At 67.3% G+C, this 112,951-nt stretch carries 102 protein-coding genes (1 of these 102 only partly in view); 36 read left to right on the top strand and 66 right to left on the bottom strand.

The genetic code is table 11. The features are described from left to right. Positions 1–29 precede the first annotated feature (29 nt). Complete coding sequence (locus VG566_RS05085) at positions 30–398, top strand: glycine zipper 2TM domain-containing protein (RefSeq protein ID WP_014646414.1); 369 nt, start codon at positions 30–32, stop codon at positions 396–398. 129 nt (positions 399–527) lie between these two features. Here the strand turns inward: VG566_RS05085 and VG566_RS05090 are convergent, their stop codons facing one another. The 5 genes from VG566_RS05090 to VG566_RS05110 all read right to left on the bottom strand — a co-directional run bounded on the left by VG566_RS05090 (position 528) and on the right by VG566_RS05110 (position 6,202). After that, positions 528–1,655, bottom strand: a complete 1,128-nt coding sequence (locus VG566_RS05090; RefSeq protein WP_164165424.1) for an ABC transporter permease — start codon at positions 1,653–1,655, stop codon at positions 528–530. Next, on the bottom strand, positions 1,652–2,839 hold the full coding sequence (locus tag VG566_RS05095) for an ABC transporter permease (protein ID WP_423172605.1): 1,188 nt from the start codon (positions 2,837–2,839) through the stop codon (positions 1,652–1,654). Before VG566_RS05095 ends, VG566_RS05090 begins: the two co-directional genes overlap by 4 nt. After that, positions 2,824–3,837: an HlyD family secretion protein gene (locus VG566_RS05100; protein WP_049419414.1), complete on the bottom strand. Its 1,014-nt coding sequence runs from the start codon at positions 3,835–3,837 to the stop codon at positions 2,824–2,826. The genes VG566_RS05095 and VG566_RS05100 overlap by 16 nt, the downstream gene beginning before the upstream one ends. Then, entirely contained in the window at positions 3,830–5,230 is a 1,401-nt protein-coding gene (locus tag VG566_RS05105; RefSeq protein WP_164165428.1) for a TolC family protein, read from the bottom strand. Before VG566_RS05105 ends, VG566_RS05100 begins: the two co-directional genes overlap by 8 nt. A 78-nt stretch (positions 5,231–5,308) precedes the next feature. Further along, positions 5,309–6,202: a LysR family transcriptional regulator ArgP gene (locus VG566_RS05110; protein WP_241884142.1), complete on the bottom strand. Its 894-nt coding sequence runs from the start codon at positions 6,200–6,202 to the stop codon at positions 5,309–5,311. A gap of 106 nt (positions 6,203–6,308) precedes the next feature. Here VG566_RS05110 and VG566_RS05115 point away from each other — a divergent pair, with 106 nt between their 5' ends. Then, positions 6,309–6,923 (top strand): LysE/ArgO family amino acid transporter, encoded by a 615-nt coding sequence (locus VG566_RS05115; protein ID WP_241884143.1) that lies wholly within the window; start codon positions 6,309–6,311, stop codon positions 6,921–6,923. Here the strand turns inward: VG566_RS05115 and map are convergent. From map to VG566_RS05190, 15 genes are all read right to left on the bottom strand, one after another. Further along, positions 6,920–7,702: a type I methionyl aminopeptidase gene (gene map / locus VG566_RS05120; protein ID WP_241884184.1), complete on the bottom strand. Its 783-nt coding sequence runs from the start codon at positions 7,700–7,702 to the stop codon at positions 6,920–6,922. The genes VG566_RS05115 and map overlap by 4 nt on opposite strands. Positions 7,703–7,709: 7 nt before the next feature. Further along, the gene (locus VG566_RS05125; protein ID WP_014646422.1) at positions 7,710–7,922 is read right to left on the bottom strand and encodes a ParD-like family protein; all 213 of its coding nucleotides are present in this window, start codon (positions 7,920–7,922) and stop codon (positions 7,710–7,712) included. A 68-nt stretch (positions 7,923–7,990) separates the two neighbouring features. Further along, on the bottom strand, positions 7,991–8,350 hold the full coding sequence (locus tag VG566_RS05130) for a bleomycin resistance protein (RefSeq protein WP_014646423.1): 360 nt from the start codon (positions 8,348–8,350) through the stop codon (positions 7,991–7,993). 139 nt (positions 8,351–8,489) lie between these two features. Then, positions 8,490–9,374 (bottom strand): arginase family protein, encoded by an 885-nt coding sequence (locus VG566_RS05135; protein ID WP_049459917.1) that lies wholly within the window; start codon positions 9,372–9,374, stop codon positions 8,490–8,492. Between the two features lie 3 nt (positions 9,375–9,377). Continuing rightward, positions 9,378–10,442, bottom strand: coding sequence for a GNAT family N-acetyltransferase (locus VG566_RS05140; RefSeq protein WP_241884144.1), 1,065 nt, complete (start codon positions 10,440–10,442; stop codon positions 9,378–9,380). Positions 10,443–10,470: 28 nt separating this feature from the next. Beyond that, entirely contained in the window at positions 10,471–11,871 is a 1,401-nt protein-coding gene (locus tag VG566_RS05145) for an aspartate aminotransferase family protein (RefSeq protein WP_032958036.1), read from the bottom strand. A 63-nt stretch (positions 11,872–11,934) separates the two neighbouring features. Continuing rightward, positions 11,935–12,651, bottom strand: coding sequence for an MtnX-like HAD-IB family phosphatase (locus VG566_RS05150; protein WP_164165433.1), 717 nt, complete (start codon positions 12,649–12,651; stop codon positions 11,935–11,937). A 168-nt stretch (positions 12,652–12,819) separates the two neighbouring features. Further along, a complete protein-coding gene (locus VG566_RS05155) occupies positions 12,820–14,028 on the bottom strand; it encodes a DegT/DnrJ/EryC1/StrS family aminotransferase (protein ID WP_241884145.1) in 1,209 nt (402 codons plus the stop codon). Between the two features lie 10 nt (positions 14,029–14,038). After that, positions 14,039–14,437 (bottom strand): DMT family transporter, encoded by a 399-nt coding sequence (locus tag VG566_RS05160; protein ID WP_241884146.1) that lies wholly within the window; start codon positions 14,435–14,437, stop codon positions 14,039–14,041. Then, positions 14,434–14,793 carry an EamA family transporter gene (locus tag VG566_RS05165; RefSeq protein ID WP_014646430.1) on the bottom strand — a complete coding sequence of 120 codons (360 nt, stop codon included), beginning with the start codon at positions 14,791–14,793 and terminating at the stop codon, positions 14,434–14,436. Before VG566_RS05165 ends, VG566_RS05160 begins: the two co-directional genes overlap by 4 nt. Before the next feature lies 1 nt (position 14,794). After that, positions 14,795–15,631 (bottom strand): alpha/beta hydrolase, encoded by an 837-nt coding sequence (locus VG566_RS05170; protein ID WP_032958029.1) that lies wholly within the window; start codon positions 15,629–15,631, stop codon positions 14,795–14,797. 80 nt (positions 15,632–15,711) lie between these two features. Further along, entirely contained in the window at positions 15,712–17,091 is a 1,380-nt protein-coding gene (locus VG566_RS05175) for a sensor histidine kinase (protein WP_241884147.1), read from the bottom strand. Further along, entirely contained in the window at positions 17,088–17,771 is a 684-nt protein-coding gene (locus VG566_RS05180; protein ID WP_014646433.1) for a response regulator, read from the bottom strand. Before VG566_RS05180 ends, VG566_RS05175 begins: the two co-directional genes overlap by 4 nt. 133 nt (positions 17,772–17,904) lie before the next feature. Then, entirely contained in the window at positions 17,905–19,032 is a 1,128-nt protein-coding gene (locus VG566_RS05185) for a metallophosphoesterase (RefSeq protein ID WP_241884148.1), read from the bottom strand. A 73-nt stretch (positions 19,033–19,105) separates the two neighbouring features. After that, a complete protein-coding gene (locus VG566_RS05190) occupies positions 19,106–19,555 on the bottom strand; it encodes a winged helix-turn-helix transcriptional regulator (RefSeq protein ID WP_014646435.1) in 450 nt (149 codons plus the stop codon). A gap of 89 nt (positions 19,556–19,644) precedes the next feature. On the opposite strand from VG566_RS05190, the gene VG566_RS05195 reads away from it, so the two are divergent. Then, positions 19,645–20,847, top strand: coding sequence for an MFS transporter (locus VG566_RS05195; protein WP_401732607.1), 1,203 nt, complete (start codon positions 19,645–19,647; stop codon positions 20,845–20,847). A gap of 95 nt (positions 20,848–20,942) precedes the next feature. Here the strand turns inward: VG566_RS05195 and VG566_RS05200 are convergent, their stop codons facing one another. Further along, on the bottom strand, positions 20,943–22,358 hold the full coding sequence (locus VG566_RS05200; RefSeq protein WP_032958025.1) for a GGDEF domain-containing protein: 1,416 nt from the start codon (positions 22,356–22,358) through the stop codon (positions 20,943–20,945). A 286-nt stretch (positions 22,359–22,644) separates the two neighbouring features. Between VG566_RS05200 and VG566_RS05205 the strand changes: the two genes are divergently transcribed. Together VG566_RS05205 and VG566_RS05210 are read left to right on the top strand one after the other, a co-directional pair. Further along, the gene (locus tag VG566_RS05205; protein ID WP_241884150.1) at positions 22,645–24,894 is read left to right on the top strand and encodes a TonB-dependent siderophore receptor; all 2,250 of its coding nucleotides are present in this window, start codon (positions 22,645–22,647) and stop codon (positions 24,892–24,894) included. Between the two features lie 183 nt (positions 24,895–25,077). Further along, positions 25,078–26,058 (top strand): cation diffusion facilitator family transporter, encoded by a 981-nt coding sequence (locus VG566_RS05210; RefSeq protein WP_032958024.1) that lies wholly within the window; start codon positions 25,078–25,080, stop codon positions 26,056–26,058. Positions 26,059–26,096: 38 nt separating this feature from the next. Here VG566_RS05210 and nfi read toward each other — a convergent pair whose 3' ends face one another. After that, the gene (gene nfi, locus VG566_RS05215; protein WP_169410877.1) at positions 26,097–26,771 is read right to left on the bottom strand and encodes a deoxyribonuclease V; all 675 of its coding nucleotides are present in this window, start codon (positions 26,769–26,771) and stop codon (positions 26,097–26,099) included. 93 nt (positions 26,772–26,864) lie between these two features. Between nfi and gpmA the strand changes: the two genes are divergently transcribed. After that, positions 26,865–27,614, top strand: a complete 750-nt coding sequence (gene gpmA / locus VG566_RS05220) for a 2,3-diphosphoglycerate-dependent phosphoglycerate mutase (protein WP_014036448.1) — start codon at positions 26,865–26,867, stop codon at positions 27,612–27,614. Between the two features lie 110 nt (positions 27,615–27,724). Here the strand turns inward: gpmA and VG566_RS05225 are convergent, their stop codons facing one another. Continuing rightward, entirely contained in the window at positions 27,725–28,186 is a 462-nt protein-coding gene (locus VG566_RS05225) for a hypothetical protein (protein ID WP_241884151.1), read from the bottom strand. Between the two features lie 137 nt (positions 28,187–28,323). On the opposite strand from VG566_RS05225, the gene VG566_RS05230 reads away from it, so the two are divergent. Beyond that, positions 28,324–30,417: a M13 family metallopeptidase gene (locus VG566_RS05230; protein WP_241884152.1), complete on the top strand. Its 2,094-nt coding sequence runs from the start codon at positions 28,324–28,326 to the stop codon at positions 30,415–30,417. 200 nt (positions 30,418–30,617) lie between these two features. Here VG566_RS05230 and VG566_RS05235 read toward each other — a convergent pair whose 3' ends face one another. The 4 genes from VG566_RS05235 to VG566_RS05250 form a co-directional block, all read right to left on the bottom strand. After that, positions 30,618–31,235: an HD-GYP domain-containing protein gene (locus VG566_RS05235; protein WP_014646442.1), complete on the bottom strand. Its 618-nt coding sequence runs from the start codon at positions 31,233–31,235 to the stop codon at positions 30,618–30,620. A gap of 45 nt (positions 31,236–31,280) precedes the next feature. Continuing rightward, the gene (gene mfd, locus VG566_RS05240; RefSeq protein ID WP_075076202.1) at positions 31,281–34,745 is read right to left on the bottom strand and encodes a transcription-repair coupling factor; all 3,465 of its coding nucleotides are present in this window, start codon (positions 34,743–34,745) and stop codon (positions 31,281–31,283) included. A gap of 149 nt (positions 34,746–34,894) precedes the next feature. Further along, positions 34,895–35,440: a GNAT family N-acetyltransferase gene (locus tag VG566_RS05245; protein ID WP_014646444.1), complete on the bottom strand. Its 546-nt coding sequence runs from the start codon at positions 35,438–35,440 to the stop codon at positions 34,895–34,897. Positions 35,441–35,535: 95 nt separating this feature from the next. Then, on the bottom strand, positions 35,536–36,393 hold the full coding sequence (locus tag VG566_RS05250; protein WP_241884153.1) for a 23S rRNA (adenine(2030)-N(6))-methyltransferase RlmJ: 858 nt from the start codon (positions 36,391–36,393) through the stop codon (positions 35,536–35,538). Between the two features lie 35 nt (positions 36,394–36,428). Between VG566_RS05250 and creB the strand changes: the two genes are divergently transcribed. From creB to VG566_RS05285, 7 genes are all read left to right on the top strand, one after another. Continuing rightward, a complete protein-coding gene (gene creB, locus VG566_RS05255; protein ID WP_241884154.1) occupies positions 36,429–37,154 on the top strand; it encodes a two-component system response regulator CreB in 726 nt (241 codons plus the stop codon). Positions 37,155–37,157: 3 nt separating this feature from the next. Beyond that, the gene (creC, locus tag VG566_RS05260) at positions 37,158–38,618 is read left to right on the top strand and encodes a two-component system sensor histidine kinase CreC (protein WP_241884155.1); all 1,461 of its coding nucleotides are present in this window, start codon (positions 37,158–37,160) and stop codon (positions 38,616–38,618) included. Positions 38,619–38,699: 81 nt separating this feature from the next. Beyond that, positions 38,700–40,019, top strand: a complete 1,320-nt coding sequence (gene creD, locus VG566_RS05265; protein ID WP_241884156.1) for a cell envelope integrity protein CreD — start codon at positions 38,700–38,702, stop codon at positions 40,017–40,019. 10 nt (positions 40,020–40,029) lie between these two features. Then, a complete protein-coding gene (locus VG566_RS05270) occupies positions 40,030–40,440 on the top strand; it encodes a hypothetical protein (RefSeq protein WP_100449661.1) in 411 nt (136 codons plus the stop codon). Between the two features lie 154 nt (positions 40,441–40,594). Next, positions 40,595–42,187: a M20/M25/M40 family metallo-hydrolase gene (locus VG566_RS05275; RefSeq protein WP_014646450.1), complete on the top strand. Its 1,593-nt coding sequence runs from the start codon at positions 40,595–40,597 to the stop codon at positions 42,185–42,187. A gap of 154 nt (positions 42,188–42,341) precedes the next feature. Continuing rightward, positions 42,342–43,745 (top strand): glutamate--tRNA ligase, encoded by a 1,404-nt coding sequence (gltX, locus tag VG566_RS05280; protein ID WP_164165450.1) that lies wholly within the window; start codon positions 42,342–42,344, stop codon positions 43,743–43,745. A 34-nt stretch (positions 43,746–43,779) separates the two neighbouring features. Further along, complete coding sequence (locus VG566_RS05285; protein ID WP_004150412.1) at positions 43,780–44,271, top strand: Fur family transcriptional regulator; 492 nt, start codon at positions 43,780–43,782, stop codon at positions 44,269–44,271. Positions 44,272–44,382: 111 nt separating this feature from the next. Here the strand turns inward: VG566_RS05285 and VG566_RS05290 are convergent, their stop codons facing one another. From VG566_RS05290 to VG566_RS05305, 4 genes are all read right to left on the bottom strand, one after another. Continuing rightward, complete coding sequence (locus VG566_RS05290) at positions 44,383–45,537, bottom strand: HlyD family secretion protein (RefSeq protein WP_049420618.1); 1,155 nt, start codon at positions 45,535–45,537, stop codon at positions 44,383–44,385. Between the two features lie 8 nt (positions 45,538–45,545). After that, positions 45,546–47,219 carry an MFS transporter gene (locus VG566_RS05295; protein ID WP_032956775.1) on the bottom strand — a complete coding sequence of 558 codons (1,674 nt, stop codon included), beginning with the start codon at positions 47,217–47,219 and terminating at the stop codon, positions 45,546–45,548. Next, complete coding sequence (locus VG566_RS05300) at positions 47,219–47,785, bottom strand: TetR/AcrR family transcriptional regulator (RefSeq protein WP_014646454.1); 567 nt, start codon at positions 47,783–47,785, stop codon at positions 47,219–47,221. Before VG566_RS05300 ends, VG566_RS05295 begins: the two co-directional genes overlap by 1 nt. 199 nt (positions 47,786–47,984) lie before the next feature. Beyond that, a complete protein-coding gene (locus VG566_RS05305) occupies positions 47,985–50,195 on the bottom strand; it encodes a TonB-dependent receptor (protein ID WP_164165452.1) in 2,211 nt (736 codons plus the stop codon). Positions 50,196–50,331: 136 nt separating this feature from the next. On the opposite strand from VG566_RS05305, the gene VG566_RS05310 reads away from it, so the two are divergent. Together VG566_RS05310 and VG566_RS05315 are read left to right on the top strand one after the other, a co-directional pair. Beyond that, on the top strand, positions 50,332–50,745 hold the full coding sequence (locus tag VG566_RS05310) for a MerC domain-containing protein (RefSeq protein WP_008264835.1): 414 nt from the start codon (positions 50,332–50,334) through the stop codon (positions 50,743–50,745). 110 nt (positions 50,746–50,855) lie between these two features. Next, positions 50,856–51,035, top strand: a complete 180-nt coding sequence (locus tag VG566_RS05315; RefSeq protein ID WP_004150462.1) for a 30S ribosomal protein THX — start codon at positions 50,856–50,858, stop codon at positions 51,033–51,035. Positions 51,036–51,165: 130 nt separating this feature from the next. Here VG566_RS05315 and VG566_RS05320 read toward each other — a convergent pair whose 3' ends face one another. The 3 genes from VG566_RS05320 to VG566_RS05330 all read right to left on the bottom strand — a co-directional run bounded on the left by VG566_RS05320 (position 51,166) and on the right by VG566_RS05330 (position 54,487). Continuing rightward, positions 51,166–52,416: an ectonucleotide pyrophosphatase/phosphodiesterase gene (locus VG566_RS05320; RefSeq protein WP_164165454.1), complete on the bottom strand. Its 1,251-nt coding sequence runs from the start codon at positions 52,414–52,416 to the stop codon at positions 51,166–51,168. A 104-nt stretch (positions 52,417–52,520) separates the two neighbouring features. After that, positions 52,521–53,012 carry a methylated-DNA--[protein]-cysteine S-methyltransferase gene (locus VG566_RS05325; RefSeq protein WP_241884157.1) on the bottom strand — a complete coding sequence of 164 codons (492 nt, stop codon included), beginning with the start codon at positions 53,010–53,012 and terminating at the stop codon, positions 52,521–52,523. Further along, positions 53,009–54,487 (bottom strand): DNA-3-methyladenine glycosylase 2 family protein, encoded by a 1,479-nt coding sequence (locus VG566_RS05330; RefSeq protein ID WP_014646458.1) that lies wholly within the window; start codon positions 54,485–54,487, stop codon positions 53,009–53,011. Before VG566_RS05330 ends, VG566_RS05325 begins: the two co-directional genes overlap by 4 nt. Positions 54,488–54,957: 470 nt before the next feature. On the opposite strand from VG566_RS05330, the gene VG566_RS05335 reads away from it, so the two are divergent. The 4 genes from VG566_RS05335 to ubiM all read left to right on the top strand — a co-directional run bounded on the left by VG566_RS05335 (position 54,958) and on the right by ubiM (position 58,384). Continuing rightward, complete coding sequence (locus tag VG566_RS05335; protein ID WP_041863185.1) at positions 54,958–56,121, top strand: hypothetical protein; 1,164 nt, start codon at positions 54,958–54,960, stop codon at positions 56,119–56,121. A gap of 58 nt (positions 56,122–56,179) precedes the next feature. Beyond that, positions 56,180–56,725, top strand: coding sequence for a DUF4019 domain-containing protein (locus VG566_RS05340; RefSeq protein WP_241884158.1), 546 nt, complete (start codon positions 56,180–56,182; stop codon positions 56,723–56,725). Positions 56,726–56,736: 11 nt separating this feature from the next. After that, positions 56,737–57,126: an MAPEG family protein gene (locus VG566_RS05345; protein ID WP_046429692.1), complete on the top strand. Its 390-nt coding sequence runs from the start codon at positions 56,737–56,739 to the stop codon at positions 57,124–57,126. A gap of 79 nt (positions 57,127–57,205) precedes the next feature. Further along, on the top strand, positions 57,206–58,384 hold the full coding sequence (ubiM, locus tag VG566_RS05350) for a 5-demethoxyubiquinol-8 5-hydroxylase UbiM (RefSeq protein ID WP_423172604.1): 1,179 nt from the start codon (positions 57,206–57,208) through the stop codon (positions 58,382–58,384). Between the two features lie 11 nt (positions 58,385–58,395). On the opposite strand, the gene VG566_RS05355 is transcribed toward ubiM, so the two are convergent. Beyond that, a complete protein-coding gene (locus VG566_RS05355) occupies positions 58,396–58,617 on the bottom strand; it encodes an RNA-binding S4 domain-containing protein (RefSeq protein ID WP_014036469.1) in 222 nt (73 codons plus the stop codon). A 266-nt stretch (positions 58,618–58,883) separates the two neighbouring features. On the opposite strand from VG566_RS05355, the gene VG566_RS05360 reads away from it, so the two are divergent. The 6 genes from VG566_RS05360 to VG566_RS05385 all read left to right on the top strand — a co-directional run bounded on the left by VG566_RS05360 (position 58,884) and on the right by VG566_RS05385 (position 68,512). Then, positions 58,884–60,821, top strand: a complete 1,938-nt coding sequence (locus VG566_RS05360) for a DEAD/DEAH box helicase (RefSeq protein ID WP_049407004.1) — start codon at positions 58,884–58,886, stop codon at positions 60,819–60,821. A gap of 218 nt (positions 60,822–61,039) precedes the next feature. After that, positions 61,040–63,463: a putative bifunctional diguanylate cyclase/phosphodiesterase gene (locus VG566_RS05365; RefSeq protein WP_049418832.1), complete on the top strand. Its 2,424-nt coding sequence runs from the start codon at positions 61,040–61,042 to the stop codon at positions 63,461–63,463. Positions 63,464–63,572: 109 nt separating this feature from the next. Beyond that, positions 63,573–65,237 carry a diguanylate cyclase gene (locus VG566_RS05370; RefSeq protein WP_164165463.1) on the top strand — a complete coding sequence of 555 codons (1,665 nt, stop codon included), beginning with the start codon at positions 63,573–63,575 and terminating at the stop codon, positions 65,235–65,237. Positions 65,238–65,271: 34 nt separating this feature from the next. Then, complete coding sequence (locus tag VG566_RS05375) at positions 65,272–65,994, top strand: pseudouridine synthase (protein WP_014646467.1); 723 nt, start codon at positions 65,272–65,274, stop codon at positions 65,992–65,994. Positions 65,995–66,138: 144 nt separating this feature from the next. Continuing rightward, positions 66,139–67,209: a sensor domain-containing diguanylate cyclase gene (locus VG566_RS05380; protein ID WP_241884160.1), complete on the top strand. Its 1,071-nt coding sequence runs from the start codon at positions 66,139–66,141 to the stop codon at positions 67,207–67,209. Positions 67,210–67,351: 142 nt separating this feature from the next. Beyond that, a complete protein-coding gene (locus tag VG566_RS05385; RefSeq protein ID WP_241884161.1) occupies positions 67,352–68,512 on the top strand; it encodes an AAA family ATPase in 1,161 nt (386 codons plus the stop codon). 30 nt (positions 68,513–68,542) lie between these two features. Here VG566_RS05385 and VG566_RS05390 read toward each other — a convergent pair whose 3' ends face one another. Further along, a complete protein-coding gene (locus VG566_RS05390) occupies positions 68,543–69,490 on the bottom strand; it encodes a DMT family transporter (protein ID WP_014646470.1) in 948 nt (315 codons plus the stop codon). A gap of 79 nt (positions 69,491–69,569) precedes the next feature. On the opposite strand from VG566_RS05390, the gene VG566_RS05395 reads away from it, so the two are divergent. Next, the gene (locus VG566_RS05395; protein WP_241884162.1) at positions 69,570–70,184 is read left to right on the top strand and encodes a Pr6Pr family membrane protein; all 615 of its coding nucleotides are present in this window, start codon (positions 69,570–69,572) and stop codon (positions 70,182–70,184) included. On the opposite strand, the gene VG566_RS05400 is transcribed toward VG566_RS05395, so the two are convergent. Together VG566_RS05400 and VG566_RS05405 are read right to left on the bottom strand one after the other, a co-directional pair. After that, positions 70,105–70,980, bottom strand: a complete 876-nt coding sequence (locus tag VG566_RS05400) for a DUF72 domain-containing protein (protein ID WP_032956808.1) — start codon at positions 70,978–70,980, stop codon at positions 70,105–70,107. The genes VG566_RS05395 and VG566_RS05400 overlap by 80 nt on opposite strands. Beyond that, positions 70,977–71,420, bottom strand: a complete 444-nt coding sequence (locus VG566_RS05405; RefSeq protein WP_014646472.1) for a VOC family protein — start codon at positions 71,418–71,420, stop codon at positions 70,977–70,979. Before VG566_RS05405 ends, VG566_RS05400 begins: the two co-directional genes overlap by 4 nt. 110 nt (positions 71,421–71,530) lie before the next feature. On the opposite strand from VG566_RS05405, the gene VG566_RS05410 reads away from it, so the two are divergent. Both VG566_RS05410 and smrA read left to right on the top strand, forming a co-directional pair. Beyond that, entirely contained in the window at positions 71,531–73,093 is a 1,563-nt protein-coding gene (locus VG566_RS05410; RefSeq protein ID WP_241884163.1) for a serine hydrolase, read from the top strand. A 156-nt stretch (positions 73,094–73,249) separates the two neighbouring features. Beyond that, a complete protein-coding gene (smrA, locus tag VG566_RS05415; protein ID WP_014646474.1) occupies positions 73,250–75,082 on the top strand; it encodes a multidrug efflux ABC transporter SmrA in 1,833 nt (610 codons plus the stop codon). Between the two features lie 58 nt (positions 75,083–75,140). Here smrA and VG566_RS05420 read toward each other — a convergent pair whose 3' ends face one another. The 4 genes from VG566_RS05420 to VG566_RS05435 form a co-directional block, all read right to left on the bottom strand. Then, positions 75,141–76,265: a TraB/GumN family protein gene (locus VG566_RS05420; RefSeq protein ID WP_321210771.1), complete on the bottom strand. Its 1,125-nt coding sequence runs from the start codon at positions 76,263–76,265 to the stop codon at positions 75,141–75,143. Beyond that, the gene (locus tag VG566_RS05425; protein WP_241884165.1) at positions 76,199–77,176 is read right to left on the bottom strand and encodes a hypothetical protein; all 978 of its coding nucleotides are present in this window, start codon (positions 77,174–77,176) and stop codon (positions 76,199–76,201) included. Before VG566_RS05425 ends, VG566_RS05420 begins: the two co-directional genes overlap by 67 nt. Continuing rightward, positions 77,154–77,855, bottom strand: a complete 702-nt coding sequence (locus VG566_RS05430; protein ID WP_241884166.1) for a hypothetical protein — start codon at positions 77,853–77,855, stop codon at positions 77,154–77,156. Before VG566_RS05430 ends, VG566_RS05425 begins: the two co-directional genes overlap by 23 nt. Before the next feature lie 85 nt (positions 77,856–77,940). Then, the gene (locus VG566_RS05435) at positions 77,941–78,114 is read right to left on the bottom strand and encodes a hypothetical protein (protein WP_241884167.1); all 174 of its coding nucleotides are present in this window, start codon (positions 78,112–78,114) and stop codon (positions 77,941–77,943) included. A gap of 502 nt (positions 78,115–78,616) precedes the next feature. Here VG566_RS05435 and agp point away from each other — a divergent pair. Continuing rightward, positions 78,617–79,885: a bifunctional glucose-1-phosphatase/inositol phosphatase gene (gene agp / locus VG566_RS05440; RefSeq protein ID WP_241884168.1), complete on the top strand. Its 1,269-nt coding sequence runs from the start codon at positions 78,617–78,619 to the stop codon at positions 79,883–79,885. A 9-nt stretch (positions 79,886–79,894) separates the two neighbouring features. Here agp and VG566_RS05445 read toward each other — a convergent pair whose 3' ends face one another. Together VG566_RS05445 and VG566_RS05450 are read right to left on the bottom strand one after the other, a co-directional pair. Continuing rightward, a complete protein-coding gene (locus tag VG566_RS05445; protein ID WP_241884169.1) occupies positions 79,895–80,893 on the bottom strand; it encodes a polysaccharide lyase in 999 nt (332 codons plus the stop codon). A gap of 145 nt (positions 80,894–81,038) precedes the next feature. Then, positions 81,039–82,847, bottom strand: a complete 1,809-nt coding sequence (locus VG566_RS05450) for a DUF885 domain-containing protein (protein ID WP_241884170.1) — start codon at positions 82,845–82,847, stop codon at positions 81,039–81,041. A gap of 112 nt (positions 82,848–82,959) precedes the next feature. Here VG566_RS05450 and VG566_RS05455 point away from each other — a divergent pair, with 112 nt between their 5' ends. Together VG566_RS05455 and VG566_RS05460 are read left to right on the top strand one after the other, a co-directional pair. Next, positions 82,960–83,316 carry a GFA family protein gene (locus tag VG566_RS05455; RefSeq protein ID WP_241884171.1) on the top strand — a complete coding sequence of 119 codons (357 nt, stop codon included), beginning with the start codon at positions 82,960–82,962 and terminating at the stop codon, positions 83,314–83,316. Then, positions 83,313–84,128, top strand: coding sequence for a DUF4349 domain-containing protein (locus VG566_RS05460; protein ID WP_032956827.1), 816 nt, complete (start codon positions 83,313–83,315; stop codon positions 84,126–84,128). Before VG566_RS05455 ends, VG566_RS05460 begins: the two co-directional genes overlap by 4 nt. 31 nt (positions 84,129–84,159) lie before the next feature. Here the strand turns inward: VG566_RS05460 and VG566_RS05465 are convergent, their stop codons facing one another. Both VG566_RS05465 and VG566_RS05470 read right to left on the bottom strand, forming a co-directional pair. Beyond that, on the bottom strand, positions 84,160–84,453 hold the full coding sequence (locus VG566_RS05465; protein ID WP_005408721.1) for a hypothetical protein: 294 nt from the start codon (positions 84,451–84,453) through the stop codon (positions 84,160–84,162). A 68-nt stretch (positions 84,454–84,521) separates the two neighbouring features. Next, positions 84,522–85,466 carry a LysR substrate-binding domain-containing protein gene (locus VG566_RS05470; protein WP_014646480.1) on the bottom strand — a complete coding sequence of 315 codons (945 nt, stop codon included), beginning with the start codon at positions 85,464–85,466 and terminating at the stop codon, positions 84,522–84,524. A 115-nt stretch (positions 85,467–85,581) separates the two neighbouring features. On the opposite strand from VG566_RS05470, the gene VG566_RS05475 reads away from it, so the two are divergent. Further along, a complete protein-coding gene (locus VG566_RS05475) occupies positions 85,582–86,454 on the top strand; it encodes a DMT family transporter (RefSeq protein ID WP_423172603.1) in 873 nt (290 codons plus the stop codon). 588 nt (positions 86,455–87,042) lie between these two features. On the opposite strand, the gene VG566_RS05480 is transcribed toward VG566_RS05475, so the two are convergent. Further along, positions 87,043–87,945: a peptidylprolyl isomerase gene (locus VG566_RS05480; RefSeq protein ID WP_241884172.1), complete on the bottom strand. Its 903-nt coding sequence runs from the start codon at positions 87,943–87,945 to the stop codon at positions 87,043–87,045. Positions 87,946–88,081: 136 nt separating this feature from the next. Between VG566_RS05480 and VG566_RS05485 the strand changes: the two genes are divergently transcribed. Then, positions 88,082–88,447 carry a PadR family transcriptional regulator gene (locus VG566_RS05485; protein ID WP_004150914.1) on the top strand — a complete coding sequence of 122 codons (366 nt, stop codon included), beginning with the start codon at positions 88,082–88,084 and terminating at the stop codon, positions 88,445–88,447. Then, positions 88,444–89,433: a sensor domain-containing protein gene (locus VG566_RS05490; RefSeq protein WP_014646483.1), complete on the top strand. Its 990-nt coding sequence runs from the start codon at positions 88,444–88,446 to the stop codon at positions 89,431–89,433. The genes VG566_RS05485 and VG566_RS05490 overlap by 4 nt, the downstream gene beginning before the upstream one ends. A gap of 110 nt (positions 89,434–89,543) precedes the next feature. Here VG566_RS05490 and VG566_RS05495 read toward each other — a convergent pair whose 3' ends face one another. Together VG566_RS05495 and VG566_RS05500 are read right to left on the bottom strand one after the other, a co-directional pair. After that, positions 89,544–90,851 (bottom strand): polyhydroxyalkanoate depolymerase, encoded by a 1,308-nt coding sequence (locus tag VG566_RS05495; RefSeq protein WP_142234457.1) that lies wholly within the window; start codon positions 90,849–90,851, stop codon positions 89,544–89,546. A 93-nt stretch (positions 90,852–90,944) separates the two neighbouring features. Beyond that, complete coding sequence (locus VG566_RS05500; protein WP_032956833.1) at positions 90,945–91,535, bottom strand: class I SAM-dependent DNA methyltransferase; 591 nt, start codon at positions 91,533–91,535, stop codon at positions 90,945–90,947. Between the two features lie 149 nt (positions 91,536–91,684). On the opposite strand from VG566_RS05500, the gene VG566_RS05505 reads away from it, so the two are divergent. Next, positions 91,685–92,140, top strand: a complete 456-nt coding sequence (locus VG566_RS05505) for a CopD family protein (RefSeq protein WP_014646486.1) — start codon at positions 91,685–91,687, stop codon at positions 92,138–92,140. Between the two features lie 139 nt (positions 92,141–92,279). Here VG566_RS05505 and VG566_RS05510 read toward each other — a convergent pair whose 3' ends face one another. From VG566_RS05510 to tsf, 17 genes are all read right to left on the bottom strand, one after another. Continuing rightward, complete coding sequence (locus VG566_RS05510) at positions 92,280–93,239, bottom strand: acetyl-CoA carboxylase carboxyltransferase subunit alpha (RefSeq protein ID WP_241884173.1); 960 nt, start codon at positions 93,237–93,239, stop codon at positions 92,280–92,282. A gap of 113 nt (positions 93,240–93,352) precedes the next feature. Beyond that, the gene (locus tag VG566_RS05515) at positions 93,353–94,222 is read right to left on the bottom strand and encodes a hypothetical protein (RefSeq protein ID WP_014646488.1); all 870 of its coding nucleotides are present in this window, start codon (positions 94,220–94,222) and stop codon (positions 93,353–93,355) included. A gap of 64 nt (positions 94,223–94,286) precedes the next feature. Next, positions 94,287–97,877 carry a DNA polymerase III subunit alpha gene (gene dnaE, locus VG566_RS05520; protein WP_014646489.1) on the bottom strand — a complete coding sequence of 1,197 codons (3,591 nt, stop codon included), beginning with the start codon at positions 97,875–97,877 and terminating at the stop codon, positions 94,287–94,289. A gap of 237 nt (positions 97,878–98,114) precedes the next feature. Continuing rightward, positions 98,115–98,774 (bottom strand): ribonuclease HII, encoded by a 660-nt coding sequence (locus tag VG566_RS05525; RefSeq protein ID WP_014646490.1) that lies wholly within the window; start codon positions 98,772–98,774, stop codon positions 98,115–98,117. Next, positions 98,771–99,973: a lipid-A-disaccharide synthase gene (gene lpxB / locus VG566_RS05530; RefSeq protein WP_134967132.1), complete on the bottom strand. Its 1,203-nt coding sequence runs from the start codon at positions 99,971–99,973 to the stop codon at positions 98,771–98,773. The genes VG566_RS05525 and lpxB overlap by 4 nt, the downstream gene beginning before the upstream one ends. A 53-nt stretch (positions 99,974–100,026) precedes the next feature. Further along, entirely contained in the window at positions 100,027–100,818 is a 792-nt protein-coding gene (gene lpxA, locus VG566_RS05535) for an acyl-ACP--UDP-N-acetylglucosamine O-acyltransferase (protein ID WP_014646492.1), read from the bottom strand. A gap of 16 nt (positions 100,819–100,834) precedes the next feature. Further along, the gene (fabZ, locus tag VG566_RS05540; RefSeq protein ID WP_005415845.1) at positions 100,835–101,293 is read right to left on the bottom strand and encodes a 3-hydroxyacyl-ACP dehydratase FabZ; all 459 of its coding nucleotides are present in this window, start codon (positions 101,291–101,293) and stop codon (positions 100,835–100,837) included. Continuing rightward, a complete protein-coding gene (gene lpxD, locus VG566_RS05545) occupies positions 101,290–102,312 on the bottom strand; it encodes a UDP-3-O-(3-hydroxymyristoyl)glucosamine N-acyltransferase (protein WP_014646493.1) in 1,023 nt (340 codons plus the stop codon). Before lpxD ends, fabZ begins: the two co-directional genes overlap by 4 nt. A 381-nt stretch (positions 102,313–102,693) precedes the next feature. Further along, positions 102,694–105,057 carry an outer membrane protein assembly factor BamA gene (gene bamA, locus VG566_RS05550; protein ID WP_032956838.1) on the bottom strand — a complete coding sequence of 788 codons (2,364 nt, stop codon included), beginning with the start codon at positions 105,055–105,057 and terminating at the stop codon, positions 102,694–102,696. Positions 105,058–105,131: 74 nt separating this feature from the next. Further along, complete coding sequence (gene rseP / locus VG566_RS05555) at positions 105,132–106,490, bottom strand: RIP metalloprotease RseP (protein WP_241884174.1); 1,359 nt, start codon at positions 106,488–106,490, stop codon at positions 105,132–105,134. A gap of 55 nt (positions 106,491–106,545) precedes the next feature. Beyond that, a complete protein-coding gene (locus VG566_RS05560) occupies positions 106,546–107,736 on the bottom strand; it encodes a 1-deoxy-D-xylulose-5-phosphate reductoisomerase (RefSeq protein ID WP_049403801.1) in 1,191 nt (396 codons plus the stop codon). 2 nt (positions 107,737–107,738) lie between these two features. Further along, positions 107,739–108,575, bottom strand: coding sequence for a phosphatidate cytidylyltransferase (locus tag VG566_RS05565; RefSeq protein WP_014646497.1), 837 nt, complete (start codon positions 108,573–108,575; stop codon positions 107,739–107,741). Beyond that, a complete protein-coding gene (gene uppS, locus VG566_RS05570) occupies positions 108,572–109,339 on the bottom strand; it encodes a polyprenyl diphosphate synthase (protein WP_032956844.1) in 768 nt (255 codons plus the stop codon). The genes VG566_RS05565 and uppS overlap by 4 nt, the downstream gene beginning before the upstream one ends. Positions 109,340–109,344: 5 nt before the next feature. Further along, positions 109,345–109,899, bottom strand: coding sequence for a ribosome recycling factor (gene frr, locus VG566_RS05575; protein WP_014646499.1), 555 nt, complete (start codon positions 109,897–109,899; stop codon positions 109,345–109,347). A gap of 96 nt (positions 109,900–109,995) precedes the next feature. Continuing rightward, positions 109,996–110,724 carry a UMP kinase gene (pyrH, locus tag VG566_RS05580; RefSeq protein ID WP_075075661.1) on the bottom strand — a complete coding sequence of 243 codons (729 nt, stop codon included), beginning with the start codon at positions 110,722–110,724 and terminating at the stop codon, positions 109,996–109,998. 121 nt (positions 110,725–110,845) lie between these two features. Further along, positions 110,846–112,384: a GGDEF domain-containing protein gene (locus VG566_RS05585; protein WP_241884175.1), complete on the bottom strand. Its 1,539-nt coding sequence runs from the start codon at positions 112,382–112,384 to the stop codon at positions 110,846–110,848. Positions 112,385–112,642: 258 nt separating this feature from the next. After that, positions 112,643–112,951: the 3' end of a translation elongation factor Ts gene (tsf, locus tag VG566_RS05590; RefSeq protein WP_032956847.1), read on the bottom strand. Its footprint extends 567 nt past the window's final position; only the last 309 of its 876 coding nucleotides appear in the window; its start codon lies beyond the right edge, outside the window; it ends in the stop codon at positions 112,643–112,645.

Consider the following 112,951-nt stretch of genomic DNA (forward strand, 5'->3'; position numbering starts at 1 on the left):
GACACTTGCGCCATACCGGAACCTAGGAGATGGCCATGAAGACCTCGACCCGATTGCTTGTGCTGGGCACCCTGCTGGCGGCTTCGTCGGTGGCCGGCGCGCAGACCTATGGTCCGCGCGATGAGGGACGCCGATTCAACGATGGCAGCCGCGTGGTCTGCAAGAACGTGGAAGTGCAGCGCAACTCGCGCGATCCGAACCGCATCGCCGGTACGGCCACTGGCGCGGTGATCGGCGGCCTGCTGGGCAACCAGGTGGGCGGCGGCAATGGCAAGAAGCTCGCTACCGTGGCCGGTGCTGTTGCCGGTGGTGCGGCGGGCCGCCAGATCCAGGGCAACAGCCAGCAGAAGAACGGCGACCGCGTGGTCGAGCGCCGCTGCGAACGCGTCTATCGCTGATCGATCGCCGACGGCCCCCGTTTTTCCCCTTCCACATCGCAGTACTCGAACGCCGGCCTCGCGCCGGCGTTCTTCATTGCAGGAAAAGGGGACGGAGGGGATTAAGTCGCAATCCCCCCAACCGGCCGCTTACGACTTAATCCCCTCCGTCCCCTTTTTTGCGAGGAGGCGCCAGGTGGCGAGGCTGCCGTAGAGCAGCAGCAGGACGGTGAGGGTGATCAGTTCGTGGCTGACTTCGGCCAGGCTGGCGTCCATCTGGTTCAGGCGCACCATCAGGTTGATGCCGGAGGTGGTCGGCAGCAGCTGCGCCAGCCAGACCAGCGGTTGTGGCGTCATCACCGAGGGCCACGACAGGTTGGCGAGGAAGAACAGCGGGATCGAGGTGGCGATGATGTACTGGAAGGCGCGTTCGCGGGTGCGGAAGAAGCTGCCGACGAACAGGCCGAAGGCCACCGTCGCCGCGATGAACAGCGTGCCACCCAGCAGCTGGCCCAGCGGGTTGCCTCCGCGTGGATAGTCCTGCACCCAGGCAGTGAACCCGGCATACCAGAACAGACCGAACAGGCCGATCAGGCCGAAGCCCAGTGCCATGCCGGCCAGGGTCGGCAGGTCGAAGCGCAGGCGCCGGCCGAGCGCGAGGCGGCGGCCGCCGAGCAGGACGCCGATGCCCATCAGCAGCGTCTGGTGCACGATCAGCTCGGCCACGCCGGGAACGATGGCGCTGCCATAACCTTCCTGCGTGTTGTACAGGGGGCGCTGCACTAGCGTGACCGGCGGTGCCTGCGGTGCGCCCATGAAGGCCGCCTGGCCGACCACGGCATCACGCCCGAACGCACCCAGCGCGTCAGCCACGCTGCCCAGCACCCAGCTGGCGCGGCCCAGGTAGGCACCGTTGCCAAGCAGTACCAGCTTGGCCGGGTGGCCGCGCAGGATGTCGCGCTCCAGATTGGCCGGGATCACGACGATCCCCTCGGCATGGCCGGCTTCCAGCTGCTGGCGCGCGCTGTCGACGTCCGCGGGTTGACCGACCACGCGCGCAACGCGCAGTGCGTCGAGCTTTCGCAGCAGCTCGCGGCTGGTCGCGCTGTGGTCTTCGTCCACCACCAGCACCGGCAGGTTGCCGGCCACCTGGTGCCGGTAGGCGGCTGGATAGAAGAACGAGTACAGGATCACCGCCCCGACCATCACCACGATCGCATAGCGGTCGCAGAGCACTGCCATCAGGGTCTGCCGCAGGCTGCGCCAGAGTGCGCTCATGCGTCGGCCCCTGCGGGCTGTGCGGCGGCAGGTGTGCGCGCAAAGGCGATCAGGCGCAGGCCGCCGACGCCTCCTGCCACCACCGCCATCAACAACAGCGTGGCCAGCGGCCACACCGAAACCTGCAGCGGCGAACCGATGAACTGCTGCTGGGTCTGCAGCTTGATGTAGGCGCTGAGGGGCAGCAGCTGATGCCAGACGCGGGTGAACAAGGGACCGTCGAGGACCGGGAAGGTGGCGCTGGAGAAGGCCAGCGCGGTGCCGATGCTGAGGCCGACCGCCGACAGCGCGGTGCCCATGTCGCGGGTCACGCCGACGAAGAACAATGCGTAGGCGGCCGTGGCCAGGTAGAACAGCGGCTGTGCGAGCAGCAGCAGGAATACGCTGCCCGCCACGCCATCGCCACGCAGCCAGGCCAGGTAGCCGATGCCGAGCGCGCCATACACCGAGAACAGCAGGATGTACGGCGCGACCTTGCCGGCAATCGCCGCCCACGGCGCGCGGCCCAGCCAGGCGGGCAGGGTGCCGTCGCGGATCTCGCGGCCAAGACTGCCGGCCACTGCAAGTGCCAGCACCAGCGACAATACCGCCGGGAAGATCAACGGCAGCAGGAACAGCTCGTAGCTGCGTGCCGGGTTGTACAGAATGTCCGACTGCACCGCGATGGGTGCCGCGCGCAGCTTGCCCGGGCCGACCTGCAGGCCGATGCGCTCGCGCAGCAGGCGCGCGTTCCATGCGGAAACCGCGTCGCCGATGTCGCGCGACGCCGACTGGCCGGTGGTCATGTAGGTGGCGTTGTAATAGGCAAACACCGTGCCCTGGCGCCCACGCAGCGCCTGCCGGGTGACATCGCGCGGCACCAGTACGATGGCGAACACATCCAGCCGACGCAGCTGCGAACGTGCGTCTTCCAGGTTCACCGGCTGGCTGGCGACGCGCACGCCGGGGCTGGCATCGAGCATGCGCAGCAGCAGGCGGCTGTCACTGCTGTGGTCGAGGTCGACCACGGCGATCGGGATGTCGCGCATCACCGAAGGCGTGAACATCCACGCCATCACCACCAGCATCAGCAGCGGCAGCACGGTGACCAGCAGCAGGTCGGCGCGGTTGCCGCGCAGCGACTGCAGCTCGCGCCGCCAGCTGGCGGCGAAGCCGCCGCGGCCGGGGTTCAGTGCTGGGGCCATGCGAACAGCACGCTCATGCCGGGGCGGAAGCCCTCGATGCGGCGTACCGGGCGCACCCGCACCTCGAAGCTGCGGACGTCGTAGCCGGACGACTGGCGGGTGGTACGCCAGGTTGCATAGTCGCCGGCCGGATTGATGAAGTAGACCTCGAATTCGCCGTCCAGGCCGAGCGCCGGCACGCTGCCCTGCAGCTTGCTGCCGACCTTCAGGCCCTGCATCTGCGATTCGCGCAGGTTCATGGCGACCCACATGCGGTCGATGTCGACCAGGGTGAACACCGGGTAGCCGGCCGGCACCAGCTCGCCCGGGTCGGCCATGCGCTTGTTGATTTCGCCGGCGACCGGCGCGCGCCCTTCCACTTCGACACGCGCGGCGTTGACCTCGGCCACCGCGCCCTGTGCCTGTTGCACCTGGCCCTGCGCGGCACGCTTGTCCTGCTCGCGCGCGCCGGCCAGGGCCATGTCGTACTGCGCGCGCGCGGCACGGGCCAGTTCACGCGAACTGGTGGCCTGGGCATGCGCTTCATCACGCTTCTGCCGGGTCATCACCCCTTCGTTGAACAGGTTCTGCACGCGCTGGTAAGTGGCTTCAGCCAGCGTCGCACCGGCTTCGGCCCGCTTCCAGTTCGCTTCGGCGGCGCGGATGTCTTCGCTGCGCGCGCCTTCGTCGGCCTTGTCGGCCACTGCCTGTGCGGCGGCCAAAGCGCCGTGCGCCTGCTGTTCCTTGGCGGCCACTTCGGGGCTGTCGAGCAGGAACAACACCTGCCCGGCCTGCACGCGGTCGCCCTCGCGCACCTTCAGTTCGGCCACGCGCGCGGTGATCTTGGCGGCCACGTTGATCGTGTCCGCATCGGCCATGCCCTGGATCTGGTCGGCCGGGCTGCGCCAGGCCAGCCACAGGCCGAGCACCACCACGACCAGCAGCACCACTACCAGGATCGGTCCCAACCGGCGCTTGCCCGGGGGCGTTGTCGCATCGTCGTGCAGCACATCACTCATGGTCGATCACCTCGTCCGCCCGCCGCCGGAACTCTTCGAAACGGTCCATCTGTCCACTGATCTCCAGCAACTGTGCCAGCGCAATATCGTATTGGTAGGCGGCCTGTGCGCGCTCGACGCGGGCGCCACCCAGGCCGAGCCGCGCGTCGATCACATCCAGCGAAGTCGCCTGGCCTTCGCGGAACGCCAGCTCCTGCAGGCGCAGGTTTTCCTGTGCCTGGGCAATGCTGCTGTCGAGCAGCACGTACTGCTGGCGTGCGGTTTCCAGCTCGTTCCAGGCCTTGCGCACACCCAGTGCGACCTGGTTCTCGGCCTCGCGCAGGCCCGCTTCGGCCTGGTCCTGCTGCGCACGCGCGGCGCTGATCTGCGCCGGCCGCGAGTTCGGCGACAGGAAGGTGTACTTCAGGCCGATGCCGAACGCCCAGTCCGGATCGGTCAGCATCTCGTCGCGGCGACGGAAGTCGTACTGGCCGAAGGCGAAGATCTGTGGCTTCAGCTTGGCCTGCTGCACGCGCACGCCTTGTTCGGCCTGCGCCACCATCGCCCGCAGGCGCGCGATCTGCGGCTGCCGCGCCTGCGCGGTGCGTTCGAAGCTGGCCACCGGTTCCAGTGGCACGCGCTGCACGAACAGCGGCGACACCGGCTGCACCTCGCCGCCACTGCGCAGCAGCGTGGCCAGTGCGGCCTTCAGCGTGGCCAGGTCGTTCACCGTCTTCTGGTATTCGCGCTCGGCCTTGTCGCGGGCCACGGTGGCCTGCAGGCGCTGCGCGCGGGTGGCGAAGCCCTCGCGTTCCAGCTTCTCTGCGTCGGACAGGTGGCGGTTGAGGCCATCGCGCACATCGCGGCGCACGTCCACCGCCTGCTCGGCCAGGCGCTGGCCGAAATAGGCCTGGGCCAGCTGCACGGTCAGCGATTGGCGTTGTGCTTCGCGCTCGGCGCTGGCCTGTTCGTGGGCGGCACTGGCCGCACGTTGCGCGGCCGGAATCACACCGCCGGTGTACAGCGGCAGTACTGCAGTCACCACCGGGCGGGTACGCCAGTCGCGTTCGGTGAACGACAGCGGCGAGTCGATGCCAAAGGCCTCGGCCACCGGAGCCAGCGAACCCAGGGGCAGGGTGAGCGTCTTCTGGAACTGCAGCCGGCGCACTTCGCCGGTGATCTCCGGCAGGCGCAGCAGGCGGGTCGCGTCCTGCAGGTCCTGCTTGTTGCGCACGGCGGCGTCGGCAGCGGCCAACGCATCGGAGACCTGCTCCAGGCGTTGCCGTGCCTGTTCCCAGTCCAATGCCGGTGCGTTGCTGGTGGGCTGCGCGGCGGCAGCGAATGGCAGGCAGGCTGCCAGCGCCAGCGCGGCCTTCGCGCGGTGCGTCCTTGTACGTCGGCCGATCACGCCCATGCCGTCCCAGTAGTGAAGAAGTGCGCAAACGGTAGTGCGTGCAGCGTGAAGCCCGGGTCTGCGATCATCGGTTTGTCCTCAACGAAGGGTGCCTCTGGCCGCAGTGCGCAGCGCCTGGGTGATGTGCTGCAGCGTGCTTGAGCGCACGGCGGCATGCTGCCAGTACAGCGGCACATCGAGCCAGCGGCGGGGTTCCAGTACCACCACGCGGCCGGCGCGCACGGCGGGCGCGACCAGGGTTTCCGGGGCCATGCCCCAGCCGAGTCCGCACGCGGCGGCTTCGACGAAACCGGTGGAGGAGGGCAGGTAGTGTAGCGGCGGCTGCAGCCGCGCGCGGGTCAGGCGCCGCACGAAGCGCCACTGCAGTTCATCTTTGCGGTTGAACACCAGCATCGGTGCGTGCGCCAGGATTGCGGCCTGCATGCCATCGCGGAAGTACTGGCGGGCGAAGCCGGGCGAGGCGATGGCGTGGTAGCGCATCGCGCCGAGCGGGTGCACGTTGCATCCCTTCACCGGTTGGCTTTCGGCGGTGACCGCGCCGAGCACGCTGCCATCGCGCAGCAGCTGCAGGGTGTGGTCCTGGTCGTCCATGCGCAGGTCGAACAGATAGCCGTGGCGCTGGTGCAGGTCGGCGATGGCCGGTACGAACCAGGTATCAAGCGAGTCATCGTTGACCGCCAGGGGGATCGGCGTGCGCGCAGCGTCGCTGCCACGCTCGGGTAGCAGCTCGGCCAATGCCTCGGCCTCCAGCGCCTGCATCGGTCGCACCCGGCGCAGCAGCGCTTCACCCGCGGCAGTCGGCCGGCAGGGTGCCTGGCGCACCACCAGTACCTGCCCGAGCCTGTCCTCCAGGGCCTTGATCCGCTGCGACAGTGCTGACGGGCTGATCGACAGGCGGCGTGCCGCAGCCTCGAAGCTGCCTTCCTCCAGCACCGCGGCAAACGCGGCCAGTTGCGGGTGTACCAGGTCCATGCCGGTGCCTCTTCAGTTTTCCTGCACAGGATAAAGAAAAATCAGTTTGTCTAATCAAGGCGGTTGGCCGCACCCTGCGCGTCCCCTCGCTGCCTGGCCTGTCCCGATGTGGATTGCCGCTACCGCCGCCGGCCTGTTCGCAGGTGCCGGCCTGATCATCGCCATCGGCGCGCAGAATGCCTTCGTGCTGCGCCAGGGCCTGCAGCAGCGCAATGTGGGGAGGGTAGTGCTGGCCTGCGCCGGCGCGGATATCGCGCTGATCCTTGCTGGCGTTGGCGGCATGGGCGCGCTGGTGCTGCAGTGGCCGCTGCTGCTGCAGGTGCTGCGCTTCGGTGGTGCGGCCTTCCTGTTCTGGTATGGCCTGCGGGCGGCGCTGCGCGCGTGGCGCGGTGGCAGTGCCCTGGCCGCCGCCGAGGCGCAGGGCGGCAGCGGACGGCAGGTACTGCTGACCTGCCTGGCGTTCACGCTGCTCAACCCGCACGTCTATCTGGATACGGTGGTGCTGCTGGGCAGTCTGTCCACGCGCTACCCCGGTGACCTGCGCTGGGCGTTCGCCGCCGGTGCCTGCGCCGCCAGCGTGGCCTGGTTCTGCACGCTGGGCTATGGCGCGCGCCTGTTGCAGCCGGTGTTCCGCAGGCCGGGCGCCTGGCGGGTGCTGGATGCCGCCGTGGCGGTCTTCATGTCCTGCCTCGCCACGCTGCTGCTGTTGCGCCCGCTCTAGGCCGCGTCCACCGCGCACTGCGGGGTTTCGCCGGGGCGCAGGGTCAGCACGCGCACACCGCTGCGGGTGACCGCCACGGTGTGCTCGAACTGCGCCGACAGCTTGCCGTCGCGGGTGTAGACCGGCCATTGGTCCGGCTGCTGACGGATGGCCGGCTTGCCCTGGTTGAGCATCGGCTCGATGGTGAACACCATGCCTTCTTCCAGCACCATGCCGGTGTTGGGATGGCCGTAATGCAGGATCTGCGGTTCCTCGTGCATCTGCTGGCCGATGCCATGGCCGCAGTATTCCTTCACCACGCTGTAGCCGTGGCTGCGCGCGTGGCGGGCGATGGCGTGGCCGATATCGCCCAGGCGCGCTCCCGGGCGCACCGCAGCGATGCCCTTCCACATCGCCTGGTAGGTGGCCTGCACCAGCCTGCGCGCGGCGTAGTCGACCTCACCGACCAGGTAGGTGGTGCTGGAGTCGGCGATGTAGCCGTTCTTCCCCAGGGTGATGTCGAGGTTGACGATCTGGCCGCTGCGCAGCACGTCGGCGGTGCTGGGAACGCCGTGGCAGACCACGTTGTCGATCGAGGTGTTGAGCACATACGGGAAGCCGTACTGGCCCTTGCTGGCCGGCCGCGCCTGCAGCTCATCGACGATCATGCGCTCGACGAAGTCGTTGATCTCCATCGTGCTGCGTCCCTGCAGCGGCAGCTGGTCGAGCGCGGCGAACACCTGCGCCAGCAGGCGCCCGGATTCGGCCAGCAACGCGATTTCGTGCGGCTGCTTGATCATCGTCATGTCAGGCCCGCCCGGGCGCCAGCGCCTGCGGCTGCACCCCGGCTGCCCGCAGTTCGCTGGCGACGATGTCCTGGAAGCTCAGCGTGGGGTTCATCTCGCACAGCATGCCGACCCGGATCCAGAAGGTGGCCTGGGCGTTGATCGAACGGCTGGAGACGGTGCAGGCACGGCGCAGCTGGTCGTGCAGGGTGTCATCGATGTTGACGATGCCCATGGGCGGTCCTGGCGGAATGGATATACGAAGCATATATGTTCCGTATATCCGCCTCAAGCCCGCATCGTTCAGTCCACGTGGGTGGCAAAGCGCAGTCGGTTGCCGTCCGGGTCACGCAGGAGCATCTCGCGGCTGCCCCATCCGGTGTCGTGCGGTGGCTGCTCGATCGGTACGTTGGCGGCACTGAAGGCGCGGTGCAGGGCGTCGACGTCTTCAACGATGAAGTACACCGCGCCGCCGACCTCGCAGTCGCCGCTGTGTTCGGTGAGGAAGATCGTCTGGCCGTCGCGGGTGAGCTGGGCGAACAGCGGGAAGCCGGGTTCGAAGCGGTGTTCCCAGTCGACCACGAAACCCAGCCCCTGCACGTAGAACGGCAGGGTGGTGTCGGCATGGCGCATGCGCAGTTGCGGGATGACGGTCTGGGGCATCGCGAGGCTCCGGGGCGGGAGTCCAGTGTAGTGCCGGCCGCTGGCCGGCATCCCGGCGAGCCTGGGAACGATGAGGTTGCCGGCCAGCGGCCGGCACTACCGAAGCCACGCCGGCCAGCGGCCGGCACGACCGGCGCGGTCAGCAGGCGGTCGGCACGGCGGCCATCGCCGCCAGCAGTTCGCGATTCACCTGCTGGTGCCGTGCCTGCCACACCGGCAGATCCTCGGCGCTGACGTCAGGTTGGCCGTCCAGCGACGACAGCCAGCGCTTGAAGCGGCTCTTGTAGTTGGCCAGCGACACTTCGCCGGTGATGTCGCTGCCGACCAGGCCGCCGGCGCGCAGCGCTTCGATCACCACCAGTGCGTGTTCCAGCTGGAAGCGGCCCTGGTCCCAGTTGCTGCGGGCGACGTCCTCGGCGAACACATCCTTGTCGATCGACAGGTAGGTCGGTTGCGGCGACTTGGCCTGCTCGGCGGCGAACGCGGCAACCAGTGCCTCCGGGTGCTCGAACCGTCGGAATGCACGGCCGCTGCCGAGGCGGTGGCCCCAGCCCACGTCCACATCCATGCACCAGTAAGTCAGGCGCCCGCCCATCAGCGGGCGCCAATGGTTCTCCCAGGCGTGGCCCAGGCCGATGTCACTGGAGGTGATGCCGAGCACATGGATGTGCGAGATCTGCGGCAGCTTGCTGGCCGCGTTCACCCACGACCCGCAGTGCATGCCGAACGGGAAACGCATGTTGTCCGGATGGTTGTCCAGCACCACCAGCTGGAACGGCTGGTGCGCGCGCATGCGACGCAGCAGCGGCAGGCTGAGGTGGTGGAAGTCGCCACTGCCGAGCATCACCGTGCCGAGCTGGGCCGGCAGCGGTGCCAGCACTTCAGCGGCGAAACGGTCCAGGGTTGAAGTGCTGCAGGCGAAGCGCAGCGGATCGTGCCACTGCGGCAGCGCCAGGGTCTGCGCCTGTGGCAGCGGCAGTACGCCACCGTCCAGGTCCAGGATCAGCGGAAAACGCGACGACATCGTTCAACCGCCTCCATCAGGTTCGCCCTGCAGGTACGGGGCCAGCTTGCGCAGGGCAGCGCGCAGCAGCGGGGAGCGGGCGTGGATCGCGTGCCGGGTGGAGGTGAAGCGGGCGCCCAGTTCGGCCTTGATCCGCGAGTCGGTCCAGCCGGCCACGTAGTGGCTCAGGCCGTGCAGCAGCGCGTACTCGAGGTTGTGCATCCAGCTCACCGCATACAGGTTGTGCTCGCGTGATTGCGGGTAGGCCAGGCCGATGTACTTGTCCACCAGCTTTCCGGCGTGGATGTAGCACAGGTTCCAGCCGATCAACTGGCCCTGGTGGCGATACAGGAATATCCGTCCCTGGCCCTGGCTGTCGGCCAGCAGGTGTTGGAAGTAGGGCAGGTCGAGCTGGTCGAAATGCACCGCGCTCTGCGCGAACACGCCCAGGTACAGCGCGTACAGTTCGGCCTGCAGTCGCGGGTCGGCGAGGGCCGGATCGCCGGTGGCGATGCAGTCGATCTGCAGGCCATCGCGCGAGCGCAGCTTGCGCCGGATGTTCTTGCGGCGCGAGGACGACAGGCGTCCGAGATAGCCATCGATCGAATCGAAATCGATCGCCACCCAGGCCAGCGGCATGCCTTCCAGTTCGACGAAGCCGCGTGCCAGCAGCGCCTGCAGGAAGGCGCTGCTGTGTGCATTGGTCGCGTCGTCCAGCAGCGGCGAATCGATTGCCAGGTCCTTGACCACCAGCAGCCGGGAATCGCCGATCGCGTGACGCGTCACGTCCTCGGCCAATGCCTCTGGTGCGACGTGCGCCGGCAACGGGGTGTACTCGGTGCTGGTGGCACCGACGAAGCGGGTCTTCCAGGTGATCCAGGGCCGCCACAGGCGCGACAGCGGCAAGCCAAGCAGCTTGCCGCGCAGATCGTCGTCCATCGTGGTGGTCAGGTCGAGCGGCGCACGGAAGGTCGGCAGGCCGCTGGGAAGCAGGCCTGCCTCGAATCCAAGCGGCGGGTGGGCCAGGAAGCCCTCCAGCAGCGCGGCCGGTTCCAGCGCGGTGCTGGATGCGCGTGACGTCATCTCCATCGGCACGGGAACCGGCAGCGCATCGACCTCAGCCCTTGGCCTTGGTCAGCGCCTGGTCGAGCAGGGTGATCGCCAGGTCGATCTCTTCGTAGCTGATGTCCAGCGACGGCGCGAAGGTGATCACGTTCTTGTACCAGCCACCCACGTCGAGCACGAGGCCCATGCGCTTGCCGTCGTGCAGGAGGTCACCGGCCAGGCCGATGTCGACCATGCGGTCCAGCAGTTCCTTGTTGGGGGTGTAGCCGTCGGTCTGGCAGATCTCGGCGCGCAGGGCCAGGCCCAGGCCGTCGACGTCGCCGATCTCCGGGTGACGCTTCTGCAGGCCACGCAGGCCGTCCAGGAAGTACGCGCCCTTCTCCGGCACGGTGCGCTCGTAATCCATTTCCTTGCCCAGCTTCAGCACTTCCAGGCCGAGGCGGGTGCCCAGCGGATTGGAGTTGAAGGTGGAGTGGGTGGAGCCCGGCGGGAACACGGTCGGGTTGATCAGTTCTTCGCGCGCCCACAGGCCCGACAGCGGGTTCAGGCCGTTGGTCAGCGCCTTGCCGAACACCAGCACGTCCGGGGTAACGCCGAAGTGCTCGATCGACCACAGCTTGCCGGTGCGCCAGAAACCCATCTGGATTTCATCGACGACCATCAGGATGCCGTACTTGTCCAGCACGCGCTTGAGGCCAGTGAAGAAGTTGCGCGGCGGGATGACGTAGCCGCCGGTGCCCTGGATCGGCTCGACGTAGAACGCGGCGTACTCGGCCTGGCCGACCTTGGGATCCCACACGCCGTTGTACTCGCTTTCGAACAGGCGCTCGAACTGCCACACGCAGTGGTCGGAATACTCGTCCGGGGTCATGCCCTTCGGACGACGGAACGGGTACGGGAACGGGATGAACATCGCGCGCTCGCCGAAGTGGCCGTAGCGGCGGCGGTAGCGGTAGCTGGAGGTGATCGACGAGGCACCCAGGGTGCGGCCGTGGTAGCCGCCCTCGAAGGCGAACATCAGGCTCTTGCCGCCGCGCGCGTTGCGCACGATCTTCAGCGAATCTTCAATGGCCTGCGCGCCGCCGACGTTGAAGTGCACGCGGCCGTCGAGGCCGAACTTCTGGTGCATGTCCACGGCAATGGTCTTGGCCAGCTGCACGCGGGTCGGGTGCAGGTACTGGCTGGCGACCTGCGGCAGGGTGTCGATCTGGTCCTTCAGCGCGTCGTTCAGGCGCCTGTTGCTGTAGCCGAAGTTGCAGGCCGAGTACCACATCTGCAGGTCGAGGTAGGGCACGCCCGCACCATCGAACATGTAGCTTCCTTCGCCGCGCTGGAAGATCTTCGGCGGGTCGACGTAGTGGACGGTGTCGCCGAAGGAGCTGTAGCGCGCTTCGTCGGCCAGCAGCTGCGCGTCGGAGGCAGCCGCGTCGGCGTTCTTGTCAAAAATGTTCATGCAGTTCGGTTCCGTGAAGGACGTTCGAAAGGGGTGACGGGGAGCGCGCCTGGAAGGGAGTGCTCAGGCGGTGGCCAGCAGCAGGGGCAGTGCGGTGGGCTGCGGGCTGGCGTCGAGGCGACGTGGCTGCAGCAGGCTGCCATCGAGCAAGCGCGGCAACAGTGCGATTGCATCGTGGAAGGTATCGATGGCGGCATGCTCGATGCCGGCCTTCGTGCAATGGGTGATCAGGCGGAGCTTGGCGAACACGAAGTCGGCATCTTCGGAGACGCAGAAATCCGAGCTGCCATCGCCGATCATCAGCACGCGTGGTGCTTCGTCGGCACGCGCCTGCGCGGCGCAGGTGCACTTGCAGGTACCACTGCGGCATCCTTCGGCCTGGTAGGGCGACTCCAGTTCCCAATGGTCTTCGCACCAGCGCAGGTGGTTGGCCACCACCGGCAGTCGCGACAGGCCGTGGTTGGCGAGGATGCGGTGGATCGCATAGTCCAGGCCGTCGCTGACGATGCGCAGCGGCACGCCCAGCTGTTCGGCGCGGCTGACAAAGGCGGCGAAGCCCGGATCGATCTGCACTTGGTCCAGGTGCGCGTCGAGCGTGGCCGGGTCCAGCTTCAGCAGCCGCACCTGGCCCTGCATGCATTCACGCGAGCCGATCTTTCCCGCCTTCCACTGGTCTTCCAGTTGCTGCCAGCCCGGCTGGCCGTACTTCTCCAGCAGCGAGTCGATGACATCTTCGAGGCTGATGGTGCCATCGAAGTCACACAGGATGCTCCAGTGCATGGGCAGGTCCGTCGATGAAAGAAACGTCCGGCACGATGCCGGGGCAGGCTCAATGTAGGCAGGCAGCCTTTCTCGTTCCTTTCCTGTTGAAAGCCTGCACCGCCGGGTGGGGAAAGTGTTCAGGAATCGAGCGTGCTGAATGGGCGTGATGCCGTGAAAACCGCGCTTTCAGGGCTGCGCAGCGGCCAGCGCCCGCAGGATCTGCGCGGTCTCTTCCCGTGTCTGCCAGGCGCTGTTGCCGAGGGTCAGCATGCGTGCGGCGAAGTCGCGCGCGTTCGGCATGTCGTCCTGCGGCACGATGCCACGCAGGTAGGCGTAGTCGGGCAGGGCATGGATGAACATGCGGCTGGCACCGAGGCCGCGCGGCCACAGTTCGTCCAGTGCGGCATCGCGCGCGCGCTGGCTGGGCAGCAGCAGCATCAGCATCGGCCAGGTGCCGCCGGTGCCGGCCAGGCCATCGACCACCTCCACCGCCGGCAGCTGTGCCAGCTGCACACGCAGCTGCAGTGCGCGCAGGCGCCCGGCCTGCAGGAACGCAGGCAGCCGCCGTGCAGCGTGGGCGCCCACGTTCTGCCGCCACTGGCTGACCCGGTGCTGGGGGATGTCCAGCGGGAAAATGTCTCCGACCGCGTCTTCCAGATCGCCGCGTTGCAGGGCGCTGCGCAGCGGATTGCCGTACACCAGCGACAGCAGCGAGGGGCGGTAACAGGCGGCAAGACCCAGCAGCTGCACGCTGCGAAGCAGCTCCCAGCGCAGGCTGAAACGTACCTGTTCGGCGGCATGTTCGGCCAGCGCGGCGCGCAGCTCGTCATCGCGGCTGACCAGCAGGCCGCCTTCATGCAGGCTCAGCCCCTTGCCGGCGGCCAGGCTGAAGAATCCGATGTCGCCACGTAGGCCCACGCTGCTGTTGCCGACCCGTGCGCCCAGCGCCTGTGCGGCATCTTCGATCACCCAGGCGCCGGCGCCGCGTGCGACCTCGCAGGCCCGTTCGACATCGGCGATGCGCCCGCCGAGGTGGGTGGGCAGGATCGCCAGCGTCCGTGCGTCGGCCAGGCGCGAGAGCTGTGCCGGATCAAAGTCGAAATGGCCACGCCGGGTATCGCACAGCTGCACGCGCAGGCCGAGGCTGTGCACCGCGATCGGCACCAGCGGACAGGTATAGGCCGGCAGGATCACGGTATCGCGCTTGGGCGCGCGCTTGCGCAGGGTGCGCAGTGCGATCAGCAGCGCGTGGGTGCCGGAACAGGTCAGCTGCAGCGGCGGTGTGCCGAGCTGGGTGGCCAGGATGTCGCGCAGGTCGCCGCCGCCGGGAAGGAAGTCTCTGGCCTGCATCGGCAGGCCAGCGGTCGGCGGCAGTTCGCGCGCGAACAGGCTCATCGCAGTCCGTTCACGAGGTGCTGTCGGCGGGGCTGTGCGGGTCGTCCGCTTCGGCGCGGCCGAGGCAGACGATGCCAGCCACGATCAGTATCGCACCGACAAGGTGGTGCAGGGTGAGCGGCTCTTTCAGCAGCCAGGCCGACAGCAGCAGCACACTGATCACCTCCAGGTGCGAGGCCGCGAACGCCGGGCCGATCGGCGCATGGCGCAGCAGGCTCATCCAGGTGAAGAACGCGCCGATGTAGCCGAGGACCGCGCCGTATACCCACGGCTGCGACAGCACGCGCAACAGCCACGCGGTGTTGGCCTCGACCGGCAGCGCGGCGTCACCGGCGTACTTGAAGCACAGCTGGGCCAGCGTGTCGAAGGCCATCAGCAGGGGAAAGCCGATCACATACAGGCGCCTCATGAGCCGGCCCCCACCACCGCCACGCCCGCCGTGACCAGCAGCATGCCGGTCACCCGCAATGGCGTGAGCTTTTCGCGGAACAGGATGCGGCCGGCGATCATCAACGCAACGATGTTGATCGAGCCCAGCAGCACGCCCTTGGACAACGGCACCAGCGACAGGAACGCGATCCAGGCAACGAACTCAAGCACGTAGCAGGCGATGCCGATCCACAGCCAGGGGCGGCTGAGCATGTGTTTCCAGCGTTGCAGTCCTTCGCCATCCTGCGGGTCGCTGGCGGCGGCCTTGAAGGCGAGCTGGCCACCGGTGTCGAGCACCACATTGGCCAGCCACAGCAGCGTGGCGAGTGCCCCCATCTCAGGCCACCGCCTTGAGCACGCCGCTGCGTTCACCGATTTCGGTGAAGAAACGCGCGCTGCGGCGGATCACCTCGCGGCGTTCGCGGTCGATCGTGATCATGTGGTAGCTGTCTTCCAGCACCACCAGTTCCTTCGGGCCGCTGACCCTCGATATCACCAGTTCGGCGTTGCCCATGCTGGCCACGTCGTCTTCGCGGGCGTGCATCACCAGGCACGGTGCGGTGACCTGGTGCAGGTGGCGGCGGGTCCAGTTGCTCAGGGCGCGCATCTCGGCCAGCGCGTGCCAGGGGTTGCCCGGCAGGCCGGCCGCGGCGCTGTCTCCGGACAGCATGGCGGCACTGACCTGCGCACGCAGGCGCTCGTCCCGCAGGCCATAGGGCGGTTCTTCCATGAACATGCGGTCGCGGCCGATGTTGAAGCGCTTGAACCACGGCAGCAGGAACGACAGGCGGGCCACGGCGGGAATGTTCCAGCCGTCGTAGCGGAAGGTGGCGCCATACACGCCGACGCCGGACACCCATTCGGGGCGGCGTGCAGCCAGCGCCAGCGCCAGTACCGCGCCCATCGACAGGCCGCCGACGAACAACTGGTCGACCTTGCCACGCAGGCTCGCCGCTGCATCTTCCACGCCCTGGTACCACTGTTCCCAGGTGGTCGCCAGCAGGTCATCCACGGTGCCGCAATGGCCGGGCAACTGCACGCCGTGTACGGTGAAGCCGGCGTTGTTCAGGCCCTTGCCCAGCATGCGCATTTCCGCCGGGGTGCCGGTCAGGCCGTGGACCAGCAGCACGCCCTGCGGGCCACCGGGGAGGAAGAAGTCGTGCGATTCGGTCACCTGGCGGCTCCGGGGCGGCAGTGGGGATGGTCAGGATCGCAAGCGCGATTTTCGCCAGCCTTTCAGCGCCCCGGTACGGGTCAGGGGGCCTTCAGCAGCGGCAGTGTGATGGCGACCTTCAGGCCCCCACCGGCGCGGTTGAGGAAGGTCAGGCGGCCGCCGGAATGCTCCACCGCTTCGTGCGCGATGGCCAGGCCCAGGCCGGTGCCGCTGGCTGCGGTGCCAGGCGCTCGGAAGAAGCGCTCGCCCAGCCGTGGCATCACGTCCTCGGGCACGCCGGGGCCGTTGTCCTCCACGTACAGTTCGACGTCATTGTCATCCAGCGCATGCACGCCGACCGTGACGGTCGCATCGCGGCCGGCATAGCGCAGCGCGTTGTCGATCAGGTTGTCCAGTGCTTCCTGCAGCTGGGCACCGTTGCCGAGCACGCGCAGCGGGTGGGGGCTGCCGCGGTAACCAAGATCAATGCCATCGCGGATCGCTTCGGGCACGCGCATGCCGACCCACTGCGGCACCAGCTCGCACAGGTCCAGTGCCTCCACGGTATCGGGCACGGTCTGCGCCCGGCTCAGTGCGAGCAGCTGGGTGCTGACCCGGGCGGTGCGCTGGTTGAGCCGGCGGATGTGCTGCAATGCCTCGCGCACCGTGTCCGGGTCACCATGGGCCAGCGCCTGGTCCACATGCAGGGCCATGCCGGCCAGCGGCGAACGCAGCTGGTGCGCGGCATCGGCGATGAAGCGGTTCTGCAGCGTGATCATTTCCGCCTGGCGCGCGAACAGATCGTCGATGGTGCTGATCAGCGGCTGGATCTCCTCCGGCACGTCGGCGTCGGAGATCGGTGCCAGTTCGCCACGGCGCTGCGCCAGGCGGGTCCTCAGCGGCGTGAGGATGCGCAGGCCGTAGGTCACGCCGAACCAGACCAGCGCTGCGGTGCCCAGCGCCAGCATGGTCATCAGCGGGATGATGATCATCAGGATCTCGCGCGCACGCTGGCGGCGGTCGGCCATGCTTTCGGCCACGGTCACCGCCAGCTCGTCCTGCGGATCGTTCATCGCCTGCGTGCAGACGGTGGCCATGCGCACCTGCTGGCCATTGAGGTTGCCGTCGTACAGGGCCGGATGCACGCCGGTGCAGTCCTGAGAAGGGGCATACGGGCTGAAGTCCGCATTGCCGCTGAGGGTGCCCTTGCGGCTGCTGTCGACGTTGAAATAGCGATGGCCGTCGGGGTCGTACTCGATCAGGAAGCGCGCCTGCGGAGACAGGTCGCTGGTCACCGGCATGGTGCTCAGCATCTGCGCGAACGAGTGCGTGTCGTCGATCAGGTTACGGTCGTGGATGCGGTTGGAATAATCCAACGCAACGTAATAGGCCAGGATCGTATTGAAGATGAGCAGGCCCAGCATCGGCAACGCCAGGAAGGCGAGCAGGCGCCGGCGCAGGCTGGGGGGGCCGCTGATCACGGGGCGCTGTCGTCCTGCGCGTCTTCCAGCATGTAGCCCAGTCCGCGCACGGTGCGGATGCCCATGCCGCCGGGCTGCAGCTTGCGGCGCAGGCGGTGCAGGGCGATGTCCAGGCCGTTGTCGGTCAGGTCCTGGCCCCAGTCGCACAGCGCCTCCACCAGCTGTGCGCGCGAGACGATGCGCTCGGCGCGTACCGCCAGTGCCGACAGCAGGCCGAACTCGCGTGCGGTCAGTTCCAGCGACTGGTCGTCGATCCACACCCGATGCCCGGCCAGATCGATGCGCAGGCGGCCGATGCGCAGGTCCGGGTTGCCATTGCTGGTCACGCGGCGCAGCTGTGCGCGCACGCGGGCTTCGAATTCGTCCAGTGCGAATGGCTTGACCAGGTAGTCGTCGGCACCGAGGTCGAGCACGCGCACGCGTTCGGCCAGGCCGTCGCGGGCGGTCACCACCAGTACCGCCAGGCCATCGCCGCGCTGGCGCAGGCGCTGCAGCACGTCGCGGCCATCCAGCTGCGGCAGGCCCAGGTCCAGCACCAGCAGCGCGTATTGGGTCGAACCCAGCGCGGCGTCGGCGTGCGCGCCGTTGTCGACGTGGTCGACCACATGCCCCTGCCGGCGCAGCGAGGCGCACAGGCCGGAGGCGATGTCCGGGTCGTCTTCAGCAATCAGAACGCGCATGCGCGGGAGGCTCCTGTAACGGTCGGGCCCAGCGGATGGACGGGGCGGGCCTCTCGGCTGCCGAGGGTAGCCGCAAACGGGGTGAAGGTGGAGCGCGCCGGCACCTCCCGGCACCGTCGCGCTGTCCCGCCATTCAGTCCTGCAGGCCCGGCTCACCCAGTGCCAGCGGCACCCGTGAGCCGTCCAGCAGGCCGCGGCTGAGCCTGCCGTCCTCGATGAACAGCAGTTCGCCGTTCTCGCCGTTCTTGATGCTGCTGTCGATGGCGATCACGCGGTCGCCATGGAAGCTGCTGACGTGCGGCATCGAGGTGTGGCCGACCACGATGCGCGTGAGCTGCAGGCGGTCGAGCACGGCCTGTACCGCCGCGGTGTCGAGGCGGCCATCGAAATAGCCGCGGTACCAGATCGGGCTGGTCTTGCCGTCATACAGCGGTGCGGTGGCCGGGTCGGCCTTCACTTCGGCCTTGGGCAGGCCCAGAGAGGCCTGGTAGGCCGCATTGGTGCGTACCGGGTCCAGCGCCAGCTGCAACGCCTCGGGCGAGATGCCGCCATGCAGGAACAGGGTATCGCCGATCTTCAGCAGCACCGGGCGGGTGCGCAGCCACTGCCCGATCACCGAGTCGGCGCCATACAGTTGCGGGTAGCTGCGGCCCAGCAGCTGGGCGCTGCGCAGGTACTTCGGGTTGACGTAGCGCAGGTCGTCGTACAGCACCATGGTTTCGTGGTTGCCTAGCACGAAGTGCACTGCGCCACCGGCGGCGGCGGCCTGCTGCTGCAGGCCGTACAGCAGCCAGAACGCCTCGGTCACCTGCGGGCCGCGGTCGAATACATCGCCAGCGATGACCAGCGTGTCCTTGCCCAGGGCCCAGCGATCCTGGGCGTCGATGACCTGGTTGGCGCGCAGCAGGCGCACCAGCAGCCCGTACTGGCCATGGATGTCCGACAGCGCGACGATGCGCGGCGCGGCCGGCAGCACGGAGACCGAGGCCGCATTCGGCGCGGCCACGTGCACGGTGTGTTCGTAGCCACAGCGCGGCGCGATATCGGTGCCCGTCGTGTTGATGGCCAGCGAGCGCGACTCGACCTTGTCGTCGCAGATCCACTTGGCCTGCAGCTGGTCGCCCTGGCGGAATACATAGGGGCCATCGGCCTGCACGTGGTCGGCGGGCGCGGCAACCTCGCGGGCCTGCGTGGTTGCTGTGGCGCAGGCCAGCAGCGGCAACAGCAGGGCGGTCAGCAGGAAAGGGCGATAGCGCGGCATCGGCGGCGTCCGGCGGCGGAAACCTCCGATGCTAACCGGCGCGGCCGGATCGTGGTGTGCGCGAATGGGCGGATCAGGCGCCGCGCCGGTCGTCCTTGAGCTTGCGCACGCGGGTGGCGGCGGCCTGCAGCGGCTGACCGTCGCGCCCGTGTGGCTGCATGTAGGGCAGTGGTCGCCGCGTGCTGGATTCGATCAACTGCGAATGGGCTTCACCGGCGCTGAAGCGATGGCGTTCTCCCCACTGGCGTAGCGCGACCAGCAGCGGGAACAGTTCCTGGCCGGCGTGGGTGAGCACGTATTCCTGGTAGGCCGAGCCATCGGAGGCCGGTTGCAGTTGCAGGATGCCGGCCTCGACCAGCCTGCGCAGGCGATCGCTGAGGATGTTGCGCGCCGCGCCGAGGCTGCGCTGGAAGTCGCCAAAGCGCGTGACGCCGTCGAAGGCATCGCGGATCACCAGCAGTGCCCAGCGATCACCGAGCAGGTCGGCGCTGCGGGCAACGGGGCAGGGACTGTTGGCGTGCATGCTGTGGCCTCCGAATGTGGTTGCAGTTTAAAACCGATGGCGATAGCCTGCATCAAGTTTCAAATTGCAACTACATCATGAGCGCATCGATGTCCCGCCCATTGCTGACCCTGCTCGCGGTCGCGGCCGGCGCCAGCGTTGCCAACGTCTATTACGCGCAACCGCTGCTGGATCGGCTGGCACAGGCCTTCGCACTGGACCGTGCCGTGGCGGGCGCAGTGTTGGCGGCAACCCAGGCCGGCAGTGTGCTGGCATTGCTGGGCCTGCTGCCGCTCGCCGATCGCGGTGACCGGCGACGCCTGCTGCGGATGCAGTTGATGGCGCTGGTGCTGGCCCTGCTGTGGCTGGCAGCGGCACGCACGGCCGGTTGGCTGTTGTCGGGCATGCTGCTGGCCGGGCTGTTGGGCACCGCGCTGACTCAGGGCTTGATCGCCTATACCGCCACGCTTGCGCCGCCCGAGCAGCGCGGGCGCCTGGTGGGCGTGGTGCAGGGCGGCGTGTTCATCGGCCTGTTGCTGGCGCGCGTTGTATCGGGCGCGGTCGCGGCCACCGTCGGCTGGCGGGCGGTCTATCTGCTGTCGGCAGCGCTGATGGCGGCCCTGGCCGTGCTGCTGTGGCGGCGCCTGCCGGCGGTGCCGGTGCCGGCGGTACCACCGCGCTGGCGCGAACTGCTGGGTTCGATGCTGGGCATGCTGCGCCGGGACCGCGCGCTGCGCGAGCGTGGGCCGCTGGCATTGCTGCTGTTTGCTGGCCTCAACGTGTTCTGGGCTGCGGTGCCGCTGCCGCTGTCGGCGCCGCCGTTGCAGTGGTCCACCGCGGCCATCGGCGCACTGGGCCTGGCCGGCGTAGTGGGCGCCTTGATGGCGGCGCGGGTCGGGCACTGGATGGACCGCGGTTTCGCCGGTCGGGTCAGTCTTGGCGCGTTGCTGCTGATGCTGGCCGCGTGGTGGCCGCTGCTGGGCCTGCCGCAGGCGCTGTCGTTGCTGCTGCTGGGCGTGATCGTGCTCGACCTCGGTGGGCAGGCACTGCACGTATCGAACCAGGCGCTGCTGCTGCGTGCACCGGCAGAACAGCATGGGCGCCTGGTGGCGTTGTACATGCTGTTCTATGCAGTGGGCAGTGGTGCCGGTGCGGCTGCCGGGCCCTGGATGCAGGCCCGGCATGGCTGGCCTGCCGTGTGCCTGCTGGGTGCAGGCATCGCGGCACTGGCGCTGCTGTGGTGGGCAGCATGGCGGGTGGTGGCGTCCAATGCATCGGCTGGCGGGCGAACCGGTAGAGTCGACTGTCGGTAGAGTCGACTGTCAGTCGACTGCTCTTCGCCCCGCGTGCGAAAAATCCCGCGCTGCGCGCGATAGTCGACCAGCGGTCGACTCTACCTGTCCTGTCGTCATCGCTGCAGTGCGCGCCGTCCCGGTGCTTCCTCAAGGTCCGCGCTGGCCACTACCACGCGGTTGCGGCCGCTGCGCTTGGCCTCGTACATCGCCGCATCGGCCCGTGCCATCAGCCGCTCGTAGTCCGGGTGGCCGTCATGGCCGGCTACGCCGATGCTGGCGGTCAGTGCCAGTACCTGGCCGTTGGCCAATGCCACCGGTGACTGCGCGATCTGCCGCCGCAGGCTTTCGGCGATCACCGCGGCCTGTGATTCGCTGGCCGCGACCAGCACCACCACGAACTCCTCGCCGCCATAGCGGAACAGGTAGTCACTGCCGCGGGTCAGCTGGCCGAGCAGGCCGGCGACGTGCTGCAGCGCGCGGTCCCCGGCGTCGTGGCCGTGGCCGTCGTTGATCGCCTTGAAGTGATCCAGGTCGAGCAGCAGCAGCGAGAACGGCGTGCGGTTGCGCGTGGCCAGCTCGATCTCCCGGCGCAGCACGGTAGGCAGGAAGCGGCGGTTGAGCAGGTTGGTCAGCGCATCGCTGCCGGCATCCAGCTCGCCGATGCGCTCGAACAGCAGCGTCATCAGGGTGCGGATGGCGGCCAGGTCCTCGCGGATGGCCGGCAGCACCGCCAGTCGTTGTGCCGGGGCATCGTTGCTCGCCCGCTGCAGGTTGCTGTCGATGCGGGCCATCAGCTGGCCGACCTGCCGGGTCTCGCTGCTCTCGCCGAAGCTGGGGATGCCCTTGTGGGTGAACCACAGGCCGAACTCGGAAGTGGCCAGGCTGGCGCTGTCGCTGGCCTGTACGTGGCCAGCGAGCGCGTAGAGCAGGGCGTTCTCCCAGTCCAGCAGCAGTGCGCGCTGGCGTTCGCGTTCGGTGCCGACGTTCTGCACCAGCGAGAACAGCCGGTACGCCGCATCGGCACGGGTCGAGCGCTCGCGTGCATGGGTATAGGCCAGGGTCATGCCTTCCATGGCGATGTCCATGATCGCGCTGAGGCAGTCGATGGCGGCGAACGCAGTGGCACTGTCGGGCGCGTCGTCGTGCAGGCGCACGAACAGTTCGTGCTTGAGCACGCGCGCGCCGCGGGTGACCAGGTCCACCGGAATGCCGACCCGGGCATGCACATCGCCGATTACCCGCTGCGAGGCAACGGCGCCGGCAATACCGTCGGCATTGGTGGTCAGCAACTGCACCAGCCAGCGCTGCATGGCCGGCTGCAGGCGCTGCTTGACCTGGTCGTGGGACAGGAAGCGGCGTGCACGCCCGTCCTGCAGCAGCACCTCGTAGAAGCGTTGGGCCAGCGCCGGCGGGGCATCGGCGGCGGCGGCGTGCAGTAGCGCGGTGGCGGCAGGGCCGGCCTGTTGCAGGCAGTGCTGCCAGGCCTCGGCCAGCGGTTGGCTGGCATCGTCCAGTTGGGGTGGTTCCACGTCGATCTCTGACTGCGTACGGCAAACCACGGGTATCGGCCGCGGTGGCGCACGGTTGATGGCGGGTTGGCCGGTCAGTTTATGCGCGATGCAGGGTTGCACGGCGCGCAAAGCACGTCGGCGCCGCGGCGGCAATGAGTGAACGCATTTGAGAATCACTCGCACTGATGGGAGAATGCGCGCACGGATCGGCCCGCAGGCGACTGCAGCGACGCTCCGCCTCCTCCTCGTCGTTGCCTCAAGCCCTTTGCCAGAGGCCCCGTTGCCCTGCCAGAAGGTCCAGATCATGTCTCCTGCCGTTGTCCTTTCGCCGCGCCCGCTGGCGCTCGCCGTTGCCGCCCTGCTGGCGGGAAGCGCCCTGACCGCCCAGGCCGGAACCGATGCCACCGATATCGACACGGTGCATGTCACCGCCTCGCAGATTGCCCGCCAGGCACTGGGTACCTCGACCATCACCGCCGAGGACATCGCCAAGCGCCCGCCGGCCAACGACATCGCCGAGCTGCTGCGCACCATGCCGGGCGTCAACCTCACCGGCAACAGCGCCTCGGGCCAGTACGGCAACAACCGCCAGATCGACCTGCGTGGCATGGGGCCGGAAAACACCCTGATCCTGGTCGACGGCAAGCGCATCGGTGCGCGTGACGCCGTGCGCATGGGCCGTAGCGGTGAGCGCAATACCCGCGGTGATACCAACTGGGTGCCGGCGGAAATGATCGAGCGCATCGAAGTGCTGCGCGGCCCTGCGGCGGCACGCTATGGCTCCGGTGCGTCCGGCGGCGTGGTCAACATCATCACCAAGCGCCCGACCGGCGACCTGACCGGAGCGGTCGACCTGTATGGCCTGGTGCCCGAGCACAGCGCCGAAGGCGGCAGCGAGCGCGTCGGCCTGCGGCTGAGCGGGCCGATGACCGACACCCTGTCGTTCCGCCTGTACGGCAACCTCAACAAGACCGACGCCGACTCACTGGACCTCAACCGCCAGTACGCCACCAACCCGAACGCGGTGCCGCCGGCTGGCCGCGAGGGTGTCAAGAACCGCGACGTCAACGCGTTGCTGCGCTGGGACATCACCGCCGACCAGGTGGTGGAGTTCGAAGCCGGCACCAGCCGCCAGGGCAACATCTACGCCGGTGACCGCGCGGTCAGCACTACCGGTACCTCGACCGGCGTTGACCTGGCGGCGCTGGCCGAAGGCGAAGCGGAAACCAACCGCATGTACCGCAACACCGGCGCGATCACCCATCGCGGCCGCTGGGGCGACGTGACCTCGCGGGTGACCGCCGCGGTGGAAGCGGTCAACAACTCGCGCATCAATGAAGGCCTGGCCGGTGGCCCGGAAGGCAGCTTCAACGGCACCGACTGGTCGACCTCGCGCCTGCGCAACTACCAGCTGGATGGCGAAGTGAGCTTCCCGACCTCGCTGGGCAGCGCCGAGAACATCTGGACGCTGGGCTTTGAATACCTGGACAGCCGCCTGACCGACCCGTACTCGATGAGCCAGTCCAGCAGCAGCGGCGGCGGTATCCCGGGGCTGTCGGCCGATCGCGCGCGGGGCAAGGCCGACGCGCAGACCACCGCAGTGTTCGTCGAAGACAACATCTACCTGGGTGAGCGCTGGATCGTCACCCCGGGCCTGCGCTTCGACCACCACAGCCAGTTCGGCAACAACACCAGCCCCAGCCTCAATGCGCAGTTCCGCATCAACAGCGACTGGGTGGTGAAGGGCGGCATCGCCCGCGCGTTCAAGGCGCCGAACCTGTACCAGTCCAATCCGGACTATCTGTACTACACCCGTGGCAACGGCTGCCCGAATGCACTGCCGAGCCTGGGTGCCGGTTGCTACATGCGCGGCAACGCGGACCTGAAGGCGGAAACCAGCCTGAACAAGGAACTGGGCATCGAGTGGGCACCGCAGAGCGGCTGGCAGGCCTCGTTGACCTACTTCCACAACGACTACAAGGACAAGATCCAGGCCGGCTTCACCCAGATTGGCCTGACCGCCGACACCAAGGGCCGCATCTTCCGCTGGGAGAACGCGCCCAAGGCGATCGTGCAGGGGCTTGAAGGCAACCTGGTGATCCCGCTGCTGGGCGAGCAGGGCAACCGCCTGAAGTGGAGCAACAACTTCACCTACATGGTGGAAAACGAGAACAAGAGCACCGGCCAGCCGCTGTCGGTGATCCCGAAGTACACCGTCAACACGATGCTGGACTGGCAGGCCACCGACAAGCTGTCGGTGCTGCTGACCGGCACGTTCTACGGCAAGCAGAAGCCGGCCACCGCCAACATCAACAATGATCCGCGCTGCACCGGCAGCTGCGATCCCTCGATCGCGCTGCAGGACCGCGGTGCCTACAACATCTGGGGCGTGAGCGCGCGCTACAGGGTGACCGGGACCGTCAGCTTCGGCTTCGGCGTGAACAACCTGGCCGACAAGCGCCTGTTCCGCGAGGCCAACAGCAGCGATGCCGGTGCGGCGACCTACAACGAACCGGGCCGCGCGTACTGGGCCAGCCTGCGCTTCGGGTTCTGACCGCACGCGGACGCCGGTCCGCTGCGGTCGCCAGGCCAGGCCTGGCGCTGCCGGCCACGCTCCGGTAGCGCCGGGCCTTGCCCGGCGACACCGGCGCCGCGCGCCTGCAATGTTATAAACACCGTAATAGTCTCCCCCGCCAGCACGGCGTAGCCTGCACCGCATCGCAAAGGAGCTGTTGCCATGGGCCACGACCACGATCACCTGCCATCCCAGATCCGCCACGAGAAACCCTTGTGGTGGGCGCTCGGCCTGACCTCCACCTTCCTCGTCATCGAGGTGGTGGGCGCGTTCTGGACCAACAGCCTGGCGCTGCTGTCCGACGCGGCACACATGGCCACCGATGCACTGGCACTGATGATCGCGCTGGTCGCGGTGCGGTTGAGTCGGCGCCCGCCGGACGCGCGCCGCACCTACGGCTATGCACGCCTGGAAGCGCTGGGCGCGATGATCAACGGCGCCATGCTGTTCGTGGTCGCCGCCTACATCCTGTGGGAGGCGATCGGTCGCTTCCGCGAACCGCAGGAGATCGCATCTTCGGGCATGCTGGTGATCGCCGCCGCAGGCCTGGTCATCAACCTGATCTCGATGCGCCTGCTGCAGGCCGGCAGCGGCGAGAGCCTGAACGTGAAGGGCGCCTACCTGGAAGTGTGGGCGGACATGCTTGGCTCGGTGGCGGTGATCGCCGGTGCGTTGTTGATCAAGTGGACCGGCTGGAAGCCGATCGACCCGATCCTGGCGGTGCTGATCGGCCTGTGGGTACTGCCGCGCACCTACGTGCTGATGCGCGAGGCGATCAACGTGCTGCTGGAAGGCGTGCCCAAGGGCATGGACGTGGCCAAGGTGCGCGACAGCCTGTCCGGTCATGCTGCGGTGCTGGACGTGCATGACCTGCATGTGTGGGCGCTGGCCTCCAGCACGCCGGCGCTGACCGCGCACATCGTGATGCGCGACGGCACCGACGCCGATGCGCTGCGCCGTGAGCTGGGCGGGCGCCTGCACGATGACTTCGGCATCGAGCACGTGACGCTGCAGATCGAAGCGGACCACTGTGGTGAAGCCTGCGCTGGACCGGCGTCGGCCAAGGGCGGCGCGCAGCAGGGCCATGAAGGCCACGACCACGGTGAGGACGCGCAGGGCCATCGCGGCCACGTGCATCATTGAATGAAAATGAAAGCCGCACCGGGGAATGCCCGGTGCGGTCATTCGTCGCGTCGCGAGGCCAGCCGATCCGCCAGCCGGGTCGGTTCCGGCAGCCGGTAACCGCGCAGCGTGCGCTGCACCCAGTCCAGCGCGGTATCGGCACTGACCCGATGGCCGCCGGCCACGAACAGCGGCTTGCAGCGCACCTTGCTGCGCAGCACCCAGCCCAGTTGTTCGTCGCCATCCTGCAGCGGCGCATGTGCACCGGCCTCGGCGCCCGGTTCGACGAACCGGCCCACCAGCTTCGACTTGGCCACGCCGATGCTGGGCAGGTCGGTGACCACGCCCAGATGCGCGGCCACGCCCAGCCGGCGCGGATGGCTGATGCCATGGCCATCGACGAACACCAGGTCCGGCGTGCGCGGCAGCAGCGCCAGCGCGGCCAGCAGTGCCGGCAGCTCGCGGAAGCTGAGCAGGCCGGGGATGTAGGGCATCACCGTGGGGATGCGCGCGATCTCCTGCGCCACGGGCTTCAGCGTCTCCACGTCCAGCAGTACCGCCGCGGCGCGGGTGATGGCGCCGCCGTCTTCAAAGCCAACATCCAGCCCGGCCAGCCAACGGACGTCGCGTGGCAGGCGGTCCTGGCGCTCCACGCGGCCGGCCAGCTGGAGCTGCTGCGCGCGTGCCGCGGAGACGCTGCCTTCCCAACATCCGGGATCGATCACCGTATTCATCGGTCACAGCATCGCACGGGCGGCGCCACGGCCCGGTGAGCGGCGGCCGGGCTACAATGGCGGCCTGCCTTTCCTCGCGTTGGAGACCCTGCAGTGACCCGTAAACTCGTACTGTTGCGCCATGGCCAGAGCCAGTGGAACCTGGACAACCGCTTCACCGGCTGGGTCGATGTCGACCTGACCGAGCAGGGGCGCCGGGAAGCGGCCGCCGCCGGTCGCCTGATGCGCGAGGAAGGCCTGCAGTTCGACGTCGCCCACACCTCCGTGCTCAAGCGTGCCATCCACACCCTGCAGGGTGCGCTGGCCGAGCTGGAGCAGGACTGGCTGCCGGTGAACAAGTCCTGGCGCCTCAACGAGCGGCACTACGGCGGCCTGCAGGGGCTGGACAAGGCCGAGACCGCGGCCAAGCACGGCGAAGAGCAGGTCAAGGTCTGGCGCCGTTCGTACGACATCCCGCCGCCGCCGATGGACCTGGAAGATCCGGGCCACCCGATCCATGACCGCCGCTACGCCGGTCTGGACCGCAACGCGCTGCCGGGCACCGAGTCGCTGGCCACCACCCTGGACCGCGTGCTGCCGTACTGGCACGACGCCATCGCGCCGCAGCTGAAGGACGGCAAGACCGTGCTGGTCACCGCCCACGGCAACTCGCTGCGCGCGCTGTACAAGTACCTCAACAATGTCTCGCGCGAGGAGATCCTCGAGCTGAACATCCCGACCGGCATCCCGCTGCTGTTCGAACTGAACGACGACCTGACCGTGCAGTCGTTCCGCTACCTGGGCGACCCGGAAGCAGCGCGCAAGGCCGCCGAAGCCGTGGCCAACCAGGGCAAGGCGAAGTAAGAAGCACAAGGCCGGCGCAAGCCGGCCTTCGCTTTTGTAGAGCCGAGCCCACGCTCGGCCGGCGCTGTCGCAACCCGGTAGAGCCAACCCATGGGGGCTGCATCAGCCAGCTACGAGGGAACCATGCGGCGCACCTTCGGCGGCTGCAACGCGGCAATGTCGATGACGTGTTCCTGGCATATCACCTGATAGTGCGTGAATGGGCCCGGGTAACTGACATCGGCAAAGGTGGCATGGTCCAGATAATCGAGGAACTTCGAACGGCTGTAGCGGCGGAACAGGTTGCCGCTCCAGGTTTCGGCGTCGTCCCAGCGCTGGTAGGACTCGTTGTGCACGGCGTAGCTGATGTAGTGGTCCCAGATCAGCTCAAAACGCTGCGAGTGGGGCATCACCTCTATCGCACGCGCATCATCGATTGAACGTCCATGAGCGAGCTCCACACGGGAGGGCTTTCCGACCACCAGGCCTTCCTCGACGACCAGGCGCAGACGATTCGCTTCCGGCTCGCCGATGCCCGCCAGGAACAGACACTCACAAGCGTCGATGGCCTGCAGCAGCGCAGCTTCGTCCATGGTCATGAAGTCCAGTGATCGCGGAAGCCAGAGCATAGCGGCATGCAGACGGAGCCGCGCCATGCGCTCGTGACCTTTGGCCGGTCCCCAGCGTCGCTCCCGCGGCTACCCTGTGAAATTACCCGCAGGAGAGCCTCATGAACGTCCGCAATCTGGTCCCGCTGGGCCTGACCATCGCCATCGCTGCCTCACTGGCGGCCTGTGGCAAGAACGAAACCGCCCCGGCGGCCAGTGCCGACGCCAAGCCGGCCTTCGACCTGTCGCAGATCAAGACGCCGCTGATCTCGCTCAACAGCGCCGACCTCGATCCGGCCATTCCGGCCTGTACCGACCTCAATGGTTTCGTCAACAGCAAGTGGCTGAAGGCCAACCCGGTGCCGGGCGACCAGACCACCTGGGGCAGCTTCGAGATCCTGCGCGAGCGCTCGCTGGAAGTGCAGCACGCGCTGGTGCAGCAGGCCGCCGCCAGCCAGGCCAAGGCGGGCTCGGTGGAAGCGAAGATCGGTGACATCTGGAAGACCGGCAACGATGAAGCGAAGATCGAAGCTGCCGGCCTGGCGCCGCTGCAGCCGCAGCTGGACAAGATCACCGCGCTGAACGACACCGCCGCCATCACCCGGTACCTGCGCGACAGCCAGGCCGAGGGCAAGGGCGTGCTGTTCTCGCTGTTCGCCAATGCCGACTACAAGGATTCGGCCAACGTCATCGCCTACGTCGGCCAGGGTGGCCTGGGCCTGCCGGAGAAGGGCTACTACTTCGACGATGCGCAGGCCAAGATCCGCGACGCCTACGTGGCCTACATCGCACAGGTGCTGACCCTGTCCGGCGTGGACGCGGCGCAGGCCGCCGAGCAGGCCAAGGCCGTGATGGCCTTCGAAACCCGCCTGGCCAAGGCCTCGATGTCGCGCATCGAAATGCGTGACCCGGCCAAGCGCTACAACCCGCTCAGCGCGGCTGAGGCCGACAAGCTGACCCCGAACTTCAGCTGGACCGCGCTGTTCGAGACCCTCAAGGTGCCGGCCGCGCAGAAGTTCTCGCTGGCCCAGCCGGGCTTCTTCGCTGAAATGGACAAGATGCTGTCCGATGTGCCGGCCAGCACCTGGCAGGCCTACCTGCGCTTCCACACCATCGACGACGCCTCGCCGTACCTGAGCAGCCAGTTCGAGAAGGCCAACTTCGATTTCTATGGCACCACCCTGCGTGGCCAGAAGGAAATGCAGCCGCGCTGGAAGCGCGTGCTGGAGTCGGTCAACGGTGGCATGGGCGAAGCCCTGGGCCAGCTGTACGTCGACGCCGTGTTCCCGGCCGAGTCGAAGGTCGCCATGCAGCACTTGGTGGAAAACCTGTCGCAGGCGCTGAAGGCGCGCCTGGAGCAGCTGCCGTGGATGGGCGAAGAAACCAGGAAGAAGGCCCTGGAGAAGTGGGCCAGCTTCACCCCGAAGATCGGTTACCCCGACAAGTGGCGTGACTGGGCGGGCCTGCAGACCAACGGCGACAGCTACCTGGGCAACATGCAGGCGGCGCGTGCGTTCAACTACCGCTACATGCTGGACAAGATCGGCAAGCCGGTGGACAAGACCGAGTGGGGCATGACCCCGCAGACCGTCAACGCGTACTACAACGCCACCAAGAACGAGATCGTGTTCCCGGCGGCGATCCTGCAAGCACCGTTCTTCGACGCCAAGGCCGATCCGGCGCTGAACTACGGCGGCATCGGTGCGGTCATCGGCCACGAGATGATGCACGGCTACGACGACTCGGGCAGCCAGTTCGCCGCCAACGGCAACTTCGACAACTGGTGGACCGACGCCGACCGCAAGGCCTTCACCGCGCGTACCGACCAGCTGGTCGCGCAGTTCGACGGCTATGAATCGGTGCCGGGCGTGTTCGTGAAGGGCAAGCTGACCCTGGGCGAGAACATCGGCGACCTCGGCGGCCTGACCGTGGCCTACGACGCGTTGCAGATGGCGCTGAAGGAAGACCCGAAGGCGAATGTCGAAGTGGATGGCCACAGCCAGGACCAGCGCTTCTTCATGAACTGGGCCACCGTGTGGCGCCGCAACTTCACCGATGGTGAGCTGCGCGTCCGCCTGAACACCGATCCGCACGCCCCGGCCAACTTCCGTGCCAACGGCGCACCGTCGAACATGCCGTCCTATGCCGCTGCATTCCAGTGCAAGGCCGGCGACGCGATGGTGCGTGCCGACGACAAGCGCGTGGTGATCTGGTAATCGATCACCCGTGACTGCGTGATGCGAAAGGCCCGGCGAATGCCGGGCCTTTTGTCTTCCAGGCCGGTAGCGCAGCGCCGACTGGTAGAGTCGACTGTCAGTCGACTATCGCGCGCAGCGCGGGATTTTCGCGATCTGGACGAAGAGCAGTCGACTGACAGTCGACTCTACCGACGGGTCGTTTCACCTTCCGGAAGATCTCAGGCCAGCTCCGGCTCCCGCGCCAGCATGCGATGGAAGCGCTGCAGCACGTAGGGATCCACCAGCCCTCCAGACTGCGAATCGATGATCCGCAACGCGGTTTCGTGCTCCATCGCGTCGCGGTACGGGCGCACGCTGGTCATCGCATCGTAGGCATCGGCGATGGTGACGATGCGCGCGCCCAGCGGGATGGATTCGCCGCGCAGCCCATCGGGATAGCCGCTGCCATCGAAGGCTTCGTGATGGGCGCGGATCAGCCGCGCCACGGGCGCGGCGTCGCTGCGGCCGGTGGCCAGGAAGATGTGCTCGCCGCGCACCGGATGCTCGCGCATGATCGCGCGCTCCTCATCGGTATGCCGGCGCGGTGCCAGCAGTACGTCGTCGGGAATGCCGATCTTGCCGATGTCGTGGAAGCGCGCGGCCAGGCCGACCTGCGCACAGGCCTCGTCGTCGAGATCGCAGTGCGCGGCCAGCCGCTGCGCGAACAGGCCGACGCGGTCGCAGTGATGGCGGGTGTAGGCGTCGCGCATCTGCAGCGACATCGAGAGGGCATCGATCAGGCAGGCCTGCGCGTGCAGCAGGTCGGGGGCGGGTACGGCGTCAGGAAACATGGTCATCCGCCCGCACCGGGTGGGGACCGGTGCGGGGTGTTCGGGGGGCGATCAACCCGGGGCGAGGGTGGTCAGAAGGGCGCGGGCCGCGTTGAAGCGGTCTTCCGGCAACGGCAGCGGGTGCTTGATGCGCAGCTTGTCGGGCCCTTCCATGGCGTACAGGTTCGGTTGCTTCTGGATCAGCTGGATCACCGCCATCGGGTCGATGTTCGGCTTGGATTCGAACACGATGCGGCCACCATTTTCGCCCAGGTCCAGCTTGCGGATGCCCAGCGTGTTGGCCTTCAGCTTCAGCTCGGCGATGGCGAACAGGTGCTTGGCCGCATCCGGCAGCAGGCCGAAGCGATCGATCATCTCCACCTGCAGTTCGCGCAGCGCATCGCTGTCGCGCGCGCTGGAAATACGCTTGTACAGGGTCAGGCGGGTATGCACGTCCGGCAGGTAGTCTTCCGGGATCAGTGCCGGCACATGCAGTTCGACCTCGGCACCACGCACTTCCTCGCCGGCATCAAGGTCGGGCAGCTTGCCCTGCTTGATGCTGCGCACCGCGCGCTCCAGCAGCTCGGTGTACAGGCTGAAGCCGACCTCGGCCATCTGCCCGCTCTGGTCCTCGCCGAGCAGTTCGCCGGCACCGCGGATTTCCAGATCGTGCGTGGCCAGGGTGAAGCCGGCGCCCAGCTCGTCCATCGAGGCGATCGCTTCCAGGCGCTTCTCAGCGTCGGGGGTGATCGCGCGGCGGTCGGGCGTGATCAGGTACGCGTAGGCGCGGTGGTGCGAACGTCCGACGCGGCCACGCAGCTGGTGCAGCTGGGCCAGGCCGAAACGGTCGGCACGGTTGATGATGATGGTATTGGCGTTGGGGATGTCGATGCCCGACTCGATGATCGTGGTCGACAGCAGCACGTTGAAGCGCTGCTTCTGGAAATCCAGCATCACCTTTTCCAGCTCGCGCTCGGGCATCTGCCCATGGGCGATGCCGATGCGCGCCTCCGGCACCAGCTCGGACAGCTCGCGCTGCATGCGGCCGATGCTTTCCACGTCGTTGTGCAGGAAATACAGCTGGCCACCACGCGCCAGCTCGCGCTGGAAGGCTTCGCGCAGCAGCGCGTTGTCCCACTGGGTGATGAAGGTCTGCACCGCCAGCCGGTTCGGCGGCGGCGTGGCGATGATCGACAGGTCGCGCAGGCCGGCCATGGCCATGTTGAGCGTGCGCGGAATCGGTGTGGCGGTCAGGGTCAGCAGGTGCACGTTGGCGCGCAGCGCCTTCAGCGCTTCCTTCTGGCGTACGCCGAAACGCTGCTCCTCGTCGACGATGACCATGCCCAGGTCCTTGAACTTCACGTCCGGCTGCAGCAGGCGATGGGTACCGACGATCACGTCGATGGTGCCGGCGGCGACCTTTTCCAGCTCGGCCTTGATTTCCTTGGTGGTCTTGAAGCGCGACAGCACCTCGACCTTCAGCGGGTAATCGGCGAAGCGGTCGCGGAAGTTGCGGTAATGCTGTTCGGCCAGCAGCGTGGTCGGCACCAGCACAGCCACCTGCTTGCCGGCACTGGCGGCCGCAAAGGCCGCACGCACCGCCACCTCGGTCTTGCCGAAGCCGACGTCGCCGCAGACCACGCGGTCCATCGGCTGGCTGCTGGCCAGGTCGCGCAGGGTGGCGTCGATCGCGGCCAGCTGGTCCGGGGTCTCCTCGAACGGGAAACCGGCCGCGAACGGCTCGTACATCGCGCGGTCGACCTGCAGTGCCAGGCCGGCACGCGCCTGGCGGCGGGCCTGGATCTCCAGCAGTTCGGCGGCGACGTCGCGTACTTTCTCGGCGGCCTTGCGCTTGGCCTTGCTCCACTGCTCGCCACCGAGCGAATGCAGCGGCGCGGTTTCCGCCGACGCACCGGAATAGCGGCTGATCAGGTGCAGCTGGGCGACCGGCACATACAGGCGGTCGCCCTTGGCATATTCGATTTCGAGGAACTCGCCGGGCATGCCGCCGACGTCCATCGCGATCAGGCCACGATAGCGGCCGACGCCATGATCCTCGTGCACGATCGGCGCGCCCTCGGTCAGTTCACCGAGGTCGCGGATGATCGCTTCCGGCTCGCGGCCGGCACGGCGCGTGCGCCGGGTGCTGCCGGCGCGCTCGGGGAACAGCTGGCGCTCGGTCAGCACCGCGATGCGCGGATCGTCCAGCGCGAAGCCATCCTCCAGCGGTGCCACCGCGATCGCGAAGCGCGCGTCGTCGGCGAGGAAGCTGGGCAGGTCGGCCACCACCGGCGGCTTCAGCTCGGCGGCCTGCAGCACTTCCAGCAGCGCCTCGCGGCGGCCGGGTGAATCGGCGGCGATCAGTACCCGGCCCGGATAATGGCCGAGGAAGGATTTCAGCGCCTCGCCAGCGGGGGCTTCGCGCGCGGCCACCGGCAGCGGGGGCAGCGGCTGGTCGCCCAGCGCGTGCGCGTCGGCGATGCGCGCATGGTCAGCCGACCACACCTCGATGCGCGGGGCATCGTTCAGGCGCTCGCGCAGCAGCTCCGGCGACAGGTACAACGCCGACGGCGGCAGCAGCGGGCGCTCCACATCATGGCGGCGCTGCTCATAGCGGTCCGCGGTCTGCGCCCAGAACGCGACGGACGCTTCATACGCACCGGCACAGACCACCGGCAGGCTGCCGCTGGGCAGGTAGTCGAACAGGGTTGCGGTGCGTTCGAAGAACAGCGGCAGGTAGTACTCGACGCCGGCCGGCGCCAGTCCGGACTTCAGGTCCTGGTACAGCGAACTGCGCCGGGTATCGACATCGAACCGCTCGCGCAGCGTGGCCAGCACGCGGGCGATGCTGGCTTCATCCATCGGCACTTCGCGGCCGGGCAGCATGTGCACCGCCTCGACCTTGTCCAGCGAACGCTGGCTTTCCGGGTCAAAGGCACGGATCGAGTCGATGTCCTCGTCCAGCAGTTCCACCCGCAGCGGCTCGTCGGCACCCATCGGGTACACGTCGAGCAGGCCGCCGCGCACAGCGAAGTCGCCCGGATCCATCACCTGCGGCACGTTGCGGTAGCCGGCGCTTTCCAGGCGGCGCTTCTCGGCTTCCAGGTCCAGGCGCTGGCCGACCTTCAGGTCGAAGCTGCCACCGATCACGTAGCTGCGCGGGGCCAGCTGCTGCAGCAGGGTCTGCACCGGCACGATCACCAGGCCACGCTTCAGCGCGGGCAGGCGGTGCAGGGCGGCCAGGCGCTGCGAAATGATGTCCGGATGCGGACTGAAGCGGTCGTAGGGCAGGGTTTCCCAGTCCGGGAAGGCGACCACCGGCAGGGCCGGATCGCCGCCGAGCAGGGTGTGCAGGTCGGCTTCGAGCTGGTTGGCACCGTGGTTGTCACGGGCGATCACCAGCAGCGGGGCGTCGTGCGCACGCGCGGCCTGGGCAAGGTACCAGGCCAGGGCGGTCGGCGAGGCGGGGGCGCGCCACCAGGCGCGGAGCTGGCCGGCGCGCGGCAGCGGCGGGGCGGGGTATGAGGTACGCGACATGGACCCCGGATTTTAGCAGAAGCCCGATCGAAGCCCGGTGGGTCGTGCCGGCCGATTGCCGGCAGCCTCATGTGCCGTTGGGGTAACGCAGTTCAGGCCAGCGGCCGGCACTACCGGCAGGCATCGCCGGGCGGGGCCCGGCGCATCTGTCAGTTGTCCAGCTCCAGCACCATCCGCACCAGGCCTTCGGCACCGGCCGGGTGCGGGACCGGCTTGAAGCCCAGCGAGGCGGCCAGCTGTTTCATCGGCTCGTTCTCGGCGGCGACGTCGCCGTACAGGCGGTCCAGGTACTTGCCGCGGCCCCACTTCACCAGCTTGCGCATCAGCTGCCGGCCCAGGCCCTGGCCAATGAGGAAGCGGCTGATCAGGATCGCGTACTCGGCTTCACGGGTGCCGGGGATGATCGAGGCCCGGGCGACCGCGCCGACCACCGCTTCGCCAGCGGGCAGGGATTCGGCTGCGACCAGGGTGATCTCGGTCTTGGGATTCGGGTGGGTCAGGCGCTGGGTGGTTTCCGGCGAAAGCTCGGTCACCGCCTGCAGGAAACGATCACGGATTTCTTCCGGCCCGAACAGGCTGAACGCCGCTTGCAGCGGTGCGCCATCTTCCGGGCGGATGGGGCGGATCAGCAGCTCGTGGCCGCTGGGAGCCTTGAAGATCTCATGCCAGGGCGGCATGCGGTTGCGAGTGGCCATACCGGGTGATTCCTTGGTGGTCCATCGATTGTGGCATCACCGGGGCTGCATTCCGTGAACGAAAGGCTCACGGCGGTACAGCCTCGTGAAGGCCGTCATTCGGTGGCTTTGAGCCAATCCAGGCGGGTGCTGGCCCCCGGTTCGCCCAAGTGCTGGCGCAGCGCCGGCAGGGCCGGGCCGACCACCCGGTCGAACTGCCACGGCGGGTTGAGCAGCAGCATGCCGCTGCCGTTGAGGCGCAGCGGCGAGTCGTCCGGGCGCACCAGGAACTCGATCGTCATCGCCGATTTCACCGGCAGGGCGGTGGCCTTGCGCAGGAAGTGCAGGATGGTGCGGCGCTGCTTGATCGGGAACCACACCGCGCAGGTCGCCTGTGGCCAGCGCGCCAAGGTCTCGGCCAGGGCGGCCAGAACGGCCTGGTACTCGGCGTCCTGGGCCTCGTACGGCGGGTCGATCAGCACCAGGCCACGGCCGATCTTGCTGCCGTTGAACTTCGGCGGCAGCAGCGAGCGCAGCAGGGCATAGCCATCGCCAGCGCGCACATCGACGCGGCTGTCATGGGCGAACAGGGCCTTCAGCGTGGCCGTTTCGGCTTCCTGCAGCTCGCAGACCGCCATGCGGTCCTGCGCGCGCATCGCCTGTGCGCTCAGCAGCGGCGAGCCCGGGTAGTTGGTCAGCGCGCCCACCGGGTTGTCGGCCTGCACCGCCTTCAGGTAGCGCTCGACCACCTCCGGCAGCCTGGGCTGGGCCATCAGCCGCATGATCCCGGATTCGGCCTCCAGGGTCTTGCGGCTCTCTTCGCTGGCCAGCAGGTAGCGGCCGGCACCGCCGTGGGTGTCGAGCACGAAGAACGGGCTGTCCTTGCGCTTGAAGCTGTCGATCAGGGCCAGCTGCACGATGTGCTTGAGCACATCGGCGTGGTTGCCGGCGTGGAAGGCGTGGCGATAGTTCATGGGCGGCAGTGTACGGGGCGGCGGCCGCAGCGGCTATGCTGCGCGCCATGACAGCTCCCGTTGCCCATGTCCTGGTGGTCGAGGACGAAGCCGCCATCGCCGAAACCATGCTCTATGCGCTGCGCAGCGAAGGCTATGCCGCCAGCCACTGCCTGCTGGGCGGCGAGGCCCTGCAACGGCTGCAGGCCGGCGATATCGACGTGGTGGTGCTGGACGTGGGCCTGCCGGACCTGGGCGGTTTCGAGGTCTGCCGGCGGCTGCGTGCGCAGCCCGGGCCGGCGGCGCAGCTGCCGGTGATCTTCCTGACCGCCCGCAACGATGAAGTGGACCGCGTGCTCGGCCTGGAACTGGGCGCCGACGATTACATGACCAAGCCGTTCTCGCCGCGTGAGCTGGTGGCGCGGGTGCGTGCGCGCCTGCGTCGTGCGGCAGCGGTCGTGGCAGCCCCCGGCGCAGATGCGGGCTGGCAGGAACATGGCGCCTTCGCCATCGACCGCGAAGGCCGGCGTATCCGCTTCCGCGGCCACGCGCTGGACCTGACCCGCTACGAGTACGCGTTGCTGGAAGCGCTGCTGCAGCGGCCCGGTGCCATCCTCAGCCGCGCGCAGCTGATGGACCGGGGCTGGGACAGCAGCGCCGACAGTGCCGACCGCACCGTCGACACCCATGTAAAGACGTTGCGCGCCAAGCTGCGTGCGGCTGGTGCCAGCGACGACCCGATCCGCACCCACCGTGGCCTTGGCTACGCGCTGGAGGTCTAGCCGATGCGCCTGGTACTGAAGCTGTTCCTCGGCTTCTTCCTGATCACCGGCATCGCCGCGTTCTTCGTGATGCGCGTATTCGTCAACGAGGTGAAGCCCGGTGTGCGCCAGGCGATGGAATCGACCCTGGTCGATGCGGCCAACGTGCTGGCCGAGATGGCCGCCGCCGACGTCAAGGACGGCACCATCCGCAGCGGCAGCTTCACCCGCAACCTGGCCAAGGCGCGGCAGCGCGACCTGAAGGCGATGGTCTGGCGTTTTCCCAAGCGATCGCTGGATTACCGGGTGACCATCACCGATGCCAGGGGCATCGTCATCTACGACTCGCTGGGCCGCGACCTCGGGCGTGACAATTCGCGCTGGAACGATGTCTACCGCACCCTGCGTGGCGAGTACGGCGCCCGCTCCAGCCCGGAAATACCAGGCGAAGAAGGCGATACGGTGATGCACGTGGCGGCGCCGGTATACGACCCGGCCGATGGGCGCACCCTGATCGGCGTGCTCAGCCTGGCCCAGCCCAACCGCAGCATCGATCCGTTCATCGCCGCCAGCCAGCGCGCCATCATCGAGCGCGGCGCCTGGTTGATCGGGCTGTCGGCGCTGGTCGGCGTGCTGGTGACGATGTGGCTCACCACCGGCCTCGGCCAGCTCAGCCGCTATGCACGCGCGGTCAGCGCCGGCGAACCGGTGCCACCGCCACGGCGCCGCCGCGACGAGATCGGCGACCTGGGCCAGGCGCTGGAAACCATGCGCCGCAAGCTGGAGGGCAAGGCCTATGTCGAACAGTACGTGCAGTCACTGACGCATGAAATGAAGAGCCCGCTGGCGGCGATCCGCGGTGCCGCCGAGCTGCTGCAGGAGCCGCTGCCCGAGGCCGACCGCGTGCATTTTGCGCGCAGCATCGTCGACCAGCAGGAGCGGCTGACCGAGACCATCGACAAGCTGCTGGCGCTGGCCGAAGTGGAACAGCACGGCTGGCTGCAGACCCGCGATCCGATCGCGCTGCCAACGTTGCTGGCCGATGCGGCAGCGGCGGCGCAGGTGCGTGCGCAAGCGGCCGGCGTGCAGGTCAGCATCGGCAGCGCGCCCGACCTGCGCGTGCAGGGCGATGCCTATCTGCTGCGGCAGGCGTTGCACAACCTGATCGACAACGCCATTGCCTTCTCACCGCCCGGCGCGGACATCGCAGTGCAGGCCGAGGTGGACGGGCAGGGCGTGCGCCTGCAGGTGGCGGATCGCGGTGCCGGCATTCCCGACTACGCGCGCGAACGGGTGTTCGAACGCTTCTATTCGCTTGCCCGCCCGGGCAGCGGCCGGCGCAGTTCCGGCCTGGGCCTGCCGTTCGTGCAGGAGGTCGCGCGCCTGCACGATGGTCGCGCCAGCCTCGACGCGCGCGACGGCGGTGGCACCGTGGCCAGCCTGTGGCTGCCGTTGTCAGTGCCGGGCCAGCGTCCGCGCCGCTGACTTCACACTCGCTTCAACTTCGCCACAAACCCTGCTCACCGCAGCGGTCCATCCTGCAGCCCTCTCCAACGAGGATGGACCATGAAATCCCTGAAGATGCTGCTGAGGTTCGCCATTGTCGGCGGGCTGATCCTGTTGCTGCTGGTGCCGCTGATGATGATCCGCGGGGTCATCACCGAGCGCAGCCAGTACCGCGACGAGGCCTTTGCCCGGGTGGCCGACAGCCGTGCCGGCACGCAGCAGCTGGTGGGCCCGGTACGGGTGGTGCCGTGGGTGGAACGCAAGCAGGTTGAACTGGTTGACCCGCTGGGCGTCAAGAAGACCGAGATCCAGGTGACCGAGGGCCACTGGCTGCAGATGCCGGCGTCGCTGGAGGTGGGCGGCGAGATGCTGCCGAGCCAGCGCGAGGTCGGCCTGTTCAAGGTGCCGGTGTACAGCTGGAATGGCCAGTTGAAGGCGACTTTCGCCGAAGACGACTATCCGGTGAAGAACGGCCGCACCTATGGCCAGCCCTATGTGGCGCTGGGGGTTTCCGATGTGCGCGGCCTGGTGGGCACGCCGAACCTGCGGGTGGACGGCAAGCAGCTGCGGTTGCTGCCCGGCGTAGGCGTGGCCAGCGAAATCGGACGTGGCCTGCATGCGCCGGTGAGCGGTTTCGCCGCGGATCAGGGCGGCGCGCTGGCCGCCAGCACCGTTGAACTGGAGCTGCGCCTGGATGGCAGCCGCATGCTGTCGGTGGTGCCGGTGGGCGATGACACCCGGATCGCGCTGCGGTCGAGCTGGCCGCATCCGTCGTTCAGCGGCGCCTTCCTGCCCAACGAACGCCGTGTCGATGCACAGGGCTTCGATGCACGCTGGGCGGTGTCCTCGCTGGCCTCCGATGCACAGCGCCAGCTGCGCAGCGAGGGGACGATCGATTCGCAGGCCGTGACGGTGTCGCTGGTCGATCCGGTCGATACCTACACCCAGGCCGACCGTGCCTCGAAGTACGGCGTGCTGTTCGTGGTGCTGACCTTCGTCGGCTTCATCCTGTTCGAACTGATCAAGTCGCTGCGCATCCATCCGCTGCAGTACCTGATGGTCGGCCTGGCGCTGGCGATCTTCTTCCTGCTGCTGATCAGCCTGTCCGAGCACATCGCGTTCTGGAAGGCCTACCTGGTCTCGGCCGTGGCCTGCATCGGCCTGCAGGCGGTGTACCTGGCCAACGTGCTGGGCCACTGGAAGCGCGGCCTTGGCTTCGCTGCGCTGCTGACCGTGCTGTACGGCGCGCTGTATGGCCTGCTGGTGTCGGAGAACAACGCACTGCTGATGGGATCGCTGCTGCTGTTCGTGATCCTGGCGCTGGCGATGTGGGTGACCCGCCGGGTCGACTGGTACGCGCTTGGCGCGGACCTGAAGTAAGGAGCACGCCATGAGCTGGCGCCAGGGATTGCGGCAACGGGCGCGGCAGGGCATTCCGGCCCTGCTGGAAGTGGATGCACTGCTGCAGGCACATGGCGTGCTGGCGGCCCTGCCGGGGGCACGGATCGCCCCCGGCGTGGTCCGCTTCCAGCTGGCCGCGGTGACCTGCGAGGGATTGCAGGGCAAGGGCCTGGCCTGGTTGCAGGGCGCGCGGCAGGGACGCGGTGCGCTGGCTGGGAAGGTGCCGCGCTACCGGCCATGGAAGGCCGGGGCGGAAGCACTCGCGGAAATCGGCATTGGTGGCCTGCCCGATGACTGGCCCGCGCATGCGGCGGTGTATGGCTGCAGCAGCATCGACCGGCGGCACTGGTTGCTGCTGCTGCCGGAGCGGGCACAGTTGTGGTTGGGATGGAGCGGGTGATTGGGCTGTTCATCCACGCATGGCGTGGACCTACTGTTGTGGGTGCGAACCTTGGTTCGCACGCTCCCGCCCATGACCGATGGGACGGTATCGCGGCGCCGCTGCTGGCTAGACTCGATGGGTTGATGAGCAGGCCGGAAGGCAGGGGTGCGATGTGTTGAAGTGGGGCGTGCTGGCCGTAGCGCTGGCAATGGGTGGCAATGCAGCGGCGCAGCAGCGCGAATCAGTGGACCTGGACATGGTCAGCCGCATCCGCCAGGAGGCCTTCCACCGTTCGCAGGTGATGGACACCTTCAGCTATCTCACCGAACGCATCGGCCCGCGGCTGACCAACTCCCCGGCGATGGGCCGCGCCAACGCGTGGACCCGCGGCAAGTTCAACGAATGGAAGCTGGACAACGTCCACGACGAAGCGTTCGATGACTTTGGCCGTGGCTGGGAGTTCACCTCGGCCAGCGTGGAAATGCTGGGCGACCGTGTGCAGCCGCTGCATGCACTGCCCAAGGCCTGGACGCCGGGCACCAAGGGGCCGGTTGAAGGCGAGCTGGTGCAGGTCGAGATCAAGAAGCCCGAAGACATCGAGAAGTACCGCGGCAAGCTGCGCGGCAAGATCCTGCTGCTGGGCGAGGCGCGCGAGTACAAGCGCGGCACCGAGCCGGATTCCCATCGGCATGACGCGACCTCGCTGGAAGGGCTGCAGGCGTTCACCCTGCCGAAGGACCAGGACGCCACCGCCGAGCGCGCCAAGCGGGTCAAGGAGTACCAGGAACGCCAGCAGCTGGCGACCAGGGTCAATGCGTTCTTCGTCGAAGAAGGGGCGCTGGCCTCGATCAGCATCAGCAGCTGGGACAACGGCATCATCCGCGTTGCCGGTGGTGGTTCGCGCAAGGCCGGCGAGCCGGTCGGCATCCCCGAGCTGGCGATGATCAGCGAGCACTTCAACCCGCTGGTGCGCGCGCTGAAGGCCGGGCAGACCGTGCGCCTGCGCGTGGATGTGGCCGCGCGCTTCACCGATGACGCCGACCAGCCCGGCTACAACACGCTGGCCGAGATCCGCGGCAGCAGCAGGCCCGATGAAGTGGTGATGATCGGTGCGCACCTGGATTCCTGGCACAGCGGCACCGGCGCGGCCGACAACGCCGCCGGCGTGGCGGTGATGATGGAGGCCATGCGCATCCTCAAGGCCACCGGCGCCAGGCCCAAGCGCACCATCCGCGTGGCGCTGTGGAGCGGCGAGGAGCAGGGCCTGATCGGCTCGCAGGCCTATGTGGCCAAGCATTTCGGCCGGTTCCCGGAGCCCACCGACCCGGCGCAGAAGGCGCTGCCGGCGTCGCTGCGCGAGCCGACCGGTGCACTGCAGAAGACCCGCGATTACAGCAAGTTCCAGGTCTACTTCAACATGGACAACGGCTCCGGCCGCTTCCGGGGCATCTACGCCCAGGAAAACCTGGCGGCGATGCCGATCTTCGAAGCCTGGCTGGCGCCGTTCCATGACGTCGGCGCCACCACCGTGGCGACCCGCAACACCGGCAGCACCGACCACATCAGCTTCGACCGCATCGGCCTGCCGGGCTTCCAGTTCATCCAGGACCGGCTGGACTACTTCACCAATGTCCACCACAGCCACCTGGACACCTGGGACCACGCCGAACCGGAAGACCTGAAGCAGGCCGCAGCCATCGTCGCCTCGTTCGCCTACAACGCCGCGATGCGCGAGCAGCCGTTCCCGCGCAAGGTGGAACCGTAAAAGGGGACGGAGGGGATTAAGTCGCATCTCCCCTCCGTTTCCCGGTTGCAGTGCCCACGGGCTGGGCAATCGCGACTTAATCCCCTCCGTCCCCTTTTTCCGTCGGGGGCGGCGGGCTGGTAAAATCGGGGGATCCCCGTTCCTCGAGCCGTCCATGACCTGCCGCACCCGCTTCGCCCCCAGTCCCACCGGCTACCTGCACATCGGTGGTGCCCGCACCGCGCTGTACTGCTGGCTGGAGGCCCGCCACCGTGGCGGCGAGTTCGTGCTGCGCATCGAGGACACCGACCGTGAACGCAGCACCCAGGGCGCGATCGACGCCATCCTGGAGGCGATGGAGTGGCTGGGCCTGGACTACGACGAAGGCCCGATCTATCAGACCGACCGCGTCGCCCGCTACCGGGAAGTGGCAGAGCAGCTGATCGCCGACGGCAAGGCCTACTACGCCTACGAAACCCGCGAAGAGCTGGACGCGATGCGCGAGGCCGCCATGGCCAGGCAGGAAAAGCCGCGTTACAACGGCGCTGCACGCGAACTGGGCCTGCCGTACAAGGACGACCCGAACCGCGTCATCCGCTTCAAGAACCCGCTGGAAGGTACGGTGGTGTTCGACGACCTGATCAAGGGCCGCATCGAGATCGCCAACAGCGAACTGGATGACATGGTCATCTTCCGCCCGGACGGCTACCCCACCTACAACTTCGCGGTGGTGGTGGACGACTGGGACATGGGCATCACCGAGGTCATCCGCGGCGACGACCATATCAACAACACCCCGCGCCAGATCAACCTGTACGAGGGCATTGGTGCGCCGGTGCCGAAGTTCGGCCACATGCCGATGATCCTGGACGAGCAGGGCGCCAAGCTGTCCAAGCGCACCGGCGCGGCCGACGTGATGCAGTACAAGGACGCCGGCTACCTGCCCGATGCGCTGCTGAGCTACCTGGCCCGCCTGGGCTGGTCCCACGGTGACCAGGAGCTGTTCAGCCGCCAGGAGCTGATCGACCTGTTCGACGTGAAGGACTGCAATTCCAAGGCCTCGCGTCTGGACATGGCCAAGCTGGGTTGGGTCAACCAGCACTTCCTGAAGACCGAGGACGTGGCCGCCATCGTGCCGCACCTGGTCTACCAGCTGCAGAAGCTGGGCCTGGACGTGGCCGCCGGCCCGGCCCCGGAGGATGTGGTGATCGCCCTGCGTGAACGCGTGCAGACCCTGAAGGAAATGGCCGAGAAGGCCGTGGTCTGGTACCAGCCGCTGACCGGGTACGACGAAGCGGCGGTGGCCAAGCACCTCAAGGCCGGTGCCGAGGTGGCGCTGGGCAAGGCCCGCGAGCTGCTGGCAGCGTTGCCGGAGTGGACCGCCGAGTCGGTGGGCGTCGCCCTGCACGACGCGGCCGCAGCGCTGGAGATCGGCATGGGCAAGGTCGCCCAGCCGCTGCGCGTGGCCATCACCGGCACCCAGGTCAGTCCTGACATTTCCCATACCGTTTACCTGGCCGGCCGCGAGCAGGCCTTGAAACGCATTGATGCGGCCATCACCAAGGTAGCAACGGCCTGAGGCATCCTTGCCAGGCCCGAACCGGAGAACACGCATGCCCGCCAAGACCGCCACTGCCTGTACCGCCCCGCACCACCACGTCCACGACGCATCGGATTTCGTGGCGGTGGTCGAGCGTGTCTCGCGCGAACGCGGGCTGCGCCTGACCCCGATCCGCGCCAACGTGCTGAAGCTGATCGCCGAGGCCGGCAAGCCGGTCAAGGCCTACGAGCTGCTGGAATGGGTGCGCAACGGCAAGGGCGTGGGCGCCGATGCCCCGCCCACCGTGTACCGCGCGCTGGACTTCCTGATGGCCAATGGCTTCGTGCACAAGCTGGAATCGGTGAATGCCTTCGTGGCCTGCCACCATCCCAGCAGTGCCGCGCATTCGGTGCCGTTCCTGATCTGCAACAGCTGCCACAGCGCGGTGGAACTGGAAGACCGCGAGATCGTCACCCAGCTGGAGAAGCGCGCCAAGGAGCTGGGCTTCCAGCCGCAGGCACAGACGCTGGAAGTGCATGGCCTCTGCGCGCGCTGCGCCGGCTAATGCAACGGTAGGGCCGGCCGCTGGCCGGCATTTTGGAAACGGGGTCAGATCCCTTTGCCACTGGCAAAGGGATCTGACCCCGTTTCATACCGGTGCGGCAGGGCCTGCGTCCTAGTCCATCGGTTTGGACCGGGTATCCACCCGCACGATCACCGACATGCCGGGCCGCAGCTGCTTTGCCAGCTTCTGATCCCTGTTGATCGATATCCGCACCGGCAGCCGCTGCACCACCTTGGTGAAGTTGCCGCTGGCATTGTCCGGGCGCAGCACGCTGAATTCCGACCCGGTGGCTGGGGCGATCTCCTGCACGCGGCCCCGCAGCACCTGGCCCTGGAACGCGTCCACCGAGAACGTCGCCGGTTGGCCGATCGCCATGCCCCAGGTCTGGCCTTCCTTGTAGTTGGCCACCACCCACAGCGTGTCAGGTACCAGGAACAGCAGCTGCGAACCGGCAGCGACGTACTGGCCCACGCGTACGCTGGCTTCGCTGATCTGGCCGTCGCGTGGTGCGTGGATCACCGTGTTGGCCAGGTCGATGCGGGCCAGTTCCAGCTGCGCCTGCGCGCTTTCCACCTGCGCTTCCAGGCTCTTGCGCGCGACCTGGGTCGACACCAGCGTTTCCTCGGCGATGCGGATCTGCGCCTGCGACTGCTGCACGCTGGCCTGTGCCGACGCCTGGGTGGTGCGGAACTTGTCGCGGTCGTTGATGGACACCAGCTGCTGCGCCGCCAGTTCCTCGTAGCGTTTCAATTCATTGCGCGAACGCTGCAGTTCGGCCTGGCCAGCCGACAGCGTGGCGCGGGCGGAGGCAATCTGTGCGCGGTTCTGCGCCTGTGACTGGTCCGAGTTGGCCAGCGCCGCGCGCGCGCTGTCCAGCGTCGCCTGCGCCTGGGCCACGCGCTGCGCATAGATGCGGTCATCGATGCGCAGCAGCGGCTCGCCCTGCTTCACATGCTGGAAATCCTTCACCAGCACTTCGGTCACATAGCCGTTCACCTGCGGCGCCATCACCGTGATCTGGCCGCGTACATAGGCGTTGTCGGTCACCATCACGCTGCTGGTGAACGGCCACAGGTGCCAGGCGCGCAGGATCAGCGCAATGCCCAGCAAGGCCACTACCACCATCACCACCACGCTGCGGGCGCTGGGCTTGAGGTACTTCGGCGCGACCGCAGGTTCTACCGGCGTGGCCGCGGGCGCCGCGTCGGTCGGCGGCGGTGGGGTGACGTTGTCGGTGTCGTCGGGGCGGGGCGGGACGGGAGGCATGGGAGGACTCAACGGGACGCGGCCGGCGTGGACGCGGTGGAAAGGGCGGGGTGGCGCTTGCGCCATTGCTTGAGCACGGCGGTGCGCAGCGACAGCAGCAGCAACCAGCACAGGAAGCCGATCGCCAGCCAGCCGCTCAGCGTGAACACGTCATTGAAGCCACGCACGTTGGCTTCGCGGCGCGTGGTCTGCGCCAGCTGCGCGCTGCCCTGCGCACTGCGCAGCACCGGGTCGGTGATCTGCGCAGCGTACAGCTGCTGCTGGATGCGCAGCCGTTGCGCGACCACCGGATCGGCCGGATCGAGCTGGCTGGTCAGCGCGCTGGAATACAGCTGCTCGCGATGCAGCTGGAAGGTCCCCAGCACCGCCGAACCTGCCAGGCCACCCAGGGTCTGCGTGATCGACAGCGTCACCAGGAAGGTGATCATGTGGTCGACGCCCTGTTTCAACGCGGCGGAGATGCCGAGCATGATCAGCGGGCCCATGAACATGCCGGCACCGACCGAGGCCAGGAACTGGCTGGCGTAGAAGTCGTGCGGCCGGTCCAGGCTGGTGCGGTGCTGGTCGAAGAACGCGGCGGCGCCCAGCAGCAGGATCGCCATCAGCAGCTGCGCGATCAGCCGCTTCGGTCCGAAGGTGAGCGAGGCGCCGGCGATGCCGACGATCACCCCGGCCAGGATCACTACGAACAACGGCCGCATCTGGTCAGGCCCCATGCCCAGCGTGCGCATCAGGTTGACCACGCCGTAGGACTGCTCGGTGGTCAGGAAGCGGATCAGGAACGCGCCGACGATGAAGTGCAGCACCGGCAGCTTCGACAGCCAGCGGATCTGCAGCAGCGGATTGCGCCGGTAGTGTTCGATGATGAAGGCGGTGGTGGACAGCACGATCGAGGCGACCAGCGCCCAGCCCAGCCATGGGGTGTTGAGCCACCAGCGGGTGTAGCCCTGCGCCAGCACGATCACCAGCAGCGCGACCGCCGGCGCGAGCAGGGCGAAAGTGAGGAAGTCCAATGGCTCGAACGCCTTCACCTGGATGCCGGGCGGCAGCTTCAGCACTACCACTGCCGCGAACGCGCACAGGGCCAGGCCGGCTTCGAAGGAATACAGCTGGTGCCACTGGCCGGTATCGACCAGGCCTGGCGAAACGATCCAGGCGATCGGCACCGCCAGCTGCGAAAGGCCGACGCCGACCACCAGCAGGTTGCCGGTAAAGCGGCGCGGCAGCGCCTGCAGCATGTACAGCGTGCCCAGTGTCGAACAGGCCGCACCCGCGAAACCGCTGGCGGCGCGGGTCAGCATCGTGGTCTCGAAGCTGCCGACGAACAGGTGCAGCACCGCCAGCGCCGCATACAGGCCCAGGCCGATCTCGGCGAACAGGCGGATGCCGTACTGCTGGCGGAACTTGAAGGCCAGCAGGTTGGCGGTGACATTCACCATCGCATACGCGGCCACCAGCCAGCTGCCCTGGGTCGGAGTGAGCGCCAGCTGGCCCTGCAGGAACGGCAGGTTGGCGGTGACCAGCGCATTGCCGAGGCCGCCGGTGATCGCCACCAGCAACGATACCAGCGCATAGGCCGCGCGCCGGTACGGCGGGTGCCAGGGCATCGACGCCGAGCCGGGCATGGTCGGCTTCTCATGCTCCTCCCAATCCGGAACCGGCTTCAGATACGGCTGGACCATCAACGGGCCTCGCTGGCAGCTCCCTGGAGACCCCCACGCAGCAGCTGCAGGGCACGCCCGGCCAACTGGGCGCGCTCGTCGCGGGTCTTGCCGCGCAGGGCCGCACCCAGCATGCCCGAGATCAGTGAAATATCCGTCTTTTCCAGGTCGTCACGGCACAGCCCGGCGGCCTTGGCGCGCGCGATCGGTTCCTCCAGCAGGTCGCGCACGGTCTCGCGCGCGGCGCGCATGGACGGCACGTCCGAATCAACCGCACGCCAGTAATCGGCCAGTGCCGGCGAATCGATGATGCGCTGGGCCATGCCCTCGAACACCTCGAACAGGGCGTCATCGCGGTCACCGAGCTGTTCGACCTGGCGCCGGATGCGGTCGACCGTGCGCTGCAGCAGCGCCTGGATCAGCGCGGTGCGGTCGGGGAAGTTGCGGTACAGGGTGGCGCGGCCCACCTGGGCGCGTTCGACCACCAGATCCAGCGGGGCGGTGACGCCATGTTGGCCGAAGACATGATCGGCGGCGTCGAGGATGAGGGCACGGCGGGCAGCAGCATCGGCACGTTGAGCGGTCATGGAATCATTTTCGGACAAAAATGTCCGATTGGCGAGACTTTGAGTGACGGGATTGTCCGCTTGTTGTCGTACGCACACCTTTGTGACGGATGCGTGATGGCGTGGGACGGAATGAAAACGGGGGCCCGAAGGCCCCCGTTCAATGCGGTGGTGCCAGAGCCCTTTCCTTCGGAAAGGGATCCGACCCCGCCGTGCGCGATCAGAAGAACGCGCGGATCCCGAATGCGACTCCACGGCCTGGCAGCGGCGAGTAGTCGCGCAGCAGCGAGGTATGCGGGCGCACTTCGCGGTTGGTCAGGTTGCTGCCATCCAGGAACACCTCGTAGCTGTTGCCCGCGTTGCGATCCCAGCGGTAGGCCAGGTGCGCGTCGACCAGGGTGTAGCCGTCGCTCGGGGCTTCGTTCTGGGCGACGTCCTTCTGGCGGCTGTAACGCACTGCACCGACCGAGGCGCGCCAGCCGTCCTTCGACCAGCGCAGGTCGGCGCCGACGCGGGCCGGGGCGATGCGCGGCAGGTAGCCGGTATTGGCCAGCTCCACGCTGTAGTTGTGGTTGTGGTCGCCGTGCGGTACGGCGATGTCGAGGCTGCGGCTGCCGCTGCCATCCAGCTTGGCCTTCACATAGTCACCGAACAGGCGCAGATCCCAGTCACCGGCGCCACCCTCGAACAGGTGCACCAGCGCTTCGGCCTCGGCGCCGCGGAACACCGCGTCCTGCTGGGTCCAGGCGCGGACCGGCAGGCCTTCGGTAACACCGGTGTCGGCGAGGTAGATGAAGTCCTTGAACTTCGTCTGGTAGACCGACGCGGAGAAGTCCAGGCGATCGCTGTGGGTATGGATGCCCAGTTCGACGCGCTGGCCGCGCTCGGTTTTCAGGTTGGCGTCGCCGATCTCCAGCGAGCGGGTGGCGATGTGCGCGCCGGCGGCGTACAGCTCTTCGTTGGTCGGCGCACGCTCTGAGCTGTCCACGCCGATGCGCAGGTCAACGGCATCGTTGAGCTTCCAGATACCGGCGGCAGACAGGTTGGTGGCACCGAACGTGCGACGGCGGTAGTCGCCGGTCGGGTCCAGCTTGACCTGGTCGTGGCGGCCACCCAGTTCCAGCTTGAACGGGCCGAACTGCTTTTCCTGCAGCACGAACAGGCCGATGTTCCTGGTGCCGGTATCCGGTACGAACGCCTCTTCGCCCTTGGCGCCGAAATCGCTGTTGCCGAACTGCAGGCCGAACGCGCCGTCCCAGCCGCCGATCTGCTGCTGCACGGCTTCCAGGCGCGCTTCGATACCACGGTTGGTGAAGCGCGTCGACGGCGTGCCGGCCTCCAGCTCCACGTGCTCGTAGTCGGTGTAAGCCACGCGTGCGTTGATGTTCTTCAGGAACGAGACCGGGTTGTAGATGCCGGCCTTGGTCTCGAAGCGGTTCTGCACCATGTCGATGCGCACGTCATGCTCGTCGCCGCCTTCCTCTTCATCGCCGTGGTCGTGACCGTGGTCATGGCCATGGTCATCACCATCGGCATGCACGTGCGCGCCGTTGGGAATGCCGTAGTTGGTGCGATAGGTGCTGGCCGACACACCGAAGTAACCACCGTCGCCCAGCCACGTTGCGCCGACGCCGCCGGCGCGGGTGCGGATCGAACTGTTGTCCAGGCGGCCGCGGCGCGGTTCTTCGCCCTCGGCTGCGTCGTGATCATGGTCGTGATCGTGGTCATGGTGGTCTTCAAGGCTGTCGATCACCGCGTAGCCGGGAATGCGGTAGTCGTCGCCATTGCGCACCAGGCCATCCACGTGCAGCACGACGTTGCCGCTGACACCATCGAGGCGGAACATGCCGCTGCGCTCATTGTTCACCGAGTTGCCGCGCAGCTCGGCGCGGCCGCTGAGCGGGCGCTCCGGCAGCTCGCGCGCGATGCGGCCATCCACCACATTGACCGCACCACCGATGGCGCCGCTGCCGAACAGCAGCGTGGCCGGACCCTTCAGCACTTCGATCTGGTCGGCCAGGAACGGCTCGATGCTGGTGGCATGGTCGGCGCTGACCGTGGAGGCGTCCATGTTGCCCATGCCGTTGGACAGCACGGCCACGCGCGGGCCTTCCTGGCCGCGGATGATCGGGCGGCCGACGCCGGGGCCGAAGAAGGTGCTCTGTACGCCGGGCAGCTTGGCCACGGTATCGCCCAGGGTGCCGGCCTTCTGCTCGTCCAGGCGCTCACCGGCCAGCACGTCCACCGGGCGCGCCAGGGATTCGGCATCGCCCTGCAGCGGCGACGCGGTGACCTGTACCGAGGAGAGTTCGGTCAGGTGGCGGTCACGATGGGAGGTGTCCTGGCCGGCTGCAAAGGCGACGGACGGCAGCAGGGCGGCGAGGGCCAGGGCCAGGGAATGCGGCTTGAGCCGAGGGGTGTGGGCGGGCATGGGCAGGTCCTTTGTTACAATGTATCAATCGCAGGGCGCACGAATCCCGTCGACGGGACAGGGGGAGGGGAAACCGTGCGGTTCGGAGAGGGATGTTATATTATTCCATAACGATTCGCCGACCCTGCTGGAAGTCATGTCCCTGTCCTCACGCCTGCGCCACCTGCTCGATCGTTTCGGTGCCACTGGTTCGATGCTGTGCGCAGTGCATTGCGCGGTGATCCCCGTGCTGCTGGCGGCGGCGCCGTCGCTGGGCCTGTCGTTCTGGCTGAGCGATGGCGTGGAACAGGCGCTGGTGGTGTTCGTGACCCTGCTCGGGCTGTTCAGCCTGGTCTGGGGCTATCGCCGCCACGGTGCGCTGCGTGCGCTCGGCTTCCTGATCCCCGGCCTGGTCGCGCTGTGGGCCGGCGTGCTGTACGACCCGCTGCACCACAATGCGGTGCCGCATGCGGTGGTGATGACCATCGGCGGCCTGCTGGTGGGCGTTGCCCACCTGGTCAACCTGCGCCTCAACCACGGCCACGTGCACGACGCAAGCTGCGCGCACTAGGCACGCCGTGATAGGATTTCCGATCGTGCGCGGGGGCGCCCAGCAAGGCGGCCCCGCCGAACCCGTGTCAGTACGGGGTAACCAGATTTCACACTTGAGGAGTTGAAGACATGGGTAAGGGTGACCGCAAGACCGCCAAGGGCAAGCGCTACAACGCCAGCTACGGCAACGCCCGTTCGCACACCGCGAGCAAGGTCGCCGTAGGCGCCGCCGCCCCGGTTGCCAAGAAGACCGTGGCCAAGGCTCCGGCGAAGAAGGCCGTGGCGAAGAAGGCCGTCGCCAAGGCCTGATCAGGCCGACCGACCGGTCCAAGGAAAACGCGGCGCCTGGCGCCGCGTTTTTTTATGCGCGTTCCTGCAGGGCCGAGCCCATGTTCGGCTGGCGTAATGCAGCCGAGCATGGGCTCGCTCTACAGGGAATTCAGCGCAGGGTCTGCTTCAGCGTTTCCGGATTGCCATCGTTCGGCGCGGCCGGCACCTGCAGCAGGTGGGCCAGCAGCGGGTAGACGTCGACATTGTCGAAGCCGTCGATCACCAGGCCCTGGCGGAACGACGGGCCGCTGGCCACGAACACCGCACGCATCGACGGTAGGGCATTGTCGTAGCCGTGCGAGCCACGGTCCTGCTTCGCGCGCTTGGCGATCTTCTCGCGGTGCAGCGCATCCCAGCCTTCATCCATCGCACAGACGATGGCCGGAACCCGCGGATGCGTGCCGTAGTGCCAGCGCGCCGGCAGGTTCTCCTTCTTCCAGCACTCGTAGTGCGCATGGCGGCCGAGCAGGGCGCGTTCGGCCTCAGCCTCACGACCTGCCACTGGCGCGAAGCCCACCGACTGGCCCTGGCTGACGTTGCGCGCGATGGACGGGTCGGCCATCGATTCGGTGGCGATCACGTGGCCGTCGGCGACGCTGGCCATGCCGTGGTCGGACACCACGATCACATTGGTGGTGGCGACCAGGCCGCGCTGCTGCAGGCCGTCGAGCACCTGGCCGACGATCAGGTCGGCGCGTGCGATGGCGTCGGCGTACTGCTTCGACCCGGGGCCGTAGTTGTGCCCGGCCTTGTCCACGTGCTCCATGTACAGCGTGGTCAGTCGCGGGGCATCGGCGTCGGTCTGTGCCAGCCAGTCGAGCACGATACCGGCACGCTGCTCCAGCGGTTCCTTGCCGTCGTAGATGCGCCACTGGCTGGGGCGCACACCACGGATTTCCGATTCACTGCCCGGCCACGACGTCGTGGCGGTGCGCACGCCGGCGTTCTCGGCGCCGACCCAGATCGGTTCACCGCCCCACCAGGCACTGGTGGTGACGGCCTCGCGGTTGCTCAGCTCGAAACGGCCCAGCGCTTCATCGTCCATGCTGTTGTTGACGATGCCATGGTGGTCCGGGCGCAGGCCGGTGACGATGGTGTAGTGGTTGGGAAACGTCAGGGAAGGATAGGACGGTGTCATCCAGCGGGCGCGCACGCCGCCGTCGATCATCCGCTGCAGGTTCGGGGTCAGCCCGCGGTCCAGCGCATCGGCGCGCAGGCCGTCGATGGAGATCAGCAGCAGCTTCGGCGGTGCGGCCAATGCGACGGACGTGGGAACGGCGGCGGTAGGGGCAGGCGCAGTGGTGCAGGCAGCCAATGGCAGCAGCAGCGCCAGCGAACAGGTCAGGCGTACGGAAGTCATCCGTGCATGATAAGCCGGTGCAATTACCGGCCCAAGACACGGCGCGCCAGGATCGCCCGGGGTCAGATCCCTTTTCCACGGGAAAAGGGATCTGACCCCGATGTTCAGGCGAACAGCGGGGCCTGGCGTTGTTCCAGCCGCAGCAGCGCGGCCTTGGTTTCCAGGCCACCGCCGAAACCGGTCAGTGCACCGTTGCTGCCGATCACGCGGTGGCAGGGCAGGATGATCGGCAACGGGTTGCGCCCGTTGGCCGCGCCCACCGCGCGGGTCGCGCTGGGCTTTCCCAGGTGTTGCGCCAGTTGCAGGTAGCTCCAGGTCTGGCCGAACGGAATCAGCGCCAGCGCCTGCCACACGCGCAGCTGGAACGGCGTACCACGCGGCGCCAGCTCAAGGTCGAAGCTGTTGCGCTCGCCGTGCAGGAACTGCAGCAGCTGCTCGCGTGCTTCCGGCAAGGCATCCGGTGCGTAATGCCAGTCATCACGCCCGCGCGCGGGGTGGCGGTTCTCCGGGAACAGCACGTGTGACAGGCCACGCTCGTCGCCGGCGATGGTCAACACGCCGATCGGGCTGTCGAAACGATCGAACAACAGTGTCATGTCGGTTCTCCAACGAATGTGCCGGACAGGTGCCACAGGTGCAGCACGGCGTAGGCGCGCCAGGGACGCCACGGTTGCGAGCGCGCTTCGGTTGCGCGTTCGCTCAGCCGCTGGCCCTGCGCGTGGCCGAGGACCTGCTGCAGTACAAGATCGCCGGCCGGGAAGGCATCGGGCTGGCCGAGGCCACGCAAAGCGATGTACTGCGCGGTCCATGGGCCGATGCCGGGCAGTGCCACGCAGCGGGCAACAAACTCTTCCAGCGCCTGGCCGGGCCCGAAGTCGAGCTGGCCGCTGGCGCAAGCGGTGGCCAGTGCACGCACGGTCGCGGCGCGGCTGCGCGGCAGGCCGATTGATTCCAGAGGCGCCTCGGCCAATACCTCGGGTGCCGGGAACTGGCGATCAAAGTCGGACGACATGCCCGGCAGGTGCGCGCCATAGGCATCGACCAGCCGCCGCGCGAAGGTGGTGGCGGCGGCAACAGTAACCTGCTGGCCGAGCACGGCGCGCACGCCCACTTCGAAGCCATCCCAGCCGCCGGGCACGCGCAGCCCGGGGCGTTCGGCGATACCGCGCGCCAGCAAGGGTTCCTCGCCCAATGCGGCGTGCACCTGCTGCAGGTCGGCATCCAGATCAAACACGCGACGCACGCGGCGCACGATGTCCGGGATCAGGCGCGGATCCACCGCACCCAGCTGCAGGCGCAGCTCCGGGCGCTTCGGGTCGGCAGTGACGCGCAGCAGGGTGGGGCGCTCCGGCGTGCCCAGCACGCGCTGATAGCTGTCCTCGCCAATCAGCTCGATGCCGGGCAGGCTGCGCTTGCGCAGGAACGCCAGCATGCGCGGGAAGTCCAGCGGCGGACGGTAGCCCAGGCGCAACACCAGGCCGCCATCGTCGGCGGCCAGCGGTTGATGCTGGCGGCGCAGTGCGGTGGGGGCCATGCCGCAGCCCTGCAGGAATGCGGTATTGAAGCGGCGCAGGCTGTTGTATCCGGCGGCCAGTGCGACGTCGGTCACCGCCAGCGTGGTCTCGGTCAGCAGTTGCTTGGCCAGCAGCAGGCGATGGGTGGCGTGGATCTGCCCGGGCGTCGCACCCAGGCGTTCGACGAACAGGCGCTGCAGCTGGCGCGCGCTGAGGCCGAGCTTCGTAGCAAGATCGGCCACCGGCTGCTCCTGCAGGAAGCCGCCGTGGATCAGGGCCAGGGCGCGCTGTACGGTCTGCCCGGCCAGTGCCTGCTGGGCCTGTGGTGCCAGCTCCGGGCGGCAGCGCAGACACGGGCGATAGCCGGCGGCGGCGGCAGCAGCGGCGGTCGGGTAGTAGGTGATGTTGCGCGGCTTCGGGGGCGGTGCGGGGCAGACCGGGCGGCAATAGATGCCGGTGCTGCGCACGGCGGTGAAGAACACGCCGTCGAAACGTGCGTCGCGGGCCAGGCGGGCGCGGTCGCAGGCGGCGGTGTCGAGGGCGAGGGCGGTGTCCATGGCGGCAGTCTAGGCGGGTGCGGGCGGGGATACTCGCCACATTCGGACATGGATGCTGAAGGGGGTCACGCCGGGCTGCGCCCGGACCCGCGGTAGTGCCGGCCGCTGGCCGGCAACAGCAACAGCAGAAGCGGGATTCCTGTGGGATGGCGTGGTGGGTCCGGTGGCAGGGGACGCCGTGAACCCCCAGACCGGCCCAGCCGCTGGCGGCTGTGCGTTCGGGCGCTTGCGAAGCAGTGCTTCGCAAGCAAAGCGCCCTCACCCCTGGGGACTTGGTCGCGGCATCCATGCCGCTCGCACCCCTGCCACCGGCCCCACCACGCCTTCGACAGGTTCCTGAGGCTGTTGGTAGGTGTCGACCTTGGTCGACACGCTTTCCCAAGGGTCAGAAGGGGTTCAGTGCCACGCGCTGAATGCGCGGCCTGGACGGGTAGACTGTGGCTCTTGGTCCCATGAATCCCGGTTGCCCGATGTCCGCCAAATTCCGCTGGTTGCCCCTGTTGTGCCTGGCCCTGGCGGGCTGCAGTCAGCTGGAGAATCCGGGCAACGTGACCGCTGCCGACAAGGCAGCGCGGGCGCCGGCCAGTGATGGCGAGAACATGGTTTCGATCAATGCCGCCGACGCGCCACCGGCACCAGCGCCGCCGCGCAGCCAGGCGGGTCGGCCGTGGCCGCAGGCGCAGCTGGAAAATGGGCGTGCGTGGGTCAGTTGCAGCACGGAATATGCGGGCGATGCCGGCGACGGTGCCGAACTGGAAGGGCTGCAGCGCGAGCAGATCACCCAGGCCCTGGCGCCGTGTGCCGAGCGTGGGCTGATGCGAGTGCGTTACGCCGGCAAGATCAATCCGGGCTTCGCCGAAATGATGTGGCGGTTGGCGGTGGTCGCTGACGAACTGAAGATCCACAAGCGCATCCTCGACCTGGACTCCAGTGGTGGCCAGGTGGAGTCGGCGATCGTGGCCGGTGACAGCATCGGTGAATCGGGCTGGACCATCTGGGTGCGCGAAGGCTCCATCTGCCACAGCGCCTGCGTGTTCGTGCTGGCTGCCGGTGACAACCGCCTGCTGTCGGGCAAGGTCGGCATCCACCGCATGATGCGGATCAGCTCCAAGGCCACCTCGCGCGCCGAGCTCAACCGCGAGCTGCACGAAGTCTACGACAACGTGAAGGATTACCTGCAGCGCAATGGCGTGGCGGTGGGCGTGGCCGATCTGATGATGACCGTGCCCAATCGCAGCCTGCGCCTGCTGACGCCGGATGAGCTGCGCCAGTACGGCCTGGATGGCACCAACGCGGTGCAGGACGATCTGGAACGGATCAAGCAGATGCGCGCCTGCGGCGATGACTTCGTGCAGCGCAAGGACGCGTTCCTGATCGCCTTCGACCAGCAGTGCAAGCGCGACGGCGCCGACATGGAATCGATCAACAGCTGCGGCCAGGCCCTGAAGCAGCGCTTCGGTTTCCCGGATGCGGTATGCCCGGACGAAAGCCCGCTGTCGGAGATCGATGTGGCGACGCTGCCACCGGCACCGTCGGAGCCGCCGCCGGTGGCCGAGCAGCCGCCAGCGAACACCGCCGCGCCCGCCGCGCAAGCTGATGCGGCAGCGGTGGAGGGCAACGCTCCGGCACGCTGACGGCGTAGTCACCGCGCTGGCGTAGACTGCGGTTCTCTCCAGAAAACCGGCGGTGTCCATGAAGCGCGCGTTCCTGCTGCTGTCCCTGCTGCCCCTGACCGTGTTGGCGCAGGCCCCTGCGCCGGCCACGCCTGCACCGGCCCCGGCACGCCCGGCACCAGCCTCGCCGGCAGCTGCGAAGCCCGCTACCGCCGGTTCCCCTGCGTTGACCGCTGCTCAACAGGCGCAGGTGCAGAAACAGGACACGGAAATGGGCGCCGCCGCAGTGAAGGCAGCGCAACTGGTCGACGCCAACCGCGCCGGCGAATTGTGGGATGGCGCTTCGGCCGTCGCGCGCCGTGCGGTGCCGAAGGCCGCTTTCGTCAGCCAGTTGGCCGCCGAGCGTACGCGCCTGGGTGCGCTGGCCGGGCGTGGCCAGCCGACCATCACCCGGGTCAAGTACAGCGCCGGTGCAGCAGTGCCGGAAGGGCTGTACATCAACGTCAGCTTCCCGACCCGTTTCGCCAACAGCGCACAGCCGGTGCGCGAGCTGGTCTCGTTCCGTTTCGACGAGGACCAGGTGTGGCGCCTGGCCGGTTACAGCCTGCGCGCGTCGGCACCCTGAGGAGGTGAATGATGGCAACTGAACTGACGATGCTGGCCTGGTCGGTACTGCTGGGCTTCGTGTACATCTTCGCCACCTCCACGGTGGTCACCCGCGAGCGCGGGATGAAGTGGAATGCTTCGGCACGCGATGGCGATGCGAAGCCGCTCAGCCCGCTGGCCGGCCGCCTGCAGCGCGCGCAGGCCAATTTCCTGGAGACGTTTCCGTTCTTCGCCGCCGCCGCCATCGCAGTGGTCGTGGCCGGTCGCGGCAACGACACCACTGCACTGGCGGCGCAGGCCTACTTCTGGGCGCGTGTGGTCTATCTGCCCCTGTACGCCGCAGGCGTGCCCTACGTGCGCAGCCTGGTGTGGCTGGTGTCGCTGCTATCGATCCTGGCGCTGGTGTTCGCACTTCTGTAAGTCGGCCTGATCCAGATCAAGGCCGCTCAGGCGCGCGGCGCTATGCTGGCGCGGATTGGATCAACGGCAGGAGGCGCGCATGCGCAGGATGGACGTGGTGGTGGTCGGCGCCGGACCGGCAGGTCTGTGCTTCGCGCGCGCGCTGGCCGGCAGCGGGCTGCAGGTCGGGCTGGTCGAAGTGCAGCCGCGCCAGGCGCTGGCCGAGGCCGCCTTTGATGGCCGCGAGATCGCGTTGACCCATGCCTCGCGGCAGAGCATGGAGCAGCTGGGGCTGTGGCAGCGCCTGCAGCACGCTGAAATTGCTGATCTGCGCGATGCCAGGGTGATGAACGGCGGCTCGCCGTTCGCGCTGACCTTCGCCAGCAGCCAGGTCGACGGCCAGCCGCTGGGCTGGCTGGTACCCAACCATCTGATCCGTCGCGCCGCGTGGGATGCCGTGCAGGGCCAGGACGGCCTGGAGCTGTTCGACGGGCGCAAGGTGCTGGGCGTGCAGGCCGATGCGCAAGGCCACGTGGTCAAACTCGATGACGGCAGCCAACTGCATGCGCGGCTGCTGGTGGCCGCTGACAGCCGCTTCTCCGCCACCCGCCGCATACTCGGCATCGGTGCGCAGATGCGCGACTTCGGCAAGTCGATGCTGGTGTGCCGCATGCAGGTCGAGCGCAACCATCACCACACCGCCTGGGAGTGGTTCGGCTACGGCCGCACGATGGCGCTGCTGCCGCTCAACGAGGGCCAGGCATCGGCGGTGATCACGCTGCCGCCGCGGCAGATCGAGCAACTGCTGGCGATGGACGAGGTGGCTTTCGGTGAGGCCATCAGCGCCTGCTTCGAACACCGCCTGGGCCGGATGCAGCCGGTGGCCACGCCGCAGGCGTATCCGCTGGTGGGGGTGTACGCGCACGGCTTCGTCGGCGAGCGATCGGCGCTGATCGGCGATGCCGCCGTCGGCATGCACCCGGTCACCGCGCATGGCTTCAACCTGGGCCTGGCCAGCGCACAGCGGCTGGCGCAGGGCATCGTCGCGCAGCAGCGCCGTGGTGCCGACATTGCCGCCGCCGGCATGCTGGCCAGTTACCAGCGTGGTCATCGGCTGGCGTCGCGGCCGCTGTACGAGGCCACCAATGCGATCGCCAGCCTGTACACCGACGACCGTCGCCCGGCGCGCCTGCTGCGTGCGGCCGGCCTGCGCCTGGCGCAGGGCGTGGCACCGTTCAGGCAGCTGATTGCCTCGCACCTGACCCAGCGCGTGGCCTGAACAGCTTCAGATCAGCCTGCAGCCAGCACCCGGATCTGGCTGTCGGCGAATTCGACCACCTGGCCTGCGCGGATCTTGCAGGCCTTGCGCAGTTCCACTTCCCCGTCCACCCGTACCTGGCCCTCGCTGATGACCATCTTGGCCTCGCCGCCACTGGTGACCAGATCGGCCAGCTTGAGCAGCTGCTTGAGTTCGACGTAGTCACCGTCGAGGTCGAATTCGAGAATCTGCATGGAGCGGGGTTCCTGGGAAGAGGGCGCAGGCCAGCGGCCGGGCCGGGAAGAGGGCGCGTATTGTGCGCCAGCACGGGCCCGACGGCATCTGTGAGGAAAGCTGTATGCCTCGTTCAGCATCAATGCGGTATCATTCCGCTCTGAGCGAGTGAAATCTCCTCCGACCGAGCAGCGCCAGGGCACGCGATAAGAAGGGCGCCCAAAGCGCGGACCATCACCTTTTTTATCGCACTGCCAGGAAGACGGCAGTGCCTTCGGAGTTCCCCATGTCCCAAGATTCCCAAGCGCCGCTGCAGTTTGCGCAGCTCGGCCTGTCCGAGCCCGTGATGCAGGCCGTCACCGCCATCGGCTACGAAACCCCGTCGCCGATCCAGGCCGCCACCATCCCGGCGATGCTGGAAGGCCGCGACGTGCTGGGCCAGGCCCAGACCGGTACCGGCAAGACCGCTGCCTTTGCACTGCCGGTACTGTCCAACATCGACCTGCAGCAGATCAAGCCCCAGGCCCTGATCCTGGCGCCGACCCGCGAGCTGGCCATCCAGGTTGCCGAGGCGTTCCAGTCCTATTCGTCGAAGATCCCCGGCTTCCGCGTGCTGCCGGTGTACGGCGGCCAGCCCTACGGCCAGCAGTTGTCGGCCCTGCGCCGCGGCGTGCATATCGTGGTCGGTACCCCCGGCCGCGTGATCGATCACCTGGACCGCAGCACCCTGGACCTGTCCGAGCTGAAGACGCTGGTGCTGGACGAAGCCGATGAAATGCTGCGCATGGGCTTCATCGACGACGTCGAAGCGGTGCTGAAGAAGCTGCCGGAGCAGCGCCAGGTGGCCCTGTTCTCGGCCACCATGCCGCCGCAGATCCGCCGCATCGCGCAGACCTACCTGCAGGACCCGGTGGAAGTGACCATCGCGGCCAAGACCACTACTTCGGCCAACATCCGCCAGCGTTACTGGTGGGTGAGCGGCATGCACAAGCTGGACGCGCTGACCCGCATCCTGGAAGTCGAGCCGTTCGACGCGATGATCATCTTCGCGCGGACCAAGGCCGGCACCGAAGAACTGGCCAGCAAGCTGCAGGCGCGTGGCCTGGCCGCTGCCGCCATCAACGGTGACATGCAGCAGGCCCAGCGTGAGCGGACCATCGCCATGCTGAAGGAAGGCAAGCTGGACATCCTGGTCGCCACCGACGTGGCCGCGCGCGGCCTGGACGTGGAGCGCATCAGCCACGTGCTGAACTACGACATCCCGTACGACACCGAAAGCTACGTGCACCGCATCGGCCGTACCGGTCGTGCCGGCCGCAGCGGCGAGGCGATCCTGTTCGCCACCCCGCGCGAGAAGGGCATGCTGCGCCAGATCGAGCGCGCCACCCGCCAGCCGATCGAAGAGATGCAGCTGCCGAGCGTGGAAGCGGTCAACGACACCCGCATCAACAAGTTCACCTCGCGCATCAGCGAAACCCTCGGCGCCGGTGGCCTGGACTTCTACCGCCAGCTGCTGGAGCGCTTCGAGAACGAGCAGAACGTGCCGGCCATCGAGATCGCTGCCGCGCTGGCCAAGCTGCTGCAGGGCGATACCCCGTTCCTGCTGCAGCCGCCGGTGCGTGCCCCGCGCGAAGAGCGCGCACCGCGCGAGCGCTTCGACCGTGGTGACCGCCCGGAACGTGGTGATCGCTTCGACCGCAACGAACGGGGTCCGCGCTTCGAGCGTGGGCCGCGCCGTGACGACGCCGAAGGTGGTTTTGAACAGCGTCCGCGCCGTGAGGTTCCGCCGCGTGGTGCACCGGAGCAGGGCATGGAGACCTACCGTATTTCGGTCGGTCACCAGCATGGCGTGAAGCCGGCCAACATCGTCGGCGCCATTGCCAACGAAGCCGGCCTGGAAAGCCGCTTCATCGGCCGCATCGACATCCACGACGACTTCTCGCTGCTGGACCTGCCGGCACAGATGCCGCCGGACGTGCTGTCGCACCTGCAGAAGGTCTGGGTGTCCGGCCAGCAGCTGCAGATGCGTGCGCTGGCTCCGGGTGAAGACACCAACCCGGCCCCGCGCCCGTTCAAGCCGCGCTTCGACAAGCGTGGCCCGGCCGGTCCGGGTGGCCCGCGTCGTGGCGGCCCAGGCGGCCATGGTGGCGACCGCGGCGGTGACCGCGACAGTCGCCCGCCGCGTCGTGACGGCTTCAAGCCGCGCGGCCCGCGCAGCTTCTAAGCCGCACCCGCAGCCGTCCACACCACCGCCAGCCCCCGGGCTGGCGGACAGAAAAAGGGGACGGAGGGGATTAAGTCGTATCTGGCTGGCCATGCGCCTGTGCCAAGAACGACTTAATCCCCTCCGTCCCCTTTTTCGCATGGCCCACACATTGCCGGTCCTAGGCTGAGCCGGTTCCTAAGGAGGTTGTCACCGCAGCACATTCAGGGGGATCCGGGATGGGTAGGAGTGGCACGGACCAACACAGCCGGCGGGTGCCGATGACCCGGGGGCTGGGACTGCGATTTGCGTTGTTGACCGGCATGGCGATCGGACTGGTCGCACTGTCCGCCCTGATCCAGGAACTGCAGGCGGCCTCTACTGCCTGGATCGCCGGCCAGGGCTACTGGTCGCGTGGCCAGCAGGATGCCACTGCCGCACTCAGTCGCTACCTGGCGCGTGGCGATGCCGAGGACCTGGACGACGCACGCCAGGCCCTGCAGGTGCCGTTGGGCGATCTGCAGGCGCGACTGGCGCTGGAACAGGCCGAACCGGACGAGGAGAAGGCCAGGCAGGGCTTCCTGCAGGGTGGCAATGCGCGTGCCGACATCCCTCGCTTGGTGTTCTCGTTCCGCTACGCGCGCGACATCGGTGCATTCCGCGAAGCGAGCGCGTTGTGGCGGCAGACCGATGGCGACCTGATGGCGCTGCAGCGACTGATCGATGAACTGCAGCTGCGGCACGACGGCAACCTGGTGCCCGTTGCCGCACGCGACCACTACCTGCAGCAGCTGCGTGACCTGGACCAGCGGATGAAGGTGCAGAGCCAGGCGTTCTCGCAGGCACTGCTGCGGATGGCGACGCTGGTGAGGCTGGCCACGTTGATGGTGGCGGGCCTGTCGGTGCTGGCGATCAGCCTGATGGCGGTCGCCCTGGCGCGCCGCGTCGGCAAGGACCTGACCGAACACGAGAGCCGTTTCCGCGCGGCGTTCTACCAGGCCAACGTCGGCATGCTCAAGCTCGATGCCGAAGGCAAGGTGATCGAGGCCAACCAGGCGATGGCCGATATCCTCGACCATCGTCGTGACATGCTGCTGCAGCTGTCGCTGGGCGACCTGCTGATGGACGGCGAGCTGGTCATCGATGGGGTGGGCCGCATCGATTGGGACCGCCAGCTGCGCCCGAGCGAACTGCGCTTCCGCCGTCGCGATGGCAGCCTTGTCTGGGGCCGCTGGAGCGGCACCGGCGTGCGCAGCACCGGCGGTGGCCTGTCGGTGTTCGCCATCATCGAAGACGTCAGCCAGAACCATGCACTGGCGCGCGAGATCGAGCACCACGCCAGCCACGACCCGCTGACCGGCCTGATCAATCGCCGCGAGATCGAACGGCTGCTGGAACGCGCGCTGCTGCAGGTGCGCAGCGAAGGTGGCACGCACGCGCTGTGCTACATCAACCTGGACCATTTCAAGCTGGTCAACGACAGCTTCGGTCACGCCGCCGGCGACCAGATGCTGCGCAGCTTCGCCGACTACCTGGTGGCGGCGGTGCGCGATGGCGACTGGGTGGGCCGGCTGGGCGCGGACGAGTTCGCCGTGTTCCTGGCCCATGCCGGGCAGGACGAGGCCAAGCGCGTGCTGCAGCGGGTAATCCGCAACCTGGGGCAGGCGACGTTCCCGGTCAGCGAAGGCAGCCCGCAGCTGAGCTGCAGCATCGGCGTGGTCGAGGTCAGCGCCGATGCGCCGGATGTGAACTGGCTGATGAGCGCCGCCGACAGCGCGTGCTATGCGGCCAAGCAGGCCGGCCGCAACCGCGTGCACTGTTTCAACGAGAACCGCATGGCGCTGGAGGAACGGCGCCAGGAAGCCGAGCGGCTGCAGGGCGTCAGCCTGGCCATGGCCGAAAACCGCATGGTGTTGTATGCGCAGCGCATCGCCCGCGTCGGCGATCCCTCCTACCTGCACTACGAGGTACTGGTGCGCATGCGTGGCAGCGATGGCAGCCTGCACCTGCCGGGCCAGTTCATGCCGGCGGTGGAGCGCTATGGCATGGCCGTGGCGCTGGACCGGCACGTGCTTGGCCTGCTGTTCCGGCACCTGCAGGTGTGCCCGGCACACGTGCGGCAGCTGGGCCTGTGCAATGTCAACGTCTCGGCGCAGTCGATCGCCGAGCCCGGCTTCCTCGCCTTCGTCTGCGACCTGCTGGAGCGCAACCGCGCGCTGGCCTCCAAGCTGTGCTTCGAGATCACCGAGACCGCTGCGATCAGCAACCTCAGCCAGGCGCGTGCCTTCATCGATGCAGTGAAGGCGCGTGGCTGCCGGATGGCGCTGGACGATTTCGGTTCCGGGCTGTCCTCGTTCGGCTACCTGCGCCAGCTGCCGGCCGACATCCTGAAAATCGACGGGGCCTTCGTGCGCGACATGGATACCGATCCGGTCAGCCATGCCACCGTGCGCGCGATCAGTGAACTGGGGCGCGAGCTGCAGATGGAGGTGGTGGCCGAATGGGTGGAGACTGCCGACGTCGCCGCCGCGCTGACCCGGCTTGGGGTGCAGGGCCTGCAGGGTTATGCGGTCGAGCGGCCGCAACCGCTGGAGCGGATGACCCTGGCCGACCTGCGGCCGGTGCGCCTGGTGGCGGTGAAAGGTCCGCCCGCCGCTGGCTGAACGCCCGTCGGCGACTTTGGTCTACACGTGGGCTGCAGCCGCGGCTGCGATAATGCCCGGCAGGGGCGACGCGCAGTGGGCGCGGGCGTAAGCAGGAACAGGACGTGGCGTGGGCGGCAGGCAGGGGCAGTACGGAACGGGAGCGGTGCTGGTCGTGCTGCTGGTGTGGTTGGCAATGCCGTGGCCGCTGTCGGCGGCCGTAGCCGAAGCCGGGCGTGACTACCTGCTGGTCGGTGCGGCGACCGATGAACCCACCCCGCATCGCGCATGCACGCCGGAGATGCTGGCGGGGCCACGGCAACAAGTGCAGGTGTCCGCGCCAGCGGGCGGCTGGTCGGGCCAGCCGCAGGCACTGGACGTGTTCAATGTGTTCGCGGGCGAAGTCCGCGTGCAGCATGGGGATCGCGAAATCTGCGGCAACATGCACGATGCCCGTACCCGTGATTCCCGGTTCCGCGCAGGCATCGGCCTGGTCGCGGTGCCGCCGGCGGGCAGCCATGAACCGTTCCTGGTGTCATGGCAGACGCCGCTGAAGGCGCGCTGGGTACCGACCCTGCGGCTGGGCGCGCCAAGTCCCGTGCAGCAGAACGATACCGCCCGCCTGCTGGTGCGCGCGGCCTGCATCGCCGTGGCAATCGCACTGGCGTTGTCGGCCCTGATGGCCTTCCTTACCACCCGCGACCGCAGTTTCCTGGTCTACATCGCCGGTACCACCGTGCTGGTGCTGTGGCAGGCCATTCTCGGCGGGCTGAGCGGCTACCCCGAGCCATGGCTGCCGGTGGGTGAGCGCAGCGCGTGGTGGCTGCTGTCGTTGAGCGCTGCATCCCAGGCGCTGGTGCTGCCCGCGTTGTGGCGACTGAACGGCGGCGACCGCCTGCTGCCGCGATCGCGCCCGATGCAGCTGCTGGCGCTGTGGGGATTGCTGGCGCTGGCCGCGTGGGTGCCCTGGCTGCAGCGGGACAGCCTGGCCTGGGTGGCGCAGGGCCTGCAGGTGTCCTACCTGCTGGGCTGCGGCCTGGCATTGATGGCCGGGGTGTGGGCATGGCTGCGCGGCGACCGCTGGGCGCAGGCGGGGTTGGCGGCGCTGGCACCGATGCTGGTGTTGATCCTGGCCGACGCCTGCCGCGCTGCGTGGTTGCTGGAGTACCGCGTGGAGGCACTGCAACTGTCGGTGACCTGGCTGCTGATGATGGCTGCCTATGCGCTGAACCAGCGGCTGGGCCGCCTGCGCCAGCAGCGCGATGAACTTCGCCAGCTGGCCGAGACCGATGGCCTGACCGGGCTGCCCAACCGCCGTGCCGGGCTGCAGCAGCTGGCACGGCACCTGGAACGGGTCGATCGCGAGCGCGGCCCGCTGGTGATCGGTTTCCTCGATATCGACCTGTTCAAGGACATCAATGACCGCCATGGCCACGCCGTGGGTGACCAGGTACTGGTGGCGGTGGCACGTGCATTGCGTGCCGCGGTCCGCAGCCAGGACCAGGTGGTGCGGATGGGTGGCGAAGAGTTCCTGCTGCTGATGCCGGGCATGCCGCGCGAGGCGGCATCGGCGCGCCTGGATCGCCTGCGCCAGCACCTCACCGAGGCGGCCCGGGCGCTGCAGGTGCCCGGTCTGGAGGTCACCGCCAGCATCGGCCTGGCGCAGTGGCGGCCGGGCGAGGACGATCTCGCCGCGCTGCTGCGCCGGGCCGACCACGCCATGTACGTGGCCAAGCGTGCCGGCCGCAACCGGGTATTCGACGGCGAAGAACTCGATCCGCCGCCCCCGGCATGAAGCGCAGCGGGCGGGGATGCCGGATAATAGGGCGATGACCACCCGACTCAACAAACATATCGCCGACACCGGCTTCTGCTCCCGCCGCGAGGCCGATCGCCTGATCGCCGCCCGCCGGGTCACCGTCAACGGCCATCCGGCCGGCACCGGCGCGGTGGTGGGCGAGGAAGACCAGGTGCTGGTCGACGGCCAGCCGCTGCGCGCGCGCGTGGCCCGCAAGCCCGGTGCCCGCCGCCATGTCTACATCGCGCTGAACAAGCCGGTCGGCGTCACCTGCACGACCGAGACCTCGGTCAAGGGCAACATCGTCGACTTCGTCGGCCATGAACAGCGCATCTTCCCGATCGGCCGCCTGGACAAGGAGTCCGAAGGCCTGATCCTGATGACCAGCAACGGCGACATCGTCAATCAGATCCTGCGCGCCGAGAATGGCCACCAGAAGGAGTACCTGGTGGCGGTGAACAAGCCGGTCACCGACGAGTTCCTGCGTGGCATGGCCCGTGGCGTTCGCATCCACGACCAGATGACGCTGCCGTGCAAGACCTCGCGCATCGCCAAGTTCGGTTTCCGCATCACCCTGCAGCAGGGCCTGAACCGACAGATCCGCCTGATGGCGGCCGAGTTCGGCTATCGGGTGACCCAGTTGCGTCGCGTGCGCATCGACAACATCAAGATCGGTGCGCTGAAGCCGGGCCAGTGGCGCAACCTGACCGAGCAGGAGCTGCAGGGCCTGCTGCCGAGGCAGCTGGACTGGTAACGCGCGGTAGTGCCGGCCGCTGGCCGGCTGCACCAGGCATCCAATGAGCGCGGGATGCCGGCCAGCGGCCGGCACTACCCGTTGTGCGGATTACGCACCGGCATCAGCTAGACTTCGCGGTGACCTGCCGGAACGTGACGCTGCATGATCAAGCCCGACAAGCCTGCCAATGAAGCCCTTCGGCTTGAGGCGCTGTACCGCTACCGTATCCTCGATTCGGAGCGTGAAAAATCTTTCGACGACCTGGTGGTGATCGCCAAGGCGGTCTGCGGCACCTCGATGGCGGCGGTGACCCTGATCGACGTCGAGCGGCAATGGTTCAAGTCGATCCAGGGCATCGATGCGGCAGAAAACCTGCGCAGCGAATCGATGTGCGGCCACGCGATCCTGCAACCGCAGCAGGTCATGGTGGTCGAGGACGCGCTGCAGGACATCCGCTTCCACGACAATCCGGTGGTGGTGGGCGATCCGCACATCCGCTTCTATGCGGGCGCGCCGCTGATCAGCTCCGATGGCCTGCCGCTGGGCACGCTGTGCGTATTCGATGCGCAGCCACAGCACCTGGCCAGCGACAAGGCTGCAGCGCTGGCGGCGCTGTCGCGGCAGGTGATGCTGGTGATGGAACTGCGCCGCTTCGCGCTCGACATCCAGAAACACATGCTGGAGCGCGATGACTACGAGCGACTGCTGTCTGAGTACCAGGACGTACTGCTCGCGCAGAATGCCGACCTGGCCGAACAGAGCCGCACCGACGCGTTGACCGGCCTGCCGAACCGCCGTGCGATGGCGGCAGCGCTGGAAGAGGCGGTGGCGGTGAACGGAGACCAGCCCGGGGTGGCCTGCGTCGCGCTGCTGGACATCGACCATTTCAAGCACATCAATGATTTCCAGGGTCACGCCACCGGTGACCGCGTGCTGGCCGAACTGGGCGTGCTGCTGCGTTCGCATTTCGCCGGTCGCGGCATGGCCGCGCGCTATGGCGGCGAGGAATTCGTGGCGGTGATGCCGGCTACCGACCTGCGCACCGCCGAACTGCAGTGCGAGTTCCTGCGCCTGGCCGTGGCTGATCTGCCGCTGGGATTCCCGGTCACGATCAGTATTGGAGTGGCCCAGCACCAGCCCGGTGAAAGCGTGGATGACACGCTGGCACGTGCCGACAAGGCGCTGTACCGGGCCAAGGGCAATGGCCGCAACCGGGTGGAAGTGGCCGGCTGAAGCATCTGCCACCCGCGCGGTAAACGGATGCCGCTCCAGTAGATCAACGCGACGCGTGGATGCTGTCACCGATTCACATCGCGTCGCAGCTCCTGCGATCAGAACCGGGCAGCATGATCCCCTGGTTCCCCGGACGCCGACCATGCTGCAGACCCTGGCCATCGCCCACTATCGTTCGCTGCACGGGCTCGTACTGCCGTTGCAGCAGTTGAACGTGGTGACCGGTGACAACGGCAGTGGCAAGTCCAGCCTGTACCGTGCCCTGCGCCTGCTGGCCGAGACCGCGCAGGGCGGCGTCGCGGCGGTGCTGGCCCGCGAAGGCGGGCTGGGCTCGGCGCTGTGGGCGGGTCCGGAAAAGATGGACCGTCGGGTTGCTGCCGGCGAAATCCCCCTGCAGGGCGGCCCACGCCAGGAATCGGTGGGATTGAAGCTGGGCTTCGCCACTGACGAATTCGGCTACGCCATCGATCTGGGCTACCCGCCGCCCAGTCGATCGGTCTTCGCACTGGACCCGCAGATCAAGGCCGAGGCGATCTGGGCCGGCCCGTTCCTGCGCAGCGCCAACCTGCTGGTCGACCGTCATGGAGCGATGGTGCGGCAGCGCCATGCGCGCGGTTGGGATCTGGTGGATGACAGGTTGTCGCTGTTCGACAGTCTGTTCACCCAGGTCGGCGACCCGCAGCGCATGCCCGAAACGATCACGCTGCGTGAGTACATCCGTTGCTGGCGCTTCTACGACCATTTCCGCAGCGATGCCGATGCCCCCGCGCGGCAACCGGCGATGGCCACGCGCACGTCGGTGCTGCATCACGACGGCCGGGATCTGGCTGCGGCCTGGGTCACCATCCTCGAGATCGGTGACCCGGTGGCGTTGGCACGCAGCGTCGACGATGCATTCCCGGGCGCCACGGTCGGCTTCGAGGAGCTGGATGGACGCTTGGCGCTGCGTTTCCACCAGCCTGGGCTGCTGCGGCCCTTGTCGATGGCCGAACTGTCCGACGGCACGTTGCGCTTCCTGCTGCTGGCCGCTGCGCTGCACACGCCGCGTCCACCGCCGCTGCTGGTGCTCAACGAGCCGGAGACCAGCCTGCATCCGGACCTGCTGCCGGCGCTGGCGCGGCTGATCATCGCAGCCAGTGCGCGCAGCCAGGTATGGGTGGTGTCACATGCCAGCCGGCTGATCGCGGCGCTGGAACAGGCGCCAGGGTGCCATTCGCTGCATCTGTACAAGGAACAGGGCCGCACGCTGTTGAGCGGGCAGGGCCTGCTGGATGCGCCGGCCTGGCATTGGCCGCAGCGTTGATGCGGCCATCCACGCCATGCGTGGATGCACTCAATCGGCGATGTTGCGCGCCTCGGCCGTGCCAAGAATCTCCGGATGCTGCACCGGCTTGCGGCGGTTCAGCAGCGGATGCAGGAACACCGCGCCGACGATGATCGCCACGCCCAGGTAGAACCACGGGGTGACTTCGTGCTGCTCGCGCAGCAGCACCACCGCCAGCACCACCGCATAGACCGGCTCCAGGTTGGTCACCAGCTGCACCGTGTAGGCGCTCAGGTGGCGCAGTGCGACCAGGGCCAGGGCAAACGGCAGCAGCGTGCAGAACCCGGCCAGCACCAGCAGCAGGATGCCGTCGTGCAGGTCCGGGACCACCCACAACGGGCTGGCCAGCGCAGGCAGCAGGTAGGGCATCAGCGGCGCCAGCAGGGTCAGGGTGAGGGTGCCCGCACCCAGCTCCAGCGCGGTGACCGTGAGCGGATCGGCGTGGCTGACCATGCGCTTGTTGAGCGAGCCGAACACTGCCACCAGCAGCGCCGAGATCGCGCCGATCAGCACACCCAGGCGCATGCCGTCGGGCACGCCACCGACCACCAGCGCGACACCCGGCAGCACCGCCAGGCCGAACGCCAGTTCACGCAGCTGGAATGGCCGCTTGGCCACCCACGGTTCGATGATCGAGGTGAACACCGGCGCCAGCGCGATGCAGGTGGCGGCCACCGACGCATTGGCCAGCTTTACCGCGCCGTAGAACGTCAGCCAGTGCAGGGCGACCAGGGCGCCGATGCCGGCATAACCGGCCACCAGCCGCACTGGCAGCGTACGCAGTCCACGCCAGACCCGCGGCAGCAGCGCCAGCATCGCCGTCACCAGCAGCATGCGCCACCACACCAGCGGCAGTGCGGGCAGGGTGATCAGCTTGCCGAGGATGGCGGTGACGCCCCACAGCAGGACACAGAAGTGAATCTGCCACAACGCTTTGCGGGTGTCGGGTGTGCTCATCCGCCTATTGTGCGGCAATCGCACGGCCGCCGGCGATGCCTGTGGCATGCTCGCGGAAACTCGCCAGGGGAACCCCGCAATGGCTGCCAACCGTTCCGCCCAGCGTGCATGGGCAGCGCTGACTGCACTGATGGCGGCCACCTCGTTGCTGCTGCAATACCTGTTGCTGCTGCATGGCCCCGGGGCGGCTGCCGGGGTCGGCATGGCGACGCTGCGCTTCGTTGGTTACTTCACGATTCTCAGCAACCTGGCGGTGTGCCTGGGATGCGTCCGGCTGATCCGTGCGGGTGTGCTGAACGCGACTGTCGCCGCGGCGATCGCGTTGTGCATCGGGGTGGCCGCGTGCATCTACGTGCTGGCGTTGCAGGGGCTGTGGCAACCCACCGGGCTGCAATGGTGGGTCGATGCCGGCCTGCACTACGCTGTGCCGGCGCTGTACCTGCTGGGGTGGTGGTGGCTGCTGCCGCATGGCGCGCTGCGCTGGCGCGCACTGGGCGGGGTGCTGCTGGTACCGCTGGTGTACCTGGGCTGGGCGATGCTGGTCGCCGAAGTGACAGGACAGGCGCCGTATCCGTTCCTCGAACTGCAACGCCTGGGGCTGGCGGCGTTCCTGCTCAACGTGCTGCGCGTTGCGAGCGTGTTCGTGGTGGGGTGGACCCTGCTGTGGGGGCTGGACCGCTGGCGCTGTCGATGAGGCGCTGCAGGGCCATCGCTGCCGCCGGGTTGCGCGCTTTGCCTGCGCCGATGCACAGCAGGTAGACCTCGCGCGGGGCCTCCGCAGCGGGCCCGGCCAGGCAGGGCAGGTCATCCACTGGTTCACCGCGTGACCAGCGGCGTGCGCGTTCGGCCCAGCGTTGCTGCACGGGCGCCGGCAGGCCCTCGTTCAAGCGGGCCTGGCTGCGCTTGATCCGCGCATAGACGAAGCCGGCACTGACATCACCGTGCAATGGCGCCTCGTCGCTGTCCTCGATCACCAGCGCCACGCCATGGCGGCGGGCGGCGTCGACCAGTGCCGGGCCATGTGCCTCGGCGTTGCGGACCTCCAGCGCATGCTGCAGCGGCACCCCGTCCAGCTGCTTAGGCAGCTGTGCCATCAGCGCCTCCAGTGCATCGGCGTCGGCCGGGTGGCGCGGATCGAACTGCCACAGCAATGGGCCGAGCCGGTCACCGAGCGCCAGTGCCGCCTGCAGGAACGGTGTGGCCGCTTCCACGGTGCTGGACAGGTCGCGTCGCTGCACCAGGTAGCGCGGCGCCTTCATCGAGAAGCGGAAACCGTCGGGTGTCTGCGCAGCCCATTGCGCGCACTGGGCCGCAGTTGGCGTGCGGTAGAACGTGCCGTTGATCTCGATGCAGCGCAGGGCGCGGCTGGCGTGGGCCAGTTCTTCCCGCTGCGGCAGGCCTGCTGGATAGAACACACCGCCGCGCCATTCGGGAAACACCCAGCCGCCGATGCCGCAGCGGATCTCTGCCTGCCGGCCGGCCGTGGTCACTGGCCGTGGTCCGTGCGCCACGGGTCGTAGCTGCCGAACCACCACAGGTAGCCTTCCGGGTCGGCGCAGGCGTAGCCGCGTCCGCCATAGTCTTGGTCGGCGATGTCGATGACGATGCGGGCACCGGCGGCCTTGGCCCGCGCGTAGTGCGCATCGGCATCGGTGACGATCACGCAGGCGCTCTGGGTCTGGCGTCCGCCGACCTCGTCAGGCAGGGCAGCGTGTTTGCTCCACGCACTCTGGTTGCTGGCCGAGCCCAGCATGATCATGCCGCTGCCGAAGGTGAGCTGCGCATGGAAGACCGTATCGCCATCGGCGTAGACGGCCTGGGCATGGAAGCCGAAGGCGCGCTGCAGCCAGTCAATGGCGGCCTGCGCGTCGCGATAGCGCAGGCACGGAATGATCGTGGAGCCGCTGCTGGGTTGGCCGTTCTCGCCCATGACACCCCTCCTATGGCACAGGGCAGGATGCGCCGCCGGACGTTACCATCCCGCGAAACCCCGGTGACGGCCTGCACATGGCCGCCACCCCTGTTCGGAGATCGTGCTGGATGAAACCCTGGATCGGAGGAGCCGTGCTGCTGGCGTGCACGACCATGGCGAGCGCGGCGACCCCGCCGCCGCTGCAGGACCTGGATGCGACCGTCGAGCGCGTGCGCACGCAGTTCGACGTGCCCGGCATTGCCGTAGCGGTGGTCAAGGATGGCGAGGTGGTGCTGGAGCGCGGCTGGGGCGTGCGCGAGCAGGGCAAGCCGGAACCGGTGCAGGCCGATACGCTGTTTGCCATTGCGTCCAACACCAAGGCGTTCACGGCCACCTCGCTGAACCTGCTGGCGGAAGAGGGCAAGTTGAAGATGGACGACAAGGTGATCGACCACCTGCCGTCGTTCCGCATGTCCGACCCGTTCGTGACCGGGCAGATGACGATCCGCGACCTGCTGTCGCATCGCAGCGGCCTGAGCCTGGGCGCCGGTGACCTGCTGTTCTGGCCAACCACGTCCTACAGCAACGCCGAAGTGGTGCAGCGGCTGGGCAAGGTGCCGCTGAAGGGCGGCTTCCGCGAAAGCTATGCCTACGACAACATCCTGTACGCGGTCGCCCAGCAGGTGATCGAGCACGTCTCGGGCGTGAGCTACCAGCAGTTCCTGCAGACCCGCATCTTCGACAAGGTGGGCATGGCCGGCACGCGCTACAACGCCGATCACCTGAAGCCGGGTGACACGGCGGCGGTCGGCCACGCCAAGTACGATTTCAAGGACCTGCGCACCGTCGCACCGCTGACCTGGTCGAACAATGCCGGCGCCGGTGGCATTTATTCCAGTGCGCACGACATGGCGCGCTGGATGCAGGTGCAGCTGGCCGAAGGCAAGCTGGCCGACGGCACTGCGCTGTTCAGCGAAAAGAGCCAGCAGCAGATGTGGCGGATGATCACCCCGCAGTCGATCCCGGCGCCGAGCGTGCCGGAGCTGGCACCGGCACGGGCCAACTTTGCCGGCTATGGCGAAGGCTGGAGCCTGAGTGACTATCGCGGCCGGAAACTGGTCTGGCACACCGGTGGCTGGCCGGGCATGGTCTCGCGCTTGACCCTGGTGCCGGGCGAGAAGCTGGGCGTGGTGGTGCTGACCAACCAGGAAGTGGGCGCGGCGTTCAACGCGATCACCCTGAGCGTGCTTGATGCCTATCTGGGCGGCGACAAGCACGACTGGGTGGACGCCTATGCCAAGGCCGTGGCCAAGGGCCAGGACAAGGCCGACGAGGCCTGGGCCAAGCATCAGAGCGCGCGCGACAAGGGCAGCAGGCCGTCGCTGCCGCTGGCCGGCTACACCGGCACCTTCCGCGACCGCTGGTATGGCGACATGCAGGTCAGTGCCGCGGACAAGGGCCTGCGCCTGCGCTTCATGAAGACCGCGCAGCTGAGCGGCCGCCTGGAGCACTGGCAGCACGACACCTTCATCGTGCGCTGGGATGACCGCTCGCTCAACGCCGATGCGTTCGTGAACTTCAGCCTGGACCCGGACGGCAAGGTGCGTGAGGTGCGCATGCAGTCGATCTCCGACCTGACTGATTTCAGCTTCGATTTCCAGGACCTGCTGTTCACTCCGGTCAACGAATGAAGGTAGTGCCGGCCGCTGGCCGGCAACCTCATGATCTTCCGAAATGCCGCAAGGGTGCCGGCCAGCGGCCGGCACTACCGGAGTGGCGGCGATCATCGGCTGGCGTACACATCCGGCGTGGGATACTTCGCCGCTTGCAAGAGGCGAGGGAGTGCGATGTTCCGTTGGTTTGAATCCCTGATCCCGGTGTTCCCGCCCGTGGATGGGCGCATGCCACCGCGCAAGGTGCTGCCGTTCTACCTGCACTACCTGCGCCCGGTGTGGCCGGTGCTGCTGGCGACCCTGATCGCCGGCCTGCTGCTGGCGCTGGTGGAAGTGGCGATGTTCGATTACCTGGGCCGCATCGTCGACATGGTCGCCGAGCAACCGGGGGCCGATTTCTTCAAGCGCCATGCCAATGAACTGGGCTGGATGCTGTTCATCACGGTCATCGCGCGGCCGATCCTGGTCGGCCTTCACAACCTGCTGGTCAACCAGGCGATCGTGCCCGGCCTGAGCAACCGCTCGCGCTGGCTGATGCACAACTACGTGGTGCGGCAGAGCCTGAGCTTCTTCCAGAATGACTTCGCCGGCAGCGTCGCCAACCGGGTGATGCAGACCGGTACCTCGCTGCGCGAGTCGGCGGTGCAGATGGTCGACTCGCTCTGGTACATCGTGGTCTACACCGGCACCGCGCTGTACCTGTTCGCGCAGGCGGACTGGCGGCTGATGGTGCCGCTGATCCTGTGGCTGCTGGCCTATGCGGTGATCATGGTCTACTTCGTGCCGCGCGCGAAGGAACGGGCCTGGATTGCGTCCGAAGCGCGTTCCAAGGCGATGGGCCGCATCGTCGATGGCTACACCAACATTCCCACGTTGAAGCTGTTCGCCCATGGCGGGCGCGAGCAGGCCTATGTGGCCGAATCGATCCAGGAACTGGCGGTCAAGCACCGCGCGCAGACCCGGGTGACCACCGGCATGGACCTGACCATCGCCATCGTCAACGGTTTCCTGATTGCCGGTACCTGCGGGCTCGCGCTGTGGTTGTGGAATGGCGGCCACATCACCGTCGGTGCGATCACGCTGGCGACCGGCCTGGTGATCCGCATCCACAACATGTCCGGCTGGATCATGTGGACCATCAATGGCATCTTCGAGGACATCGGTACGGTGCAGGACGGCATCACCACCATCGCCCAGCCGCTGACCGTGCAGGACCGCGAGGACGCGGTGCCGTTGCAGGTGACCCGCGGTGGCGTGCACTTCCAGGACATCCACTTCCACTATGGCAAGAAGGGTGGCGTGATCGCAGGCCTGGACCTGGTGGTGAAGCCGGGCGAGAAGATCGGCCTGGTGGGTCCTTCCGGTGCCGGCAAGTCGACCCTGGTCAACGTGCTGCTGCGCCTGTACGACCTGGAAAGCGGCCGCATCCTGATCGACGACCAGGACATTGCCTACGTCACTCAGGAAAGTCTGCGCCAGCAGATCGGCGTGGTCACCCAGGACACCTCGCTGCTGCATCGCTCGATCCGCGACAACCTGCTGTACGGCCGCCCGGACGCGACCGATGAGCAGTTGCGCGCTGCGGTGGCCAAGGCGCGTGCCGAAGCCTTCATCGACACGCTGGTGGATGGGCAGGGGCGTCGTGGTTACGACGCACATGTCGGCGAGCGTGGCGTGAAGCTGTCAGGTGGCCAGCGCCAGCGCATCGCCATTGCCCGCGTGCTGCTGAAGGATGCCCCGATCCTGGTGCTGGACGAAGCGACCTCGGCGCTGGACTCGGAAGTGGAAGCGGCGATCCAGGACAGCCTGGATGAGCTGATGGGCGGCAAGACGGTGATCGCGATCGCGCACCGGCTGTCGACCATCGCACGCATGGACCGGCTGGTGGTGATGGACCAGGGCCGCATCGTCGAGACCGGCAGCCACGCCGAACTGATCGCCGCCGGTGGTCTGTACGCGCGCTTGTGGGCGCGACAGACCGGGGGATTCGTGGCTGCGGAGCAGTAATCCCCAGGGGTGTGTATCGCGACGTGTCACAGTCCACTTCCATGGGTCTGGCCGAACATCAGTTCACGCTGGTCGGATAGCTTGGAAATGGTTGATCGCCAGCGATTGCTCTAGCATCGGAAGTGTATCCCTCTTCCATAAGCGCGGCGGCCATGCCTTTTGAATGGAGAAGGTCCTCCAATGGCAGGGTGGTGAAAACGATGTTGTGGCGGGAAGTGGTGGAGCGAAGCGCTTCGAGCCAGTGAGTTCGGCTCTCGACATCAAGGTTCAGGTTCATCGTGTTGGCGACTGCATCATTGGTCAGGCGGACCCAACACCGAGAGGGTGATGATGGAGCGTGCAGAAGTACGTCTGCTTCAATGTCTCCATCCGCCCATGCACGACCGATTTCGTCGACTCGATCGAGCCAAGGCTGCAGGCTTGAAGTGGCATCTGCGAAACACCTGCGGTCGAGCGCAGGATCAATGTGGAAATTCTGAATCGTCTGTTTGGCGGCCTTTACCGGCACAGAGAAGCGAGCGTCGACGATAGGCTTCCGGTGCCTTCGGGCTGTCTGGAGGATAGCCTTGGAAAGATGGCTGCCGGTCCTGATTTCGCTGGCCCTCAGTGCGGTGTCATGAGCCTTCCAGGCCGCGTACATCGGGCGCATTCTCTCAATGCTGGTGTCGCGCAGATTATAGCGATGCTTGAGCTCGTTCCATCTCGCATACTCGGCGCCCGTAAGTGCGTCACGCAGCGTTCTGTCGCCGTCGAGGAACTTGAGTTTGCGGATGGAGGGCCACAGCAAGAGGCCGCCAAAAAATCCGCCATCGTGTTCGATTGTCACCCCTGGCGGGCTTAGAACCACGTCGGATGCTGAAATTGCGGCCTCCACGCTGCGGGTATCTATGAATAGGCCCTTCCTGAGAGGTTGAACCGTGCCCAGGACCAGCACGGTTGAATATCCCTTCGTGAACTTCCAGATGCGTGGCCCTGGCCTTGGAGGGGTCGCATGGACGGTGCGAAGGGGAGTAATGCTGGGTTCTTCTTGATCTCTGGCGTATCCATCGGCGGGAGAAAGCGCAATGAGAACAAGGCCTATCAATCCGATTGACGAGGTGCGTAGTCTATCCATGTTCAATCCAGGCATGCTGTGAACATGGGACGCGGATGGGTTCGCTGGTCTTTCGAAAACATGCTCCATGCCGCATCAACTGTGTCGGGGTGAAAGTGCGGGAACCTCGATCTCTGCAGGAGATGCTGTCGGATGTACTGCCAATAGATGATCTGAGGACCCATCTCGCGTTCTAGAAAGCGGAAAATCTCCAATGTGGTCCAGTAGTCAGAAACGTCTGATGGAACAGGCGCTGGCGTGTGGCTCGGATTGATCAGTTCTCCGAGAACAGCGGTTGCCTGAAAATCGTGGTCAACGAGGGATACAACCGGCAGGATGCAACTCCCGGTTCTTCGCGCCATAGCGGCGGTGCCTAGCATGACGTCCAGGCGGTGGCCAAGAAATGGAATACAAAAGGCTTCTTCGCGTAGGCGGTGAACGTCGGGCATCATGATGACAGCTGCCCCGTTCTTCAGGGCGCGAAGTGCTGTAGCGATTCCTTTTGCATTCGAGTGGACAATGCCAGCGCGACATCCGGCGCGATCGAACAGTCGTCGATAGAGATCGTCGAATAGCTCGTTGCCGGAGTGGTTAGTTGGATCACCGTAGAAGATGTAAACATCACGATGGTGGCGAATGCTCTCCATCAGGCGGATGGCAGACAGGATGTAGTGGCCATGATGCGGAAGTGCGATCACAACTCCTCTGTCGCTCGGGAGCCTTTCATTGATTGACGAATAGTCGGAGCGATCAATGCAACGGATGGCTTCGAGAAGTGAATTGCGGTCAAGCTGTGCCAGTTGGGAGCTGATTGTGCTTTTCTGTTGATACCATCGATAGTATGAGTCCAGATCGAGTCCGCTCATTCTGCATGCCGAGTGGATAGCAATCCTTTCGCTGTCGGAGAGATGCAGGCCAAGCTGCTGCTCTGTCTGGATATCGTGTCGAATGGTCACAATCGGGGCGTACTGATCAATCTCACAGGCCTGGCTGTTGCGCATCGCCGGGTTCCTTTCGTGGTTCCGATGCACGGTAAAAACTCTTCAGTTCCCCGTGGATCTGGTCAAATTTCATGGGATTGAAGTCTGGATGCTTCCAGTACATGTGCATCATGGCGGAATGGAAAACGCGCTGGCGGATTCTGCTTTCGGAAAGTCGTGTGCCCGGCCGCCGCTGGCTCTGTGCTGCTTCTGCGAGCCAGTTGCTGCCTATTCGGCGATTGGCATCCAGATGGTCCGAAAGGACGCGCAGCACGGAAACAAGAGGGGAACCGGGAGGTAACGATATTGGGCCTTCATGCGTGCATGCAATGAGGCGAAATCCGTGAAGGTTGTTCAGAATCGCCTCGACCAAGGATAGGAAGCGCTGCTGACCTTGGCGTGATGTCAGGACCGGCGCGTCAACGCTGGATGTAAGTTGGTCGCTGAACACAACGATGATGTGGCGTCCCGGTTTGCGCTCCAGCTTGTGAAGAGCCTCGGATGGGGCTATCGAGTATGCCGAGTCAGCACCAATGATCCCGGTGACCATTCCTCTGTTTGATAGGTCAATGGCACGGTCGATGCTGGAGCGGGTCGTCGCCACAATGATGGCGGTCGACGATGTGATATCTGTTGGGTACGGGAATATCGCATCGCATGGGATATTGGGCTGCTGGGGTGTTAATGCTCTGGTGCTCATTTTATTTCAGTTGTGTGTGATCTTGAGCCTGAATCCGGCAGGTTGGGTTGATGGCACACGTACGAGCCGTGTGCCATCACCTTCCTTATCGCGGATCTTCGTAATTGTTGGACCCGCAGCAGTCGCTGCTGAATGCCGCAACTTTGATGTCATCAAATTCGGCTTCAAAGATGGTGTCCAGCGCGTTTGCGTTTGCGCCGGAGAATTTCATCCACGTTGCGACGGTTTTCGGATCCGAGAGGGTGGCGGATACATTCATGACGTAGTTCCTTTATCGAAGATAAGTGGAAGACCGGGAGCTATTTCTCGGTCGACATCAAGCATGTGCCGTACGCGTGGCACTTGGCTGTCGGTAACCGCAGTCCTGTGCCGTAGGACTTTCACTCGGAACTTCGTGTGGGCCAAGCAGATGATCTGCCGCTCGACGTTTCGAACCCGTTGATTGATCAATGCCGGAGGGCGATCTGGACACAGGTAGAGGCGGGGCATGGCGTGTAATCGTCAGATTCGCGCAACGTTTGGTGATGCTTGCGATCGGAAGTAGTTGGAGGTGCTGGAACCTGGTGCGCCCAGATACTTGGGGGCACGGTGGGCTTGTCACGACAAAAGACCTCCGCGTGCGGTTGAAGCCGGAACAGTTCGACTCTCTTGAGACTGCCGCTTGGTGGCGCTGCCGAGCGGCTGGACATCGCCATGGAGGTGCACAATGCAGGGATGCATCCGCCGGATCTGCGATACCCTTCGCACCGGAGCAGTGGATAATGCAGGCTCATCCGTTCCAGGTCACCGCGATGTATTTCCGCCTATTGCGTCGTCTACCGCTGGTGATGATGCTGGTCATGGCTGCACCGGGCATGGCAGCGAGTGGAGCGGCGGACGGTGTAGGTAATGACCAGCTCGAGCAGGTCGTCCTGCTCAGCCGCCACAACCTGCGCGCGCCGGTGGTGGCGTCGGGCGCCCTTGCCCATGCCACGCCGGAGCGCTGGCCACGCTGGGACGTATGCCCCGGCGAGCTGACCACCAAGGGCGGCGTGCTGGAAGTCTACATGGGGCGCTACATCGGCCAGTGGCTGCGCCAGGCGCAATTGTTGCCGGCGTCGGGTTGCCCGCAGCCGGCTGACTTCCACGCCCATGCCAACAGCCTGCAGCGTACCCAGGCCACCGCGCAGTTCTTCATTGCCGGTGCGTTTCCGGGCTGCCATGTTGCGGTCGAACAGCGCATGGCGCTGGGGACGATGGATCCGCTGTTCGACCCGGTGATCCACAACGATGACGCGGCATTCCGCAAGCGCGCGCTGGCGGCAATGCAGCAGGCGCTGACAGCATCGGATCTGGCACCCGCACTGTCCGTGGTGGAGGAAATCACCCGTTACCCGCAGTCGGCGGCCTGTACGGGGCGCAGCGACTGTCATCTGGTGCTGGGCGACACGACCTTCAATGCGGAGCCGGGCAAGGAGCCACGCGCTTCGGGTTCACTGGCACTGGCCAGCGGTCTGGTCGATGCCCTGCTGATGGAGCATTACCAGGGAAGTGGCGTTCCGCGCGAAGGTTGGGGCCGCTTGAACACGGAAGGCCAATGGATGGCGTTGGCGCAGATCCGCAACCGCTACCAGGACATCCTGTTCGGAACACCCGCGGTGGCGCGTGACGTGGCCGCTCCGCTGTTGGCGCGCGTGGATGCGTCGTTCGGTGATCCGGCGTCGCCGAAGGTGACCCTGCTGGTCGGCCATGATTCCAATATCGGTTCGGTGCTGGCGGCGATAGGAATCGGTGACTACAGCCTGCCAGGCCAGTTCGAGAAGACGCCGATCGGTGGCCTGCTGCAGTTCGAGCGTTGGCGCGACCGCCAGGGCGGTGGCGAGCGGTTCCGCCTGGCCTACGTCTATCCGACCACCGCGCAGCTGCGCGATGCCGTGCCGCTGACCGAGGCGCAGCCGCCGGGACGCGTCGCACTGCCCTTGCCGGGCTGTGACCGGCAGGGCTGCAGCCGTGCGCAGTTCCAGCAGCTGCTACAGCGGGCCCGTCGCTGAAACAGGGGGCTATCGCGGCGGCGTGCGCACGATGCCCTGCGCAGCCATCAACGTAAGGTCGCCGCCCAGCCGTGGGGAACGGAACGGTCCGCGTGCATGCGCGGCATCGAACAGGCCGCCATCGGGTGAGCGCAAGCGGTAGAACTCGACCCAGCCGCTGGCCTGCAGGGGCAGCTGTGCAACGCCGGTGTGTTCGTTGAACCATGCAGGGTCCTTGCTGCCTTCGATGACGCGGCGGGCAAGGCGGTCAATGGCGCGATCCCTGCTGGCGTACCAGTCCTGGCCGCGCAGCCGTGCCAGCTCGGCCATCATCACCAGCGGCGCCAATGCGTAGTCGTGGTAGTGCAGGGCGCGTTGCCCGCGCGCCATCTCCAGCGGCAGGCTGCCATCGTCCTGGATGTCATCGACGCCCTTCTGGAAGGCGGCGTGGCCGGCTTGCCACAGGGCATCGTCGTCGGTGGCCAGTCCGGTGGCCAGCACGCCCAGACCGCCCCAGTAGTAGTGGTTGTTGCGGCGCCGTTTCGGATTGTTCCAGTACGCCAGGTTGGCCCGGGCCAGCCTCTGCAACCACGGATCGATGCGCGCGCGCTGCCGGGCATCTGCCTGGTCGTGCACCTTCAGGTAGGCCATCGCTACCGCATCGAGCATCCACTGCCGCATGTAGAACGACTGGTTGTTGTTGACCCGGATCATCTGCCCGAGCATGGCGCCGTCGTCGGCCCACGCACCCAGCCAGGCCAGTGTGCATTGCGCCGCCGCCCGGTCACCGGTGCGCAGGTAGTCATCGCTCATGCGTGCCACGTCGGCGGCATAGCGGTCCAGCGGTGCAGTGGCGTCCTTGTTCTGCTGCTGCAGTGCCGGGTCGATCACCGAGCCGACCTTGTCGGTGTAGTAGCCAAGCGCGCGGATGTCCGGCTGGCCGGGCGGCGGCGCGGGGCAGGTGGCGAAGGCACCCGCACTGGCCAGCAGCGTGGGCAGCAGCGCGAGGCGAAGCAAGGGGAGAGACATTGGAAACCGGCGTAACGGGGAATCCGGCGAACGATGCGCCCGGCCATGTTGCCGGCATGTGATGCGGCGATGGCGTGGCGATGCTGCACAAACAGAACGGCCCGGGTTTGCCCGGGCCGCTCCGTTTCACCTCACACCGGTTCGATCACTCGATCGGCTGGTCCAGCATCAGCTGGCGTGCGAAACGCACCGGCGGTGCGCCGTAGGACAGTACCTGGTCGTGGTACGCCTTCAGGTTGAACTTGTCGCCCAGCTTTTCCTGCACCGCCTTGCGGGTGTCGAAGTGTTCCTGCGCACCCACGAAGTAGGTCGGCAGCTGCGCCGAGGTCAGCTGCGCGCGCACCCACTTGCCGGCCGCTTCGCTTTCCTGCTGGAACGCGTCGTGGGTCATCAGGTGCATCGCCTTCTCGCGATCCCAGTTGTCCACGTGCACGCCCTGGTCGAGGATCGCGTTGGAGATCGTGCGCAGGTAGAACTTCAGCTGCACCAGGTGGAACAGCGGGTCGTTGTCGAGGTAGCCCTGCTCCTGCATCATGCGCTCGGTGTAGACCGCCCAGCCTTCGGCGAACAGGCCCGAACGCAGCACCGCACGCAGGGTGGAGGGGAACTTGGCCGAGTGCCAGCCTTCCAGGTAATGGCCCGGGGTGCCTTCGTGGATGCTCAGCAGGTGGATCATGCGCGAGTTGTATTCACGCAGGAACGAGTCGACGTGCTTCTCGTTCCAGTCGTCCGGAATCGGCGACACGGCGTAGAAGGTCTTCAGGTTCTTGTCCAGCGGGCCCGGAGAATCGCAGTAGGCCACGGCCACGCCACGCTGGAATTCCGGCATCAGGATGATGTCCACCGGCGCGTCGGGCAGGGTCACCAGGTCGTGCTCGCGCACGAACGCGGTGGACTGCTCCAGCGCGGCCTTGGCATCATCGACCACCTTGTCGCGCGCCGGCTTGTCGGCGTAGGCCAGTTCCAGTGCGGCCTCGATCGCCTTCTGCTGCTGCTCGTCGGTCGGCTGGGCCGGCATCTCCGGCGCACCCGGCTTGTCCTTCAGTACGGTCTGCGCGATGCCGTACATGTCCTCGCGCACGCGCTTGAGTTCGGCGCGTGCACGCTCACCGATCTCCCGGCGCGACAGCGAGGAGCTCAGCGCGAACTTCAGCTTCTGGTCGTACTTTTCCGCACCAATGCGGAAGTCGCCCTTGGCGTTCGGCACCAGGGTCTTGTCCAGCCAGGTCTGCTGCTCGTCCACGGCCTTCTTCAGGCCGTCGATGGCGGCCTGCAGGCGCTGCTGGTCGGCCTGCGGCAGTTCGCCGATGTGCGGGGTGATGAAGGTATCGACGATGCTGAGGATGCCCTTGTTCTGCTTGGCCACCGTCTCGGCATGGATCTTCGGAACGCGGGCCGGATCCAGGTTCTCGCGTGCCTGGGCGAAGATCGCCGGCAGCTTTTCCATGCGCGCGGTCGCCGACTTCAGGCGTTCCGGCAGCGGCGCGAACTCGCGGGCCATCAGGCCATAGATCGCGCTGCCGGCGATGCCGTTGTACAGCTGCGGGTCCCACTTGCCGGACTGGAGCACTTCGGCGTTCCAGATTTCCGACTGCAGCTGGTTGCGCAGGATCGCCGCGTCCACCTGGTTCTCGCGGCCCAGCTTGGCCACCTCGATCTTGTCCAGCTCGCCCAGCAGCGCCTTGTAGGCGGCCACGGTCTTCTGCTGGCCAGCGGCGCTCAGGTCGTCCAGTTCGCTGTCGTAGCGGTGGTCACCGACCTGGGTGGCGCTGACCGGCGACAGCTGCATCCAGGTGTCCAGGGCGCGCTTGGACAGATCGGCGAAGGCGGCATCGACCGCCGCGTCACCGGCCTGCTGGCTGGTGGCCGGGGTGGAAGCGTTGGTCGGGGCGTCGGCAGGCTGGCAACCGGCCAGCGCAGCGACCAGGGCGAGGGCAAGAAGATGCGGGCGCATCGGCATTCCTGTACTGGGTCAAACCCTGAGCATAGGGCCCCGTCGCTGCTTTGTCCCCGTGCCATAGGATTACCATGGACGGTTTCAAGGACCCTCCAAAGGAGCGCAGGACATGGAATACCAGGGAAGCTGCCATTGCGGCAGGATCGCATTCACCGTACAGGCCGAGGCGCCGATCAGCGACGTCATCGACTGCAACTGCTCGATGTGCCGCCGTCGCGGCAGCCTGCTGTGGTTCGCCCCGCGCGAGGCGTTCCAGCTGGCCACCGATCCGGCTGACGTTGCCACCTACCACTTCAACAAGGCGCATATCGACCACCACCACTGCCGCCAATGCGGTATCGCCCCCTACAGCGAAGCGGTCGATCCGCGTACCGGCACACCGATGGTGGCGGTGAACGTTCGCTGCGTGCCGCAGGTCGATCTGGCCGGTCTTTCGGTGACCTCCTACAACGGAGCCGCGCTGTGAGGCCGCTGTGCGCGTGGACGCGCACGCTGGCAGTGCCGGTGCTGCTGTTGGCACTGGCAGCCTGCGCCAAGAACGGTGAGCGCGCTGCAGAGGCGGGCGCGACCGCGGCCGATGCCGCTGTTGCTTCGCCGGAAGGCGCATTCCTGGCCTACGAACATGACGTGCAGGTGCAGCTGGAGGCGGCGCAGATCGCACCGCGCATCCAGCAGATCGCCCAGGCCTGCCAGAGCGCGAAGTTCGGCGACTGTGCAGTGTTGCAGGTCGACCAGCGCGGCGGCGAGCAGCCCAGCGGTGAAGTGAAGGTGCGCATCGCGCCGAAGGGCACCGAGCCGCTGATCGCGATGGCCGGTGAGGGCGGCACGCTGCAGTCGCGCAACACGCGCGCGGAGGACCTCGCGCAGGAAGTAGCGGACACCGCGCTGACCAAGTCCCGGCTGGAGAAGGAACACGCGCGGCTGTTGTCCTACCAGGACCGCAAGGACCTGAAGATCGAGGACCTGATGGCGATCACCACGCGGCTGTCGGAGATCGAAGCAGGCGTCGAGCAGGCCAACAAGGATGCCGCACAGCAGCGTCGGCGCATCGATACCCAGCTGGTGACGATCCACTTCGACACCACCTCGGGCCAGCGCAGCCGCAGCGAGATCGGCGAGGCGCTGAGCGAGTCGGGCAGCATCCTCAGCGGCAGCATTGCGTTCCTGATCCGCGCCGTCGCCGCGTTGCTGCCGGTGGGTGTGCTGGCCCTGGTCGTGGCCTGGGGTGTGCGGGCGTGGTGGCGTCGCCGCCGTCGCACGCTGCCGCCCACCCGCTGAGGTGACGGCTGATGCCGGCAGGGAGCCGGCGTCAGCCCTCGTCGGTCTCGTACTCGACGAACACATCCAGCTCCAGCGCCAGTTCCTGCACCGCGTCGCGCACCTTCTGCGCGGTGCTTTCATTGCCGACTTCCACTTCCAGCTCGTGGATGCCCGGGCCGATGTCATCGGACAGCCCGGCCGAACTGGAATCGTCGTCGTCCATGTGCGGCATCAGGTCGTCGGTTTCCTCGACATGTTCGATGCCCTCCAGGCCGAGCAGCAGGTCGCTGATGGCGCGGGCGTCGTCTTCGGTTCCGGTGATGCGCAGTCGCAGCATGGCCATGGCGTAGGTACGTTGTGGAGTTGCCTGCAGCCTAGCCAGCGCCGGGCAAAGAACGGGTGAGGGCGCAGTCAGGCGCGTGTGGCCGGGCGTCCGAGCAGGCTGTCCGGCAATGCGGGAATCGGCGTGCGTTCGTCCTGCGCCTGCTCCAGCAACCAGTCGATGAACAGGCGTGCGGCCGGGCTCGGCGGTTGTCCTTCGGCGTGCACCACGTGATACGCATAGCGCGCCTTCAGCGCCGGGCCGGGCAGGCGTACCACCTCGTAGCGCTGCAGGTAGGGCTGCGCGATGTGGGTACGTGCCAGCACCGCGCCCATGCCGTACACCGCTGCACGCATCGCATCGGTGCTGTCGGCGAAGGTGTGCATCGGCGGCAGCGGCGAGGGCGGGCGCACGCCGGCATGACGGAACCAGTCGCGCCAGCCCTGCGGCGACAGGTCGGTCAGCAGCGGCAGGTCGGCGATGCGCGCCGGATCGACCAGTGCTTCGACCCCGGCCAGCGCCGGCGAGGCCACCGGGAACAGGTAGTCGTCCATCAGGTGCTGCGCACGCAGGCCCGGCCACTGGCCCAGACCGTAGCGGATGCCGACTTCCGGCCCATTGTCGTCGTAGCGATCCAGGCCGCTGCCGGTGTGCAGCTCGATGCGGATGTGCGGATGGGCCTGGGTGAAGCGCGGCAGCCGTGGCAGCAGCCAGCAGTAGGAGAGCGAGCGCAGCGTGGTGATCCGCAACGGCACGCTGTCGGCATCCGGCTGCAGGTGATGGGCGACGGCCGCAACATCGGTGAAGGCGGCGCTGGCGGCGTCGGCCAGTTGCCGGCCCTCGGCGGTCAGGCGCACGCCGCGGGCGTGGCGCAGGAACAGGCGTACTTCCAGCACTTCTTCCAGCCGGCGCACATGGTGGCTGACCGCGCTGGCGGTCAGGTGCAGCTCCTGCGCGGCCTGGGCGAAGTTCTGGTGGCGCGCGGCGACCGCGAACACGGCCAGTGCGGGGAGCAGGGAAGGGCGTAGCTGCATGTCGAGCCTCAAACCATATTTGTGGCTGGCAGCGATACTACGCGCTTGTGCGGCAGGCGTCTGCGCCCGATCCTGTCTGCCTTGACGAGGAATTGACGATGGACGGAGGCGAGGCATGAATGCGGTCCCACAGGCAGCCGAGCGCGACTGGCGCACACCGCTGGAATTGACCCTGCTGGGCGCCATCTGGGGCTGCTCGTTCCTGTTCATGCGGGGGGCGGTGCCGTCGTTCGGCCCGTTCGCGCTGGTCGAGGTGCGGCTGGTGCTGGGCGCGCTGGTGCTGCTGCCGTTCCTGTGGCGTGCCCGCGCGCAGTTCCCACCGCGGCGCTGGCTGTGGCTGGCACCGATCGGGCTGATCAACTCGGCGCTGCCGTTCGTGCTGTTCGCCTACGCGGCCGAGCGAGCCCCTGCGGCGATCGGCGCCATCTGCAATGCGATGACCGTGCTGTTTGCCGCGCTGATCGCCTTCCTGTTCTTCGGCGAGAAGATCGGCATGCGCCGCGCGGGCGCGTTGCTGGTCGGCTTCGCCGGCGTGGTGGTACTGGCCACGGCCAAAGTCTCGGGCCTGAGCATCGGCACTGCAGTGCTGGCTGGTGCGGCGGCCTCGCTGCTGTACGGCCTGGGCGTGAACCTGGTGAAGCGGCACATGACCGGCCTGCCCTCGGCGGCGGCCGCTGCTGCAACGCTGTCGTGTGCCTCGCTGTGGATGCTGCCGATGGCGGTGACCCACTGGCCGCAGGCGGCGATTCCACTGAAGGCGTGGGGCGCGGCGATTGCCTTGGGCGTGGCCTGCACCGGGCTGGCGTTCCTGATGTTCTACCGCCTGATCGGTCGTATCGGCCCGTCGCGGGCGTCGACGGTGACCTACCTGATTCCGCTGTTCGGTGCGGCGTTTGCGTGGTTGTTCCTGGGTGAGCCGGTGACGTTGCAGATGTTGATTGCCGGTGTGTTGATTCTGGGGAGCGTGGCGGTGAGTCAGAAGGGCTGAGCGCGCCGACGCACTGGTAGTGCCGGGCGCTGCCCGGCAGCTCTTTTCCGCGCCTGCGGAGAGGTGTCACTTTCTTTGCTCGTGCAAAGAAAGTAACCAAAGAAACACGCCGCCAGGCCGCGAGCCGGTGCTGCGCACCGGTGCCCTGCGCTCCTCGGCCCGTCGAGGGACGGCGCGGGAACTCGCTGCGCTCAGACACCCGCGCCTCTTCGCCCTCGCCAGACCTGCGGTGCTCGGCTCGCTCAAGGCGGACTGGAAGGTCAAGATCAACAGCAAAAGCATCCACGCATTGCGTGGATCTTCTGGGTGCAGCTGTGGCCTTTGAACTGGGTCCGCCTTGAGCGACCCGAGCATCGCAGGGGAATCAGGGGCGAAGAGGTGCCGATGTCCTGTAGAGCCGACTGCTAGTCGGCTGCCTTGTGCACACCGTCCCCTGATTCACCGAGAAGCGCAGGGGACCGACGTGCGAAACACGGCGGCTCGCGACCTGGCGGCGCGTTTCTTTTGGTTACTTTTCTTTGCGTACAAAGAAAAGTAACGCCCATGAACAGTGAAGCACCTTCAGCACGCGTCACGCGCAGGAAACCATCAGCGCACCGGCACCGGAATATTGCACAGATCGATATGCCCGGCCGGACGCTTGTAGAAATCATCCACGCGGTTGCGCCGCGCCTCCACCGTATCGGCGAAGGTCTTCGAGTCGGTACGCAGTACCTGGATCGGCGTGCGCTCGGCTGCCGGCACGTCGCTGGCGCGGCGGATCGACACGATCGGCGTGCGCAGTGTCGGGTCGGTGTAGAAGCCCATCGGCGCCGGCCCGCGCGGCGTCGCGCTGAGCAGTTCCATGCCCTTCAGCACGCGACCGACCAGGGTGATGTTGCGGTCCAGCTGGCGCGGCGACTGTCCGGTCACCACGTACAGTTCGGCACCGATGCTGCTGTCTTCCTCGTTGCTGCGGCCCGCGCCCAGCATGCCGTAGCAATGTGCCAGCCAGGCCTTGCCGGCCTGCGGGTCCTGGCCGACCGGGAAGCCGTCGACAAAACCGGTCTGCGCGGCCCAGCCATCGCGATCCGGCAGCACGCTGACCTTCAGGCCGGCGCTGGCGCGTTCGAACTCGGCCGGCAGCTTGCGCGCGGCGCTGCCGAACGGCTTGGCCTTGGCAGCGTCATCGGCGTCGGCATCGCCGAACTGCACCACGAAGTTGTCCTGCGAGCGGTAGATGCTGGTGCTGTCCCAGAAGTGCTCGTGGGCGAAGGTCTGGATGTTGGCGACATGGCGCGGGGCGAACTGCGGCGCCAGCTCGATGATCACCCGTCCGGCCGGCAGGTCCATGTACAGCAGGTTGGCCGGGTCCGGGGTGCGCCAGTCGCTGGCGGCCGAAGCGTCCAGGATCTGCTGCGGGCTGCGGTAAGGCGAGGCCGCGCTGGCCATGGCGGGCAACAGGCAGGCCAGGGCGAGGGCGGTCAGGGCAAGGCGACGACGGTGCGGCATGGGAACCCCGGAACATGAACGAGGCTTCGATTCTGCGCGAGCGGCCTGGTCTCGCCAACCGGCACGATGACTAACGACACATTCGCTATACCGAACTTCGCACTACTGTGGACTTCAACGTAGTGGAGGGCCGGTCATGTCCGAGGACGATGTCCACCTGAAGAAGTTCCAGAAGGAGCTCAGCGCCGGAACGGTGTCGCTGGCCCTGCTGGCGGTGCTGGCCCGGGCCGGGGAGCCGCTGTACGGCTACCTCATTGCCAAGGAGCTGGAGCGGGTGGGCGAGGGCGTGCTGAGCGGCAAGCAGAGCGCGCTGTACCCGGTACTGCGCAACCTGGAGGGCGCCGGCCTGCTGGAAAGCCATGTGGAACCTTCCAGCAGCGGGCCGCCGCGGCGCTACTACCGCATCAACGAACGTGGCCGCGAGGTGCTGGCGCAGTGGCGCCAGGCCTGGCAGGCCACCCGCGATTCCGTCGATTCCGTGTTGGAGGGGGTACCGCAATGAACGACCCGAGCCTGGCAGGCCGCGCCCTGCCCACGACCATCCCGCAGTACCTGGCGCAGCTGCGCGCGGCGCTGGAAGGTGCCGATCCGGCGATGGTGCAGGACGCGCTGTACGACGCCGAGGAATACCTGCGCTCGGAGCTGGCGGCGCAGCCCGGCCGCAGCGAGGCCGAGGTGATCGCCGACGTTGCCGGCAGCTATGGCGCGCCGGATGAAGTGGCCGACATCTACCGCGAGACCGAAGTGACGGTGAACCGCGCGCTGCGTACGCCGCGTGCGGATACCGCGCCGGTGCTGCGTGCAGCGGCGGAAGCCAGTGGCGTCGAGCCGGCCTCACCGCCGCAGGCGCCGGTGCAGCGTTCGCTGCTGGCGCGCTTCTTCGGCGTGGTGACCGATCCGCACACCTACGGTGCGCTGTTCTACATGCTGCTGTCGCTGGCCACCGGCATCTTCTTCTTCACCTGGGTGGTGACCGGCCTGTCATTGTCGCTGGGCCTGCTGATCCTGATCATCGGCATTCCGCTGACCGTGCTGTTCTTCGGCTCGGTGCGCGGGCTGGCGCTGCTGGAAGGACGGCTGGTGGAAGCGCTGCTGGGCGAGCGCATGCCGCGCCGCCCGCGTTACACCGACCGCAGCCGCACCTGGCTGCAGCGCATCGGCGACATGTTCACCGATGGCCGTACCTGGCTGACGCTGCTGTACTTCGTGCTGATGCTGCCGCTGGGCGTGATCTACTTCACCATCGCGGTGACGCTGCTGTCGCTGTCGCTGAGCCTGATCTGGGCGCCGGTCGCGGCGATCTTCAGTGGTGACATCCCCGGCGTGTACATCAACGACGTGAATGTGCTGCCGATGGCGGCCTCGCCGCTGGTGGCGATCGCGGTTGCTGCGGCGGGCGCACTGCTGCTGGTGCTGACGATGCACCTGGCACGCGGCATCGGCAAGCTGCATGGGCTGATTGCCAAGAACCTGCTGGTGCGGTTGTAACAGGCCAGGGGTCGGATCCCTGTTCGCAGAACAGGGCTCTGACCCCGGATCCCATCATGCTGGGGTCAGAGCCCTTTCCGTTGGAAAGGGATCCGACCCCGGGCGGGGCATTACCCCGCCTTGCGCCGCAACGGGGTGACGTTGCTCTTCTTCTTCGCGGCCTTCGCCGCCGGGGCTTCGGCATGCGCGGCGAAGAAGTCGCGCACCTTCGGGTACACCACCTCGCGCCAGCGACGGCCGCTGAAGATGCCGTAGTGGCCGGCACCTTCGACGATGAAATGCTCACGGCGGTCCGCAGTGATGCCGGTGCACAGCGCCTGCGCGGCCTCGGTCTGACCAAGGCCGGCGATGTCGTCCAGCTCGCCTTCGATGCTCAGCAGCGCGGTATCGCGGATCGCCGACGGATCGACCTTCTCGCCGTTGACCACCCACTCGCCACGCGGCAGCAGGAAGTCCTGGAACACCACGCGGATGGTATCGAGGTAGTACTTGGCCGGCATGTCCAGCACCGCGTTGTACTCGTCGTAGAAACGACGGTGCGCGTCGGCGTCTTCCAGGTCGCCCTTGACCAGGTCGGTGTAGAAATCCCAGTGCGAGCTGAAGTGGCGGCTCGGGTTCATCGACAGGAAGCCGGCGTGCTGCAGGAAGCCCGGGTACACGCGGCGGCCGGCACCCGGATAGCTGGCCGGCACGGTGTGGATGACGTTGTTCTCGAACCACGACAGCGGGTTCTGCGTGGCCAGGTTGTTCACTGCGGTCGGGCTGCAGCGCGCATCGATCGGGCCACCCATCATCACCAGCGTGCGCGGCGTCGGTTCACCACGGCTGGCCATCAGTGAAACCGCGGCCAGCACCGGTACGGTCGGCTGGCACACGCTCACCACGTGCAGGCGTTCCACGCCGAGGTGGCGGATGAACTCCTGGATGTAGGCGATGTAGTCATCCAACCCGAACTCGCCTTCGCTGGCCGGCACCATGCGCGCGTCGACCCAGTCGGTGACGTACACGCGGTGGTCGCGCAGCAGCGTGCGCACGGTGTCGCGCAGCAGCGTGGCGTGGTGGCCGGACAGCGGCGCTACCACCAGCACGAACGGCTGGTTGAGCATGGTGTGCAACTGGTCGGCTTCATTGCTGTGGCGCTTGAAGCGCAGCAGCTTGCAGAACGGCTTGCTCACTTCCTCGTGCACGACGATCGGCACGCGCTCGCCATCGACGTCGATTTCGTTGATGCCCCACTCGGGCTTCTCGTAATCCTTGCCGATGCGGTGGAAGAGTTCATTGACCGCCGCCAGGCGATCAGCACCGGGCATCTGCGACCACCAGTGGCCCTGGTTGGCGAAGAACCTGGCGTTGGCCTGGGCCTGGTGCACCCAGGGGGCGAGCAGGTTGCGGGTCAGTTCGTGCAGTTGATAGAGCATGACGACCGAATATGTATGGTCATATGTTGCCGCGCAGCATATCCCATCCGGGTGTCCCGCAGGTTAAGCCGGCTGAAAATAATGAATCCGGATTCACATCCGTTCCAGCGCGGCCGCATCGCCTGCCAGGGCGGGGCCGAGCCAGCAGTGCGACCCTACCGGCTGCAGGCCCTGGCCGGCCAGCGTGCGGCGGTACCAGCGCGCCGGTCGGGCCTGGAAGCCGTCGTGGTCGCCTTCGAACGCGTCCTCGGCGGCGAAGGTCTCCAGGAAGGCCACGCCGCCGGTCAGCTCGGCCACGCCGGCCAGTCCTGCACGCAGCTCGCGGTCGGGCACGTAGTGCATCACGTCCGAACACACCAGCAGGTCAACCGGGGCACAGGGCCGCAGCCAGGCGAAGTCGCCGAAGCGGGCCAGGTGCAGGTTGCGGGTCCTGCCGTAGCGGCGCACAGCGTACTCGCTGCTGTCGAAGCCGAGATATTCGACCTTCGGACGCAGCTTCAGCAGCGGCGCGCGCCAGGCGCCTTCACCGCAGCCGATATCCAGCACGCTGCGGATCGGCCGCTCCAGGTAGTACTCGGCGCTGGCCACGGCCAACGCCACCTTGCGCGCCAGGCGGGCGCTGCCGCCGATGTCGGCACGGCGGTACCAGCGTTGGAAGTAGGCGGCGTCGTAGGTCTTGTCCATGGGGCGGTGCGCGATCGGGGAAAACGGCGCCTATCGTACGGTGTTGCGGCGCGCCATGCGTCGATGTGTCGCGGCGCGCGTGCCTGCGGCGGCTTCGCCACGGCATGCGAGAATGGCCGCCAACCTACGCCAGCCGCCGGAGCGAGCGCATGCAGAGCTACTACTGGGTCAAGACCTTCCACATCGTGTTCGTGGTGGCGTGGATGGCCACGGTGTTCTACCTGCCGCGCATCCTGGTGAACCTGGCCGAGACCGCGGGCCAGCCGGCGGTGACCGAGCGCCTGCAGCTGATGGGCCTGCGCCTGTACCGCTTCGGCCACTCGATGTTCGGCCTGGCGTTCCTGCTCGGCCTGGTGCTGTGGCTGGGCTACAAGGTCATCCCCGATTTCCCGACCATGGTGGCGCCGGGAGCTGCCGGCTGGCTGCACGCCAAGCTGGGGCTGGTGGTGGTGCTGCTGGTGTACTTCGGCTGGACCGGCCGCCTGCTCAAGGGCGTGGCCAAGGGCCGGGCGCTGCCGTCGTCGCGCGCGCTGCGCTGGATCAACGAGATCCCGCTGCTGGCGTTCATTCCGATCGTGTGGCTGGTGCTGGCCAAGCCGTTCTGAGGCGGGGTCACCTGCGTCCGGTAGATCCACGCCATGCGTGGATGCTGTCAGGGCGCAAACGAAGGAGCCGGGCAAATGCCCGGCTCTTTCATTTCTGCAATCACCTCGTGTTGCCGGCCAGCGGCCGGCACTACCGGGCTTAGGCTGCTTCGTACGTGCCGTAACTGCGCAGGCGCGCGTAGCGCTGCTCCAGCAGCTGTTCGGTGGACAGCTTGTCCAGCGCGTCCAGTTCGTTCAGCAGCACGGCCTTCAGGCGCTTGGCCATCTGCGTCGGGTTGCGGTGGGCGCCACCGGTCGGCTCGCGCACGACCTTGTCGACCAGGCCCAGGCTCTTCAGGCGCGGCGCGGTCAGGCCCAGCTGTTCGGCCGCTTCCTTGGCCTTGCCCGCGTCCTTCCACAGGATCGAGGCGCAGCCTTCCGGGGTGATGGTCGAGTACACCGCGTATTCCAGCATCACGGTGCGGTCGCCCACACCCAGTGCCAACGCACCGCCGGAGCCGCCTTCACCGATCACGGTGCAGATGATCGGCACCTTCAGCTCGGCCATCTCGATCAGGTTGCGCGCGATCGCTTCGGACTGGCCGCGCGACTCGGCGTCGATGCCCGGCCAGGCGCCGGCGGTGTCGATCAGGGTCAGCACCGGCAGGCCGAAGCGCTCGGCCATCTTCATCAGGCGCAGTGCCTTGCGGTAACCCTCCGGCTTGGGCATGCCGAAGTTGCGCTTGATCTTTTCCTTGGTGTCGCGGCCCTTCTGGTGGCCGATCACCATTACCGCGCGGCCATTGATGCGGGCCAGGCCGCCCATGATCGCCTTGTCGTCGGCGAAGGCGCGGTCACCGGCCAGCTCCTGGAACTCATCGAACATGACGCGGAGGTAGTCGGCGGTGTACGGGCGCGACGGGTGGCGGGCCAGTTGCAGCACCTGCCACGAGGTCAGGTTGCGGAAGATCTGCGCGGTGCGCAGGCGCAGCTTGTCCTGCAGCGCGTGCACTTCCGCCTCGACATTGACCGCCGGCCCGGCACTGGCGTTGCGCAGCTCCTGGATCTTGGCTTCCAGGTCGGCGATGGGTTGCTCGAAGTCGAGGTAGTTCGGATTCATCGGAAGCCGTCGTGTAAAGAAGGGGGGAATTCTAGCCGAATGCGTGCAAACCACCCGTACGCCTTCGTCTGGAAGGCGACGGTAGCGCAGCCGGGCGGGGGGCGCCAGTCAGCTCAGGGCACCACCAGGGCGCTGCGGCCCATCAACTGGCTGCGCTGGGAGACGAAGTCGTTGTAGGCCTCGTTGGCTTCCCGGCCAAGGCCGCTGCCCAGGGTGGCAGTGGCCGAGGTGAAGGCCATCTGCGCGGCGAAATCCTGCTTGCGCAGGGCCTTCTGTTCATCGGCGGTGGTGGCCTTCAGCCAGCGCGCGTAGACCTCGCGCAGGGGCGCGGCGTGGGCCTCGAAGGCCGGCACCAGCGCCGGCAGGCTGGCCGGGGCCGGTTCCAGGCTGTAGGCCGGGGCCACGTAGCCACCTGGTTGTTCGCGCTTGAACGCGCCGGGCTCGCCCATGCCTTCTTCCACGTAAGCGATGAAGTCGGGAGCGGTGAACACCTTGGCCACGATCTGGCCGCCGCTGGAATCAACGTGGGCCACCACCTTTTCCTTGGGGAAGGGTTCGCGCACGCCGTAGGTCCAGGTCTTGTCGATGAACAGGTCGTGGCGCTTCTCGAACGGGCCTTCGAAGTCGACGCCGCCGAGCTGGATACCGCTGTTGCCGACGCCGAAGTTCTTCACCTTGCTCTCGTCGGTGACGTAGATCTCGCGGGCGATCACATACTCGCTGAGGGTCGGATTGATCAGCCCGCCACGACCGTCGACGTAGACGATGAAGCGCACATCACCGAGCTTGTCGGTATGCAGGCGATGCTCGCCGACAGCGAGCGAGACCGGGCGCGAGCCCTGTGCGGCCACCGGCAGGTCCTGGCCGTCGATGCTCAACGCCAGCGGCGTGTCGGTCGGGTTGTCGATCTGGAACTCGATCTTCGACGGGGAGCAGGCGGCCAGGGCCAGTGCGGCAGCGAACGGGAACAGCAGGGTCTTCATCGGCAATCGTCCTTGATACTTGGAACGGGGAAACAGGGGAGACAGCACAGCCAGGGAGCCAGCCTCAGCTGGCCCATGGCGGGCTGTAGCGCACCTTGAGCGTGCGCACGGCCGGGTCGGCGCGCAGCGCCTCCATCAGCTTGGAATCGATGCGTACCGCGCTCTGCCCGGACACATCGAGCATGCCGGCGACGCCGCCGTGCGGCCCCTTCAGCAGCAGGTCAAGGCGCAGTGGCGTCCGTCCCGGGCGATGGCGGTCGAGCAGCGCATCGATGCGCTCCCAGACCGGGCGCTGCTGGCGCAGGTCCAGGCGCAGCGACAGCCGCGTGGCGTAGTTGGCGCAGACCTCATCGAAGTCCCAGCACTGGCGGATGCGCAGCGCGAAGCCGCCGTTGAACTCGTCCTCGCGCAGGCCGCCCTTGACCACCAGGATGCGGTCCTTGGTCATCAGGTGGCCGAACTCGGCCATCGCGTCGGAGAACGCGCTGCACTCGACGCGGCCACGTCCGTCCTCAAGCTGGATGAAGATCTGGCTTTCGCCCTTGCGGCGCACGCCGACCACCTGGCCGGCCAGCACCGTCTGCACTTCCGGGCGCCAGCGCTTTTCGCCGCCGCCGCCACCACCGCTGTTGGCGCTCCAGATCTTCTCCACCGAACCCAGGTCATTGCCGACCAGGTCGCGCACATCGTCGCGCCAGGGATCGAACGGGTGGCCACTGAGATAGAAGCCCAGCGTGTCGCGCTCGCCGTTCAGGCGCTGCAGCAGCGGCCACTCCTCGGCTTCGGGCAGGTCCAGCTGGATCGTGGTCGCGCTCGGGTCCGGGCCACCGAACAGCGAGTTCTGTCCCGAAGCCCGCTCGCGGGCCATCTGGTCGGTAGCCTTGATCACCTCCGGCAGCTGCAGCATCAGCGAGGCACGGTTGCGGCCGAGCTCGTCCAACGCACCACAGTTGATCATCGCTTCCAGCGTGCGCCTGTTGAGCTTGGCCGAACCAACGCGCGTGCAGAAGTCGAGCAGGTCCTTGAACGGGCCGCCCTTCAGCCGCTCCTCGACCACCGCCTCGCAGGCACCCTGGCCGACGCCCTTGATCGCCCCAAGGCCGTACTGGATGGTGTCCGGCGTCACCGCTTCGAACATGAAGGCCGACTGGTTCACCTTGGGCGGCAGCACGGTCAGGCCGAGGTTGCGCACCTCGTCGAGGAAGCCGACCACTTTGTCGGTGTTGTCCAGATCGGACGACAGCGTGGCCGCCATGAACTCAGCCGGGTAATGGCGTTTCAGCCAGGCGGTCTGGTAGCTGACCAGCGCGTAGGCAGCGGCGTGCGACTTGTTGAAGCCGTAGCCGGCGAACTTCTCCATCAGGTCGAAGATTTCGTCGGCCTTGGGGCCATCGACGCCGCCCTTGGCTGCACCTTCGCGGAAGATCTCGCGGTGCTTGGCCATTTCGGCCGGTACCTTCTTGCCCATCGCGCGGCGCAGCAGGTCGGCGCCGCCCAGCGAGTAGCCGCCGACGATCTGCGCCATCTGCATGACCTGCTCCTGGTACACCATGATGCCGTAGGTGTCCTTCAGGATGGCTTCGGTGCGCGGATCGGGATAGATGATCTCTTCCTGGCCGTGCTTACGCGCATTGAAGGAGGGAATCAGGTCCATCGGGCCGGGGCGGTACAGCGACACCAGCGCGATCAGGTCTTCGAAACGGTCGGGGCGCGCATCCTTCAGCAGGCGGCGCATGCCCGAGGATTCGAACTGGAACACCGCGCCGGTATTGCCGTTGGCGAAGATGTCCCTGTAGGTGGGCGTGTCGTCCAGCGGGATCGCGGCGATGTCCACCGGCGGGATGCCGGCGCGCTCATGGCGCTTGTTGATCGCCTTCACCGCCCAGTCGATGATGGTCAGCGTGCGCAGGCCCAGGAAGTCGAACTTCACCAGGCCCACTTCTTCCACGTCGTTCTTGTCGAACTGGGTGACCGGGTTCTTGCCGAGGCCGTTCTCGTCGTGTTCGGCGTACAGCGGGCAGAACTCGCTCAGCGGCTCGGGCCCGATCACCACGCCACCGGCGTGCTTGCCGGCGTTGCGGGTCAGGTCTTCCAGCTGCAGCGCCAGGTCGATCAGGTCGCGGACATCGTCCTCGGTCTCGTAGCGCTGGATCAGTTCGGCCGACGCCATCTCAGAGCTCGGGCCTTCCTTGCCCTTGCCCAGCGCATCTTTCAGGTGGATGCCCAGAATGTTCGGGATCAGCTTGGAGACGCCGTCGACCAGGCCGTACGGGAAGCCGAGCACGCGGCCGGAGTCGCGCACCACCGCCTTGGCGGCCATGGTGCCGTAGGTGATGATCTGGCTGACGCGCTCGCGCCCGTACTTGCGGGCGACGTAGTCGATCACCTCGTCGCGGCGGTCCATGCAGAAGTCGATGTCGAAGTCGGGCATCGACACGCGTTCCGGGTTCAGGAAGCGCTCGAACAGCAGGTTGTACGGCAGCGGGTCCAGATCGGTGATCTTCAGCGCCCACGCCACCAGCGAACCGGCACCCGAACCACGGCCGGGGCCGATCGGAATACCCTGGTTCTTGCCCCACTGGATGAAGTCGGCCACGATCAGGAAGTAGCCCGGGAAGCCCATCTTGATGATGGTGTTGAGCTCGAATTCCAGGCGCTCGAAATACTCTTCGCGGGTCTTGCCCGGCGCCAGCGGATTCTTCTCCAGGCGCTCTTCCAGGCCATCGCGCGACATCTTCTGGATCCAGGTGTCCAGCGTCTCGTCGTCCGGCACCGGGTAGTTGGGCAGGAAGTAGGTGCCCAGCCGCATCTCGATGTTGCAGCGCTCGGCCAGCGCCAGCGTGTTGTCGATCGCATCGGGGATGTCGGCGAACAGCGCGCACATCTCCTCGGCCGACTTCAGGTACTGCTGGTCGCTGTATTCGCGCGGGCGCTTGGGGTCGTCCAGCACGCGGCCGGTGGAAATGCACACGCGCGCTTCGTGCGCGCTGAAGTCCGACGGCGACAGGAAGCGCACGTCGTTGCTGGCCACCACCGGCAGGCCACGCTGGCCGGCGGCCATCAGCGCGAACTGGTTGAAGGTTTCCTCGCCCTCGCGGCCGGTGCGGGTCAGCTCCAGGTGCAGGCCATCGCCGAACACGCGCTGCCAGTCGGCCAGCTGCTGCTCGGCCAGTTCATGCTTGCCGTCCAGCGCCAGGCGCCCGGCCAGGCTCTGCCGCCCGGCCAATGCGAACAGGTTGGCGTTGCCGGCCTTCAGCCAGTCCGGGTGCACGGCCACGCCGCCCTCGGGGCGATGGCCTTCCATCCAGGCGCGGGTCAGCAGCCGCGACAGGCTCAGGTAACCCTCGCGGTCGCGGCACAGCAGGGTCATCCGCCACGGGTCCTGGCCTTCCTCGGCGATCAGCACGTCGGCACCGGCGATCGGCTTGATGCCCACGCCTTCGGCGGCCTTGTAGAACTTGACCAGGGCGAACAGGTTGTTGAGGTCGGTCACCGCCAGCGCGGGCAGGCCGAGTTCGACCGAGCGCGACAGCAGGTTGGCCTGCTTGGCCTTCTTCGGGTCCGCCTGGTCCGGTTTGGCCGGCACACGGATGGTGGAGTCCGCCAGCGAGAACTCGGTGTGGACGTGGAGATGTACGAAGCGGGAGTTGGACATGCCGGACCAGGTTGGAGCGCGCGGGCCCCGGGTGCTGACGGACGATCGTCGCCGGGGTCGGGAAGCGCTGGAATGCCCGGTCAGGGTAGCGAGGGCAGGGGGTTGCCACAAGGCTTGACAGGGGCACGGCGTGGCGCCGGATTCAGGCGTGCGGGAGGCCGCCTTCTGTAGAGCCGAGCCCATGCTCGGCTGTCCACAGCAGCCGAGCATGGGCTCGGCTCTACAACTCCAGCAGGCTCAGGCGATGGCCGCCGCCTGCGTCAGGCCCAGGCACTCACGCACCGGGGCGAAGCTGCGCCGGTGCTCCATGCAGGGGCCGTGCTCGCGCAGGGCGGCCAGGTGGGCCGGGGTGCCATAGCCCTTGTGCTGTTCGAAGCCGTACTGCGGGTGGCGGGTATGCACGTCCTGCATGTAACGGTCGCGCGAAACCTTGGCCAGGATCGAGGCGGCCATGATCGCGCGGTCGATGCCATCGCCGCCGACCAGCGCCTGCGCCGGCAGCACCAGGCCCTTGGGCACCACGTTGCCATCGATGCGGGCGAAGCCGGCCACATGGGCAACCGCTGCAACGACGTCACGCATGCCCTGCAGGGTGGCCTGGTAGATGTTCAGGCGGTCGATGGTGTCCACGTCCACCAGCACCACGTGCCAGGCCAGGGCACGCTCGATGATGCGGTCATGCAGCTGCTCGCGGCGGGCCGCCGTCAACTGCTTGGAATCGTCCAGGCCGTTGATGCGTGGCCGTGACGGATCGAATACCACCGCCGCCACTGCCACCGGCCCGGCCAGCGGGCCACGTCCGGCCTCGTCGACGCCAGCGACCAGGCGTTCCGGCTCGACCACCGTCGCGCCGTCGAACAGGGCCAGGCTGGCCGCTGCGGCGTGACGGCGGCTCATGCCTGCGCCTGGTCGCGCATCAGCAGTTCGCCGACGGCATCGGCGGCACGCGCCGAAGCATTGCGGCGCAGGCGCTCGTGCAGTCGCACGTACGTGTCCTGCAGGTCGATCACCCGCTGCGGGTGGTCGAACCATTGCTGGATGGCCGCGGCCAGCCTGTCCGGCGTGCAGTCGTGCTGCATCAGCTCCGGCGCCAGGTCCTGGCCGGCCAGGATGTTGGGCAGGGCGAAGCGGTCGACCTTGATCAGGCCCAGCGCCTTGACCAGGCGATAGGTCAGTTCGTTGACGCGGTAACCGACGACCATCGGCCGCTTCACCAGCATGGCTTCCAGGGTCGCGGTGCCGGAGGCCAGCACCACCACGTCGGCGGCGATCATCGCGTTGCGCGCCTGGCCATCCAGCACGTGCGAGTAGGCCACCGGCAATGCCGAGCGCGACAGCTGTTCTTCGATCAGCTGCCGGCAGGCCGGGTTGGCGGCAGGCACCACCACATGCAGGCCCGGAATGCGTTCAGAGACCTGCCAGGCGGCTTCGAAGAAGGGTTCGCCCAGGCGCGAGATCTCGCCCAGGCGGCTGCCCGGCAACACCGCCAGCACCTTGGCCGAGGTCGGCAGCCCGAGCGCGGCACGGGCTTCCTCGCGGTTGCCCTGCAGCGGAATGTCATCGGCCATCGGGTGGCCGACGAAGCGTGCGTCGATGCCGTGCCTGGCATAGATCGGCGGTTCCATCGGGAACAGGCACAGCACCAGGTCCGCGCTGCTGCCGATCTTCTCGGCGCGCTTCTCGCGCCAGGCCCAGACCGAGGGACTGACGTAATGCACGGTGCGCACGCCGCGTTGCTTCAGCCAGCGCTCGATGCCCAGGTTGAAGTCGGGTGCGTCGATGCCGATGAACACGTCCGGCTGCCATTCCAGGGCGCGCTGGCGGAACGCCGAGCGCAGCTTGAGCAGCCGCGGCAGGTGGCGCAGCACTTCGGTCAGGCCCATCACCGCCAGCTCGCTGGCATCGTGCCAGGTCTGGCAGCCGGCGCTGCGCATGGCATCGCCGCCAATGCCGGCGAACTCGGCATTCGGGAAGCGCGCCTTCAGTTCACGCACCAGGCCCGCACCGAGCAGGTCGCCGGACGCTTCGCCGGCAACCAGCGCGATCCGCAACGGGCGCTCGCTGAGCACCCGCTGTGCGGGAACGCTGCCGGCCATCGAGGCCAACGGAATCACCGCGGCGCCGGCCGCCGCCTGGCCGGTCGTGCTGCTCATCGCAGCAAGGGCCTCTCGGCGTGCTCGATGAAGTCCAGCATGGCCTTCACGTCATTGCTGTCACGCGCCTGTTCGGTCAGCTGCTGCTTGGCTTCGGCCAACGGCAGGCCGGCCACGTACAGCGTGCGGTAGGCCCGCTTGATGGCCGAGATGCGGTCGGCGTCGAAGCCGCGGCGCTTCAGGCCTTCGCTGTTGATGCCGCGCGGGCGGCCCAGCGAATCGGTACCGACCATGGTGAACGGCGGTACATCGCCATTGGTCAGCGCGCCCATGCCGAGGAAGGCATGCGCACCGATGCGGCAGAACTGGTGGGCACCGGCGAAGCCGCTGATGATCACGTAGTCGCCCACGGTCACGTGGCCGGCCAGGGTGGTGTTGTTGGAGAACACGCAGAAATTGCCGACATGGCAGTCGTGCGCCACGTGCGTGTAGGCCAGCATCCAGTTGTCGTTGCCGATGGTGGTGATGCCGCCGCCGCCGCCGGTGCCACGGTTGAGCGTGACGAACTCGCGGAACACGTTGCGGTCGCCGATCACCAGTTCGGTGCGCTCACCGGCAAACTTCTTGTCCTGCGGCTCGCCACCGATCGCGGCATGACCGACGAAGCGGTTGTCGCGGCCGATCCGGGTCGGGCCGTGGATGCTGCAATGGGGGCCCACCACCGTGCCGGCGCCGATTTCAACATCGGGGCCGATCAGGGTGAAGGCGCCCACCTGCACATCGTCGGCCAGGCGCGCGGCCGGATCGATGACGGCGGTGGGGTGGATCCGCGGTGCGTTGTCAGTCATTGCTGCCTCCAGTGGATCAGCCCTTGGCGCCGGCGCACATGACCTCGGCCGACGCGACGACTTCGCCGTTGACCTTGGCTTCGCCGTAGTACCAGCCCATGTTGCGGATCAGGCGCTTCATCTGCACGTCCAGCATCAGCACGTCGCCGGGCACGACCTGCTTGTTGAAGCGGGCGTTTTCCACCTTGACCATGTAGAACAGCTTGGACTGCGCATCGCGGCCGAGCGTGAGCTGGGTCATGACGCCGCCGGCCTGCGCCAGCGCTTCGATGATCAGCACGCCGGGCATGATCGGGCGGCCCGGGAAGTGGCCCTGGAAGAACGGCTCGTTGATGCTGACGTTCTTCTGCGCCAGGATGCGCTTGGCCTCGACGTCGAGTTCAAGCACCCGGTCCACCAGCAGGAACGGGTAGCGGTGCGGAAGCAGTTCCTGGATCTGGCAGACATCGATCGGAAGCTGCAGCGAATCGTTCATTCTTTCTCCTTGCCAGCAGCCAGGACGCGGCGAGCCAATGCGTCCAGCTGCTTGAAGCGCGCGGCGTTCTTGCGCCACGTGCGGTTGTCGGTCAACGGGGTGCCGGACGAGTACTCGCCTGGCTCATGGATGGAGTTGCGGACCACCGACTTGCCGGTGATCACGACCTTGTCACAGATTTCGAGGTGGCCGACCACGCCAACGTGGCCGCCAAGCAGGCAGTAGCGGCCGATCTTGGCGCTGCCGGCGATGCCGGTGCAGCCGGCGATGGCCGAATGCGCGCCGATCTGCACGTTGTGGGCGATCTGCACCAGGTTGTCCAGGCGCACATCCTCGTCCAGCACGGTGTCTTCCAGCGCGCCGCGGTCGACGCAGGTATTGGCGCCGATCTCGCAATCGTCGCCGATGCGGACGCCGCCGAGCTGCGGCACCTTGATCCACTTGCCAGCGTCCATCGCCAGGCCGAAACCGTCGGCGCCGAGCACGGCACCGGGATGCACGCGCACGCGCTTGCCCAGCGTGACCCGGGTGACCAGGGTCACGCGGGCGATCAGTTCACAGCCGGCATCCAGGCTGCAGTCCTCGCCGATCACGCTGCCGGTGCCGATGATGCAGTTCTCGCCGACCACGCTGCGCGCACCGACCGAAACGAACGGGCCGATATGGGCGCTGGCGGCCACCTGGGCGCTGGGGTCGATGACGGCGCTGGGGTGGATGCCCGGCGGGCGGGTCGGGGCGATGTCGAACAGCGCGGCGATCTTGGCGAACGCGGTGTACGGGTCCTTGGCGACGAGCGCAGTGCCCGGGGCGGCCTCGGCGTCGTCGGCACGCAGGACCACCAGCGAGGCCTGGCTGTCGGCCAGCTGGGCGCGGTAGCGCGGGTTGGCAAGGAAGGTCAGCTGGCCAGGGCCGGCATGGGCGAGGGTGGCCACGCCATGGATGGCGGTGGCGGGGTCGCCATGGACCTGCAGGCCGAACTGCTCGGCGAGTTGCTGGGCGGTGTAGGTGGGAGTATTCACGGCGGGAGTTTAACGTGTGACGCCATTTCGGTCATGCGGGGGCAGGGCTTGGCGTCTGCCTGGTACGGGCGGGAGGCGGCGGGTGGCCCTGGCCAGGACACGCAAAACCCCCTCCATGGTGCTCGATGGCGCCATCCATGGCGCCAACGGTCCTGTCCAGGGCCACCCGCCGCCTCTGGACAATTTCCCGCGAGCGCGGCCAAAAGCCTGTGCCGTGCAGTGTCATCTGCAAAACGAAAACGCCGGGCAATGCCCGGCGCTTCGCACCCCGTCTGGTGGAGAGCCCCCCTTTGTTAAGGGGGGGGCGCCAGCGGCGCGGGGGATAGGTGAAATGCGCGGGCAATTCACCGGAGGTGGATCAGTTCTGAGGAACAACGTTCCTCAGAACTGGCCACCGAACGTGAATTGCAGACGCTCGATCTTGTCATCGTCTTCCTTCTTCAGCGGGAAGGCGTAGCTGATCGAGATCGGGCCGACCGGGGCGCGCCACAGCAGGGCCACGCCGGTGGACACGCGCAGTTCGTTGGCCTTGAAGTTCTGGGTGCCGTTGTAGACGTTGCCGAAGTCGACGAAGGCCGACACGCGTGCCGACGGGCTGTCGAACAGGCGCGGGAAGTAGGCTTCGACCGAACCGACGGTCTTCAGCGAACCACCCAGCGGCTGGCCTTCCGGATAACCGGTGGTGACTTCGCGCGGGCCGAGGGTGTTGTCCTCGAAGCCGCGCACCGAGTTGGTGCCACCGGCGTAGAAGTTCTCGAAGAACGGCAGGCCGCTGGCGGTGACGGTGCGGGTGGTGCCATCCGGATTGGTCAGCGTACGGGTGTAGTCGTTGCCGTAGGCATCACCGTAGCCGATTTCCGCGCGGGTGTTGATCACCAGCGACGGCATGATCGGCCAGTACTTGCTGATCTGGTAGTTCAGCTTGTAGTACTCGATGGTCGAACCCGGCAGCGTGGTTTCCAGGCCGATGCGCTGGTAGGTGCCGCGCGTCGGCATGAAGTAGTCGTTGCGCGAGTCGCGCGCCCAGCCCAGCTCGGTGCGCCAGGCGTGGAAGGTGCGCTTACCGACCGCGTTGATGTAGTCGATGATCGACTGCGGGGTCGAGCCCTGGTAGGTGGTGATCTGGTTGCTGTCGATGCCGAACATCAGCGAGACGGTATCGGTCTCGGTCAGCGGCACGCCGAACACCACCTGCGCCGAACCATTGGTGCTGTTGTACTGCGCGGTATTGAAGTCGGAGTAGTCCAGTTCGCGCCAGGACAGGTTATAGCCCAGCGACACGCCGTCATCGGTGAAGTACGGGTTGGTGTAGCTGAAGCCGTAGCGCTGCAGGTAGCTGCTGCGCGAGGCTTCGACCGACACGCGGTTGCCGCCGCCAAGGAAGTTGTTCTGCGACAGCTGCACCGAGGTGGTCATGCCGTAGGACTGCGAGTAGCCCAGGCCGAACACGAAGCTGCCCGAGGTGGTTTCCTTGACGTTGTAGACGACGTCGACCTGGTCGTTGCTGCCGCTGACGGCCGGGGTCTCCACTTCCACCGATTCGAAGTAGCCCAGGCGCTGCAGGCGGATCTTGGAGCGGTCGATCGCGGCCTGCGAGTACCAGCTGTTCTCGAACTGGCGCATTTCGCGGCGCATCACCTCATCGGAGGTGCGGGTATTGCCACGGAACAGGATGCGGCGCACCGACACGCGCGGGCCGGGCACGACCTGCATGTTGATGGCGACGGTCTGCTCGGCGCGGTTGGTGGTCGGGATCGGGTTCACCTTGGCGAACGCGTAGCCGATGTTGGACAGCGAATTGGTGATGGTGTCCGAGCTGAATTCCAGCAGGGCACGCGAGAACGTGTCGCCGGACTTCTGGATCACCATGCGCTCGACGTCCTCCTGCGGGAGGATGGTGTCGCCGCTGACCTTGATCTCGGAGATCTTGTACTGCGCACCCTCGGTCACGCCCGCGGTCAGGAACATGTCGCGCTTGTCGGGGCTGATCGAGACCTGGGTGGAATCGATGCTGAAATCGACGTAGCCGCGGTCCAGATACCAGGAGTTGAGCTTTTCCAGGTCACCGGACAGCTTTTCCTTGGAGTACTGGTCGTCACGGCGGTACCACGACGCCCAGTTGTGCTCCTTGGACTCCCAGGTCTCCAGGATGTCCTTGCTCTCGAACTTTTCGGTGCCGACCAGGTTGACGTGGCGGATCTTGGCCGCCTTGCCTTCCTTGATGGCGATGGCGATGTCCACGCGGTTGCGGTCCAGCGGGCTCACCGTCGGGGTGATGTCGACGTTGTATTTGCCACGGTCGTTGTACTGGCGGCGCAGTTCCTGGGTCACGCGGTCCAGGCTCAGGCGATCGAAGGTGCCGCCCTCGGTCAGGCCGATGTCGGACAGGCCCTTGAGCAGCTGGTCGGACTTGATGTCCTTGTTGCCGGTCACGGTCAGCTTGTTGATCGCCGGACGTTCCTTGACGGTCACCACCAGGATCGTGCCCTGGCGGTCCAGCTGCACGTCTTCGAAGAAGCCGGTCTTGTACAGGGCGCGGATCGTCTCGCCGACCTTGTTGTCGGTGACCGTCTCGCCACGTTCCACCGGCAGGTAGGTGAATACCGTGCCCGAGCTGATGCGCTGCAGGCCATCGACGCGGATGTCGCTGACAGTGAAGGGCTCGGCTGCCTGGGCCAGGGCGGGAGCGCCGGTGACGGCGGCGAGGGCGAGGGCCAGCAGGCGGCGATTGGGGAGTCGCGTCATGTCACGTCCGGTAGGAAGGTCGATTTCATTGGTGCGGGATGCCGACGCTGTAGACGGCAACAACATGGAAAAGTTCATCGCGGGACCAGGCCGAGGATGTCGTTGTAGAACGCCAACCCCATCAGCCCGGCCAGCAACGCCAGGCCGATGTACTGGCCGGCGGCGATGGCACGCTCGCTCAGCGGGCTGCCCTTGACCAACTCGATAAGGTAATACAGCAGGTGGCCGCCGTCCAAGATCGGGATCGGCAGCAGGTTGATGATGCACAGGCTGAGGGACAGCAGGGCAAGGAACTGCAGGAACCAGTCGAGGCCGCGCTTGGCCGAGACATTGGCCACGCGGGCGATGGTGACCGGCCCGGAAACGTTCTGAAGCGAGGCCTTGCCGGTGACGATGCGGCCCATCATGCCCAGCGAGTCGGCCGCCAGGCGCCCGGTTTCGCGTACCGCGACGGTGACCGAGTCCAGGGGGCCGTAGCGCAGGAGGGTGTCGTAGGGGGGGCTGAACTTGGTCGGGAACTGAACGCCGATCTGCCACGTGGGGCCGCCCTTGGCGTCCTGGCCCTTGCGTGGCGTCACTTCCAGCGCCAGGCGCTCGCCGCCACGCAGGACCTCGATCATGCCCGGGCCACCGGCACGGCCCAGCGCCTGGATCTCGCCGATCACCTGGTCGGCGCCGTCGATGCGCTGGCCGTCAATGGCCACGATCAGGTCGCCCGGCTGCAGTTGCCCGGCCACCACGGAGTCCGTGGTGAGCGACTCGACCAGCGCGGGCTGCAGCCACGACTGCCAGTACATGCCAGCCAGGATCGACACCCGCCGCTCATCGAAACCCGGCGGCAGCTGCGACAGCGGCAGCGTGCGCGTGCGCACCTGGTCGGCCGTATCCAGCACTTCCAGCTTCACGTCGCGGCGGTCCATCGCGGCCGCGGTCAGTGCCATGCTGGCCTCGCCGAGGGTGACCACCTGGCGGTCGTCCACGCGCAGCACGCGGTCGCCGCTGGCCAGGCCGGCACTGGCGGCGATGCCGCTGACGCGGCCGACGGTGGGCGAGTAATCCTGCTTGCCGATCACGAACATCGCCCACAGCAGGAGGATGCACAGCAGCAGGTTGGCGATCGGGCCGGCGGCAACGATCGCGATGCGCTGCCAGACCGTCTTGTGGTTGAAGGCCTGGCCGCGCTCGTGCGGGTGGACTTCGACCTCGCGTTCGTCGAGGAACTTCACGTAGCCACCCAGCGGAATGGCGGCGATGGCGAACTCGGTACCATGCCGGTCGCGGCGCGACCACAGCGGCCGGCCGAAGCCGACCGAGAAACGCAGGATCTTGACCCCGCACAGGCGCCCGACCCAGTAATGCCCGAACTCGTGGAACGTGACCAGCAGCCCGAGGCTGACAATCATCCACCAGACCGATCCGATGAAGTCAGTCATGCAGGCTCACAGTGGCGGGCAGGGGCGGCGGCGTCATGCTGGGCGAGGCGGTCGTTCAGGCGGCGTCGATGGCGTTCAGGGTGAGCTGGCGTGCCCGCTGGTCGGCGGACAACAGGACCTCCAGTGTATCGGCTGCTTGCGTCGGCAGTGTTGAAAGAGCGTTAGCAACCAGCGCCGGGATCGTCAGGAAACCGATCCGGCCCTGAAGAAACGCTGAAACCGCCTCCTCGTTGGCAGCATTCAGCACCGCCGGTGCGGTGCCGCCGGCCTGCATGGCCTGCCAGGCCAGGGCCAGGCAGGGGAAGGCGTCGGTGTCCGGGGCCTCGAAATCCAGCCGGCCCTGGGCCAGCAGGTCCAGCCCGGCCACGCCCGATTCGATGCGCTGTGGCCAGCCCAGGCCAACGGCGAGGGTGGTGCGCATGTCCGGCAGGCCCATCTGCGCCAGGGTCGAGCCGTCGACGAACTCGACCAGCGAATGGACCAGGCTCTGCGGGTGCACCAGCACTTCGATGCGCTCACCGGGCACGCCGAACAGGTGGTGGGCCTCGATGACTTCCAGGCCCTTGTTCATCAACGTCGCCGAATCGACCGAGATCTTCGGTCCCATCGACCACTTCGGGTGGGCAACGGCCTGGGCCGGGGTGACCTGGGCCAGTTCGGCGCGGCTGCGGCCACGGAACGGGCCGCCGGAGGCGGTCAGCAGGATCCGGCGCACGCCGGCGCCGTCGACGCTGGCGTCGCGCGAGCGCAGGCACTGGAAGATCGCGCTGTGTTCGCTGTCGATCGGGATGATTTCGGCGCCGGCACGTTCGGCGGTACGGGTCAGCAGTTCGCCGGCCAGCACCAGCGATTCCTTGTTGGCCAGCAGGATGCGCTTGCCGGCGGCGGCCGCGGCCAGGGTCGAGGACAGGCCGGCAGCGCCGACGATGGCCGCGACCACGGTATCGCAGGCGTCGCTGGCGGCCAGCTGGTCCAGCGCGGCATGGCCGGCATGGGCTTCGGTGGCCAGTCCGGCGTCGCGCAGGCCGTCACGCAGTTCGGCGAACAGCGATTCGTCGGCGATCACCGCGTGCGCGGGTTTGTGCTGGCGGCACAACGCCAGCAGCCCCTGCACCTGGCGTCCGGCGGCGAGCACGGTCGCCTGGTAGCGCTGCGGGTGGCGGGCGATCACGTCCAGCGTGGAGGCACCGATCGAGCCGGTGGCGCCGAATACGGCGACCCGGCGCAGGTCTGCAGCAGCATTCATGGTCAGAACCCGAAGATTTCCTTGCCCAGCGCGAACACCGGGACGGCGGCGAGGACGCCGTCGACCCGGTCGAGCACGCCGCCATGGCCCGGGATCAGGTGGCCCGAGTCCTTGGCGCCCGCGTGGCGCTTGATGAGGCTCTCGAACAGGTCACCCAGCACCGAGGCGAACACGGCCACCACCGCGGTGATCAGCAGGCCCGGCAGGTGTGCGGTATCGATCCCGGCCAGCCAGCCCAGGCCGACGGCCACGGCGACACCGGCCAGCAGGCCGCCGAACAGGCCTTCCCAGGTCTTGTTGGGGCTGATCCGCGGGGCCAGCTTGTGCTTGCCGAAATGGCGGCCGGCGAAGTAGGCGCCCGAGTCGGCCGCCCACACCAGTGCCAGTGCAGCCAGCAGCCACAGGTGGCCCTGCTTGCCCGGCGGATCGCCACCGGCATGGATCAGCACCAGCGCGGCCCAGGCGGGCACGATGGCAAGCGTGCCGGCCAGCATCTTCAGGATGCGCGAGGGCGCCGACGGCTGTGCACCGAAATTGAAGAAGCGCAGCCAGACCAGCGCGGCCAGCCACCAGGCAACGCCGGCCAGCGTGGTTATCTGGAACAGCACCAGCGTACTGCCATCGGCCCAGACCAGCAGCACCATCAGCAGCAGGTTCAGCACCAGAAGTACGGTGCGTGCCAGGGTGTCTTCGATACCGGCCAGCTTCAGCCATTCCCACAGGCCGATCAGCAGCACCGCAGCGGCGGCGGCGGCCAGCCATTGCGTGGGCAGCAGCAGGATCGCCGCAATGGCAACCGGCGCCATGATCAGCGCGGCGAGGACTCGGGTCTTGGTCATGGGCTGGAAGTCTCGGTGGCCAGTGCGGCAATCTGGGCGCTGGTCAGGCCGAAACGACGCTCGCGGCCGGCATAGGCGTCCAGCGCCTGCTGCAGCTGCCCGGCATCGAAGTCCGGCCACAGGGCCTCGGTGAACCACAGCTCGGTGTAGGCCAGCTGCCACAGCAGGAAGTTGCTGATGCGGGTGTCGCCGCCGGTGCGGATGAACAGGTCCGGCGGCGGCAGGTCGGCAAGGGCGACCTGGCTGCCCAGCAGCGATTCGTCGATCTGCTCGGGCAACAGGCGACCGGCCGCCACTTCGACGGCCAGGGCGCGCGCGGCGCGGGCGATGTCCTGGCGGCCGCCATAGCTGGCCGCGATCGACAGGGTCAGGGTGGTGTTGTCGGCGGTGCGCTGTTCGGCCAGCTGCATGCGGCTGACCAGCCCGGCACCGAAGCGCTCGCGTTCGCCGATGAAGCGTACGCGCACGCCGCGCCGGTGCAGCTCGTCCACCTCGCGGTCGAGCGCGCCGAGGAACAGCTTCATCAACGCATCCACTTCCTCCTGCGGCCGGCCCCAGTTCTCGCTGGAGAAGGCGAACAGGGTCAGCGCCGGAATGCCCAGTTCAAGGCAGCGCTCGATGGTGCGGTTGACCGCGCGCGCGCCGGCACGGTGGCCGATCACGCGGGGGCGACGGCGCTGCTGTGCCCAGCGCCCATTGCCATCCATGATGATGGCAATGTGGCGGGGCAGGGCGGCCGGTAACGGAGGCGGGGCTGAAGGCATCGACTTCAGACCGACAGCAGTTCTTTTTCCTTGTCGGCGACGACCTTGTCGACGTCCTTGATGTTGGCGTCGGTCAGCTTCTGGATGTCGTCTTCGCCGCGCTTCTTCTCGTCTTCGCTGATCGCCTTGTCCTTGACCAGCTTGGCGATTTCCTTGTTCGCGTCCTGACGGATGTTGCGGATCGCGATCTTGGCGCCTTCACCTTCCTTCTGCACCTGCTTGGCCAGCTCCTTGCGGCGCTCTTCGGTCGGCGGCGGCATGTTGATGCGGATCGCGGTGCCGAGGGTGTTCGGGGTGAACTCGGCGTTGTAGAGACCCTTTTCGATCTCCTTGATCATGCCCTTGTCGAACGGCGTGACCAGCAGCGAGTGCGCGTCGGCGTTGGAGATCGAGGCAACCTGGTTCAGCGGGGTGCTGGCGTTGCCATAGGCACTGACCGTCACGCGGTCCAGCAGGGCAGGCGTGGCACGCCCGGTCCGGATGGAGGTGAGGGTGTGCTTCAGAGCGTCGATGCTCTTGGCCATGCGCGTCTGCGCGTTGTTCTTGATGTCGTTGAGCATCGCCCGGTCCTGGATGTATCTGGAATCGGGCGATTATAGGCGAATACGGGACGCTGCCGGGCCTGAATCGGCCCGATCGCCGCTTTGCGCTCAGGCTCAGGCCGGGTCGCGGCCCTGGACCAGGGTGCCGATGTTCGCGCCGTTGAGGATCTTCAGCAGCTCGCCCGGCTGGCCCATGTCGAACACGCGCATCGGCAGGTCGCTGTCGCGGGCCAATGCGAAGGCCGCCGTGTCCATCACTTCCAGGCCGCGGCGGATCACTTCGTCGTAGCTCAGGCTGTCGAAGCGGACCGCATCGTTGTGCTTGTTCGGGTCCTTGTCGTACACGCCATCGACCTTGGTGGCCTTCAGCAGCAGATCGGCGCCGATCTCGATCGCGCGCAGGGCGGCGCCGGAATCGGTGGTGAAGAACGGGCTGCCGACGCCGGCGGCGAAGATCACCAGGCGGCCCTTTTCCAGGTGGCGGATGGCGCGGCGGCGGATGTAGTCCTCGCACACGTCGTTGATCTTGATCGCGCTCATCACGCGGGCCTTGGCGCCCAGCTTCTCGAGGGCATCCTGCATGGCCAGGGCGTTGATGACCGTGGCCAGCATGCCCATCTGGTCGCCGGTGACCCGGTCCATGCCGCCGGCGGCCAGGCCGGCGCCGCGGAAGATGTTGCCGCCGCCGATCACCAGCGCCACTTCGGCACCGGCCTGCTGGGCTTCGATGACTTCGCGGGCCAGGCGATTGATGACCTTCGGGTCGATGCCGTAGTCCTCGTCTCCCATCAGCGCCTCCCCGGACAATTTCAGAAGGATGCGGCGATAGGCGAGCTTGGACATGAGGACCTCGGGTGCGTGGAAATCGCGGGCGATTCTACGCGCATGCGGCGTCGTGCCAAAGTGTTTTGTGCACTGCGGCGCAGAATCCGGTCGTTCGCCCCGGTCAAACGGGGCTTCCCGTTCAGCCCAGCTCGGCGCCAGCGGTGGCCGACAGCTCGTCGTGGCCGAGGGCACCTGGCGAGCGGGCGATCACCCGGTTGCGGCCCAGGTTCTTGGAGCGGTACAGCACGTCGTCGGCTGCGCGCAGCAGGTCCTGCACGTCGGCGAAGCGCTCGTAGCCACCCTGGGTGGCCACGCCGGCGGAGAAGGTGACGAACAGCGGCCCGCCCTCCAGCTCGGCCATCGGCGTGGCGACGATATTGGCCAGCACCCGGCGGATCACGTCCAGGGCCACGCTTTCGCTGGTGTTTGGCAGCAGCGCGACGAATTCCTCGCCGCCGAAGCGGGCGACGGTGTCACTGTTGCGCAGCTGGCCCTGCAGCTTGCCGGCGAAGGCGCGCAGTACCTCGTCGCCGGTCAGGTGGCCGTGGGCGTCGTTGATCTTCTTGAAGTCGTCCAGGTCGATGAAGGCCACCGACAATGGCCAGCCCTGGCGGCCGGCGCGCAGGAATTCCTGCTCCAGCACCGCTTCCAGCTGGCGGCGGTTGAGCACGCCGGTCAACGCGTCACGATGGGCCTGGTCGGCGAGGCGCTTGGCGCGCGCCTCGAACTCGTCGGCGCGGCGTCGTGCCTGGTCGGCGTCCTGCAGTTCGCGCAGGTTGCGCAGCGTGGCCAGCTCCTGCGCGTGATCGATCAGCTCGCGCACCCGCGCCGGTGAATTGAGGCCGGCATCAAACAGGCTGGCGATGTCGGGCAGGGCTTCACTGATGCGGGCGAGGACCTGGTCGAAGCGCGCGCTGTCCAGCTCCAGGCGGTCGTGCACCTGCTGCAGGGCGCGCTCACGCGCGGCGTCGGCGTCGCTGTCCAGCCAGATGTCGGCCACCGCGCCGGACAGCTGCACGCAGGCCTGGAACGGCGATTCGGCGAAGTCCTCGTCCTCGCTGTGGCTGATGCTCTCCACCAGGTAGCGGGGCAGGCCCCATTGCTCGGCCACCCACGCGCCGACCTCGGCATGGCTGCAGCCCAGTTCCTCGCGTTCGCGGGCGACCAGGTCGATGTTGTCGCGTGCCTCGCGCAGCAGCGGCAGGTAGCGCTCCGACTCGGCCTGGGCCAGGCACAGTACGCCCAGGTCCTGCAGCAGGCCGGCCAGCATCAGTTCTTCCAGCCGGCGCAGGCCGCGCGCCTGGCCCAGCTGGCTGGCAGCCAGGGCGCTGAGGATGCTGCGCTTCCAGGCGCGCTGGCGCAGGTCGTGGTCGGCGCCGGTGCCGCCGGTCAGGCCCTGGGTGACGGTGAAGCCGAGGGCGAGGCTGATCGTGGCGTTCAGGCCCAGCATGGTCAGCGCCTGGCCGAGGTTCTCGATCCGGCGGCGGCTGGCGTAAAGCGGCGAATTGGCGATGCGCAGCATGCGAGCGCTCAGCGCCATGTCGATGGCGATGATGTCGGCAGCGGTGGCGATGTCCGCTTCCGGGTCCTGGGCCAGTTCGATGATGCGCAGGGCAATACCGGGTGGCGAAGGCAGGTTGCGGCAGAGCGCCAGGGCAGCTGTCAGCTCGGGAGGCATGTCGGGTCGTTCAATTCCATTAGGACAAGAATACCTAGGAATGCATCACAGTCCGCGATTTTCGTTCCTGCTAAATGACTGTGGATTCCCTGCGCCGAGTATCGGCTTGATTCGCGCGCAACGCAAAGGTGCCGGTTGTGCGCACCAACGGTGCGCACCCACCGGTGGGCCATGGGTTGATCCCTGGGTCCATGCATAAAAAAAGAGCCGCGGTTTCCCGCGGCTCCTTCTGGTCGCTTCACAGCCGGAAGGCTGGAATCAGACCTGCATCGCCTTGGCAACTTCGGCGGCGTAGTCTTCCACCACCTTCTCGATGCCTTCGCCGACGATCAGCAGCTTGAAGCCTGCCACGTCGGCGCCGGCGGCCTTGACCACCTGCTCGACGGTGGTGTCGCCCAGCACGTAGGTCTGGCCGTACAGGGTCACGTCGCTGACGATCTTGTTGATCTTGCCGCTGATGATCTTTTCCAGGATGTCGGCCGGCTTGGCCTTGTCCTTATCGGTCATCTTGGCCAGCTCGATTTCCTTTTCCTTCTCGACGAACTCGGCCGGGACGTCCGCAGCCTT

Origin of the sequence: Stenotrophomonas sp. CASM114 (genome assembly GCF_049384325.1) — a bacterium.
Taxonomy (GTDB): Bacteria; Pseudomonadota; Gammaproteobacteria; order Xanthomonadales; family Xanthomonadaceae; genus Stenotrophomonas; species Stenotrophomonas muris.

Excerpts from the sequence above, each read along its gene's own strand:
- VG566_RS05085 (WP_014646414.1), top strand. The coding sequence starts at position 30 with ATGGCCATGAAGACCTCGACCCGATTGCTTGTGCTGGGCACCCTGCTG.
- VG566_RS05090 (WP_164165424.1), bottom strand. The coding sequence starts at position 1,655 with ATGAGCGCACTCTGGCGCAGCCTGCGGCAGACCCTGATGGCAGTGCTC.
- VG566_RS05095 (WP_423172605.1), bottom strand. The coding sequence starts at position 2,839 with ATGGCCCCAGCACTGAACCCCGGCCGCGGCGGCTTCGCCGCCAGCTGG.
- VG566_RS05100 (WP_049419414.1), bottom strand. The coding sequence starts at position 3,837 with ATGAGTGATGTGCTGCACGACGATGCGACAACGCCCCCGGGCAAGCGC.
- VG566_RS05105 (WP_164165428.1), bottom strand. The coding sequence starts at position 5,230 with ATGGGCGTGATCGGCCGACGTACAAGGACGCACCGCGCGAAGGCCGCG.
- VG566_RS05110 (WP_241884142.1), bottom strand. The coding sequence starts at position 6,202 with ATGGACCTGGTACACCCGCAACTGGCCGCGTTTGCCGCGGTGCTGGAG.
- VG566_RS05115 (WP_241884143.1), top strand. The coding sequence starts at position 6,309 with ATGTGGATTGCCGCTACCGCCGCCGGCCTGTTCGCAGGTGCCGGCCTG.
- map (WP_241884184.1), bottom strand. The coding sequence starts at position 7,702 with ATGATCAAGCAGCCGCACGAAATCGCGTTGCTGGCCGAATCCGGGCGC.
- VG566_RS05125 (WP_014646422.1), bottom strand. The coding sequence starts at position 7,922 with ATGGGCATCGTCAACATCGATGACACCCTGCACGACCAGCTGCGCCGT.
- VG566_RS05130 (WP_014646423.1), bottom strand. The coding sequence starts at position 8,350 with ATGCCCCAGACCGTCATCCCGCAACTGCGCATGCGCCATGCCGACACC.
- VG566_RS05135 (WP_049459917.1), bottom strand. The coding sequence starts at position 9,374 with ATGTCGTCGCGTTTTCCGCTGATCCTGGACCTGGACGGTGGCGTACTG.
- VG566_RS05140 (WP_241884144.1), bottom strand. The coding sequence starts at position 10,442 with ATGGAGATGACGTCACGCGCATCCAGCACCGCGCTGGAACCGGCCGCG.
- VG566_RS05145 (WP_032958036.1), bottom strand. The coding sequence starts at position 11,871 with ATGAACATTTTTGACAAGAACGCCGACGCGGCTGCCTCCGACGCGCAG.
- VG566_RS05150 (WP_164165433.1), bottom strand. The coding sequence starts at position 12,651 with ATGCACTGGAGCATCCTGTGTGACTTCGATGGCACCATCAGCCTCGAA.
- VG566_RS05155 (WP_241884145.1), bottom strand. The coding sequence starts at position 14,028 with ATGAGCCTGTTCGCGCGCGAACTGCCGCCGACCGCTGGCCTGCCGATG.
- VG566_RS05160 (WP_241884146.1), bottom strand. The coding sequence starts at position 14,437 with ATGAGGCGCCTGTATGTGATCGGCTTTCCCCTGCTGATGGCCTTCGAC.
- VG566_RS05165 (WP_014646430.1), bottom strand. The coding sequence starts at position 14,793 with ATGGGGGCACTCGCCACGCTGCTGTGGCTGGCCAATGTGGTGCTCGAC.
- VG566_RS05180 (WP_014646433.1), bottom strand. The coding sequence starts at position 17,771 with ATGCGCGTTCTGATTGCTGAAGACGACCCGGACATCGCCTCCGGCCTG.
- VG566_RS05185 (WP_241884148.1), bottom strand. The coding sequence starts at position 19,032 with ATGCCGCGCTATCGCCCTTTCCTGCTGACCGCCCTGCTGTTGCCGCTG.
- VG566_RS05190 (WP_014646435.1), bottom strand. The coding sequence starts at position 19,555 with ATGCACGCCAACAGTCCCTGCCCCGTTGCCCGCAGCGCCGACCTGCTC.
- VG566_RS05195 (WP_401732607.1), top strand. The coding sequence starts at position 19,645 with ATGTCCCGCCCATTGCTGACCCTGCTCGCGGTCGCGGCCGGCGCCAGC.
- VG566_RS05205 (WP_241884150.1), top strand. The coding sequence starts at position 22,645 with ATGTCTCCTGCCGTTGTCCTTTCGCCGCGCCCGCTGGCGCTCGCCGTT.
- VG566_RS05210 (WP_032958024.1), top strand. The coding sequence starts at position 25,078 with ATGGGCCACGACCACGATCACCTGCCATCCCAGATCCGCCACGAGAAA.
- nfi (WP_169410877.1), bottom strand. The coding sequence starts at position 26,771 with ATGAATACGGTGATCGATCCCGGATGTTGGGAAGGCAGCGTCTCCGCG.
- VG566_RS05225 (WP_241884151.1), bottom strand. The coding sequence starts at position 28,186 with ATGGACGAAGCTGCGCTGCTGCAGGCCATCGACGCTTGTGAGTGTCTG.
- VG566_RS05230 (WP_241884152.1), top strand. The coding sequence starts at position 28,324 with ATGAACGTCCGCAATCTGGTCCCGCTGGGCCTGACCATCGCCATCGCT.
- VG566_RS05235 (WP_014646442.1), bottom strand. The coding sequence starts at position 31,235 with ATGACCATGTTTCCTGACGCCGTACCCGCCCCCGACCTGCTGCACGCG.
- mfd (WP_075076202.1), bottom strand. The coding sequence starts at position 34,745 with ATGTCGCGTACCTCATACCCCGCCCCGCCGCTGCCGCGCGCCGGCCAG.
- VG566_RS05245 (WP_014646444.1), bottom strand. The coding sequence starts at position 35,440 with ATGGCCACTCGCAACCGCATGCCGCCCTGGCATGAGATCTTCAAGGCT.
- VG566_RS05250 (WP_241884153.1), bottom strand. The coding sequence starts at position 36,393 with ATGAACTATCGCCACGCCTTCCACGCCGGCAACCACGCCGATGTGCTC.
- creB (WP_241884154.1), top strand. The coding sequence starts at position 36,429 with ATGCTGCGCGCCATGACAGCTCCCGTTGCCCATGTCCTGGTGGTCGAG.
- creC (WP_241884155.1), top strand. The coding sequence starts at position 37,158 with ATGCGCCTGGTACTGAAGCTGTTCCTCGGCTTCTTCCTGATCACCGGC.
- creD (WP_241884156.1), top strand. The coding sequence starts at position 38,700 with ATGAAATCCCTGAAGATGCTGCTGAGGTTCGCCATTGTCGGCGGGCTG.
- VG566_RS05270 (WP_100449661.1), top strand. The coding sequence starts at position 40,030 with ATGAGCTGGCGCCAGGGATTGCGGCAACGGGCGCGGCAGGGCATTCCG.
- gltX (WP_164165450.1), top strand. The coding sequence starts at position 42,342 with ATGACCTGCCGCACCCGCTTCGCCCCCAGTCCCACCGGCTACCTGCAC.
- VG566_RS05285 (WP_004150412.1), top strand. The coding sequence starts at position 43,780 with ATGCCCGCCAAGACCGCCACTGCCTGTACCGCCCCGCACCACCACGTC.
- VG566_RS05290 (WP_049420618.1), bottom strand. The coding sequence starts at position 45,537 with ATGCCTCCCGTCCCGCCCCGCCCCGACGACACCGACAACGTCACCCCA.
- VG566_RS05295 (WP_032956775.1), bottom strand. The coding sequence starts at position 47,219 with ATGGTCCAGCCGTATCTGAAGCCGGTTCCGGATTGGGAGGAGCATGAG.
- VG566_RS05300 (WP_014646454.1), bottom strand. The coding sequence starts at position 47,785 with ATGACCGCTCAACGTGCCGATGCTGCTGCCCGCCGTGCCCTCATCCTC.
- VG566_RS05305 (WP_164165452.1), bottom strand. The coding sequence starts at position 50,195 with ATGCCCGCCCACACCCCTCGGCTCAAGCCGCATTCCCTGGCCCTGGCC.
- VG566_RS05310 (WP_008264835.1), top strand. The coding sequence starts at position 50,332 with ATGTCCCTGTCCTCACGCCTGCGCCACCTGCTCGATCGTTTCGGTGCC.
- VG566_RS05315 (WP_004150462.1), top strand. The coding sequence starts at position 50,856 with ATGGGTAAGGGTGACCGCAAGACCGCCAAGGGCAAGCGCTACAACGCC.
- VG566_RS05320 (WP_164165454.1), bottom strand. The coding sequence starts at position 52,416 with ATGACTTCCGTACGCCTGACCTGTTCGCTGGCGCTGCTGCTGCCATTG.
- VG566_RS05325 (WP_241884157.1), bottom strand. The coding sequence starts at position 53,012 with ATGACACTGTTGTTCGATCGTTTCGACAGCCCGATCGGCGTGTTGACC.
- VG566_RS05330 (WP_014646458.1), bottom strand. The coding sequence starts at position 54,487 with ATGGACACCGCCCTCGCCCTCGACACCGCCGCCTGCGACCGCGCCCGC.
- VG566_RS05335 (WP_041863185.1), top strand. The coding sequence starts at position 54,958 with ATGTCCGCCAAATTCCGCTGGTTGCCCCTGTTGTGCCTGGCCCTGGCG.
- VG566_RS05340 (WP_241884158.1), top strand. The coding sequence starts at position 56,180 with ATGAAGCGCGCGTTCCTGCTGCTGTCCCTGCTGCCCCTGACCGTGTTG.
- VG566_RS05345 (WP_046429692.1), top strand. The coding sequence starts at position 56,737 with ATGGCAACTGAACTGACGATGCTGGCCTGGTCGGTACTGCTGGGCTTC.
- ubiM (WP_423172604.1), top strand. The coding sequence starts at position 57,206 with ATGCGCAGGATGGACGTGGTGGTGGTCGGCGCCGGACCGGCAGGTCTG.
- VG566_RS05355 (WP_014036469.1), bottom strand. The coding sequence starts at position 58,617 with ATGCAGATTCTCGAATTCGACCTCGACGGTGACTACGTCGAACTCAAG.
- VG566_RS05360 (WP_049407004.1), top strand. The coding sequence starts at position 58,884 with ATGTCCCAAGATTCCCAAGCGCCGCTGCAGTTTGCGCAGCTCGGCCTG.
- VG566_RS05365 (WP_049418832.1), top strand. The coding sequence starts at position 61,040 with ATGGGTAGGAGTGGCACGGACCAACACAGCCGGCGGGTGCCGATGACC.
- VG566_RS05375 (WP_014646467.1), top strand. The coding sequence starts at position 65,272 with ATGACCACCCGACTCAACAAACATATCGCCGACACCGGCTTCTGCTCC.
- VG566_RS05380 (WP_241884160.1), top strand. The coding sequence starts at position 66,139 with ATGATCAAGCCCGACAAGCCTGCCAATGAAGCCCTTCGGCTTGAGGCG.
- VG566_RS05385 (WP_241884161.1), top strand. The coding sequence starts at position 67,352 with ATGCTGCAGACCCTGGCCATCGCCCACTATCGTTCGCTGCACGGGCTC.
- VG566_RS05390 (WP_014646470.1), bottom strand. The coding sequence starts at position 69,490 with ATGAGCACACCCGACACCCGCAAAGCGTTGTGGCAGATTCACTTCTGT.
- VG566_RS05395 (WP_241884162.1), top strand. The coding sequence starts at position 69,570 with ATGGCTGCCAACCGTTCCGCCCAGCGTGCATGGGCAGCGCTGACTGCA.
- VG566_RS05405 (WP_014646472.1), bottom strand. The coding sequence starts at position 71,420 with ATGGGCGAGAACGGCCAACCCAGCAGCGGCTCCACGATCATTCCGTGC.
- VG566_RS05410 (WP_241884163.1), top strand. The coding sequence starts at position 71,531 with ATGAAACCCTGGATCGGAGGAGCCGTGCTGCTGGCGTGCACGACCATG.
- smrA (WP_014646474.1), top strand. The coding sequence starts at position 73,250 with ATGTTCCGTTGGTTTGAATCCCTGATCCCGGTGTTCCCGCCCGTGGAT.
- VG566_RS05420 (WP_321210771.1), bottom strand. The coding sequence starts at position 76,265 with ATGGAGCATGTTTTCGAAAGACCAGCGAACCCATCCGCGTCCCATGTT.
- VG566_RS05425 (WP_241884165.1), bottom strand. The coding sequence starts at position 77,176 with ATGCGCAACAGCCAGGCCTGTGAGATTGATCAGTACGCCCCGATTGTG.
- VG566_RS05430 (WP_241884166.1), bottom strand. The coding sequence starts at position 77,855 with ATGAGCACCAGAGCATTAACACCCCAGCAGCCCAATATCCCATGCGAT.
- VG566_RS05435 (WP_241884167.1), bottom strand. The coding sequence starts at position 78,114 with ATGAATGTATCCGCCACCCTCTCGGATCCGAAAACCGTCGCAACGTGG.
- agp (WP_241884168.1), top strand. The coding sequence starts at position 78,617 with ATGCAGGCTCATCCGTTCCAGGTCACCGCGATGTATTTCCGCCTATTG.
- VG566_RS05445 (WP_241884169.1), bottom strand. The coding sequence starts at position 80,893 with ATGTCTCTCCCCTTGCTTCGCCTCGCGCTGCTGCCCACGCTGCTGGCC.
- VG566_RS05450 (WP_241884170.1), bottom strand. The coding sequence starts at position 82,847 with ATGCGCCCGCATCTTCTTGCCCTCGCCCTGGTCGCTGCGCTGGCCGGT.
- VG566_RS05455 (WP_241884171.1), top strand. The coding sequence starts at position 82,960 with ATGGAATACCAGGGAAGCTGCCATTGCGGCAGGATCGCATTCACCGTA.
- VG566_RS05465 (WP_005408721.1), bottom strand. The coding sequence starts at position 84,453 with ATGGCCATGCTGCGACTGCGCATCACCGGAACCGAAGACGACGCCCGC.
- VG566_RS05470 (WP_014646480.1), bottom strand. The coding sequence starts at position 85,466 with ATGCAGCTACGCCCTTCCCTGCTCCCCGCACTGGCCGTGTTCGCGGTC.
- VG566_RS05475 (WP_423172603.1), top strand. The coding sequence starts at position 85,582 with ATGAATGCGGTCCCACAGGCAGCCGAGCGCGACTGGCGCACACCGCTG.
- VG566_RS05480 (WP_241884172.1), bottom strand. The coding sequence starts at position 87,945 with ATGCCGCACCGTCGTCGCCTTGCCCTGACCGCCCTCGCCCTGGCCTGC.
- VG566_RS05485 (WP_004150914.1), top strand. The coding sequence starts at position 88,082 with ATGTCCGAGGACGATGTCCACCTGAAGAAGTTCCAGAAGGAGCTCAGC.
- VG566_RS05490 (WP_014646483.1), top strand. The coding sequence starts at position 88,444 with ATGAACGACCCGAGCCTGGCAGGCCGCGCCCTGCCCACGACCATCCCG.
- VG566_RS05495 (WP_142234457.1), bottom strand. The coding sequence starts at position 90,851 with ATGCTCTATCAACTGCACGAACTGACCCGCAACCTGCTCGCCCCCTGG.
- VG566_RS05500 (WP_032956833.1), bottom strand. The coding sequence starts at position 91,535 with ATGGACAAGACCTACGACGCCGCCTACTTCCAACGCTGGTACCGCCGT.
- VG566_RS05505 (WP_014646486.1), top strand. The coding sequence starts at position 91,685 with ATGCAGAGCTACTACTGGGTCAAGACCTTCCACATCGTGTTCGTGGTG.
- VG566_RS05510 (WP_241884173.1), bottom strand. The coding sequence starts at position 93,239 with ATGAATCCGAACTACCTCGACTTCGAGCAACCCATCGCCGACCTGGAA.
- VG566_RS05515 (WP_014646488.1), bottom strand. The coding sequence starts at position 94,222 with ATGAAGACCCTGCTGTTCCCGTTCGCTGCCGCACTGGCCCTGGCCGCC.
- dnaE (WP_014646489.1), bottom strand. The coding sequence starts at position 97,877 with ATGTCCAACTCCCGCTTCGTACATCTCCACGTCCACACCGAGTTCTCG.
- VG566_RS05525 (WP_014646490.1), bottom strand. The coding sequence starts at position 98,774 with ATGAGCCGCCGTCACGCCGCAGCGGCCAGCCTGGCCCTGTTCGACGGC.
- lpxB (WP_134967132.1), bottom strand. The coding sequence starts at position 99,973 with ATGGCCGGCAGCGTTCCCGCACAGCGGGTGCTCAGCGAGCGCCCGTTG.
- lpxA (WP_014646492.1), bottom strand. The coding sequence starts at position 100,818 with ATGACTGACAACGCACCGCGGATCCACCCCACCGCCGTCATCGATCCG.
- fabZ (WP_005415845.1), bottom strand. The coding sequence starts at position 101,293 with ATGAACGATTCGCTGCAGCTTCCGATCGATGTCTGCCAGATCCAGGAA.
- bamA (WP_032956838.1), bottom strand. The coding sequence starts at position 105,057 with ATGACGCGACTCCCCAATCGCCGCCTGCTGGCCCTCGCCCTCGCCGCC.
- rseP (WP_241884174.1), bottom strand. The coding sequence starts at position 106,490 with ATGACTGACTTCATCGGATCGGTCTGGTGGATGATTGTCAGCCTCGGG.
- VG566_RS05560 (WP_049403801.1), bottom strand. The coding sequence starts at position 107,736 with ATGAATGCTGCTGCAGACCTGCGCCGGGTCGCCGTATTCGGCGCCACC.
- VG566_RS05565 (WP_014646497.1), bottom strand. The coding sequence starts at position 108,575 with ATGACCAAGACCCGAGTCCTCGCCGCGCTGATCATGGCGCCGGTTGCC.
- uppS (WP_032956844.1), bottom strand. The coding sequence starts at position 109,339 with ATGCCTTCAGCCCCGCCTCCGTTACCGGCCGCCCTGCCCCGCCACATT.
- frr (WP_014646499.1), bottom strand. The coding sequence starts at position 109,899 with ATGCTCAACGACATCAAGAACAACGCGCAGACGCGCATGGCCAAGAGC.
- pyrH (WP_075075661.1), bottom strand. The coding sequence starts at position 110,724 with ATGTCCAAGCTCGCCTATCGCCGCATCCTTCTGAAATTGTCCGGGGAG.
- VG566_RS05585 (WP_241884175.1), bottom strand. The coding sequence starts at position 112,384 with ATGCCTCCCGAGCTGACAGCTGCCCTGGCGCTCTGCCGCAACCTGCCT.